We start from the raw sequence: 114,763 nt of genomic DNA, 5'->3' as shown, positions 1-114,763 counted from the left end.
AAGAGGAACTGCTCGGGCTCGTCGAGTTCGCGCCCGCGCTCACCCAGGAGGTGCTGCTGGAGCTGTACGCCGGCACGACCTTCGACGAGGTCCTCGAACAGATCACCCGGCCCGTCGCGGCCGACGACGACGTCGACACCGGCGACTACGCCACCGCGCTGACCCGTCCGGCCACCCAGGTCACCACCGAGGACACCGACCTCCAGGCCGTGCTGGAGGACGACTTCGGCCAGTGGAAGATCTATCTGCACCCGACCCAGCGCAAGCTGGTCGAGCGGGAACAGAAGGGATCGGCCCGGGTGAGCGGCGGCCCTGGAACCGGCAAGACGATCGTGGCCCTGTACCGGGTCAAGCACCTGGTCGACCGGCTGCCCCCGGGCGACACCAAGCCGGTGTTGCTGACCACGTTCAACAAGAACCTCGCCGCCGACCTGCGCAAGCGGCTCCTGGAGCTCGGCGGCGCCGAGACCGCCGCCCGGGTCGAGATCGTCAACATCGACAAGCTCGCCGCCGACGTCGTCGCGCGTGCCGAGCCTGGCGTCAAGCGCCGCTGGATCGACGACAACAAGGCGATCCAGGAGTGGAACGCCATGCTGCGGGAGTTGGACGAGGAGACCACCTGGGACGCCGAGTTCCTGCACGCCGAGTGGACCCACGTCATCCTCGGCATGGAGGGCGGCTCGCGCACCGACTACTTCCGGGCCCGCAGGGCCGGCCGCGGCCGCAGTATCGGCCGCGCCCAGCGGGCCGAGATCTGGCGGCTGGTCGAGAAGTTCAGGCTGCGGCTGGACGAGCGGAACCTGTGGACTTACCGGCAGGTCGCCGAGCGCGCCGCCCGCCTCGAAGAGCAGCGCGCCGCGCGGATCGTCAAGCACCGGGCCGACGGCCTCAACATCCACCGGGAGGACGCCTCGGTCGCCCGGATGCGCCCGCGCTACGAGCACATCGTCGTCGACGAGGCGCAGGACCTGGCCGCCGCGCACTGGCGGATGCTGCGCGCGATGGTGCCGGACGGGCCCAACGACATCTTCCTCGTCGGCGACGTCCACCAGCGCCTCTACAACAACTACGTCTCGCTCGGCAGCCTCGGTATCAACATCCGCGGGCGCCGCTCGGCGCGGCTGACGCTGAGCTACCGCACCACCCACGAGATCCTCGGCTCGGCGGTCCGACTGCTCGGCGAGGAGTCCTGGGACGACCTCGACGACGAGTCCGGCGAACTGACCGGATACCGCTCGCTGCTGCGCGGTGCCCGGCCCGCCCTCCGCTCCGCACCGACGTGGGGCGCCGAGCTGGACCTCATCGCCGGGCACGTGGCGGAGCTGATCGAGGAGACCGGCTCGTCCAGTCCGTCCATCGCGATCGGCGTCCCGGAGCGGCACATGGTCGACGAGGTGCAGTCGCGCCTCGCCACGGCCGGGATCAGTGCCGCCGCCATCGGCCCCGACGGGCCCAAGCTGGACGACGTCGTGCACATCGGCACCATGCACCGCTTCAAGGGGCTGGAGTACCAGCACATGATCATCGCCGGGGTCGCCGACGGGCTCGTCCCGCACGCCCAGGCAGGGCAGCGGGAGCGGACCGACCCGGCGGCCCACCGCCGCGAGCTCCAGCGCGCCCGCTCCCTGCTTTTCGTCGCCGCCACCCGCGCCCGGGACTCGCTGCTGATCTCCTGGCACGGCACGCCGAGCCCCTTTCTTCCCCGATCCTGACAAAACGGTGCAGAGCGGTGTCAGATGGCGCGACACTGTGAAGGGATCGTCGTTCGCAGCGCTGGGGACGGGGGCGGGGCACGGTGGGCATCGGGGATCGGTACGAGCGGCGGGCGCCGCTCGCCGTCGGCGGCATGGGCGAGATCTGGGAGGGCACCGACACCCGGCTCAACCGGAACGTGGCCATCAAGCTCGTCCGGCCCGTCGCGAACGGGGACCCGGCCGACGCCCGGCGCCGCTTCTACCGGGAGGCGCGCGTCCTCGCCCGGCTGCGGCACCCGGGAGTCCCCGTCCTGTACGACTTCGGGCAGCTGGGCGAGGGTGACCTGTTCATCGTCATGGAGCTGGTCCCGGACGCGGTGAGCCTGCGCGACCTGATCGCCGAACGCGGCGCCGACACCCTCCCCGTGCCGTGGGTGGCCGCGATCGGCGCCCAGCTGTGCGCGGCGCTGGCCGCGGCGCACCGGGCCGGCCTGATCCACCGCGACCTCACTCCGTCCAATGTCGTCCTGGCGCCCGACACCACCGTGAAGATCCTCGATTTCGGCGTGGCGACCGCGCTGGAGTACGCCGAGTTCTCCGAGATCACCCGTCCCGGCGACATCCCGGGGTCCCTGCTCTACGCGGCCCCCGAACTCGATGGCCACACCAAGGCCGGCGTCGGCGGTGACCTGTACTCGGTCGGGTGCATCCTCTACGAGCTCCTCACGGGACGGCGCGTCTTCCAGGACGAGTCGCCGGTGGAGGAGATCGCCCGCCATCGTGAGGAGGACGCCCTGACCCCGGCATTCGTCCGCGACGACGTCCCCGAGCCGGTCGAACGGCTCGTCCTCACCCTGCTCGCCAAGGACCCCGCCGACCGTCCGGCGGGCGCCGGGCGGGTCTTCGCCGCGCTCCTGCCGTACGTCCGCGACCTCCCGCCGCTGCCCGGCTTCCACACCCTCGCGGGGACGGACCCCGTCCACATGTACGCGCGGGCGGTCGCCGCCCTACCGGGCTGACAGGACCCGTCCGCCCGCTGCTTCGCCCGCCGTTCGGCAACCTGCTCCCAGCGCCGACGGCCACATTCTAATGCTGTGAATTCGATCAACACGTATTTCGATGATTGATTGCATGTGTGACCTTGTCCGGATATGGTGCTGATCACGCGACCCGCCGTGGGTCATATCGGCGGGAGCCCCCCGCACTCGGAGGTGGCGATGAGCCGTGGCTGTTGCACGGCACACGAAGGGCCGGTGCCGCTCGGGCACCTGGCGGACCTGGAGGGCGGCACCGGCCTGACCGGCCTCGCCGACACCGCGCTCACCATGATCACCGCGGCGGAACTGCGCGCCGTCCTGCACACCTGCCCACCCAAGATCCGGCGCGAGCTGCTGCGCCAGGTCAAGATCCCCGACGCGAAGCGGATCTCGCCCACCACCGCGCAGGCGATGCTGCTCATCCTCCGGAACGGAGCCTCGCAGCGGCGCGACGCACTGCGCGGCATCCTCACCAGCGTGATCGTCCACGGCTTCGGCAACACCGAGGCCCTGGACGCCGCCGACTGCGCCGCGCTGCTGCACACCGCCACCGCCGAGGACGCCCTCGCACGGGCGGGCTCGCTGTCGGCCTGCCTGCGCTGGGAGTGCCCGACCTCGATCCGCCGCTGGTGCCTGGCCACGGTCATCGAGCTGGACCTGCCGCTCGCCCCCGTCGCGCTTGCGCTGCTGGTGACAGACACAGCGGAACCGGGTGGCCTGGCGGGCGCGGTCGAACCCGCCTGGGTGGCCCTGCGCGTCCGCCACCCCGCACTCCCCACAACACCCATCGGCGCCGCCGAACTGTGCGAACTCGCCCGCCGCCTCCCGACGAACGAGGACAACGTGACCACCACCGACCCGTCCGGCGTCGCGGCCGGCGACGTCCCGACAGCGCCCGACCTCGCCTCCGCCCTCGCCGAGCTGAGGATCCGGTTCCCCGACGCCGCCGACGCCGCCGGCCGGGTCGCCGACGGCCTGCGCGCCGAACGCCGTCCCGACGATGACGACCTCGCCCGGATCCGCGAGACGGTCGCGGCGTTCGACCGGGCCCGCGCCCAGGCCGAGACGATCGATCCCGGCGAGCGCCCGGCTGCCGATCTGGCCGCGCTCGCGGGGGCTCTGGAGACCGTCCGCGAAGCCGACCGGCGGGCGGCCCGGCTGCTCGCGCTCACCGGCGTCGAGGGCCCCGAGAGCATGGCGGCGATCCTCTCCGAGGTGCGAGACGCCGCGCGGAACGGAGAGACCGAGGGCCTGGACGTCCTCGCCGAGCTGATCGAGGTCATGGGCGCACCCGACGGGCTCCCCCGTGCGCTCGAACTCGCCGAGCGGGCCGGGGAGCGGCTTCCGGTCCGGTGGCGCCCGCTCGTCAACGTCGCGTTCACCGGTCGGCTCAAGCTCGGCATCCCCCCGGAGGACGAGACCGGCCCCGCGGACGGCTCCGAGCCGCCACCCCCGCCTCCCGAACCGAAACCGACCCCGCCCCCGGCCCCCGTCCAGGAAGCGGCTGGCGATGATGACCAGGACGACGACCTGGCCGACCTGGACGTGATGCTCGACGAGTCGTTCCCCGCGGCCCCGCTCACGGACACGCCCGCGACCACGACGCTCCCCGAGCGCGCCACGAAGGCCGACGCGCCCGCGCCGCTGCAGGCGGTGGCGACCGAGGCGCCCAAGCCCGTGCCGAGTGGTGCCGCGAGGCCCACGGCCTCCGCCCCGGACATCGCGGACGCCGAGGCGGCGGCCCTGCGGGCGGGACGCTTCGGACTGGCGGGCAGGCTCCGCACCGCCGCCGGACGGCCCGAGGTCGAGGAACGCGCCCGCCGATGCGCGGCGCTGGCAGGGAAGATGGTCACCTTCGCCGGGCCGCTGTCCGCGGAGTTCTCCGAGGTGGCCCGGCCCCTGAACGCCAAGGTGCTCGCCGACGATCTGCCGGGCGGCCTGCTGGCCTGGGCGGCGGCGGTCCGCGCGAGCCTGGTGCACCCCACCCCCGAGTCCACCAGGCTCCTGGAGGAACTCACCGTCCGCGTGTCGGGCTCCGCGGAATTGGCCGAATGCGGAGCGGCGTTCATTCGTGCCGCACGCAACGGCGCCTACCTCGGGCCCGGACTGGCCGGCCGGATCCGCGGCTCGGCCGAGGCGGCGATGGTCCGCAGGAAGGCCGTGAGCGAGGCGTCCCGCCTGCTGGAGGAGGGACAGCACCGCAAGACCAAGTACCAGTTCGCCACCGAGGTGTGGAAGGCGCTGGTGCAGGAGGAGGGCCCGATCGGCGGCCTGCTGGTGATCGCGATGCGCGACGACCCGGCCGAGGTGGACGCCGTCGTGGAGGAGAGCATGCTCCTGCGCTCCGGCGACGCGATCGACCGGCTGATCGATGAGACCTCGACGCGGATCACCGTCCGCCGCAAGAACAAGAGCAAGAAGATCATCGCCGGTGCGCGCGCCCAGCTGGTCAAGAAGGTGGAGAGCGCGCTGGAGACCGTCGGCCGCTGGGCCGTCGCGGTCAAGGAGGCGGGCGCCGGCGGCATCGACGTCGGCGCGCAGGACTGGAGGCTCGGGCCGCTCGGCCAGCTCCAGGACGCGGTCGGCGACCGCCGCGCGGCGATCGACGCCGCGCTCGGCGGGCTGGCCACCGGGTCCGACCCCGTACTCGCCGCCGCGGTGGACGCGGCCCGCGCGCTGCTCGGCCAAGCGCTCGACCTACTCGACGGCGCGTCCCTCGGCACGCCCGAGCCGCCCGTCGCCCACGTGCTCAACCGGCATCTGCTGCTGGCCGAGGGCGTCACCCTCGATCCCGTCACCTACGAGCCCGCCGGCGGCCTCACCGCCGAGCAGCTCGTCCCGGTCGCACGCGCCGCCTCCGACGACTGGACCGCCGCGTTCGAGCACCGGGCGGCACGGCTCGACCACGAAGGCACCCGCGCCGTGATCGCCGTCCTCGAACGGGAGGATCCGAAGGCCGCCGCGGACCTGCGCGAACGCCGCGACAAGTATGTCCGGGCCGCTCGTCAGGCCCGCGACGCGCGGATCGAGGAGATCCGCGACCGGATCGCGGAACGGGTGCGCGACGGCGTGCTCACCGAGGACCAGGTCCGGGGCGCGGAGGAGACTCTCCGATCGCTCTCGGGCGACCGGCTCGACTTCGACCGCGTCGACCGGGCGCTGGACGACCTGGCGAGCCTGCTGAGCGGACACCGCCGGGCCCACATCGAGGAGGAACGGGCCAGAGTGGCCGCGCTGGCCGCCGAGAACCCGCGGATCGAGGCGGTCATCGACCGTGTGACCAGCCGGATCGACGCGGGCGACCTCATTACCGCCCGCGAGTTCGTAGCCCAGATCGAGGCGGGCAACCCGCTGCCGGAGGTGGCCGCCGACATCGGCCACCTGGAGCGGTTCTACCCCGCCTTCCCCAGTGCCTTCGCCGACTTCGCCATCCGCGCCGGCAACCGGGCGCGCAAGCAGGACACCCCCGAGATCCTCACCGAGCTGATGAAGGCGTTGGAAGGGGGCCGTGACGTCACCGACCCCGACCTGTCGGCACTGCTGAGCGGGGCCCTCATCAAGATCCCCGCGCTGCGGAACGCCCGCCGCGAGGAGGCGCGGGAGGGACTGCGGCAGTGGAAGGCCTGCGGCCTCGGGTCCAAGACCGCCGGGAACCTGCGCACCGCGACCACCGCGATCCTCAGGATGATCGGACTGGAGGGAGAGCAGCACGACGGGGCCCGGGAGCAGCACCGCGTCTGGATCGACCTGGTGGGCGACCACCGGGTGGGCGAGACACCGCTGCCGGCCTTCGGGACCAGGATGAGCCCCTCGGGCGACCGGCTCCGGCTGGTGCTGGTGTGGCGGCGGCCCGGCCCCCAGCAGCTGATCGAGCTGCTCAAGGGGCAGCCCGAGGACCAGACCATCCTCGTTTGCTACTTCGGCGTCCTGTCGGCGGGCGAACGCCAGCAACTCGCCGCCGCCGCACGGCGCCGCACGGCGCCCGTCGTCGCCGTGCTCGACGACGCGGCGATCGGATATCTGGCCTGTATGCCGGAGGCCGACTGGTCCGCCGCGGTCGCGCTCACCGCGCCCTTCACCGCGACCAACCCGTACGCGCCCGTCGGCGACGTGCCCGCCGAGATGTTCTACGGCCGCGACGACCAGCTCCGCGAGGTCACCGGGCGCAGCGGCTCCTCGTTCGTCTACGGTGGCCGCCAGCTCGGCAAGTCGGCGCTGCTGCGCAAGGCGCAGCGCGACATCCAGCGGAGCGACCCGGGCCGGACGGTGATCCTGGAGAACATCCAGACCGTCGGGAAGGTGGCCACCCGGCTGGAGGCCTTGTGGTCCAAGCTGGCCGACAAGCTCGCGCAGGCCGGCGTGATACCGGCCGGCATCGTGCAGCGCGACCAGGTGCGGGAGGCGGTCCGGGCGTGGGCTCGCGAGGACCCGCGCCGCCAGCTGCTGATCCTGCTGGACGAGGCCGACCAGTTCCTCAACCAGGACGCCAAGGACGGGTTCGAGAACGTCACCGCCCTGCGCGACCTGATGAGCGAGACCGACCGCCGGGTCAAGGTCGTGTTCGCCGGCCTCCACCAGACCGCCCGGTTCGAGAGCCTGCCGAACCAGCCGCTCGCCCACCTCGGCCAGCCCGTCGCGGTCGGGCCGCTGGACCCGCAGAATGCCTTCGACCTGCTGGTCCGGCCCCTGGCCGCACTCGGGTTCAGATTCCCCGAGACGCTGGCCGCCCGGGTGATCGCCGAGGCCAACAACGCCCCCGCGCTGGTCCAGCTCTTCGCCGCGGAGCTGCTGACCCGGCTGCGCCGGAACCCGCTCACCATGCGGACCCTCCCGTACGAGATCACCCGTGACGACGTCGAGGCCGTCTGGCGCGACAAGACCCTCGTCCGGGGGTTCCGCGACCGTTTCGAATGGACCCTCAACCTGGACAAGCGCTACAAGGTCATCGCCTACACGGTGGCCCTGCACGCGCTCGCCGCCGGCGCCGACGAGACGCTCAGCGTCGGAGAGCTCTGGGAGCAGTGCCTGAACGGGTGGGCGACCGGATTCGCGAACTGCCCCAGCGACGACTTCCGCGGCCTGCTCGACGAATGCGTCAACCTCGGCGTCCTCGGCCTGGACCGCGACCGGTACCGGCTCCGCACTCCGCACATCCTGAACCTCCTCGGCGGCATCGACGACGTCCAGAAGGTCCTGGACAACGCCGACGAGTTCGAGCTTCCCGACCGGTTCGACGCAGGCTCGTACCGCGGCGTCTACCGCGACGGTCCCGAGCGGTCGCCGCTCAGCAGCGCGCAGCTCGCCCGGCTGGCCCGCCCCCAGAACTCCGTCTACGTCGTGGCAGGGTCCCCGGCCCTGCACGCCGACCGCGTGCACATTGCGATCGAGGCCGAGCAGACCGAACGGCCGAACCTAAAGGTCCACCGGGTCGCGCGCGACGTCCAGACGTTCGAGGGCGCCCTCCTCCATGCCCGCCGGAACGGGCACACCGTGATCGTGGTCGACGAGCACCGGAACACGCACCACTTCTCCCGCCGGCTCGCCGAGGCGGGCAAGGCCGTCACCGAGCACACCGGAGGCACCCTCGCCGTCGTCCTGGTCACCACCGCCCGGCTGGCCCCCGAGTGGGTGAAGGCGGCGGAGCTGGACTCGGTGGAGCTGCTCCAGCTCCGCCGATTCGAGGCCCCCGCCATCCGCCAGTGGATGTCGGAGGACTCCCAGGGATTCCCCGACGAGGCGGGCCAGGACGCGCTGCTCGCCCGCACGGGTGGCTGGCCGACGCTGATCGGCCAGGTCGTGCACCGGCTCGCCGAGCACGGCGGGAACCGGGACCAGGCCCTCGACCACTGCCGCGACCAGCTGCTCGGGGCGCCCGCCGAGTTCGTCCGGTCCACCGGGGTCCTCGCCGATGCCGCCCTGGCCGCCGCCTGGCGGGTGCTGGTCGACGAGGACGACGCGGACACCCCCGACAACCTCGCGGTCCTCCTCGACATGCACGCGGAGGACTCCGCCGCCGAACTCGCCCCGTCGTCGCTGGAGGCGCTGGGCTACGCCAGCACCGCCGACCTCGTCGAGGCCCTGCGGATGCTCGGCGCGCTGGTACCGGACGAGGGCAGGATGGCGTGCGAGCCGGTGCTCGCCGAGGCGACCCGCCACATGGCGAAGACCCTGTGACCGGCGGCGACCGGGCGGCTCTCACTCCCGTCCTGGTGGCCGTCGCCGAAGTCGTGCGCTCCCGGCCCGGCGCCGCGAACCTCCCGGGCACCCCCGAGACCCTGGCGCGAGAGCAGGCCCCGTTCCTGCTGCGGGCCATGCTCCGGTCCCGGGGACTGCGAATCCGCGCGGCGACGGTTCTGGAGGACACACGGCCGGCGGAACGGACGCGGACGCTCGCCGCTCTCCTCCTGCACGAGGACGACGCCGTGGCCCGAGCGGCCCAGACGACCCTCGTCCCCGGCACCGTCCCGCCACGGGACCGGGCGGCGGAGAGGGCGGAGCGAACGATCGCCGACCTCAAGAAGCGGCTCAGCACCGCACAGGGGCGGCTGGAGTACGCCCGGAAGGACACCCGCGACGCGCTCCGGCTGCTGAACGACACCAGAGCGGCCATGACCGACCTGGAGGAGCGCGCCGGGCAGATCACCGAGCAGCTGGGCATCGCCGAGCGCAGGTTGCAGGAGCCGCGGGCCGCGGCCTCCGCACTGCTCAGGGCGCTGGAGCAGCCCCCGGTCCCGGAGGATGACGCGGCGGCCCGGGACCCGCACAACCTCGTCCCGGCGCCCGGGCACAACGAGCACCTGCTCGCCTCCGCTCGGGCGGCCGGCCTGCCCCCGGCCGAGATCCTGCGCATCCTGCGCGCCGTTGTCGAACCGGCGCCCCGGGCCAGGGTCACCGCCGAACTGGAGCTCAGGGTCACCCCGCTCGGCGGCGGGACTGAGATCGGCGGGTCCTGCCTGCTGATCGAGGCGGGCGGCACCAGGATCCTCGTCGACGCGGGCCTCCGGCCGGGGGAGCGGTCCCTGCCGCCCCCAGGCATCGGACGCGCCCTGGACGGCCCGCTGCACGGCGTCGTGATCACCCACGCGCACAACGACCACTGCGGCTACGTGCCCGCCCTGACGGCGCTCCGCCCCGACCTGCGGGTTCTCGCCACCGCCGAGACTGTGCGGATCATGCCGGTGATGTGGAGCGACACCGCCAAGATCATGCGGCAACGGACCCGGCAGGCGGCCCGATGGGGCGGCGACGTCACCGCCGCGTACGAGCCGCTGGAGGTCGGCGCGGCCGCCCGGCGGTGCGAGGAGATCCCGTTCGGAGTCCCGCGCCGTATCGGCGAGATGACTATCGAACTCTTCCCCGCGGGGCACATCCTCGGGGCGGCCGGGGTGGTGGTCCGGGCGGGAGACCACCGGGTCGTCATCACCGGCGACATCTCCGGATTCCGGCAGGAGACCGTCGACGGCCACGCTGTTCCGGAATCGGCGCGGGAGGCCGACCTGCTGGTCCTCGAGACGACCTGCTGTGGCGAGACCCACGACGACCGGGACGTACGGGTGGGCGACCTCGTCCGATCCGTTCAGGAGGTCTGCCAGGGAGGCGGCCGGGTCCTCATCCCCGCGTTCGCCCTGGGCAGGGCACAGGAGGTCGCCCTCCTGATGCGCCGCCACCTCCCGGATGTGCCGGTGCGCGTCGACGGGATGGCGGTGGACCTCAGCACTGTGTTCGAGACGGTGACCGCCGGCGGTCCCCGCCCTCTGACGGTCTTCGGCGGTGCCGTCGCCGTCGCCGATCGTCCGACCGAGCTGGACACCTTCCGCACCGGTGTCGTCATCACCACCTCGGGGATGCTGAACGGCGGGCCCGCCGTCCAATGGGCCTCGCGCATCCTGCCCGAGCGCGGAAGCGCCCTGTTCATCTCCGGCTACCAGGACGAGGAGTCGCCCGGCGCGGCCTTGAGCCGCCTCGGTAAGGAGGGCGGCGAGTTCACCCTCATGGACCGGGATCGGGAGGTCGACGTCCCGGTCCGGGCCAGGGTCGAATCGATGCGCCTCTCCGCCCACGCCGACCGCCGCGGCCTGCTCGACATCGCCGACGAGGTCGGCGCGCGCCAGGTGATGCTGGTCCACGGTCTGCCCCGGCGGCAGCGCAGGTTCCGCGAGGTCCTGCGCGTCCGTGATCACCGGACCGCGGAGACCGCCCTCTGGCGCTCACCGTGAGCGTGACCGCCGACCTCATCGTGACCGGGCGCGGAGGTGTTGTTCAGTCGTGGCGGGACCGGAGGCGGCGTAGGAAGGGGGCGGCCGCGGCGAGGCCGGCGGCTGCGAAGGCGAGGAGCGTCCAGGGCGGTCTGCGGCGGGGGCTGCGTGGTGGACGGGCCGGAGCGGGGGGACGGGCGGGTTCCCGGAGCGCGTGCTCGTACTCCTCGTCGAGGAGGTGCAGGAACCGGCGTTCGCGGCGGCCCCCGGCGGCGCGCAGGCGCAGGTCGCGGCCCTCGGCCCAGAAGCGGCGTCCCGGTTCGCCGGAGAAGACGATGTGCGCGGTGGCGCGGAGGTGCTCCTCGCTGATGGCGCGCAGCTCGTACCGCATCTGCCAGTTGGAGATGATCAGGTTGACGTACATGTGCTCGCGCTGGCCGTCGACGTTGCCGGAGGCGAAGAACGGGCCCCAGCAGCCGCGGTAGAGCGGGTCGTCCATCGCCATCTGGAGCAGGTCGGTGTGGACGGCGCGCAGTCCTTGCTCGCGGGCCGCCTTGGCCTCGTGCGCCTGCATGAACAGCGAGACCGCCACGCCGATCAGGGCGAGTACCGCGAGCAGCGCCGAGGCGGCCCCGTAGGTCTGGCCGATCCAGCTCAGCTCCTCCCAGTCGCCGGACCTGGAGCTGAGGGTGCCGAGCGCGAAGGGGGAGACGGCGACCAGGCCGCAGACGAGCACGATCACCAGGAGCAGCAGAACCGCCACGGTCGTGCGATGGGACGCGCCGCCGGTGACGGCGCGCCTGATCGTCCGGAGTCGCGTGGTCAGGATCGTCCTCCCGTCAGGGGCCGACGTCCGGTGGCGGCAGCGGGGCTATCTCCCGTTCGAAGTAAGAGAACATGTCCTCGGCGGTGTTGTACAGACCGGCGAGGTCGTTCCGGCAGGCGGCGATCACGTCCGGGTCGTCGATGCGCCGTCCGCCCGAGTGCGTGCCCGTGGCGTCGTACAGCGTCTCGTACATCACGCTGCTGCCGAGGATGACGACCTCGGGCAGGGGGCCGTCCGCCTCCAGCGCGCCGACGCCGCTCTGGTCGATCACCCTGATGTCCTGGGCGCCGGTCTCGGCCCAGATCCGCAGGACGTGCATCTCCCATTGCAGGTAGGGGGTCACCGGCAGTTCGGTGACCCGGACGCGCCGGTTGTCGATGCCGTCGGCGACGGACACGTGGTGCTTGGAGGCGGCGCGCTTCTCCTCGATCAGGGCCAGGGCGCGGTCCCAGTCGCCGTTCATCATGGAGACCCAGCTCGGCTCGTCCGGCTCCTGGAAACTCTGGATGCGCTCCAGCTTCCACAGGTCGTCGATCTGCTCGGAATGGCGCCAGAAGTCGTCGAGGTACTCCTGCGCGTCCAGGTCGGCGGCGGGCAGCTCGCGCACCTGCTCAAGCATCGGGGAAGTCCGCCTTGGCGGCGACGATCATGTTGCGGGGCAGGACGACCAGGCGCTCGTTCTCGCCTATCGACACGCCCGGCGGAAGGTGCCTGGCGTAGTTCGCGGTCAGATCGCGGCCGATGAACGCGATGTCGCCGTTGTCCATCTCCCAGATGTCCGGGCAGGTGGGGCTGGCATTGGTGTTCCCCAGTTCGAGAGCGGACTTGCCGAGCCGCTGCTTGAACCCCGCCGTTCCGTCCGCCGCCCATGGCCGGTGTGCCATCGCCGCCTCCTGGTCTCGCCTCGCCTATTTTGTCAATTATTTCATGGGGGGTCGAGTGCGGCAAGAACTCCCGGCGCTGTGATCGCTTCCACCCGCCGGGATGCTGGATACCGAAAAGTGCTCATGATATTGATGTCGTTCTGAGGGGAAATTCTGTGTTGTGTGGACGTGTGCTGGAATTGTCGAGACCTGGGTAATGAGTGGATGTGCCGGAAGGGGTGCTCTGGTGGTCCCGGTGCTGGTGGCGGGGCGTGTCGACGTAGTTGGAGTGGGTGGGAGGTGCCTCGGGTAGGCGACGTGTCCGGCGGGCGAGGAGGGCGTCCACGGTCATCACCGCGATGTCACTGCCTGGGTACGAAAATGAGATTCTCATCAGGGTGAGGCCGTGACAAGGCCCGAGAATGCTCGGGAATTGACAACGCTTCCCGTGGTGATGATCCGGATATCAGTGGCCTGTCATGAATCGGTACGCCGTCCGGAGTGCTGACGTCGTACGGCGGCGGGCCCACGATGCCGGGTGGCCTGCTGTGGCGACGCCCTGTTCAAGGTTCTCGGCGGCCCTGGCGCTGGGGCGACGGGTGTCGTGGTGTCGCCCAGATCACGTAGGGCAGCGGCTCGCTTACATGGAGGGGTCGGCTATTGATGGAGGGACACACTGAACGCGACCGTCCAGACCCGTGATGAGGAGGCCCTGATGCCCGCGTTGAAGCGGCCGTCCTTCCTGCCCTCCCTGGAGGCTCTGGAGGAGCAGGCGCAGGACCGGTCGGAGCAGCGCACGCGCGCCGGCTCCCAGTTCGATCATCCGACGGCCAAGTACCTCCTCGTCGCGCTGATCGTGGTGACCGTCCTCGCCCATGTCGTCGCGGGTGTCGTTTTTGTGATCCTCGGGCACTGAAGGCCCCGGCAGGTCGGTCGACGTGGGTGACCGGTGGAATCCGGTATGGCCCCATCGTCCTTCGGTGACCGCCTGGAGAGGATTTCTCATCGTGCCGGTGACAGAGGTGGCCGTATTGGGAAGTGCCGGTCGGTAATGCCTGATCTGCGGCAGGGTGTTCCTGGTCGGAGCAGGGGTGTTCCGGGGTGCGGTGGCCGGGGAGATGATCAGCTGGGCGGCGGCTCGGGGCAACGGCTAAAGGTGACAAAATGCTCGGGAATTGATAAGGCTTCCCGCGATGATGATCTGGGTATAAGCGGCCTGACATAATTCGGTACGTCATCCGGAGTGCTGATGCGCCTTTCCCTCCCCTGCCTGAGCGCCGTCGGCGCTCTGGCCTTCGCCGCCGGGTCCATCGTCTTCGCCGGGTCCGCTTCGGCGGCCGGGGTCCACTACGCCGCCCTCGGGGACTCGTACTCCTCCGGGACGGGGGCGGGGAGCTACGATCCCGCCAGCGGTGGCTGCAACCGCAGCGCCAACGCCTATCCGAAGCTCTGGGCCGCCGCGCACAGCACGGAGTCGTTCAAGTTCGTCGCCTGCTCGGGGGCGACCACCGCGACCATCAAGAGCGGGCAGCTCGGGGCGCTGGGGGGCTCCACCACGCTCGTCAGCCTGACGGCGGGCGGGAATGACGCGGGCTTCGGCACGGTCATGCAGACGTGCGTGCTGGACTCCGCCGCGTCCTGCCAGAGCGCCGTGGCGAACGCCAAGGGCTACATGGACAAGACGCTGCCCGGCCGGCTCGACTCGCTCTATTCGGCGATCCGGTCCAGGGCGCCGCAGGCGCGCGTGGTCGTGCTGGGGTATCCGCGGCTCTACAAGATCGTCAGCGGCTGCGTGGGGCTGAGCCAAGCCAAGCGGACCGCGCTGAACGGAGCCGCCGACGCGCTCGACACCAGCGTCTCCAAGGCGGCGGGACGGGCCGGGTTCACGTTCTCGGACGTGCGGGACGAGTTCGCCGGGCACGAGCTGTGCTCCGGGCAGGGCTGGCTGAACGCGGTGACGATCCCGATCGGCTCGTCCTACCACCCGACCGCGCTCGGGCACGCCAAGGGCTACCTGCCCGCGTTCACCGGGTCGACCAAGCGGTCGCTGGCGCTCAAGCGCGACTCCTGACGGGCGTCCAGGTCCGGCCCGCCGGTGACGGCGGGCCGGAGCGCCCCCTACCGTGGCCGTTCGGCGATCGGTGAGGGGCGCGGGTGAGTGATCTCGAGGTGCGGGTCTGGCGGCGTTACGGGAACCTCCGGCTGTACCTGGCGCGGGGTGAGGTGAAGGTCGGCTGGTACGACGTCCGAACGGGCGCGCACGAGATCGAGACCCCCGCCGACGGTGCGCTCTTCTGGGAGACCGTCCGGTCCGAGTGCGCGCGGCTGGGCGAGGAGGTCAAGGCGGCCGTTCCGGAGCCCCGGAGGGTGGACGGAGACCTGGCCGGCAACCGGGCGGGGGCCGCCGCGCAGGCGCGTTCCGTTGAGCTGCGGAGCTGGCGGACGAGGATCGCCGGGCTCTTCGGCGTCCGCACGGAGGCGCGCGACTTCGCGTTCGGGGCCAAGGGGGAGCGGGCCATCGGCAGGAGGCTCGACCGGTGGGCGGGCAAGCGGGGCTGGCATGTGCTGCACGCGGTCCCGGTCGGACGCAACGGCGCCGACATCGACCATGTGCTGATCGGCCCGTTCGGGGTCGTGACGGTCAACACCAAGGCCACCCGCGGCACGGTGTGGGTGGCCGAGAACGGCATGATGGTGAGTGGGACGAAGGTCGACTACCTGCGCAACTCCCGGTTCGAGGCCAAACGGGCCCGCTCGCTGCTGGGCCGGGCGCACGGGCGGCACGTCCCGGTCCAGCCGGTCATCGTGTTCGTCGGCGCGAAGGGGTTCACCGTGCGCGGCGGGGGACCGAAGGACGTCGCCGTCCTGAAGGACGTGAGGGCGCTGCGGCGCTGGCTGGCGCGCCGCGGGACCGTGCTCGCGCCCGACCAGGTCGCCGGGGTGTACGAGGTGGCGCGGACGCCCGCCACCTGGCGGACGTGACCGCGCCCGTCAGGCCGCGGTGCGCGCGGGAGTGCGGAAGACCTGGGCGGTGTGCCAGTCGATGTGCTCCGGCTCGACGCCCGGCAGGCCGGGCTGGGGAGCGCGGACGGGACGGCCTGACAGCGCCTGCACCAGCGAACGGGCCGCCTGGCCGCGGCCCATGAACTTGCGGGAGACGGTGACCGTGCGGTCACGGGTCAGGCCCATCACGCCGCGGTCGAGCAGCCGGTGGTGCAGGGCGCACAGGCACAGGCCGTTGACGAGGTCGTCCGGGCCGCCGTACGCGCGCCAGCGCAGATGCGCCGCGTCCAGCCTCACCGCGACGCCGTCCAGCAGGCCGTCGTAGTCGCAGAAGGCGCAACTGAACTCGTACGCCTCCAGGACCGCGAGACGGAACGCGGGGTCGCGGGCGGGCAGCACGGGGGAGGGGAGCGCGGCGCCGTCCAGATCGAGCCCGGCCTCCTGGCAGATGTCGCCGTGCAGGGACGGCTCGAAGTTGGCGTCCAGCAGCGCCCGCGCGATCTGCGTCAGCAGGCCGGGTCGTTCGGCGAGGGCCACGGCGAGGTCGGGGTGCAGCCGTCCCTGGACGCCGGGCTCGCGCAGGGCGGTCAGGCCGGATCCGGGGCTCCCGGGGCCGGCCGGCGTCTCCACCACCCAGATCAGGTCGTCATTGGCCAGGTGGTGGAACGGGTACCCCGGGCTGGTCGCGCGCGGCGGGCCGAACTCGTGGAGCAGGCGCCGCAGGGGCGTCTCGGCGGCCGAGAACGGAATCGGCCCGGCACCGTCGCGCTGGAACCGGCCGAGTGCGTGCAGGAGCAGCAGGGGCTTGTGCGGGGCCCGCTCCCCATGCCGCTCGTACTGGCGGATGCCGAGTACCCGCTCCACCCAGTCCACGGCGGCAGCCTAGCGCCCCGAGTGCGGTCGCCGTCCGGGTCGCCAGGCGAGGACGGCGGGCCGGGCTTTGGAACACGCCCGTCTAACGGCAGACGCTGCCGCCGGCCTCTCCCTCGCCGTCGGGGGAGCGCTCGGGTTCGAGGTACTCGTCCTCGGGCCAGAGGGCGTCGGCGAGCCAGGCGAGGTACTCCTCGTCCCAGGGGTCCAGCTCGGCGGTCATCGATTCGGGATGACCGCTCCCGCCGTCCTCGCCCGCGCAGGGGGGCGGCGTCGGCCGCAGCAGGCGCGGCAGCGCGAGGCCGAGCAGAGCTGCCAGTGAGGCGACGACCAGTGCTGTGATCACACCACGGCGTCCTTCCGCGATCGTGTCCTAGCGTGCGCAATCATTGTGTAAGGAGCAAAACAGTTGAACGCTACTAGACGGATCGATCGGGCGGGAGCGCGACATGCCGCACGCCAGGGAGAGTGATTCCGTGGAATTTCACCGGAGTTGGCCTGCGGGCGCGGACGCCCCCGCAGGTGCGGGCACGGACGCCGGCGTGGACGGGCGGGCGCGGGAGCTGGCGCGGATCGTGTGGGACCACCTCGTCCTCCTGACGCCCCTGGACACCGCCGACGTGATCCTCGCGCTCGGCTGCCACGACACCCGGGTCGCGGTGCACGCCGCGCGGCTGTGGCATGAGGGCCGGGCGCCGCTGCTGGTGGTGTCCGGCGGCCACGGCAAGATCACCTCGGCGTGGGCCGAGACCGAGGCGCTTGCGTTCGCCCGGGTCGCCCGCGGGCACGGCGTCCCCGAAGAGGCGCTGCTGCTGGAGGAGACGGCCGCCAACACCGGCGAGAACATCACCGCGACCCGGGCGCTGCTGGACGCGCGGGGCGTCGCGGTGGGTCGCGGGATCCTGGTGGCCAAGCCGTACATGACCCGCCGGGCCCTGGCGACCGCGCGCCGCCAGTGGCCCGGGGTCGAGTGGCTGGCGGCGGCGCCCGAGCTCGGGTACGACTCCTACCTCGGCGGGGAGGACGAGCGGCGCTTCATCGAGCTGATGGTGGGCGACCTGCAGCGGATGCGGGTGTACGCGGAGCGCGGCTTCCAGGTCCCGATGCCCGTCCCCGAGGCGGCGTGGGCGGCCCACGAGGAGCTCGCCCGGCTCGGCTTCGACCGGTACGTGATCGGACGCCCCGGTGGCGCGGCGCGTCCCGCCGGACGCTGAGGGCGGGACCGCTCAGACCGCGGTCGGGCGGTGGGGGGCGATGGCGCGGCCGTCGGGCAGCAGCTCGCCGGTGTCGTCGAAGACGACGATGCCGTTGCAGAGCAGGCTCCACCCTTGCTCGGGGTGGCTGGCCACGGTGCGGGCCGCCTCCCGGTCCCGTCCGTCGGGGGCGGGGCAGGGAGGCCGGTGGACGCAGACCGGTGCGGGCTGAGTGATCACGGGAACCTCCACTGTCCTTATTTAGGACATATACCAGCCTGCGCTCAAGTGACCGAAATATGCAAGTAAGTAGCGGATTCTTTACCCAAGCGGCCTGGGAAGATCGCCGAATTTGCCCCCGCGTGACTCAGTGCAGGAGCCCTCCGTCCGCCTCGTCGCCGTGGTCGACGTCGAGTCCGACCACCGAGGTGCAGCCGGTGCAGAGCCACTCGGCGATGACCGCCTCGGGGTTGCTGCCGTGCGTCCGGTAGGGGCGGTCGACCCGCCTGCGGCGCATGCCGTGCCCGCAGGACGAGTGCAGCAGCCGGCCGCACTGCGGGCAGGGCCACACGTCCTCGCGGCGCAGGCCGCACTGCGGGCAGAGCGGGGAGTCGGCCGGGTCCGGGATCCCGGCCAGGTCGAACTCGTGCAGCCAGTCCTGTTCGAGGTCGAGGTACTCGTCCCCGGGCCAGTGGTGGTCGGCCAGCCAGGCCAGGTACTCCTCGGCCCCGGACTCCAGTACGGCGGTCAGGGACTCGGGGTGCCCGTCCGGTTCGGGAGCGGGCCCGCCGTTCGGGCCGGGGCGGCGCCGCGCCCCGTGCCGCGCGGCGGCGAGCAGCGTCAGCAGTCCGAGGAGCGCGGCCGCGGCCAGGCCAGTCGCCGTGGGCATTCGCGGGGTCCTTTCATGATCTTGCTGGGAGGGTGTCCGATCATGAATTCGCTTCACAAAACGCTGCGAACGCTACAAGAAAGGCTCTTTACCGAAAAGTCGATCAGAAAAGAATCTTCACTTCCGCCGCGGCGCGCGCGATGACCGAAACCCCCGCCGAGATCAGTCCTTCCGGCCGAGGACCGCCACCATCTGGCTGTGCAGCGGGTGCTCCAGGGGCCCGGCCGGGCCGTCCGGGCGCCACGCGGTCACGTGCGCCACCCCCGGTTCGAGGATCGTGAGACCGTCCATGAAGCCCTCGATCTCCGACGAGTGCCGGAAGTAGGACCCGCCGAGCCCGGACTGGAGGATGTGCTTGGCCTCCTCCACCCGCGGGTCGTCGCCCGCGTCGTGCAGGTGGGTGAGCATGACATGGCTGCCGGGCGGCAGGAACGGGAGCAGCCCGCGGACCACCGATCCCGGGTCCCGCTCGTCCGGGACGTGGTGGACGATCGCGGCGAGGATGACGCCCACCGGGCGGCCGAGGTCGAGCAGCCCGTCCAGCGCCGGGTCGTTGAAGATCTTCTCCGGCTCGTGCAGGTCACCCTGGATGAAGGTGGCGACGCCGGTCTCGGTGAGCAGCGCCCTGCCGTGCGCCAGCACGATCGGGTCGTTGTCCACGTACACCACGCGCGAGCCGGGGGCGGCGGCGCGCGCGAACTGGTGCACGTTGCTGGAGGTGGGCAGGCCCGAGCCGATGTCGATGAACTGCGTGACGCCCGCCTCTCCCGCCAGGTAGGTCACTGCGCGCTCGATCGCGACGCGGTTGCCCTGCGCGACGACCGGGGCCTCGGGGACGAGCCCCATCACCATGTCGGCGACCTCGCGGTCGACGGCGAAGTTGTCCTTCCCGCCGAGGAAGTAGTCGTACACGCGGGCGAAGCTCGGGGTGGAGGTGTCGATGCCGGGCGGTGCGTTCTCCGGAACGTCGTGGTCCACGTGTGCCCGCTCCTTAGGTACCGCCGGCGGGGAGTGCCGGCTGGGTCTGGGGGACCACAAGATTAAGGCGATTCGCCTTATGCGGTAGGGGTTTTCGCGCCCAGGGTGCGGTTTTCCGCAGGGTCCGGATGGGGTGCGCGGCCGGGCCGGACGGCGGTGCGCTCCATGGTGGCGCGGGCCGCCGGTTCCTAGCGTCGGACGCATGATTTCCCTGACGAGCACGGCCGCCGCGGCGGCCCCCCTTCTCGCCGCCCCGGACGGCGGGACCGAGCCGATCGGCGGCATCGCCGGGTGGGCCACCGGCCTGATGGAGAGCATGGGCGCGCCCGGCGCGGGCCTGGCGATCGCCCTGGAGAACCTGTTCCCGCCGCTGCCGAGCGAGATCATCCTCCCGCTGGCCGGCTTCACCGCCGCGCAGGGCCGGATGAGCCTGGTCGCCGCCCTGGTGTGGACGACCGTGGGCGCGGTGGCGGGCGCGCTGGCGCTGTACGGGATCGGCGCGCTGATCGGCCGCGACCGGATCCGCGCGCTGGTGGCGCGGCTGCCGCTGGTCAAGCTCGCCGATCTCGACCGGACCGAGGCGTGGTTCGAGCGGCACGGCGCCAAGGCGGTGTTCTTCGGCCGGATGATCCCGATCTTCCGGAGCCTGATCTCGGTCCCCGCCGGGGTGGAGCGGATGCCGATGGCGCGGTTCCTGGTGTTCAGCACGCTCGGCAGCCTGCTGTGGAACACGCTGTTCGTGCTGGCCGGGTACGGGCTCGGGGACAACTGGCGCGCGGTCGAGGAGGTCGTGGGGGTCTACTCCAAGGCGGTTCTCGCGGTGGCGGTGCTGGTGGCGGCGGCGTTCGCCGCGGTGCGTATCGTGAAGGCCCGACAGGCCGCGCGGGCAGGAACGCACCGCGCGAAGGCAGGGACGCGAGACTTCGAACGTGACCGACTCGGCTGACCGTCTCGGCGTGCTCCGGGCGGGTGCGCGGACGGCGACCCGGGGGACGACCCGGGGGACGGCGCGGGCGGCGGCCGGTGTGCTCCTCGGCGCGCTCACCGCCGCCGCCGCACTGGTGCTGCTGCCGTTCGCGGCGCTGCTCGTGGCGTGCGCGACGGCGTCCTCCCGGGGGCGGCGCGCGATCCCGCGGCCGGTCGCCGACGGGGCGCGGGCGCTGACCGGGCTGGAACACCGCCGGCTCGCCCGGTTCCACGGCGAGCGCGGCGACGTCGAGTACGGACCGCCCCGGGCGCTGGCCTACCTGCTGCTGCGGATGCCGCTGGGGCTGCTCGGCGGCGCGATCCTGCTCCTCATCGGGTACGGGGCGGCCCTCGGCGCCAGGCTGGCGGCCGGGTGGTGGATCACCGGCCGCTACCTGGACGGCATCCCGCCCGCGTGGTGGATCGTGGTCTACACGGTGGTGGCCGGGGCGGTCCTGCTGTTCCTCGCCGTCGCGGGGCTGGCGGGCGTGGTGATGCTGGAGCGGCGGGCGGCTCGGCGCTGCCTCGGGCCGAGTCCGCTGGCCGAGTACGAGCGGCGCATCGCGCAGCTCTCGGTCAGCCGCGCCGAGGTCGTCGACGCGGTGGACGACGAGCGCCGCCGCATCGAGCGCGACCTGCACGACGGCGTCCAGCAGCGCCTGGTCGCGCTCGGCATGCTGATCGGCCGCGCCCGCCGCGCCGGCGACGGCGACCGGGCCGGCGAGCTGCTGCGGCAGGCCCACGAGGAGTCGCGGCGCGCGCTGGAGGACCTGCGGGAGGTCACCTGGCGGGTGTACCCGTCGGCGCTCGACGGCGAGGGGCTGCGGGCGGCGCTGGAGACGGTCGCCGAACGGTCCCCGCTGCCGGTGACGATCGACTACGGCCTGACCGGGCGGCCCCCGCACGCGGTGGAGATCGCCGCGTACTTCGTGGTATGCGAGGCCGTCACCAACGCCGTCAAGCACTCCGGCGCGACCCGCGTCCGGGTCGAGGTCGCCGCCCCCACCACCCCCACCACCCCCACCGTCCCCGCCGGCCATGCCGGGCCCGGGCCGGAACGCGAGAGGATGATCACCGTGCGGATCGAGGACGACGGGACCGGGGACGCCGACCCGGGCGGCGGCGGGCTGGCCGGGCTGGCGCGGCGGGCCGCCGCGCTCGACGGGACGTTCGCCGTGCGCAGCCCGTCCGGCGGGCCCACTGTGATCACCGCGAGGCTGCCGTGCGGGTGATGCTGGCCGAGGACTCCACCCTCCTGCGCGAGGGGCTGGTGCGGCTGCTGGTCGAGGAGGGCCACCGGGTTCCCGCGGCGGTCGGCGACGGCGGCGCGCTCCTGGCCGCGGTGGCCGCGGACCCGCCGGACGTGGTGGTCGTGGACGTGCGGATGCCGCCGACGCACACCGACGAGGGGCTGCGCGCGGCGCTGGAGATCCGGCGCCGGTGGCCGGGCGTCGGGGTGCTGGTGCTGTCGCAGCACGTGGAGAAGCGGTACGCCACCGAGCTGATCACCGCCGACACCGGCGGCCGGCACGGCGTCGGCTACCTGCTCAAGGACCGGGTCGCGCAGGTGGACGAGTTCCTGGAGGCGCTCGACCGGGTCGGCGCGGGCGGCGCCGCGTTCGACCCCGAGGTGGTGCGGCGGCTGCTGGTGCACGGCTCGCGCGCCGACCCGCTGAGCCGGCTCACGCCGCGCGAGCGGGACGTCCTCGGCCATATGGCGGAGGGACGCACCAACGCCTCGACCGCCGCGCAGCTGCACATCTCGCAGAGCGCGGTCGAGAAGCACGTCAACGCCATCTTCGACAAGCTGGAGCTGTCGCACGCCGGCGGATACAGCCGCCGCGTCCTGGCCGTCCTGCGCTACCTGGGCTCCTGAACCCGGCCGGGCGGACCCCCGCGCCTCCGCCCGGGGGCCATGGCATGGTTGGACGCGTCATGGCGGACGGACGAAGGGGAGCGGCGCATGGTCGGCAGTCTTGAGTGGGAACCGGCCGAGGACCGCGCGGAGCTTCTCGCCCCGGCGGTGGCGTCCGCGCTCGGCTCGGTCTCGGGCGCGCGGGTCGCCGAGATCGACCCGGAGGTCGCCGACACGGCGGAGTTCTGCGCGCGCTACGCGGTGCCGCTGGAGATCAGCGCCAACTGCGTGATCGTCGCGGCGAAGCGGGGCGGCGAGGTCTTCTACGCGGCGTGCATGATCCTCGCCATCGGCCGGGCCGACGTGAACGGCGCCGTCCGCCGCCGCCTCGGCGCGCGCAAGGCGTCGTTCGCGCCGATGGCGGACGCGACGGCGCTGACCGGCATGGAGTACGGCGGCATCACGCCCGTCGGCCTGCCGGAGGGGTGGCCCATCCTGGTGGACGAGGCGGTGGCGGAGACCGACCAGGTCGTCATCGGCAGCGGGCTGCGCCGGTCGAAGCTGCTGCTGCCGGGCAAGGCCCTGGCCGGGCTGCCGGGCGCGGAGGCGATGGCCCTCGCCCAGCGGTGACGGTGCTCAGGCGTCAACTGCTCATGTAGAGGACGCCGCCGGCCGCGCGGGCCCGGTCGTGGAGCACCCGGTGGACGCGAGCATCTCCTCGACCGGACGGCATCCCGGCGAGGCGGCGCGCAGCAGGCCGAACAGCACGGGGCCGGCGGGGGCCCGCAGCAGCGGCACGGGCACGGGACCCGGCGCCAGTGCCTGGATGCGGACGAGGCCGCTGAGGCCGATGTCGTCCGGGCCCATCTCCGCGAGCGTCGCGTCGATCACGTCGACGGCGCGCGCCGCGGGCAGCAGGACCGTCGCCCACGGGTGCGGCCGAGCCCACTCGCCGAGCGCGATCAGCTCCTGGACGTCCGGGCGCATCCGGTCGGCGAAGTCGAGGAAGGACAGCTCCTCGACCTCCATGCCGGTCCCGGTCTCGTCGGGCGGCAGGCCCGGAGGCGGCCGGTCGCCGTCGTGGACGACGGCCCTCAGCTCGCAGCGCCCGCCCGGCTCGGCCAGGCCCGAGACGTGGTCCGCGCGGACGGTGCGCTGCGCCCGCAGCAGCCCGGCCGCGCCGGCGAGGGGCACCGTGAACGACAGCACGCGTTCGGGGGCCGGGACGAGCCGGAGCGCGGCGCGCGTGATGACGCCGTTGCGGCCCATCGCGGCGCGCACGGCGTCGAAGACGTCCCGCCGGTCGCCCGGCGAGCAGGTCACCGCCTCGCCCGTGCGGGTGACGACGTCGAGTTCGAGCACGTTGGCGGCCTGCGTGCCGTGGACGTGCGAGGTGCCGCCGATGCCGCCCGCCGAGAGCGTCCCGCCGACCGTGAGGTCGAGATAGTCGGTGAGCACCGGCGGGGTCCGGCCGTGCGGGAGCGTCGCGTCCAGCACCTCGCGCCAGGTCGCGCCCGCGTCGACGACGACCCGGTCGGCCTGCACCGCGTGGACGGTCGCGAGCCCGCGCAGGTCGAGCGAGACGCCGCCGGTCTGGGACTGCCCGCCGGTGGAGTGCCCGCAGCCGCGCGCGACCAGCGGTGTGCCGCTCGCGGCGGCCTCCCGGACCGCCTCGGCGACCTCTCTCGCGCACGAGGGTCTGATCACGGTGCCGGGAGTGCGGCGGACGATCCCTCCGAAGTCGTGGAGCATCGGACCCCCTAGCCGTCGCGGAGCCGGTCGGCGACCCGGTTGAGGGCGCCGCCCAGCAGGTCGAGTTCCTCGGGGGTCAGCACGTCGATGAGGCTCTCGCGGACGACGCGCCGGTGGCCGGGCCGCACCCTGGCCAGCACGTCCGCGCCCTTGTCGGTCAGCTCGGCCCATACCGAGCGGCGGTCGGAGTCGCAGCCCGTCCGCCGTACCAGCCCCTCGCGTTCGAGCCGGGTCACCTGGTAGGTCAGCCGGCTCTTGGACACCATCACCTCGCGGGCCAGATCGGACATCCGCAGCCGCCGCCCCTCGGCCTGCGCCAGCCTGACCAGCACCTCGAACTCGGGGTGGGACAGCCCGCCGTCGGCCTTGAGCTGCCGCTCGATCTCGTGGTCGAGCAGGTGCGCCGCGGCGAGGAAGCCGATCCACGCGCGCAGCTCCCGGGGGCCGAGGACCGAGGCGTCGTCCATGGCCCCATCCTAGCGTTGGTTCGAATTTGAACTACTTCCTGCTAGCGTTAGTTCAGTTTTGAACCACTACTCCAGGAGGAGAGGCATGCATCCCGCTCGCCGCTACCCCTACCTGCCCGACGCCGCCCTGCTCATCGGCCGGCTGGCCCTCGGCGCGGTCTTCATCGCGCACGGATGGCAGAAGCTGTCCGACGTCGGCCACTCCGGAGTGACCAAGATGTTCGACGGGATGGGAGTCCCGATGCCCGGCCTGTCCGCCACCTACGCCACCTGGGCGGAGCTCGTCGGCGGCGCGGCGCTCATCGCCGGCGTGCTGGTCCCGGTCGCGGGGATCCTGCTCGCCGCCGACATGGCCGGCGCGTTCTGGTTCGTCCACATGGACAAGGGCCTGTTCTCCGACAAGGGCGGGTACGAGCTGGTGCTCGTCCTCGGCGCCGGAGCGCTGATGCTCGCCCTCGCGGGCGCGGGCCGCCTCTCCGTGGACAACCTCCTGTGGGGACGCCGCGCGCCGTCCCCGGAACGCGAGCCCGCCGCGGTCTGACATCCCTACGACCCCTGCGACGTCATCGTCCGCGTCACGGCACGCCGCCGCCGCGCCCTTCGCGTCGGCGCTCGCCTTGACCGGTGTGGCGCCGTGACCAGGGACCCCTGACCGCGGCGCTCCAACACCGGTACCTCGGCACCCGCCGTTAACGTCACAGTGACAAGATGTTCTCGATGACCGTTTCTGGGCAAGTGATCGTCAATGATTTCCTGGAAGGGCGGGTCTCTGGTGTCGCGCGGGAGTGAGTTCGTGGTGGTGGCCAACCGGCTGCCGGTCGACCGGATCACAGGCGAGGACGGGGCCCCGGCGTGGCGGCGCAGTCCCGGGGGACTGGTGAGCGCGATCGCCCCGGTGATGCGCCGCCGGAAGGGCACCTGGATCGGCTGGGCCGGATCGCCCGACGAGGAGCTGGAGCCGTTCGAGGAGGACGGCATGGCCCTCGTCCCGGTGCCGCAGTCCGCCGAGGAGGTCGAGCTCTACTACGAGGGCTTCTCCAACGCGACCCTCTGGCCGCTGTACCACGACGTGATCGCGCCGCCGGTGTACGACCGGTCGATGTGGGACGCCTACGTGCGGGTGAACGAGCGCTTCGCGGAGGCCGCGGCCAAGGTCGCCGCAGACGGCGCCATCGTCTGGGTGCAGGACTACCAGCTCCAGCTCGTCCCGTCCCTGCTCCGCAGGCTCCGCCCCGATCTGCGCATCGGATTCTTCCTGCACATCCCGTTCCCGCCGCTGGAGCTGTTCTGGCAACTGCCCTGGCGGCGGCAGATCCTGGAGGGGCTGCTCGGCGCCGACCTGGTCGGCTTCCAGCTTCCCGGGGCGGCGTCCAACTTCGTCCGGCTGTGCCGCCGCCTCCTCGACGTCCGCCACGTCCGGCAGGACGTCTTCTGGGAGGACCGGGTCGTCCGGGCGCGGGCGTTCCCCATCTCGGTGGACGTGGGCGAGCTGAACGACCTGGTCGATCGTCCCGACGTGCGCGAGCGGGCCGAGGAGATCCGCACCGACGTCGGCGACGCGACCATCCTGCTCGGCGTCGACCGGCTCGACTACACCAAGGGGATCGCGCAGCGGCTCCAGGCGTTCGGCGAGCTGTTCGGCGACGGTCACCTCAAGCCGGGGCAGGCCGTCCTGGTGCAGATCGCCACGCCGAGCCGGGAGCGGGTCGAGCAGTACCAGATCCTCCGCGAGGACATCGAGCAGCAGGTCGGCCGGATCAACGGCGAGTACGGCGAGATCGGCTTCCCCGTCGTGCACTACATGCACAGCTCCTACGACCGCGCCGAGTTGGCCGCGCTCTACCTGGCGGCCGACGTGATGGTGGTGACCCCGCTGCGCGACGGCATGAACCTGGTCGCCAAGGAGTACGTGGCCTGCCGCGGCGACCTGCGCGGCGCGCTGGTGCTGAGCGAGTTCGCCGGCGCCGCCGCCGAGCTCAAGCGGGGCGCCTTCCAGGTCAACCCCTACGACATCGACGGGCTCAAGGACACGCTGCTCGCCGCCGTCCATGCCGGGCCCTCCGAGCAGGCGCGGCGGATGCGGACGATGCGGCGCCGGGTGATCGAGCACGACGTCGACCGCTGGGCACACGAATTCCTCAGCGAGCTGGAGAGCCCCGCGCTGCCCTCACTCCCGCACTGACCCCTCCCGGACCGTCCCCACGCCGGCACCGGCCCGGCCCATACCGGCCCCGCGCACGCACCGACCCCGCGCAGACACTGACGAACGGGCCCGGCGGTCTCACGTGACCGCCGGGCCGCCGGGGCACCGGCCCGCCGGTGCGGTCAGTGCCGCGGCGCGTCCGTGCCGTGTTCCTCGCCCTGGTCGGTGGGCCCGGAGGCGTCGTCCGCCGGGGGGACGCTGAGGTTGAACGACGCCCAGACGGCCTTACCGCCGGTGCCGAGCCGCGCCCAGCCCCAGGCGCCGCTGACCCCGCCGACCACCAGCAGCCCGCGCCCGCCCTCGCCGGAGCGCTCGGGCTCCTGCGCGATGGGCTCCGGCGTGTGCGCCCCGGGGTCGGTCACCATGGCGACGATCCGCCGCGGGTGCCCGAGCAGGACGAGCTGGATCGGATGCGCGGGCAGGGGCTGGGGGAGGTCGTCCATGCCGTGCCGCAGCGCGTTGGTGACCAGCTCCGACACGGCGATGATCACATCGCCGCCGGCCTCCTCGTCCACCCCCCACGCGCGCAGCGTGGCCCGCGCGAAGTCGCGCGCCGTGCGCGGCGCGGTGATCTCGGCGGGCAGCACCCGCCGGGCGGTCCGCGGGACGCCCGCGTGCGTGCCGGGCCAGAGCCCGGCGAGGCCGGGCGAGGGCACCGGCGCGGCGGTTGCCGCGGCGGCGGGCGCGCTCGGGAGGACGGCTGTGCGCGGCGCGTCCGGCCACGGCGCGTGGTCGGCCACCGCAGGGCGGTGCCGCCGTCCGTGCGTGGCGGCGGGCGCCGCGATGTCGTCTGCCTGGTCAACGATCATTGTCAAACCCCAGAGGCGTGCGGGTCGGTCACCGGCGAGCGTTCGCTATCTTGCTCCCCAAGTCGTGCAGATGCAAGACCGTCTGCATGAACGGATGCAAGAACGAATGCACGTGCATCTCGTACCATTGTGTGGGGTGGGGCGAGATCGCGGTCTCCCTGAGGGGAGCCGGAGACGCCTTTGAGGGGGCAAAGATGAACGGCTACGGGCTGTCGGACCTCTGGCGGCAGGACCTGGTGTGGCAGAAGAGCCGGCGGAGCAATCCGAGCGGCAACTGCGTCGAGATGGCCGAACTCCCCAGCGGAGAGATCGCCGTACGCAACTCGCGGTACCCGGACGGGCCGGTGCTCGTCTACACCCGTGAGGAGGTCGAGGCCTTCGTCGGTGGCGCCAAGGACGGTGACTTCGACCACATGCTCGTCTGAACCGCCAGTAAACCGAACGGGATTTCATTTGCTCGTCCGGCCCGGTAGCGTGCGGTTCCATGCACCTGGGGCACATCGCCGCACAGACGCCCGGCAAGGCCGCCGTGATCATGGCGGGGTCGGGCCGGGTCATCACCTACCGGGAACTGGACGAGGAGTCCAACCGGCTCGCGCAGCTGCTCCGCGCCGAGGGGCTGCGCCCCGGGGACCACATCGCGTTCATGCTGGAGAATCATCCGCTGTACCTGGCCGTGGCGTGGGCGGCGCAACGGTCGGGGCTCTACTACACCCCCGTCAGCTCCCGGCTCCAGGCCGATGAGCTGGCCTACATCGTGGGCGACTGCGAGGCGAAGGTCTTCATCACCAGCGCGTCGATGGAGGCCGCCGCCGAGGCCCCGCCGGACGTGCCGCTGCGCCTCATGCTCGGCGGCACCGTCCCGGGCTACGAGTCGTACGAGGAGCGCGTGGCCGCGCACCCGGCCGAGCCGATCGCGGACGAGGCCGAAGGCCAGGACATGCTCTACTCGTCCGGCACCACCGGCCGTCCCAAGGGGGTCAAACCGCCGCTGTCGCTGGCCCCGATGGGCACCGAGGGCCCGCTGTTCAAGCTCCTGTCGCTGCTGTTCCGGCCCGACGGCGACTCGGTCTACCTCTCGCCCGCGCCGCTCTACCACGCCGCGCCGCTGCGCTACTGCCTCAACTTCCACCGCTTCGGCGCGACCGTCGTGGTGATGGAGCGGTTCGAGCCGGAGGCGGCCCTCGCGGCGATCGAGCGGTACGGCGTCACGCACGGCCAGTTCGTGCCGACCATGTTCATCCGCATGCTCAAGCTGCCGGACGAGGTCCGGGCCCGCTACGACGTGTCCAGCCTGCGCTGCGCCGTGCACGCCGCCGCACCCTGCCCCGTCCCGGTCAAGGAGCGGATGATCGAGTGGTGGGGACCGGTGCTGCACGAGTACTACGCGGGCACCGAGGGCAACTGCTTCGTCTACACCGGGTCCGCCGACTGGCTGGCGCACAGGGGCACCGTCGGACGGCCCCTGCTCGGCGAGGTCCACGTCTGCGACGAGGACGGCGCCGAGGTGCCGCCGGGCACCCCCGGGACGCTCTACTTCGGCGGCGGCCCCTCCTTCGAGTACCACGGCGACCGGGCCGGGACGGAGGCGTCCCGCGACCCCTGGGGCCACGGCTGGACCACCCTCGGCGACGTCGGCCACGTGGACGCCGACGGGTTCCTCTACCTCACCGACCGCCGCTCGTACGTGATCATCAGTGCCGGGGTGAACATCTACCCGCAGGAGGCCGAGAACGTGCTGGCCGTGCACCCGGAGGTCGCCGACGTGGCGGTGTTCGGCGTGCCGGACGCCGAGATGGGCGAGGCGGTCAAGGCCGTCGTCCAGCCCCTGTCGGCGGACGGCGCGGGCCCCGGGCTGGAGGCCGAGCTCATCGCCTACTGCCGCGAGCGGCTCGCCCACTACAAGTGCCCGCGCACCGTGGACTTCCGCGCCGAACTGCCCCGGCATCCCACCGGCAAGCTCTACAAGCGGCTGCTCAAGGACGAGTACTGGAAGGACCACCGCGCCGCGTCCGCCTGATGCGGCCCGGCGCTCCTGACGGGCCCGTGGACGACGAAGGCCCCGGCCCGGGACTCAAGGGTCCGGGCCGGGGCCTGCGGCGTGCGAGTGGCCTTCCAGCGCGCCGTGACGCGCCGGAGGGCCGTGCCTTCTAGTGCATCTGGATGGGCGCCTCGACCGGGGCGTCCGGCTTCTTGCGCGGCAGCAGCAGCGCCGGGATGAACGCCAGGAGCAGCGCCCCCGCCGCGAACCAGTAGGTGTGCTGGAAGGCGTCGGCCATCGGGCCGGCGATCTTGTCCATCACTTCCTTCGGGACCTTCGCGGCGGAACCGATCTCCCCGCCCCCGCCGCCGAGGTTGGAGGTGAGCTGGTTGGCCAGCAGCACCGAGATCATCGCGGTGCCGAGCGACGCCGACACCTGCTGGATGATGTTGAGCATCGTGGTGGCCCGCGGCACCTCGTCGTGGACCAGCGTCTGGATGGCCGCGGCCATCGTGGGCATCATCGTCATGCCCATGCCGAGGCCCATGACGAACAGCACGCCGCCGAGCGCCCAGTACGAGGCGTCGGCCTCGAGCACGCTGGCGAAGCCCGCCATCGACAGCACGACGACGACCATGCCCACCAGGACGACCCGGCCGGGGCCGAGCCGGTCGGTGAGCTTGCCGCCGATCGGCATGGTGACCATCGCGCCGAGGCCCTGCGGGGCCAGCAGCAGCCCGGAGGTGAGCGCGCTCTCCCCGCGGACCGTCTGGTAGTAGAGCGGCATGAGCAGCATGGCGCCCATGAACGCGGCCATGAAGAGCACCATCGTGCCCGAGGCCGCGGCCACCGAGCGCCGCTTCAGCAGGCGCAGGTCGATCAGCGGGTTCTTGGCGTTCATCGCGCGGAACACGAAGCCGATCACCAGGACCGCGCCGACGACCGTCGGGATGAGCGCCTCGGTCTTGGTGAAGTTGCGCAGCTCGGCGCCCTTGGCCAGGCCGTAGATCAGCGCGGCCAGGCCGGGGGACAGCAGGATCAGGCCGATCAGGTCGAGCCGCTCGCTCCGCTTGGGCGTGTCCCGCTTGAGGATGCGGCCCGCGAGGAACAGCGCGACGATGCCGATCGGCAGGTTGATGAAGAAGATCCAGCGCCAGGACACGTCGTCGACCAGGTAGCCGCCGAGGATCGGGCCGAGGATCGGGCCGAGCAGCATCGGGATGCCGACGACGCTCATCACCTGGCCGACCCGCTGCGGGCCGGCCGCCTGGGTCAGGATCGTCATGCCGGCCGGCATGATCATGCCGCCGCCGAGGCCCTGGAGCACCCGGAAGGCGATCAGCGACTCGGCCGACCAGGCCAGCCCGGCCAGCATCGAGCCGGCCACGAACAGGGTGATCGAGATCATGTAGAGGCGCTTGGTGCCGAACCGGGCCGAGGCCCACCCGGTGATCGGGATCACCGTGGCCAGCGCCAGGGTGTAGCCGGTCGCGACCCACTGGATCGTCGACAGCGGGGTCTTGAACTCCTTGGCGAGGTCGTTGATGGCGACATTGACGACGGTCACGTCCAGGATGGACATGATCGCACCGAGCACGACGACCATGGCCACCGCGAGCACGCCGCGATCAAGACCTCCACCGGCCGACGGCGCCGCAGGCGGGTCGTCTTTCGTCCGCGGAGACGCGGGAGCGGTCACTTACTGTTCCAATCGTCAGGGGCCGGCGCCCAGGGGCGCGCAGGGGCCGTCGAACACGGGTCTTAGGGGGTACCGAAGCAAAATAGTGCAGAGACTGACACTTTTGCGAACGCTTAAACCGGGACAGGAGCGGGAGTATTCCACCGAGGTAGGACAGTCTTCGCGAGTCTGTGCTGCTCCACGCGATATATCGTCTTACCTCGACAGAACTTCAGGTCAAGCGAGTGTGACGCACCCGACACCGACCTCTGCCCCTGCCGTCCGGCGCCGACCGGTCCCCACCGGAACGCATCGCCGCGTGCTAGGAGATCTTGAGTCGCCGCCCCAGCGTCTCCGCTCCCCGTACCTCTTGCCCCACTTTGATGTGAACTGTCAGCTTACGGTTGCCCGCGAGCGGCGTCAGATCGGTCCCGGGCGCGATCCCGGCGATGTGGAGGTCTCGCAGATCGGGCAGGGCCGCGAGCGGCTCAAGGTCGGACACCCTCTCGCAGCCGTTCAACCAGAGCCACTTCAGGCGATGCATCCTTGCGAGCGCTGTGAGGTCGCTCACGTTGGTCCAGCGCAAACCGAGATAGAGCAGGGAGGTCTGCGAGTCAAGAGCGCTCAGATCATCGATGGCACAGTTGTCCAGATTCAGCAGGTCGAGCCTGGACGGGGCCAGTGCGGCGAGATCGGTCACCCACGGGCAGCCGTTGAGGTAGAGGTACCTCACCTTCGGCGCCACGTTCATCAGCTCGGCGAGTCCGCAGTTGAGGCGAGACTCGTTCAAGTTGAGCAACTCCAGCGCGCCGAGTGGGGGAAGCATCTCCAGGTCGATCAGGTGGTGGCACTCGAGAAGCGACAGCGCACGCAGAGCAGACTGTCGGGCCAGCGCTGCGTAGTCGGTGACCTCTCCGAAGTCGGCCAGCCAGATCCTGTCCAGCCGCGGCAGCCTGTCCAGGAAGTCGAGGTCGTCGAGCCACGGTGCGCTCATGGTCAGCCGCCGTAGCTGTGGCAGCGCCGGCAGGAGGGTGAGGTCGGCCTTCTCGGACCGGGTGGTGAAGTCGATCTGCAGCTCCTCGAGCGCCTGTGCGTGCGCCTCCAGCGGCCCGAGGTCCACGGGGTCCACGAGCCGGATGTGGAGCCCCGTCCGGGGCGGCAGGGCGCGTAGCGTCGCCATCTGCCTGGGGGAACGGTTCACTCGGAGTTCCCAGGTCGTCGGGGCCTTGGCCAGGACCCGTTCGGCGTACTCCTGGGGATCGAAGTAGTCCCAGGCCTCGTTCAGCTCGATCTGGACGACTTCGCGCGGGTCGGGGGCGTAGCGCGTCAGGACGTCCAGCGCCTCGGGGCCGTTGATCAGCCAGGCGGCGCGGACGCAGGCGACGGCGACGGCGTCGGAGAGGCCGCCGAGGGTCGCGGGGAGCCGGGACAGCACCGCCTCCCCGGCCGTCGCCAGGGAGCGGGACGAGGCGGTGTCGCGGGGCGGGGTGAGGTCGTCCAGGCAGGTGTCGAGGGCCTGGCGGAGGTCCGCGGGGACGGACGGGAGGGTCTCCAGGCAGGCGACGGCCAGCAGCTTCAGGCGGCGGGCGCGCTTCGGCTCCGCCGCGACGCGGCCGAGGACGCCGGTGATCAGCTCCCGGCGCAGCGGCTCGTTGGCGTGGCCGGCGGCCATGATCACGGTCTCCCGCCAATGGTCGCGGTGGGCGTTCTGGACGAGCAGGTCCATGTCGCCCAGGTCGGCCGCCTGCTTGGCGGTCAGGTACTCCTGGACGGTCCGGTGCACGAAGTCGATGCGGTCCGGCACCGGTTCGCGGATCACGCCGCTGCGCTGGAGCAGCAGCTCGAGGACGGCCGCCGCGCTCGCGCGGACCTGCGGCATGGTGGCGAGCCGGTCGGCGACGAGCCGTTCGACCATGGGCTTGGGCAGCTCCACCCGCGCGCTCGTCGACAGGTGCCAGGCCAGGTCCTGAAGGATGCGGACCTTCTGGTCGCGTTCGAGGGAGACGCCGGCGGCGCTCGGGATGCCGCGCTTGGCGTCGCGGGTCTCCAGCAGGAGGTCGAGCGCGGCGGTGTAGAGGCCCATCCGGTCGCGCGGCAGGGTCTCCCGGTCGAGGTTGAGCGCGCACAGCATCGCGGCCAGCAGCGGGCTGGACGCGAGCGTGCGCAGGTGCGGTGCCGCCTCCAGCCGCGCCAGCAGCTTGGCCTCATAGGACGGGAGCCGTTCGGGCGTGCACGGGAGGTCGTCGCAGTGGCGCACGGCGCTGTGCCAGTGCTGGACGAGCGCGCGCAGGTCGGCGGGTCCGAGCTGTTCGAGGAAGACGGTGGCGAAGCCCTCCGCGCGCAGCCAGTCCGATCCGGCCGCCGCGGGCCGCGAGGTGACGATGACGCGGACGCCGCGGAACTCGGCGACCAGCTCCTTGATCCACTGCCGGACGGCCTGCCGGCGCGTCCCGGTGACCTCGTCCACCCCGTCGACCAGCAGCAGCGCGCGTCCGGACGCCAGGCGCCGGTGCGCCCAGCCGCGCGGCATGATCCCGGCGAGGTTGCCGGCCATGTCGTCGAGGTACTCCTCCGGGCGGGGCAGCGGCCCGTCCGGGTGGCTGCGCAGCTTGATCATGAAGGGCACGCAGTCGTTCCAGCCGGCCAGGTCGCCGGTGAACCTCCCGCGCGCCGCGGTCACCGCCAGCCAGCGCAGCAGCGTGCTCTTGCCGCCGCCCGCCTCGCCGCGCAGGAGCGTCAGCCGGTGGTCGCTCAGCGCGGACTCCACCCGCACCGCGCCGCTCTCGCGGGCCTCGGCGCGCCAGGCGTCGACGGGGACGGCCTGGGCGCCGGTCCTGGGACGGCGCGCCCCGCCCTCCTCGGAGACGTTCAGGCTGATGTAGGCGACGCTCAGCGCGGTCTGGGGGCGGGTGAGCCGTTCGAAGCGGACGCCGAAGAGTTCGAGGGTGTCGAGGTTCTCGCTGATGGAGGCGAGGTAGCGGCGGGTGAAGTCGGTGTCGTCGGCCTCCCCTTCGGGGGCCATCAGCGAACGGGCGGGCAGGCGGGCGAGGACGGCGCCGACCTGGTCGGCGAGGCCGGTGAGGCGGCCGAGCGCCTCCACCGAGGCGCGCGGGGCGAACTGCGGCAGGTGGATCATGATGCGGGCCAGGCAGTCGCACGCCTCGTCGAGCACCGTCTCGTACAGCCGCGCGCCCGCCTCGCCGAGCTCGAACCCGGCCGTGCGCGCGGGCAGCCGCGAGCGCAGCCCCCGGGACAGCTTCACCGGGTCGGCGTCCGCCGCGAAGAACGCCTCGTCCGACAGGTCGGCACCGTCGAGGGTGCGGACCGCCTCGTGCAGGGCGGCCTCGCGGTCGCCGCCCGCCAGCCCGCCGTACTCGTGCCGCGCGAACGTCAGCAGCCGCTCGGCGACCGAGTCGGCGATGTCCTCGAACTGGCGGTGCGCCCGGCGCCGCTTGATCTCGTCGGGGATGCCGATCCGGACCAGCTCGGCCAGGTCCCTTCCGGCGGCGTCCCGGGCCGACCGGCCCGCCAGCCAGCGGCCCGCCGCGAGCTGGACGACCGATCTCCCGACGCCGAACGCGGCCATCTCGACGGACACCGGCGCCCCTCTCCTACGGTTGCGGGCCCCAGTATCGCGAGAAAAGCCCGGCTCGTCCCAGCGGTCGCCGATGATGCGGGTGACCACATCCGGGCTCCATCCGACGCGCCCGCGCCCCGCTTCGCGGCGGGTTCCGGCCGGTGAGCGGGGCATAGAGCAGGTGTGACGCCCTGGACCTCGGACGAGCCCGCGCGCTCCCCGTTCGCGTTGCCGCGCGGGGTGCGCGGCCGGCTCGCCGGGCTCTTCATGCTGTGCACCAACCGGCAGCGCGACCTGCTCGGGCTGCTCGGCGTCCGGGCGGGGGAGCGGATCCTGGAGGTCGGCTACGGGCCCGGCGGTCTGATCCGGCACCTCCGGCGGACGCCCGCGCGGCTGATCTGCGGCGTCGACCCGTCACCGGAGATGCGCGACCTGGCGGCCGGGCCGCATCGGGCGCAGATCGCCGCGGGACGGATCGACCTGCGGATCGGCACCGCCGACCGCACCGGGTTCGCGGACGCCGCGTTCGACGCCGTGGTCTCGGTGAACAACGTCGGGCTGTGGCCCGACCTGGAGGCGGGGATGCGCGAGCTGCACCGGGTGACCCGTCCCGGCGGCCGGGTGCTGATCGCCTGGCACGGCGGACGGCGGCCGTCCCCGCTGACGCGCAGGCTCAGTCTGCCCGAGCACCAGCTCGCCCGCGTCGAACGCGCGCTCCGCGACCGCTTCTCCGGCGTCCGCCGGGACGAGCTGCCGGGCCTCACCGTCTTCGGCGCCGTCCGCTGAGCCCGGTCCGCAGCGGCCCGTCCGGCCTGTTCGGCCCGGTCAGGTGGGGGGAAGGCCGAGGGCGCGGGCGATGAGCATCCGCTGGACCTCCGAGGTGCCCTCGCCGACCTCCAGGATCTTGGCGTCGCGGTAGAAGCGGCCCACCGGGTACTCGTTCATGAAGCCGTAGCCGCCGAAGATCTGCGTCGCCTCGCGGGCGTTGTCCATCGCGGCGTTGGAGGCGACCAGCTTGGCGATGGCGGCCTCCTTCTTGAACGGCTCGCCGGCCAGCAGCCGCGCCGCGGCGGCGTAGTAGGCCAGCCGCGCGGTGTGGGCGCGCACCTCCATGTCGGCGATCTTGAACTGGACGGCCTGGTAGCGGCCGATCTCCTTGCCGAACGCGGCCCGCTCGCCGACGTAGCGCAGGCACTCGTCCACGCAGCCCTGCGCGAGGCCGACCGACAGGGCGGCGATGGCGATCCGGCCCTCGTCCAGGATGCGCAGGAACTGGGCGTAGCCCCGGCCGCGCTCCCCGACGAGGTTCTCGGCGGGGACCCGGACGTCGTCGAAGGCCAGCTCGTGGGTGTCGGACGCCGACCAGCCGACCTTGGAGTACTTGGCGCCGACGGTGAAGCCCGGCGTGCCGTTCGGGACCAGGATTGTGGAGATCTCGCCGTCGCCGGTGAACGCGGTGACGGTGACGAACGAGGTGATGTCGGTGCCGGAGTTGGTGATGAACGACTTGGAGCCGTTGATCACCCAGTGGTCGCCGTCCAGGACCGCGGTGGTGCGCATCCCGCCGGGGACGTCGGAGCCGCCGCCGGGCTCGGTCAGCCCGAACGCGCCGAGCTGCGCGCCGGAGGTCAGCCGGGGCAGCCACTCGCTCTTCTGCGCCTCGGTGCCGAACCGGTGGATCGGCATGGCCCCGAGCGAGACCCCCGCCTCCAGCGTGATCGCGACCGAGGAGTCGACCCGGGCGAGCTCCTCCAGCGCCAGGCACAGCGCGAAATAGTCGCCGCCCATGCCGCCGTGCTCCTCGGGGAACGGCAGCCCGAACAGCCCCATCCTGCCCATCGCGGCGACGATCTCGTACGGGAACTCGCCCCGCTCGTAGAGGTCCCCGATCACCGGCGCGACGGTCTCGCGGGCGAACCGCTCGACCGTGCTCCGCAGCTCCTCCTGCTCGCTGGTGAGACTGAAATCGATCATGTCCTCTACTCTCTGTTCATGGTCGCGCTTGTGTATGGTCGCGCCTTCGGCGCTCCGGTTCGCAGGCGCTTCACGCGCGGCCTTCCCTCGTCGCTCTGGTCGCTTCGCTCCCGGCGCTCCTCAGTCCAGGCCACGCGCGCCTGCTCACTCGGCCAGGGCCTGGACTACGCGGGACGGGCTGGGGCGGCCGAGCCGGGCGGCCATCCACCGGCTGGTCTCGGCGAGCCGGCGGAGGTCGACGCCGGTCTCGACGCCTAGGCCGTCCAGCATCCAGACCAGGTCCTCGGTGGGCAGGTTGCCGGTGGCGCTCTCGGCGTACGGGCAGCCGCCGAGACCGCCCGCGGAGGCGTCCACGACGGTGACGCCGGCGCGGAGCGCGGCCAGGGTGTTGGCCAGGGCCTGGCCGTAGGTGTCGTGGAAGTGGACCGCGAGCCGGTCGGCGCCGACGCCCGCCGCGGCCAGGGCCTCGATCAGCGCGGTGACCTGGCCGGGGGTGCCGACGCCGATGGTGTCGCCGAGGCTGAGCTCGGAGCAGCCGAGATCCATCATCCGGGTCGCGACGGAGACGACCTGCTCGATCGGGACGTCGCCCTCCCACGGGTCGCCGCAGACCATCGAGACGTAGCCGCGCACCCACAGGCCCTCGGCGCGGGCCCGGTCGACGACGGGCGCGAACATCGCCAGGGACCCCTCGACGGTCCGGTTGAGGTTGCGGCGGGCGAACGTCTCGGTCGCGCTGCCGAAGATCGCGATCTCGGTGATCCCGTTGGCCAGGGCCCGGTCGAGGCCGCGCTCGTTCGGGACCAGCACCGGATAGCGGACGGCGGGGTCGCGGGTCACCGCGCCGAGGAGCTCCTCGGCGTCGGCGAGCTGCGGCACCCACCTCGGGTGGACGAAGCTGGTGGTCTCGATGGTGCGCAGCCCGGCGCCGGCGAGCCGGGCGACGAACTCGGCCTTGTCGGCGACCGGGACGATCGCCTTCTCGTTCTGCAACCCGTCCCGGGGGCCGACCTCGTAGATCGTCACCCGCTCCGGGAGCCCGTCCAGCGGTACCCGCATCAGCCCTCCTCGATGACGGCCAGCACCGCGTCCAGGGCGACCTGCGCCCCCGCGCGGGCGGGCAGCCGGGTCACGGTGCCGGCGATCGGCGCGGTGACGGTGTGCTCCATCTTCATGGCCTCGACCACGACGACCGGTTGGCCCTCGACGACCGCGTCGCCCTCGGCCACCTTGACCGCGAGCACGGTGCCGGGCATCGGGCTGCGCAGCACCCCGTCGCCGGTCACCGCCGCCGCTCCGGCCTCGTCGGTCCGGACGTGCTCGGTCAGCGCCCAGGCGTGCCCGCCGCGGCCGAGCCACAGCGTGCCGCCGTCGCGGGCGGCGGCGAACGTGACCGTCCGGCCGCCGTAGGCGAGGGTGCCGCCGTCGAGGGACGCCGGGACGGGCCCGCCGTCGCCGATCCTGACCTGGGCGCCGCCGGCGCGGCCCTGGACGCGGACCTCGACCGGGTCGCCGCCCGCCGGGGTGATGATCCACGGGGTCCAGGCGGGCGCGCCGGGGCGCCAGCCGTCCGGGACGGCCCACGGGTCGGGGTCGGCGGTCTCCAGCGAGCGCATCCGGTCGAGCGCGGCGGCGGCGAGCACCTCGGGCGGGACGTCGCCCGCGCCGGAGACCAGGCCGTCCAGGGACCGCTCGACCAGCCCGGTGTCGAGATCGCCCGCGGCGACGGCGGGGTGGCGGAGCAGCGCGCGCAGGAACGCGACGTTGGTCGGGACGCCGAGAAGGGTGTACGCGGCGAGCGCGCGGTCCAGGCGGCGCAGCGCCTCGGCCCGGTCGGCGCCCCAGACGACCACCTTGGCGAGCATCGGGTCGTACGAGCCGCCGACCTCGGTGCCGGGTTCGAGACCGGAGTCGACGCGGACGTCCGGCCCCGCGGGCTCGGTGAGCGCCAGCACCCGGCCGCCGGTCGGCAGGAAGCCGCGGGCGGGGTCCTCGGCGTACACCCGGGCCTCGGCGGCGTGGCCGGTCAGCCTCACCTCGTCCTGCGTGAATGGGAGGGCCGCGCCGGCGGCGATCCGGAGCTGGAGCTCCACCAGGTCGAGCCCGGTGATCAGCTCGGTGACGGGGTGCTCGACCTGGAGCCGGGTGTTCATCTCCATGAAGAAGTACTCGCCGGGGCGGTCGGCGGAGACGATGTACTCGACCGTGCCCGCACCGGTGTAGCCGACGGCCCGCGCGGCGGCGACGGCGCTGGCGCCCATCCGCGCGCGGGCCTCCTCGTCCAGCAGCGGCGACGGCGCCTCCTCGATGATCTTCTGGTGGCGGCGCTGGAGGCTGCACTCGCGCTCGCCCAGGTGCACGGCGCCGCCGCGGCCGTCGGCGAAGACCTGGATCTCGATGTGCCGGGGGTTCTCGACGAACCGCTCGGCGAGCAGGGTGTCGTCGCCGAACGAGGCGGCGGCCTCGCGGCGCGCGGACGCGATCGCGCCGGGCAGCTCGGCGGCGTCGCGGACCAGGCGCATGCCCTTGCCGCCGCCGCCCGCCGACGGCTTGAGCAGGACGGGCAGGCCGACCTCCAGCGCCGCCGCCTCCAGCTCCGCGTCCGACAGGCCCGCCTCGTGGGTGGTCGTCCCTCCTTGCAGGGAGCTGCCCGGGACCACCGGGACCCCGGCGGCGGCCACCGTCCGCTTGGCGCGGATCTTGTCGCCCATCGCCTCGATCGCCTCGGCGGGCGGGCCGATGAAGACCAGCCCGGCGGCGGCGCAGGCGCGGGCGAACGCCGCGTTCTCGGCCAGGAACCCGTAACCGGGGTGGACGGCCTCGGCGCCGGTCGCGCGGGCCGCCTCGACGACCGCCGCGATGTCGAGGTAGGACGGGATCCGCACCGCCTCGTCGGCCTCGCGCGCGTGGCGGGCCCCGGCGTCGGCGTCGCTGTGCACCGCGATCGACCGGACGCCGAGCCGGCGCAGCGTGCGGAACACCCGGACCGCGATCTCGCCGCGGTTGGCGACCAGGACGCTCTCGAACATCGTCACCCTCACATCCGGAAGACGCCGTAGCCGACCGGCTCCAGCGGTGCGTTCGCCGCGACCGACAGCCCGAGGCCGAGCACCCGGCGGGTGTCGGCGGGGTCGATGACGCCGTCGTCCCACAGCCGGGCCGTCGAGTAGTAGGGGTTGCCCTGCTCCTCGTACTGCTCCCGGATCGGCGCCTTGAACGCCTCCTCGTCCTCGGCGGACCAGGCGTCGCCGAGCTGGTCGCGGCGGACGGTCGCCAGCACGCTCGCGGCCTGCTCGCCGCCCATCACCGAGACGCGCGCGTTCGGCCACATCCACAGGAAGCGCGGCGAGTACGCCCGGCCGCACATCGCGTAGTTGCCCGCGCCGAACGACCCGCCGATCACCACGGTGAACTTGGGCACGCGGGCGCAGGCCACGGCGGTGACCATCTTGGCGCCGTGCTTGGCGATGCCGCCCGCCTCGTACTCGCGGCCGACCATGAACCCGGTGATGTTCTGGAGGAACACCAGCGGGATCGAGCGCCGGTCGCACAGCTCGATGAAGTGCGCGCCCTTCTGCGCCGACTCGCCGAACAGGATGCCGTTGTTGGCGACGATCCCGACCGGATGACCGTGGATCCGGGCGAAGCCGGTCACCAGCGTCGCCCCGTACTCCTTCTTGAACTCCTGGAACCGGCTGCCGTCGACGACGCGCGCGATGACCTCCCGCACGTCGTAGGGGGTGCGGGCGTCGGCCGGGACGACGCCGTACAGCTCGCCGGGGTCGGCGGCGGGCTCCTCGGGCGGCGCGGTCTCCCAGGGGCGCGGCTCGCGCGGGCCGAGGGTGCCGACGATGTCGCGGACGATCCGGAGCGCGTGCGCGTCGTTCTCGGCGAGGTGGTCGGTGACGCCGGAGACGCGGGAGTGCAGCTCGCCGCCGCCGAGCTCCTCGGCGGTGACGACCTCGCCGGTCGCGGCCTTCACCAGCGGCGGGCCGCCGAGGAAGATGGTGCCCTGGCCGCGCACGATGACCGCCTCGTCGCTCATCGCCGGGACGTACGCGCCGCCCGCCGTGCACGAGCCGAGCACCGCCGCGATCTGCGGGACGCCGCGCGCCGACATGGTCGCCTGGTTGTAGAAGATGCGGCCGAAGTGCTCGCGGTCGGGGAACACCTCGTCCTGCCGGGGCAGGAACGCCCCGCCGGAGTCGACGAGGTACACGCACGGCAGCCGGTTGTGCAGGGCCACCTCCTGCGCGCGCAGGTGCTTCTTCGCCGTGACCGGGTAGTAGGTGCCGCCCTTGACGGTGGCGTCGTTGGCGACGACGACGCACTCGCGGCCCGCGATCCGGCCGATGCCGGTGATGATCCCCGCGCCGGGCGCCTCGTCGCCGTACAGTCCGGCCGCGGCGAGCGGCGACAGCTCCAGGAACGGCGACCCGGGGTCGAGGAGGGTGTCGACGCGGTCGCGGGGGAGCAGCTTCCCGCGCGCGACGTGCCGTTCGCGGGACCGCTCCGGCCCGCCGCGTCCCGTCCGGTCGACGCGGTCGCGCAGCTCGGCCGCCAGGGCCTGGTTGTGCGCGGCGTTCCGCTTGAACGCCGCGTCGCCGGGATCGGCGCGCGTGCCCAGCTCAGGTCCGCTCATCACCCGTCCTCGTCGACAGTTAATGTTCATTAACAACGCCGATGTTAATAGCCGTTAACAACGACAGTCTAGACTTTCGCCATGGCGTATCGAACGGACGGGCCGTCCCCCCGGCCCGGCGGCGCCGCCGGGGCGGTGCCGTCCCCCCGGCGGGCCGAGATCCTGGCCGCCGCGGCCGAGCTGTTCGCGCGGCGCGGCTTCCACGGCGTGTCCATCGGCGACCTCGGCCGGGCCGTCGGGCTCACCGGACCGGCCCTCTACCGGCACTTCAGCGGCAAGGAGGCGATGCTCGCCGAGATGCTGCTCGACATCAGCGAGCGGCTGCGCGCCGAGGGTGTCCGCCGCGCCGCCGACCCCGACCCCGGCCGGGCGCTGGACGCCCTGCTGCGCTGGCACGTCTCGTTCGCGCTCGGCAACCCGGCGCTGATCACCGTGCACGAGCGGGAGCTCGACAACGTGCCCGAGCCGCAGCGGCACCGGATCCGCCGGATCCAGCGCGGCTACGTCGAGGAGTGGGTCGCGGTGCTGCTCCGGGCCCGTCCCGGACGGTCCGAGGAGCGCGCCCGCGCCGCCGTGCACGCCTGCTTCGGACTGCTCAACTCCACCCCGCACAGCGCCGCGGGGCTCGACCGCGAGGCCATGGCGGGCCTGCTGCGGATGATGGCCCGCGCCGCGCTCGCCGCCGAGGGCGGGGGCGGGGGCGAGGAGATGGCGGACTGACCCGTCCACAAGATTAAACTGAATCCAGTTTTAGGTTTTGTGGGGTTGGGCACGGCGGGGCAGGTCAGCAGGTGGCGGCCCGGCCGCCGAGCGACGCTTCGACCGCCGCGGCGAACCGGCCCGCGTCGACGGCCTCGCCCGAGAAGATCTTGCGGGCGCAGCCGCGGAAGGTCGTGCTGAAGGTGTCGTAGTGCTCGGTCACCGGACGCGGCCTGGCCCCGGCGAGGGCGGAGACGATGGCGTCGGCCAGGGTGGTGAGCCGCTCGGGCGTCATGGCGTCCGGTTCGCCGGCCGGGTTGTCGGGGTCGTTCCGCGTCCTCGGGTCGTCCTTGAGGAGCTGCGAGCAGGTCCGGATCCCCGTCGCGGCGGCGCCCCGCGGCGGTTCCGGGGGCAGCCCGAACACCGACGCGCGGGCCGGGACGAAGCCGCCGCAGGAGTAGAGCCGCTTCTGGGCCTCGTCGCCGGTGAGGTACTCGATCAGCGCGAGCGCGTCGGCGGCGTGCCGGGAGTGCCGCGAGATCGCCAGGGTCTGCCCGCCGAGGACGGTGTCGCCCGGCGGCGCGGCCACGGTGAACCGCAGCCGCCCGCCGTCGCGCAGGCCCGGCTCGTTGGCGAGGTTGCGGTAGGCGTACGGCCAGAGCCGCATCGCCAGGTCGTCCCCGCCCCGGGCGAACGCCTCGATGGTCTCCTGCTCCTGGTAGCCGAGCTGGAACGAGGTGAGCAGCGGGCTGCCGGACCGCGTCATCCGCTTGGCGACCTCCTCGAGCGCGGGCTGCACGCGGTCGCGCAGCTCGGCCCGCCCGGTGCCGGCCGTCCCGGTGAGGAGCCCGGCGCCGCCGTGGTTCCAGACGGCCTCCAGCGCGTTGACGGTCAGGCCCTCGTAGTCGCCGAGCTGCGCGGTGTACCGGTCGTCCGGCCAGGCGTCCGGGGTGGCCGGGCGCTTCGCCTTGTCGCGGAAGTAGAGGAGCCCGACGTCCAGGTTGAACGGCAGCGCGTACTGCCGGTGGTCGTAGGACCCCATCGCCAGGCCCTTGGGGAAGAACCCCTTGGTGTCGGGCGGGCGCGACCCGATGTCGTCGAGTGGCCGCAGGAAGCCGCCGGCCGCGAAGCCGGCCGTCCACGGGCCGTCCAGGATGAGCACGTCGTAGGCGCAGCTCCCGGACTCCTCGACGGCCTTGAGCTGGCTGTGCTGCTGGTCCGACAGCGGGGACACCTCGGTGAGCCGGGCCTTCGGCCGCGCGCCCCGGTCGCCGCCGTTCCAGTCCTCGATCAGCGAGCGGCGCTGGCTGTTGAGGCTGACGTCGGTGCCGCCCGCGACGGTGAGCTCGCCCGCGGAGCAGTCGTCGGGCGGCGCGCGGTGGAACGGCTGGAACACCACGACCGCGGCGACCGCGACCGCGATCACCGCCCCCGCGACCGCGCAGGCGGCCGCCGTGACCGGGTGCCGCCGGGTCGTGCCGCGCAGATCGAGGCCGCTGTGCATCCTCATCCTTCCGCCGTCCGCAGTCCGCCGTGGTCGTGGTCAGCGCAGTCTCGACAGGAGCCGCGCGGCCTGTTCCTCGTTCACCTCGTCGCCCATCCGCTCGCAGCCCCCCTTGTACTCGCCGGTCCCCGCGAGCTTCCGGGTGATCTCCTTGACGGGGGAGTCGCCGCAGCCCGTCGGGCCCGTCAGCAGCAGCGTCACCCGCACGCCCGGATGGTCCTCGCGGAAGCGGCCGAGCCGGTCGAGGCTCGCGGCGAGCCCCGGGTTGGTCTTGGAGACCTGCCCGTCGGTGACGACGAGGAGATCGGTCCGGCCGGGCGGGAGGGAGGCGGCCAGGATCGCGTCGGCCAGCGGCGCGTCCTTGTACGCCGGCGTCCGGGTGAGCAGCCCGTCGGTCACCTGCTGGGGATGGCCGGGCGCCGACATCAGGTCGCTGCGGACGGGCTGGTCCACCCGGATCGGCCCGGGGGAGGCGGGGAGCGCGAACGTCTGGAGGCCGACGACGTCGTCGTTGTAGAGCTGGCTCACCAGGCTTCGCAGGAACGACACCGCCACCGTGAGCCGGTTGCCGAGCGCGCGGGTGGACGCCGACGGCGGCGCGCCCATCGACCCCGAGGTGTCGAGCATCAGCGCCACCTGCACCTTCTTGCGCGCGTCCCGGATCGCGTCGAGCGCCTGCTGGGCGTCGGGGGCGGCCGTCCCGGGGACGGTGCCGGGCACGACGTTGTTGCCGAGCCGGTTGAGGGCGTTCAGGTACGGGTGGGCGGCGTCCAGCCCGTCGGACGTGCGGAACCTGTGGCCGCGGTCGCGGAACCCCTGCGAGGTCAGCGGATGCCCCTTCAGCCAGGTCCGGAACGCGTCGACCGCCTCGTCGCGTCGCCTGGTGCCCTGCCCCGGCCACCGCACATGGACGAACGGATGGTCGAGGCTCGGCAGGTCGCGCGCGTAGTAGGGGTACAGCTTCCACTGCGCGTACGGGATGTCGTCGGCCTTGACCGCGCCGCACCCGTCGCCCAGCGCCCGCCCCGCGTTGTAGTCGTTCAGCACGTTCTCGGGGACGGCGACGGCGACGCCGCGCGGAGGCGCGGCCACGGGCGACGCCGCCTTGCCGGGGGCGTCGCGCATCTGCGCCTCGGCCTGCGCGCGGACCTTGCACAGCAGCGCCACGGGGTCGGGGGCGAGCCATCCGGCGGGGCTGATGAACCGCTCGGCCTCCTCGCCCGCGGGGGCGAGCCCGGCCGCGTGGACCGCCCGCTGAAGGACCGGGGTCACGGCCAGTGCCGCGGACGAACTCTCTGGAATCGGGCGCGCGATGCCGTGCAGGCCGACCTCTTTGAACGATTCGAGTAGTTCGTCCGTGCTGCCGCGCAGCGGTTCCCGCGTCCCGCCGTAAACGGCCCCGTTGTCGTCGCCGAACAGCGCGAGCACCAGGGGCGAGTTCCCGACCGTGACGGGATGCCGTTCGAACTCCGGAGTGTGCCCCGACGAACTGGACGACAGCGCCTTTTCCGCGTACCGGTATTCGGCGGTCGACGACGGAATCCAGATGTCGGGCTGCGGGCCGACGAGCTGGGACCCGACCGTGGTGCGGTCGCGGGCCCAGGAATCGGCAAATCCATTCCGGACCGAGGTCGCACCGGGTTCCGCCGCGACGGTCACCGCGTACCGCGAGCAGCCGTCGTGCCGCTCGTCCGCGGCGAAGTCGGCCGCGGCCTGCCGGAGCGGGGTCAGCGCGTCCGGCGTGGTGAGGATCCGCAGGTCGAGGGGCCGTCCGCACGGGCGGCCCTGCTCGCCGACGAGGCGGACGCCGTACCCCGCGAGCAGGACGATCGCCAGGACGGCCGCGCCGCCCGCCCCCCAGATCGTCGCCCGCGCCGCCCAGGTGAGGCCGAGCAGAAGTCTGCGCAGCAGCCTCAGGGCCAGCGGCCGGTTGAAATGGAAAAGGGCGAACAGGCCGCCGCCCACGGTCACCGACAAAGCGACGAGGACGGTGAGGGTAATGCCGATGGTGCGCCAGAAAGTGCCGTGGAAAGGGGTCAGGACCGACCCGGCCAGCAGGGAGGCGGCGACCTCGATCACCAGGGCGTGCAGCGTCGGGATCAGCCAGGGGAGATAGCGGTGCTCGGGATTCTCCCGATCGCCGTCATGTGCACCGTTCATGCAGGCCCCATCGCCGTCCCTGTCGACGTCGGCCCCCGAACGCCTCCATCCTATGATCCCGTTCACCGCTGGCTGTGCGTCAGATGACCGAGTCCGGCCGACTTTCCGGTGAACCCCGGACGTGCCGCGGGCCGCGGGCGGCGCGGCACGCCCGCGAGGTCATCCCCATGCGTCGACGTTGGCGCGCAGCCACTCCTCGACCTCGCCGACGTGCACGGCGGCGGCGGCGCGGGCCGCCTCGGGGTCGCGGGCGAGCAGCGCCCGGTAGATGCGCTCGTGCTCCAGCCGCATCCGCGGGATCGCGCCCGCGTCGCGGTGCCCGCGCCAGACGCGGGCGCGGAACGTGCGGGTGGACAGCCCCGCGACGACGGCCTCCAGTGCCGGATTGCCCGCCGCGGCGACGATCGTCTGGTGGAACGCCAGATCGGCGGCGACGAAGTCCTCGACCCGCTCGCAGTGGTTCATCCGCTCCAGATGCGCGCCGACGGTCTCCAGCGTCGCCGCGTCGATCCGGGCGGCGGCGATCGCGGTCGCGGCCGGCTCCAGGATGCGGCGGATCTGGAGCAGGTCCACCAGCGAGGAGCCGCGCGAGATCTCGGCGACGACGCCGAAGGTCTCCAGCAGGTCCCTCGGCTCCAGCCGGGTGACGTAGATGCCCGCGCCGTGCCGCGCCTCCAGCACGCCCATCACGGTCAGCGCGCGGATCGCCTCCCGCATCGAGCTGCGCGACAGCCCGAGCTCGGCGGCCAGGTCGCGCTCGGTGGGGAGCCGCTGGCCCGGCGCCAGCAGCCCGGTCGCGATCTTGGTCTTGATCTGCTCGATGGCGCGCTGCGTGACGGTGGTCCGTCCCCCCTTCCCGTCGCCGCCGCCGTCCGTGCCGCCGCCCGCGCCCCCGTTCCCGTCCCCGTTCACCGCGTCCGGCCCGTTCTCCCCGGTCACCTGGCGTGCCCCCTCGCTGCGTTGCCTCGTACTGTCTTGGGCCGATAGGTCGTACCAATCTCGGCAAGTAACAACTGTATTACGAGGTATTGCCAGTCTGTGGCCCCTGGATGTTCTTATGTGGTCGGACCACTTCCGAGGATCCAGGGAGCGCACCCGGGTGAAGCTGAGGATCCTCGCGCTGGAGGCGCACGACGTCCGGTTCCCGACCTCGCGGGACCTGGCCGGGTCCGACGCCATGAACCCCGACCCCGACTACTCCGCCGCGTACGCGGTGCTGCGGACCGAGGGCGCCGGCGGGCACGGTTTCTGCTTCACCATCGGCCGCGGCAACGAGGTGTGCGTCGCCGCGATCCGCGCCTACGCCCCGCTCGTCGAGGGCCGCGACCTGGACCTGGACGACCTCGGCGAGTTCGCCCGGCGCCTGGTGCACGACTCGCAGCTGCGCTGGCTCGGCCCGGAGAAGGGTGCGGTGCACATGGCCGCCGCGGCGATCGTCAACGCCGCGTTCGACCTGGCCGGGAAGGTGGCCGGCAAGCCGGTCTGGAAGCTGCTCGCCGACCTGTCCCCGGCGCAGATCGTCGACCTGGCCGACTGGCGCTACCTCACCGACGCGCTCACCCCGTCCGACGCGCTCGCGCTGCTGGAGGAGGCCCGGCCGGGACGGGCCGCCCGGGAGGCGCGGCTGGTCGAGCGCGGCTACCCGGCCTACACCACCGCGCCCGGCTGGCTCGGCTACACCGACGGCAAGCTCGCCCGGCTCGCCCGCGAGGCCGTCGCGGACGGCTTCACCCAGATCAAGCTGAAGGTCGGCGCCGACCTCGCCGCCGACCTGCGCCGGATGCGGCTCGCCCGCGAGGCCGTCGGCCCCGGCGTGCGCATCGCCGTGGACGCCAACCAGCGCTGGGACGTGGCGGAGGCGATCGAGTGGGTCGCCGCGCTCGCCCCCTACGACCCGTACTGGATCGAGGAGCCGACCAGCCCGGACGACGTCCTCGGCCACGCCGCGATCCGCCGCGCGGTCGCCCCGGTGAAGGTCGCGACCGGCGAGCACGCCGCCAACCGGGTGATCGTCAAGCAGCTGCTCCAGGCGGGCGCGGTCGACGTGCTCCAGCTCGACGCCTGCCGCGTCGCGGGCGTGACCGAGAACGTCGCGATCCTGCTGCTGGCCGCGCGGTTCGGAGTGCCGGTGTGCCCGCACGCGGGCGGCGTCGGGCTGTGCGAGGTCGTCCAGCACCTGGCCATGTTCGACTACGTCGCCGTCAGCGGCACCACCGAGGACCGGGTGCTGGAGTACGTCGACCACCTGCACGAGCACTTCGCCGACCCGGTGCGGGTCAGCGGCGGCCACTACGCCGCGCCGTCCCTGCCCGGGATGTCGGCCGAGATGTGGCCCCGGTCCCTCGCGGACCACACCTACCCCAGCGGATCCGCCTGGAGGAGCGCGTGAACGACGACGGCGAGTTCGGCGGGGTGCGGGCCCTGGTCACCGGCGGCGCCTCCGGGATCGGCCTGGCGACCGCGCGGCTGCTCGCGAGCCGCGGCGCGGCGGTCGCGTGCCTGGACCCCGCCCCCCTCCCCGAGGCGGACGCGGGACGGCTGCACGCGGTCGCCGGGGACGTCACCGACGACGCCTCCGTCCGCGCGGCCGTCGCCGGTGCCGCCGCGCGGCTCGGCGGGCTCGACGTGCTCGTCAACAACGCGGGCATCGGCGCGCAGGGCACCGTCGAGGACAACGACGACGCGGAGTGGCTGCGCGTCATGGACGTGAACGTCCTCGGCATGGTGCGGACCGCCCGCGCCGCCCTGCCGCACCTGCGGCGCTCGCCGTGCGCCGCGATCGTCAACACCTGCTCGATCGCGGCCACCGCCGGGCTGCCGCAGCGGGCGCTGTACTCGGCGTCCAAGGGCGCGGTGCTGTCGCTGACCCTCGCCATGGCCGCCGACCACGTCCGCGAGGGGATCCGCGTCACCTGCGTCAACCCCGGCACGGCCGACACGCCCTGGATCGGCCGGCTGCTCGCCGCGGCCGGCGACCCCGAGGCCGAGCGGGCGGCGCTGGAGGCCCGGCAGCCGTCCGGACGGCTCGTCGCCGCGGGCGAGGTCGCCGCCGCGATCGCCTACCTGGCCAGCCCCCGGTCCGGCGCCACCACCGGCACGTCCCTCGCGGTCGACGGCGGCATGCAGGGGCTGCGGCTGCGCCCGCCCCGAGCCGATCCGTCCTGAGCGGCCCGTGCCGGGCCCGACCCCAGAAGGTCCACCCCTCCCCATTGGAGACGAACATGATGCGCAACAAGGCCGTCGCCTCGGTGGCCGTCGCCCTGGCGGCGTCGCTGGCGGCAGGGTGCGGCAGCACGACGGACACCGGCGGGGGCGGGAGCGGGGACGGCAAGGGGAACGGGGGCGGCAAGGTCGGCGTCGGCCTGCCGCTGCTCACCTCGCCCTTCTGGCAGTCCTACAACGACTACGTGCCGCGCAAGGCCAAGGAGCTCGGGGTCGACGCGCTGCCCACCGTCAACTCCAACTCCGACCCGACGCAGCAGATCACCGACATCAACAACCTGCTGAACCAGAACGTGAAGGGCCTGGTCGTCGCGCCGCTCGACAGCGCCGCGATCGTCGCCGGGCTGAACCAGGCCGAGCGCAAGGGCGTCCCGGTGGTCGCCGTCGACGTCGCCCCCGAGAAGGGCAGGGTCGCCATGGTGGTGCGCGCCGACAACCACGCCTACGGCGAGAAGGCGTGCAAGCACATCGGCGACAAGGTCGGGTCCGGCAAGGTCGTGCAGATCATGGGGGACCTCGCGTCGGTCAACGGCCGCGACCGCTCCGAGGCGTTCCGCGCCTGCATGAAGCGCGACTACCCGGGCGTGAAGGTGCTGGAGATCCCCGCCGAGTGGAAGGCCGACAAGGCCGCCAGCGGCCTCGACACCGTGCTGAACGGCAACCCCGACCTCAAGGGCATCTACATGCAGGCGGGCGGCGTCTACCTCGCGCCGACACTCCAGGCGCTGAAGAGCAAGGGCAAGCTCGTCAAGGCCGGCGACTCCAAGCACATCGTGGTCGTCTCCAACGACGGGATCCCGCAGGAGTTCGACGCGATCCGCAAGGGCGAGATCGACGCGACCGTGTCGCAGCCCGCCGACGCCTACGCCCAGTACGGGCTCTTCTACATCAAGGCCGCGATGGCGGGGAAGACGTTCCAGCCCGGCAGGACCGACCACGGCAGCGAAATCGTCAAGCTGCCGTCCGGGCTGCTGGAGGACCAGCTCCCCGCGCCGCTGGTGACCAAGGAGAACGTCGACGACGCGTCCCTGTGGGGAAACACGGTCAAGTGATGGCCGAGTTCGGGAGGCCGCCCGGCGAGCCCGTCCGCCCGCTGGTGGAGGCGGCCGGGGTGCGCAAGCGGTTCGGGCCGACGGTCGCGCTCGCCGATGCCCGCCTCACCGTCCTGCCGGGCGAGTCGCACGCCCTGGTCGGACGGAACGGCGCCGGGAAGTCGACGCTGGTGAACGTCCTGACCGGGGTGTTCCCGCCGGACGCGGGCCAGGTGCGGTTCGACGGCGCGCCCGCGCCGTCCCCGTCCGACCGGGACGGCTGGCGGGCGCGGGTCGCGTGTGTCTACCAGAAGTCCACGATCGTCCCGGACCTGACCGTCGCGGAGAACCTGTTCATCAACCGGCAGCCCGGCGTCCGCGGCGCCGCCGCGCGGTGGCCGCTCGGCCGCGGCCTGGTCGGCTGGAAGCGGATGCGCCGCGAGGCCGCCGAACTGCTCGCCGCCTGGAACGTGGACGTGCACCCCGATCTGCGCGCCGGGGACCTCGGCGTGGAGAGCCGCCAGCTCGTCGAGATCGCGCGGGCGCTGTCGTTCGGCGCCCGGTTCATCATCCTGGACGAGCCGACCGCGCAGCTCGACAGCACCGAGATCGAGCGGCTGTTCGCGCGGATGCGGGCGCTCCAGGAGTCGGGCGTGACGTTCCTGTTCATCTCGCACCACCTCCAGGAGGTGTACGAGGTGTGCCAGGCTGTCACCGTCTTCCGCGACGCCCGCTGGATCACCACCGCGCCCGTCGCGGATCTGCCCAGGGCCGCGCTGGTCGCCGCGATGACCGGCGAGGCCGAGGGGCTCGGCGCCCGGCCCGCGCGTCCGGGCGCCGGTCCCGGCGCCCCCGTCCGGCTGGAGGTGACCGGGCTGACCGGACCGGCCTACCGCGAGGTGAGCCTGCGGGTGCGGCGGGGCGAGGTCGTCGGGCTCGCCGGGTCGAGCGCCAGCGGCAAGGTCGAGCTGGCCGAGACCCTCGCCGGGCTGCGCCGTCCCGCCGCCGGCACCGCCACCCTGGACGGTGCGCCGCTGCCGCCCGGGGACGTGCGGGGCGCGCTGCGCGCGGGCGTCGGGCTCGTCCCGCGCGACCGGCACCGGCAGGGCCTGGTCCCCGGGCTGCCGGTCGGGGAGAACGCGGCGATGACCATCACCGACCGGCTCGGCCGGTTCGGGATCATCGCGCCGGGACGGCTGGCCGCGTTCGCCCGCGCGTCCATCCGCGACCTCGGCATCGTCGCCGCCGGGCCGGAGCAGCCGGTGTCGGACCTGTCCGGCGGTAACCAGCAGAAGGTCGTGATGGCCCGCGCCCTCGCGACCGGCCCCCGGCTGCTGGTGCTGGTCGACCCGACCGCCGGGGTGGACGTGAAGTCGAAGGAGGCGCTGCTCGCCGTCATCGACGAGGTCCGCGGCACCGGCACCGCCGTGGTCGTCGTCTCCGACGAGCTGGACGACCTCCGGCCGGCCGACCGGGTGCTGGTCTTCTTCCACGGCCGGATCGCCGCCGAGCACGCCGCGGGCTGGAGCGACCAGGACCTGGTCGCCTCGATCGAAGGGGTCACGACCGATGACTGATGTGCCGGTGGACGACCGGGCGGTCAAGGCGCCCGCCGCGCCGGGCCCCGCGCTACGGCGGCTCCGCGAGCTCGCCCTGGTGCCCGCGCTGGTCGCGCTGATCGTGCTCGGCGCCCTGGTCAACGACAGCTTCCTGACCGAGCGGAACCTGATCAGCATCCTCGGCGCGTCCGCCGCGCTCGCGCTGGTGGTGCTGGCCGAGTCGCTGATCCTGATCACCGGCAGGTTCGACCTGTCGCTGGAGTCGACGGTCGGGATCGCGCCCGCGCTCGGCGCGCTGCTGGTGATCCCGGCGTCCTCGGCCGGGTTCGGCACCGAGCTGCCGGTCGCGCTCGGGCTCCCCGCGATCGTGCTGGTCGGCGCGGCGGTCGGGGCGTTCAACGGGTTCCTGGTGGTGCGGCTGCGGCTCAACGCGTTCATCGTCACGCTGGCGATGCTCATCGTCCTGCGCGGGCTGCTGGTCGGCGCGACCGAGGGCAGGACGCTGTTCGACATGCCCGAGCCGTTCTTCGCGATCGCGACCACCACCTTCCTGCGGATCCCGCTGTCGGTGTGGGCCGCGGCGGCGGCGTTCGGCGCCGCCGGGTTCGTGCTGCGCCACCACCGGCTCGGCCGCGCCCTGTACGCGATCGGCGGCAACCCGGAGGCGGCCCGCGCGGCCGGCATCCGGGTCGAGCGGGTCACCTTCGCGGTGTTCGTCATCGGCGGGGTGCTCGCCGCGGTCGCCGGACTGGTGCTGACCGGCTACGTCGGCGCGATCAACGCCAACCAGGGCCAGAACATGATCTTCACGGTGATGGCGGCGGCGGTGATCGGCGGGATCGGGATGGACGGCGGCAAGGGCACGATGACCGGCGCGGTCACCGGCGTGCTGCTCCTCGGCGTGGTGCAGAACCTGCTGACGCTCGCGCAGGTCCCCTCGTTCTGGATCCAGGCGATCTACGGCGGCATCATCCTGGTCGCGCTGATGATCGCCCGGGTCACCTCCGGCAAGGCGCAGGACTGAACGGCGGACGGGAGGGAGGCGGGGACATGCGCGTCGACGAGCGGCGGCGGCTCGGCGGCTCCGCGGTCGAGGTGACCGCCCTGTCGCTCGGCGGCGCGGCGCTCGGCGGGCTGTACGCCCCGGTGTCCGGCGCCGCGGCGGCGGCCACGGTGGCGCGGGCCCTGCGGCGCGGGCTGCGCCACCTCGACACGGCACCGCACTACGGGGCCGGGACGTCCGAACGGCGGCTCGGCGCGGCGGTCCGCGCGGTCGCGGGGGAGGTGGTGGTCTCCACCAAGGCGGGACGGCTGCTGGTGCCGCGCGGCCCGGGGGAGCCGCCCGACGACGCGGGCTTCCCGGGCGAGCCGGAGTTCAGGCGGGTGTGGGACTTCAGCGCCGACGGCGTGCGCCGCTCGCTGTCGGAGTCGCTGGACCGGCTCGGCCTCGACCGGGTGGACGTCGTCTACCTGCACGATCCCGACGACCACGAGGAGCAGGTGTACGCCGAGGCGTACCCCGCGCTCGCGCGGCTCCGGGACGAGGGCGCGGTCGGCGCGATCGGCGCGGGGATGAACCAGGCGGCCATGCTGGCCCGGTTCGTCCGGCGGCTCGACCTCGACGTGGTGCTGTGCGCGGGCCGCTACACCCTCCTGGACCGCTCGGCCGAGGCGGACCTGCTGCCCGCCTGCCTGGAGCGCGGGACGTCGGTGGTGGCGGGCGGGGTCTTCAACTCGGGCCTGCTCGCCGGCGGCACGACCTACGACTACGCGCCCGCGCCGCCGCGCCTCCTCGCGGAGGCGGAACGGCTCCGCGCCGTCTGCGCCGGGCACGGGGTGCCGCTGCGCGCGGCGGCGGTGCAGTTCGCGGCCCGCCATCCGGCCGTGGCGAGCGTCCTCGTCGGCTGCCGGACGCCCGCCGAGGTCGACGACAACGCCGACTCCTTCGAGCGCGACATTCCCGGCGCGCTCTGGACGGAACTCGAAGCGGAGCCCGAAGCGGAGCCCGAAGGGGGCCGGTCATGAGGGTCGACGCGCATCACCATCTGTGGGACACCGGCGCCCGCGAGTACGGCTGGATGGACGGCGCGTGGGCCGACCCCGTCCGCGGGCGGTTCGACGCCGCCCGCTATGCGGAGGCGGCGCGGGATGTGACCGCCTCCGTCGTCGTCCAGGCGCTTCCGGACGCGGGGGAGACGCGCGACCTGCTCGAAACCGCCCACACCGCACAGGCCGCCGGGCCGGTGCGTGCGGTCGTCGGCTGGGTCGACCTCACCGCGCCGGACGCCGCCGCGACCCTCGCGCGGCTGCTCGCGGCCCCGTCCGGACGGCACCTGGCGGGCATCCGGCATCTCGTCCAGGACGAGCCCGACCCGCGCTGGCTGCTGCGCGCGGACGTGGCGCGGGGCGTGCGCGCCGTCGGCGCCGCCGGGCTGGCCTACGACGTGCTGGTCCGTCCCGCGCAGGCGGAGGCCGCGCTCGAGTTCGCGCGGCGGCTGCCGGAGGTCCGCCTCGTGCTCGACCACGCCGGCAAGCCCGACATCGCGGGCGGCGCGTGGGAGCCCTGGGCGTCGTGGATCGAGGAGATGGCGGCGGTGCCCAACGTGACGGTGAAGCTCTCCGGCCTGGTGACCGAGGCCGCCCCGGGCTGGACGCCCGCCGACGTGCTGCCCTACGCGCGGCACGTGCTCGCCGCGTTCGGCCCCGGACGGACGATGTACGGCTCGGACTGGCCCGTCTGCACCCTCGCCGCCACCTACGGCCAGGTCGCGGCGCTGGCCGAGGAGGCGTGCGCCGACCTCGGCGAGGCCGCGCGCGCCCTGGTCTTCGGCGGCACGGCGCGGCGCGTGTACCGGCTGGACGGCTGACCCGCGCGGGCGCGTGAGCCGTCCGGCGGCGGCGCGGGTGCACTGGAGGCGGGTGTCAGCGCCGGGTGCCGTCGATCCACTCGGTGTAGTCGACGGCACCGGCGTACACCGCCGCGTGCACGGCCCGCGCGATGCGCGCGCCCCAGACCGAACGGGGACCCGCGAACGGATCGGGCTCCGTCCCGCCGGGGACGGGCGCCGGGGCGGCGACGCAGATCGCGTCGGACGCGGTCCCGGTGCACGGGTAGCCCGCTTCCAGGAGCGCCTGCGTCTTGGCCTCCGTCGCCGTCATGACGGCGTTGACCAGGGCGGCGTCCTCCAGCGGCACCGGCAGCGAGACCACGATGTTGACCGTCCCCGGCCGGTGGACGCGCGGCGGGGGCGGCCCGTCCACCTGGAGCGGGACCAGTTCGGGATCGGGCGCCCCGGCGGGGGAGGACGCCCAGGTCGGGACGCGCAGCCCCACCGTCGCCGACACGGCCACGCCCTCGTCGGAGCCCCGGGCCGTGCGGGCGACGGACGCGGCGGTGAGCATCCCGACCCCCGGGCCGTCCAGCCCGTGCGACGCGGCCAGCTCGCGCAGGTGCGCCACCGGGTCGGTGCGCGCGTACGCCCCGGCGACCTGCGCGTTCAGCACCCAGGACGCCGCGCCGATGCCGCCGCCCAGCATCGCCGAGGAGATCGTCCGCAGGCCCGGACCGGCCCGCCACACCGACGAGGCCAGCCGGGCGCCGTCCTCCTCGCGCCACCGCAGCTCCAGCCTCACGGCCGCTCCGGGGACAGCACCGGGCGGCCGTCGGGCCCCGGCTCCACCCGCACCCGGGCGCCGAAGTGCTCGGCGACCGCCGCGCGGGTCAGCACCCCGGCGGGCGGCCCCGCCGCCGCGACCCGGCCGCCCGACAGCAGCACCAGGTCGTCGGCGTACTGCCCGGCCAGCGTCAGGTCGTGGATCGTGGTGACCACGGTCAGCCCGTCGGCCAGCCGGAGCTGGTCGACCAGCTCCAGCACCTGCTGCTGGTGGCCGATGTCGAGGGAGGTGGTCGGCTCGTCCAGCAGCAGCACCGAGGTCTGCTGCGCCAGCGCCCGCGCCAGCACCACCCGCTGCCGCTCGCCCCCCGACAGGTGCTCGAGCGGACGCCCCGCCAGCCCGGCCAGGTCGAGCCGACCGAGGACGTCGGCGGCCACGGCCCGGTCGCGCGCGCCCTCGCGGCCGAGATGCGGGATGTACGGCGACCGGCCGAGCAGCGTGTAGTCGAACACCGTCATGCCGGCCGGGAGGCTCGGGCTCTGCGGCGCGTAGGCGACGATCCGGGCCCGCTCCCGCGGCTTGAGCGCCCCGAGGTCGGCGCCCGCGACCGTCACGCCGCCGCGCGAGGGCACCAGGCCGAGGACCGCGCGCAGCAGCGTGGACTTGCCCGTCCCGTTCGGCCCGATCACCGCCGTCCACGACCCGGCCGGGACCGTCAGCGACACCGCGCTCAGCACCGGCCGCCCGCCCAGCTCGACGTCGAGGTCCCGCACCCGGACCGTCACGGCTCCACCTGCCTGCGGGCGGCGCGCAGCACCACCACGAAGAAGGGCCCGCCGACGAACGCCGTCACCACGCCGAGCGGCAGCTCGCCGGGCGCGACCACCGTCCGCGCGACCAGATCGGCCAGCGTCAGGAACGCCGCGCCGCCGAGCAGCGACAGCGGCAGCACTACCCGGTAGGAGCCGCCCGCCAGCCGCCGCACCACGTGCGGCACCACGATCCCGACGAACCCGATCAGCCCGCTGACCGCCACCGCGCACGCGGTCGCCAGCGACGCCGCGACCAGCACCACCAGCCGCACCCGCGGCGCCGACAGCCCGAGCGAGGCCGCCTCCTCGTCGCCGACGCTCAGCACGTCCAGCAGCCGCCCGTGCGCCAGCAGCACCAGCGTGGAGACCAGCGCGTACGGGGCGACCATCGCGATCTGGTGCCAGTCGGCGGTGCCCACCCCGCCGAGGATCCAGGAGTAGATCCGCTGGAGGTCCTCCGCCTTGACCTGCTGGATGAACGTCTGCACCGCCGCCAGGAACGACGACACCGCGACGCCCGCGAGCACCAGCGTCGCCGCGCCGTTCCCACGTCCGGCGGTACTGCCGAGCACGTACGCCAGGAGCACCCCGGCGATCGCCCCGACGAACGCCGCCAGCGGCACCCCGAACCCCGGGTCGCCCGGGATCAGCACGATCACCAGTGTCGCGCCGACGCCCGCGCCCGCCGCCGCGCCGAGCAGGTAGGGGTCGGCCAGCGGGTTGCGGAACACGCCCTGGTACCCGGCCCCGGCCATGGCGAGCATCCCGCCGACCAGCGCGCCCATCAGCACCCGCGGCAGCCGCAGCTCGAACAGCACGTTGCGCTCGACGACGCTGAGCCCCGAGTCGAGGTGCACGAACGGGACCCGGTCGGCCAGCGCCTTCAGCACCCCGGCGAGCGGCAGGTCGGCCGCGCCCACCAGCAGCCCGGCCACCATCACCACGAGCAGCACCGCCACCGCGCCGGCGAGCGGGGCGGGCCGCATCCGCGCCTGGACGAACCCGGGCCTCGCGGCCACACCGGCGCCGGGGCCGTCGGAACCCCCCGGCGCCGGGGGACCTGCGGGCCTCACCGACCGGCCGAGACCTTCTGCACCGCGTCGCCGATCGCCTTGACGAACTCGGGCAGCCGCGGGCCCCAGCGGGAGGCGATGTCGTCGTCGAGCTCGACGACGCCCTGCTTCTTCAGCGCCTTGAGGTCGGACCAGCCCGGGCGCTTGCCGAGCGCCGCGGTGTTCTGCCCGCAGCACTTGGTGTCGGACAGGAAGATCAGATCGGGGTCCTGCTTGAGGAGGTGCTCGCGGGAGAGCTGCGGGTAGCCGCCGGACGCCTTGTCGGCGTCGTCGGCGATGTTGCGCAGCCCGAACAGCCCGTACACCTGCCCGATGAACGTCTTGGACGTCACGGTGTGGAGCTGGTTGTCGAGCTCGTGGTAGTAGCTGAGCCCCTTGTCCTTGTCCTTGGCCGCCGCCGTGACCGTCGCCTGGACGGACGCCCGCATGTCGCCGGTGACCTTCGCGGCCTGCTCGGCGCGCCCGGTGGCCCGGCCCAGGTCGGTGATCTCGTCGTAGGCGTCGTCCAGCCCGGTCGCCGCCGGCTCCAGCAGGACCGGGATCTTCACCTTCTCCAGCGCCTTGACGATGCCGTCCATGTCGTCCGACAGCACCACCAGGTCGGGCTTGTAGCCGATGATCGCCTCGGCGTTCGGCTTGAAGCCCGACAGCTTGGTCTTGGGCGCGTTCGCCGGGTAGGTGGAGTACGCGTCGGCCGCCACGACCTGCGGGCCCGCGCCGATCGCGAACAGCGTCTCGGTGTGCGTCGGGGACAGCGACACGATCCGCTTCGGCGTCCCCTCGATGGTGACCGCGCCGTTGCCGGCCTGGACGGTCACCCGCGCGCCCTCGTTCCCGCCGGCGGACGGGGAGTCGTCGTCGCCTCCGCCACAACCGGCCGCCAGCATGACGAGCGCGATGGCCGCGCCCAGGGCACGTACGGATCTCACAGGGCCTCCATGGCTGCCGGGAAGCCGCGCCCGTACGTGACGGATCGCCCTTCCACGAGGTCGAATGTCGTCAGGCGCGTGCGGAGGCGACCTGGCTCGGCCACTCGGGAGGGGGGTCCTCGGGAGGGGCATCACAGTTGCGGGACAGCGCCGGGATCACACCGGACTTCGCTCCATGACGCGCTTGAACTGCAACGTTATCAGCCGTCCCGTCCCGGTTCCGAGCCGTATGCCGGACACCGGGCCTGAGCAGCGGCGCGGCCCGGAAACGGGGCCGGCGTCGGGTCCGCGCGGACCGGCGCCGCGCGGGTCAGGGGCGCTGTACCGGGTCGGCCGCCGACCGGGCCCGGCCCTCCTCGAAGAAGCCGCGCAGCGCGCCCGCGTCGGGCAGGAGCCGCATCGGCCGGGTCGCGCCGAACGGGGCGTTCCAGAAGTCGCCCGCCCGCGCCTTCCAGGGGCCCACGTAGGCATAGGGCTCGGCCAGGTGGCCGTCGCCCGGCGAGACCCCGTAGTTGACCTCGTCCAGGGTGATCCCCAGGTCGAAGTGCTCGGGCCACAGCACGGGCCGCACCTGGCCCAGCCGGGTCAGGGCCGCGTCGCCCCGGACGAAGCACTCCTCGATGTACCCGGCGGCGCCCGCGTCCACGGTCGCGACGTCGCCGGGCCGCGCGCCGCCGCCCTCCTCGTAGAGGCCCTGGGGGGCGCCGGCCTCGACTCCGGCCGCCGCGCCGAGGGCCGCGAACGTCGCCCCGTCCAGGGGGATCCGGGCGCTGCCCGCGACGAGCACGGCCCCTTCCACCGCCAGGTCGGGCCGTTCGGTCGTGCAGAACCCTCCCGCCCGCACCGCCAGCCGGATCGTCCCGCTCTGCCGGTACTGGGGCCCCGCGAGCACCAGCTCCGCCACACCGTGCAACGCGCGGCGCGTCTCCACCAGATCGACGTCGTTCCCCATCGCCCCGTCCCTTCGTGGCCTCCGGTCGTGCACGGCTCCCTTTCCTGCACCCTGCCCGGCCGGCCGGGCACCGATCCTTCCACGTCCGGTGAATTCGGCCTGGATTTCGGGCGCCGGCGCGTGCCATCAGTCGGTGAGCCGCGCGGTCAGGGCCGTGCCGGACGGGGCGTCCTGCTCCGGCCGGTCGGCGAACGACCGGGCCACCGCGGCGAGCGCACCGGCCGTCCCGCCGTCGAGGCCGATGACGAAGCGGCGGCCGTCCCCTTCGGCGATCGGACCCGGGTCCGGGTAGGGGCGGACGGCGGCGCCCTCGCCCTCCAGGGCCCGGACGAGGTTCAGCATCCGGCCGTCCAGCCATCCCTCGCCTTCACCGGGTTCGCCCGCGCAGCGCAGGTCGAGCAGGAGGCGCCGCTGATGGACGCCCGGGTCCGGCGGCTCGCACAGCGCGTCCGGCCGTCCGCCGCTCAGCTCGCGGGCGCCGCGGCGCAGCTCGTCGCGGAGCACCTGGAGGGTCGAGCGGGTGAGCCCGCGCGCGGTGTTGAACGGCGGTGGCGTGGGGCTGTAGATCGCCCATACCGTGCGCGGGTCCTCGCGGGTGGGCGGCGGACCCACGGTGACGGGACGTCCGGCGGGCCACCGGCCGAACACATCGAAGAAATGGTGGAGCAGGGCGTCACCGGTGCGCGGAGCGGAGCGTCCGGCCGCGTCCTCGACCCGGTGCTCGACCGCGTCCCGGAGCGCGTAGGCGGCGAGGATCGCCCAGGTGTGGCCGCCGAGCAGCCCCCAGGACCCCTTGTCGAGCCGCCGGGCGCGGGCCCACCGCCGCACCCGCCGCAGCAGCTCCTGGTACGTCCCGATGTCGGCGTGCCCGGCGACGGAGCGGACCAGCGCATCGGAGTCGGTCACGCCGAGCGCTGCCCGGCGGGAGTCCTCGTCCAGCGCGGCCGACGCGTGCGCGGTCAGCTCGGGAAGGTCCTGCGGCAGCGGCAGATCCGGCCGCGCCGGGATCCCCGCGTACTGGAGGTCGACGTCGACGCCGTCGAACCGGCACCGCAGGACGCGGCCTCCGGGGCCCTCGACCTGGCGGGTCCGCACCCGGGCCGAGGCGGCGAGCCGTTCCCCGACCGCCGCGAGCACCTCCGCCGGTTCTCTCCTGTCCGGGCCCGCGCACACCAGGTCGAGGTCCGCGTCGGGCGCCGCGACGCCGAGGCGGGACGAGCCGGCGAGGTGGACATGGAGCCGCGGCCGTGCGGGAACCCCGGCGCACGCCTCGGCGAAGGCCGCCAGCGCCGCCGCGTGCCGGGCCGAGGGCAGTCGCGACCACGAGGGCGTTCGCGCGGACGGGGGCGGCGGCCACGGGGGCGTCCCGCTCGGTCCTCCCGCGGCGAGCGGCACCGTCCGGCGGGACGCGAAGGGCTCGTCGCCGCGCCTGCTGATCAGGTGGACGGCGTCCACGGTGAACTCCACCGGGCCCATCAGGGCCCGCAGCTCGGCGATCCGCGCGGCCGTCGCCCGTCCCTCCAGCCGGGCGACCGTGAGATGCGGCGTGAAGGCCCTCCCCTCCTTCGCGGCGCAGCCGGGGAAGTACGGGGCGAGCCGCGCACGGAGATCCTCGAGGGCGCCCGGAGGGTCGCAGACGGGCTCGGCCCACACCGTCGTGCCGCTCCGGTGGTCAAAGCGGCGCAGCTCCGCGGCCCTGACCCGGAAGGCCCCCAGGCCCGCGACGGCCTCGGCGACCACGTCCGCCGCCGCGCCGAAGTGCTCCTCGCCGACGAAGCCGAAGAACAGGTTGAGGTGCGGCATCCAGCGGCTGTACGCGGGGTCGTGCGCCGCACGGACGGCCTGCACGCCCCCGCACGCCCCCTCGGGCGGCAGGACGGCCAGCGCACTGGTGTTCACCGCGGGCTCCGGGCACGGGACGGGCCCGGCGCGGCCCGCCGGGGCGCCGACCTCCACCAGCCCGGACACCCCGAAGTGGTCGGAGGCGTAACGCGGCCCTTCGCCCGGAGGGGGGACGTCCTCGAGAGCACGGTCGCCGAAGCGGCTCACCTCGACCGGCGTCATCCGGTCCGAGCGCACCAGGATCCGGTCGAGGCGGCGGGGCCGGCCGGTCGCCGACATCAGCGCCGCCAGCGGATTGACGCCCGGATCGAAGGTGAACCCGGGATCGTGCGGGTGGACCTCGCGCCAGGCGTCGGTGAGCCCGGCCTCGCGCAGGAGCGCGTCCTCGGCGCCGTCGCCGAAGTTCACGTCCGCGAGCACGACGGCGTCGGAGATCCCGCCGCCCGCCAGCCGTTCGCCGAGCACCCGGAGCTGCTCCGCGCGCCGGGCCCCGGCGTCGCGGGTCCGGTCGCTCGTCAGGTGCGCCGAGGCGAACGCCGCGACCCGCCCGTTCAGCACGACCCTTCCGAGCAGCATGTGCTTGTGCCGGGAGAAGTCGTGCCGCTCGATGAGGAGCGGCCAGCGAGAGAGCAGCATCTCGCCGTACGGGACGGCCGGGTCCGGCGCGGCCGACACGTGGAACCCGGCCCGGACCCACGGGGCCGCCAGCAGCGCCTCCCGCAGCCGGGGCGTGGCCTCGTGGAGCGCGACGACGTCCGCGCCGAGACCGCCGAGAAGGTCGACGCATGCGGCGATGCGCCGCTCGCCGTAGGTGCGGTGGGTCTCGTACACGTCCGCCAGGACGTTGTAGGTCACGACGTGCAGGGCATCGGCGATGACGTCGGCGATCCCGCCGGGCGCGGGCGTCCAGCGGCCGGTCGCGGCGTCGAACCGGGAGCACGGGAGGGACACCGGCGCCGGATGGGAAGCCCCCGCCCTGGGGGACGCCTTCGCCCTGAGGGGCGCCTCCGCCGGACGGGCCGCCGCAGCGCAGGCCCGGACGACGGCGTCCAGATCGGCCCCCGGCCCGTTCCCCGTCCCGAAGATGAGGTCGGTCTGTGTGCGCCGGTCCCAGACGACCAGGTCACCGGCCTTGATGTAGGCGACGCGGTGCCACGGCAGATCACCGCTCGCGGCGAACGCCGTCAGCGCGGACTCGCGCTCCCCATTGAAGCGGTCCTCGTACCCGACGCTGAATCCGGCCGCGTCCAGGAGCCCGTCGAAGCGGATGCGCGCGATCACGTCCTGCACCGGCCGCAGACCGTGAGATTCGGTCCGACCCCTGCCCACAAGTCCTCCGCTGCCATGCCAGACCCGGATCTGTCCCCCGGAACCTCGCACGTCACCCCTGGGCCGGGCAAACACATTTCCCGCCCCCGCCGGTCTGGTCGCTTGCGCGCCCATCGACCGGCGGTGCGCTCAGCTCAGCCTGTCCCGGAGGACGGGGACGCCCTCACCCTCCAGATCGGCGAGCGCCACCGTCCGGCCCGTGATGACCATCATCAGCGCCTCGGCGGGACCGCGCACGGCGGGCCCCGACCCGTACGACCAGTCGAGATCGGCCGCCGCCCAGGCGAGGCCGCCCACCGCGCCCTTGACCGCGAACCCCACCGTCCTCTGCTCGGTCAGGAACCGCAGGACGGCGGTGATGTCCTCCTTGGCGAACCTGCGGCTCAGCCCGAGCGGGCGCCTGATGTCCTGGCTGTGAATCAGGAGGTCCGCCAGGGGCCCCTCCGGCCGGCGCAGCGGAGCCCGGTACCCGGCCCGCCGCCGCAACGTGGCGGCGAGATCGTCGATCGGCCGGGCCGCGATCTGGGCCGTGACCCTGCGGCTGGCCTTGTGCATGTCGCCGCCGCAGGTGACGACCGTCCAGGTGAACGACGGCAGGCTCACGTCGAGGGCGGCCACCAGATGCGCGGCGACGTCCCGCACCGTCCACGCCTCGCACAGGCTCCGCGTGGCGAGCTGCTCAGGGGTCAGCGCCTCCAGCAGGTCGGCCAGGGCCCGCCGCTCGCCGGCGACCGCGTCCCACAGTTCCACGGGCGAACCCCTCACTCGCCGCGCGAGCGGCGGCGTCCGACGTCACGACGCGGTGCGCACCGCGGACGTCCGCGGCACCCGCGCACCTCCCGATGATCGCAGAACGCGGGCGCCACGAAGATCATTCCCGCGGTCAGGCTTCCTCGTCCTCGGCGGCGGAGGGTTTTTCCTCTTCGCATCGCTTGATCTTCGGATCGGCCTTCAGCGTGCTCGTCTGGAGCTCGCAGTCGGCCTTCGTGCGGACGTCCCGGAAATTCTGCCGGAACTGGTCGTGGAGCCCCGCATCGGTGATCTTGAGGGTGGTCTCGTCGTTCTGCCGGAGCGATGAGGGGTTCATGTTGTGCGTGCCGGTGAAGACGATCTTCTGGTTGATCGCGCCGTTGTAGACGCCGTCGATGAGCATGTTCTTCTCGTGCACCCCCTTGCCGGCCTTCGTGAACAGGCGAATCTCGGGACCGTGGTAGCCGCCCGCGGGCTTCAGCAATTCCGCCCGCGAAGTGTCCTCGATACTGTCGGCGACGATGTCGACATAGCAGCCCTGGCTGTCCAGTTCCCACAGCTTCTTCGCCACGGCGGGACGGTTGATGCTCCACATCGAGATACGGATGATCGTGCGGTGGTTGTCGGAGGTGCCGCCCTGGGTGCTGCCGAAGCATTTGACGTAGTTGAGGTAATTGACGACGGTGTCGCCGGTCGCCCGGGGATGGAAGTAGGTCTTGATGTTGCCGTGCGCCTTCGGCGTGCGCACGTTGTAGTAGTCGTTGCTCTTCTTCATCGCGGCCAGGTCATTGAAGTAGCCGCCGTACTCGGCATAGAGGCCGGTGTTCCCGGCGACGGCGTACGTGCTGTTCCAGCCCGCCAGGCCGCCGACGGTCGTGGCCTGGTTGGCGGTCGACTGCACCACCACGTCGCGAAGGCCGCTGGTCTCGGAGAACAGGAAGAACTTGTTGTGGTTGAACGGCGTCCCGGCCGTGCCGATGCAGGCCTTGCCCTCGGTGCACGTCATGAGCCACGACGGCTTGCTCTTGTCCTTGCCGAGTGTCTTGGCGAGCAGGCGGAACGACTCGTAACCACCCTCTTCTGGAGTCGTGTTGTTGAGGCTGTCCGCGACGACCTTCACCTTGACGCCGCGATGCGCCGCGGCGAGGAGAGCGTCGGGGACCTCGTTGGTCCTGAGCTGGTACGCCGAGACCCGGATCTCCGAACCCACCGCGGCGCCACCGATGAGATCGAGCAGGTGCTGGACGAGTCGGTTCCTCTCGGCGGGCGGTCCGTCCGGATTACTGAAGAACGCCCCCATGAGCGCGTTCTGCCGTCCACCGGCCTGCTGTGCCGCCCCGACCGGCTCGGTGACGTTTCCGTTGACGGCGACGGCCACGGCGGCGGAGGCCGCGACCGCCGCGACCGCGGCCGTGCCCAGAATGGGTCTTCTCATTCGGGAACTCCCCAGTGCGGACGCCTGCGGGCGACGTTGATGGAATGACGGGAGTCACCGTAGGGCGGTGCGTTATCGATTCAATATCAACGGCGGTCCCGGCCTCGGGACGGGGCGACGGTTTTCGAGGCGCCGCGAGAGTTATCCACAGTTCGTCGGCCCCCTTCCGGCGGGCCCGCCGGGCGGGCAGGAGCTGGACGCGGGTCACCGTGGTCGACGTGGGCTTCCCCCGGCCGCAGACCCAGGTCCCGGCGATGGGCCCGCGCGGCGAACGGCTGTACGTCGACCTCGGATACGAGGCGTTCCGGGTGGGCCTGGAGTACGACGGCGAGCGGCACCACACCGGCCGCGCGAACCGGGCCCGCGACGAACGCCGCCGCCGCTGGCTCGCCACCGAGATGGGCTGGGAGATCATTCCCGTCACCAAGGACTTCCTGGCCCGTCCGGTCCCGTACCTGGAGGCCCTGCTCACCGCGCTCCTCCAGCGCGGCTGGAACCCCGACGGCACCACGATGGACCACATTGCCACCCGGCTGTCCCGGCGCCGCCGATGACCGTCCACCGCTTAGGGCCTGCTCACAGTGCCTCAGCCGTCGCGCGAGCGCGATACCCGCACGGTGGGGCGATGCCGGAGGCGAGCCTCAGCGGGCGGATCGCGAAGCGATGCCGCGCTCGCCAAGGCCCGGTAAGGCACGAGCCGCCAGGCGAGCGCCGCAGGCCGGGACTTTTGAAACGCACCCTAGTCCTTGAGGACGCGGTAGCGGAGGTGGGTGACGCCCTCCGATCCGATGGTCCTGGTCTGCTCCAGCCGGACCGGGTCGGGACCGAGGTGGTCGAAGAGGCGCACGCCCGAGCCGAGGAGGAGGGGGACGACGTTGAGGTGGATCTCGTCGAGCCGCCCGGCGCGGAGCACCTGCTGGACGACGTCCGCCGAGCACACCGACACCTTCCGGTCGCCGGCCGCCTCCAGCGCCAGGTCGAGGGCCCGGCCGGTGCCGGCGGTCACGAACGAGACGCGCGGGCTCCACTCGCCCTCCGGCGGCGCCCGGTGGGTGACGACGAAGATCGGCACGTCGATCGGGTGGCCGTCCTTCCAGCCGCCGGCGATGTCGAACGTGCGCCGGCCGCTGACCAGGGCGCCGCAGTCGTCCGTCCACTCGTCGATCACCACCTTGCTCGCGTCCGGCGGCGTGAACCCGCTCTCGGTGCGGTTGGCCTCCGGGCCGGCGTTCATCCAGGGGAACAGCAGCTCCCCACCCCGGCCGAGGGGGAGGCCGGGGCCGTCGCCGCCGCCGGCGACGAATCCGTCCAGCGACACGGTGAGATCGACAATGACGTTGCCCATGCCCGGCTCCTCTGCTCGTTCCGTTCGTCGTGGTGCCGACCCGCGGCCGGGCCGGAACTCATCGGCCGCTACGGGAGCAGGTCCTGGGCGATGACCGCGGCGTCCAGCAGGCGCGCCCCGCCCGGGACGCCGGGGTCGAGGCCGGTCAGGGCGGCCACCTTGCGCAGCCGGTAGTCCAGCGTGTTGCGGTGGACGTGCAGGTCCTTGGCCGTCCGGCTGCGGTTGTGGCCGTGCCGCACGAACGCCCGCAGGGTGTCCATCAGCTCGGGCCGCTCGGCGAGCCGGTCGAGCTTGGCGGCGAGCACGGCGAGGCCGGGGCCGGGGCGGGCGAGCTGGTACTCCAGCACCACGTCCTCGAACCGGTACAGCCCGGGGGGACGGCCGAGCCGCCGCACGATGTCCATCACCCGGCCGGCCTCGGCGGCGCCGGCCGCGACCGCGCCGTGGTCCTCGGCGACCGCCGCGGCGGCGACCAGCGGCCGTCCGACGGCCTCGCCGAGCCGGGCGAGCAGGTCCGGGAGGCCGGCCATGTCGAGGCCGGTCGAGCCGGGGGCGGACGGCAGCAGCACCGTGCCGCCGGTGGCGTCCAGGGCGGTGAGGACCTTGGTGCCGGTGAGCCCGTCCAGCGCCGACTGCAACCGGCGGGCCGTCCCGCCCGGCACCGGGGGGCCGTCCGGCCGGACGACCACCACCAGGTGGGACGGGGCGAGCGGGACCCCGGCCGCCTCGGCCAGGGCGAGCGCGGGCCGGCCCGCGAGCAGCGCGTCGACCAGCGCGCGGTGCGCCTCCCGCGCCTCCGCCTGGCCGCGCTGCTGTTCCTCCAGGTGCGCGAGCGCGACCGCGGGGATCATGTGCCGGATATGGCGGAGCAGGGCGTCACCGGCCGCGTCGAGCCCGGCGGCGTCGCCGGCCGTGGTCTCGGCGAGCGCCCGCCACAGCACCTCGGCGCCGACCAGGTGGGCGGCGAGCGCGGCCTCCAGCGGGACCCGCTCCGCCGCCCGGCGCGCCGACCACGCCACGACCTCGGTGACCTCCCCGGCCCCCGGCCCGTGCCCCGGCCGCAGCATCCGCAGGAAGAACAGCACGCTCGCCTCGACCGAGCGCCGGACCTCGCCTTCGATGACCTCCTCGGGAAGCCGCCCGTAGAAGGGGACCTCGGCCGCGCACCGCCGCAGCACCGCGTCGGTGATCTCCGGGAGCCGTCCGGCGATCCGCGCGTGCAGACCGTCCCGTGCCGGTGTCATGCCGGGATCGTGACATTGCACAACGCCGGACGGCAAACGTTGCGGCGATTGCGGACAGACCGGCCGCCCGGCGTCGTCCAGGATGTGCGATCAGACGATGCCGGGCGTGCGCCCGCACACCTCCGCGTCGCCGCTTCCGAAGGAGACCGGCCATGCCCCGAAATCCCGCCAGACGCCTCCTGCTCGCGTTCGCGACGTTCCTGTCGGCCGTCGCGCTCGCCCTGCCCGCCACCGCTCCGCCCGCGTCCGCCGCAACCGGCTTCCCGCCGGTGGACGGCGCCTGGTCGAGCCCCGGCCCGTACGCGGTGGCGGTGAAGGTCGAGGCCGTCACGACGTTCTACTACCCGCGCGACATCGGCCAGAGCGCGCTGCGCCATCCCGTGATCATCTGGGGGAACGGGTCGTTCGCCTTCCCGGTCGTCTACCGCGACCTGCTGATCCACTGGGCGAGCCACGGGTTCGTCGTGGCCGCGTCCAACTCGACGCAGGCCGACACGGGCCTGTCCATGCGGGCGGGCATCGACCGGCTGGCCCGGCTCGACGGCGACGCGGGCAGCCCGTTCCACGGCCGCATCGACCTGGCGCACGTCGGCGCGAGCGGGCACTCCCAGGGCGCGGCCGGCGCGATCAACGCCGCCGCCGATCCGCGCGTGGACGCCATCGCCCCGATCCAGCCCGGACCGCTCGCCACCACGTCCGGCCTGCACGGGCCCGCGCTGTTCCTCGCCGGGCAGCGGGACTCCATCGTCTGGCCCGCGCTCGTCCGCGCGTTCTACGACTCCGCGGGCCGTGTCCCCGCGGTGTACGCGGAGCTGAAGGGCGCCGACCACTTCACCACCGTCGGCGACGGCGGCGGGTTCCGCGGTGTCACCACCGCGTGGTTCCGCTTCCACCTGATGGGCGACGAGCAGGCGCGCGGCGAGTTCTTCGGCCCGAGCTGCTCGGTCTGCACCGGTTCCGCCTGGTCGGACGTCCGCCGCAACGCCGAGGCGCTCCAGATCCCCGCCTCCTGACCGGCGCCGCCGGGCCCCGCGCGACGGCGGGCCCGGCGGCCTCCGCCTGGGCGGTGCTAGCCGACGTCGGTGGAGTACGCCACGTCCTTCTGGGCCTCGACGGCCGCGAGGCGCTCGACCATCGCGGCGTGCACCAGGGCGTAGGCGTCCGAGCCCAGCAGCAGCCGCCGGGGCGGATCGGCGGCCTCGGCGACGTCGATCATCGCCGCGACCACCTTCGCCTGGTCACCGGGCATGTCCTCCAGCGGGATGTCGCCCCGTGCGATGCCCGGATCGTCCGCGTACGCGGGGTGCACCTCCGCCCGGCCCACGGCCGCGTAGAAAGAGGTGCGGATCATACCGGGCTCGACCAGCGTGGTGCGGACGCCGAACGGCTCGACCTCCCGGGCGAACGCCTCGAAGAACCCCTCGAAGAACCCCTCGACCCCCCATTTCGTGGCGTGGTAGAGGGAGAAGCCGGGGAAGCCGATGTGCCCGCCCATGCTGGAGACCTGCACGATGCGGCCCCCGCCCTGGGCGCGCAGGTGCGGCACGACCGCGCGGGCGAGCTGGATGGACCCGGTGAGATTGGTGGCGATCAGATCGTCCACGTCGGCGTCGGTGAGCTCCTCGGCCGCCCCGAAGACGCCGGAACCGGCGTTGGAGACCACGACGTCGATCCGGCCGAGGTCGGCGAACGCCGCGTCCACCACCGCGCGCAGCCGGGCGGTGTCGGTCACGTCCAGCCCGCGGACCCACAGCCGCTCGCCGTGCTCGGCCTGAAGGCCCGCCAGCCGCTCCGGCGCGCGCAGCGTGGCCGCGACGCGGTCGCCCCGCGCGAGCAGCCGCTCGGTCAGCTCCCGGCCGAAACCGCGCGATGTGCCGGTGATGAACCAGGTCTTCATGGGATCGACTCCAGGGGATCGCAGGGATGTGCCCTCCATTCAGCCGCCCGCGCCCGCCCGGATCAACGACCAGGACGGGTACGGTCGACAGGCGGGGCCTGTCGATCGGAGCGCTGTGGACCTTCGCCAGCTCGAGTACGCCGTCGCCGTCGCGGAGGAACTGCACTTCGGGCGGGCCGCCGCGCGGATGCGGGTGGCCCAGCAGTCGGTCAGCGAGCAGATCCGCCGCCTGGAGCGGGAGCTGGGCGCCCCGCTGTTCGCCCGCACCAGCCGCCGGGTCGCGCTCACCGCCGCCGGTGAGGCGTTCCTGCCCGAGGCCCGGCGCGTCCTGGACGCCGCCGGGCACGCCCTCGAGGTCGGCCGCCGCGCCGCGCACGGGCACGCCGGAGAGGTCAGGGTCGGGTACGCCGAGGACATCGGCCCGCGGCTGTTCCAGCTCGCGGTGCCCCGGGCGCCGTCCGTCCGGGTGCTGCCCCGGCCGATGACCACGCCCGACCAGCTCGCCGCCCTCGCCGAGCACCGGCTCGACCTCGCCTTCGGCTGGGAGCCCGACCAGGCCCCCGGCCTCGCGGTCCTGCCGGTCGCCCGCGAGCCGCTGGTGGCCACGCTCGCGGCCGGCCATCCGCTCGCCGCCGGGGCCGCCGTCGACCCGGCCCGCCTGTCGCGCCGGCCGCTCGTCCTGATCCCGAGGGACGGCCTCGTATGGCGGCGGGGCGACGCCGGCGACGCGGTCGCCGCCCTGGTCGCCGTGGTCCGCGAGCTCCGCGACACCGGCGCGTTCGCGCCCCCCGGTCTGGAACCCTGATCCCGGACGGGGGCTTCGCCGGCCGAGACCCGTCCGGTCGGCGCCGGGGGGAACAAGGGGCGGCGGCGGGCCGTTGGCACCGGTGAGGGCGCGAGCCGCCCTCCCGGACGAGGAGTACGCGCCGTACCCGGCAAGCCAAGACGACGCGTGACGTTGTCGTCTCGTCCCGTCCGGGAGTGTGCACCATGGCATGGATCCTCGTCGTCGTCGCCGGCCTCTTCGAGGTCGCAATGGCCCTCTGTCTCAAGGCCAGCAAGGGCTTCTCCGAGCCGCTGCCCGCGGTCGGCTTCCTGGCCTTCGCCGCCATCAGCTTCGGCCTGCTCAACTTCGCCCTCAAGACCCTGGACGTCGGCACCGCGTACGCGGTGTGGGTCGGCATCGGCGCGGTCGGCACCGCCGCGCTCGGCATGCTGCTGATGGGCGACCAGGTCTCCGCCCTCAAGATCGGCGCCCTCGCGCTCATCATCGTCGGCGTCGTCGGCCTCAACCTCGCCGGCGGCGGCGCGCACTGAGGCGCCCCTCCCTGACCCGGCGGATGCGGGTCGCCGGCGCGGCCGTGCCGGCCGTCCCTCCCGATCGGACTTGCAGAATTATGTTCTAGGGCACCAGAATAATGTTCTGTGAGCGAGGCGGGGCGGGACCGGATCCTGCGGGCGGCCCTGGAGCTGTTCGGGCGGGACGGGGTGGCGGGCACGACCCTGAGCCGGCTGCGTGCGGCGAGCGGGGTCAGTGTCGGCAGCTTCTACCACCACTTTGCGGGCAAGGAACAGGTCGCGGGGGCGCTGTTCCTTGACTGCATCTCCCTGTACCAGGACGCGTTCGTCGTGGAGTTGCGGAGGCACGAGAGCGCCCGCGAGGGAGTGACCGCGATGGTCGCCTTTCACGTGCGGTGGTGCGTGCAGAACCCCGACCGGGCGCGGTTCCTGTTCACCGAGAGGCAGCCTCTGGGCGCCGAGCTGAAGACGCGCAACCGGGCGTTCTTCGGCGAGGTGCTCGGCTGGTGGCGGGTCCACGTCCACCACGGGGCGCTGCCCGAGCTGGACCGCGTCACCTCGCTCGTGCTGTGGCTCGGACCGGCGCACGAGCTGTGCCGGCTCTGGCTGAACGGCGAGATCCCGCTCCCCGGGGACGAACAGATCGGCACGTTGAGCGAGGCCGCATGGCGGTCGCTAGGAGGATCACAATGATCATCGACGCTTGGATGCAGCACGGCACGGTGCGGTTCCTGAACCACGAGATGCTCGACTCGCTCTGGCGGTGGACGGGGCAGGAGCCGCCGAAGGAGGAGGTCCCGGTCGAGGTGACGGTGGCCGCGATGGACGCGGGGAACATCGACGTCGGCCTGATCAGCGCCTGGTACGGCCCGGAGGGCGCGCTGGTGAGCAACGACGAGGTGGCCGCGTCCGTCGCGGCGGCGCCGGGGCGGCTGCGCGGGGTCGCGTCGGTCGACCTGCGCAAGCCGATGGAGGCGGTGCGGGAGCTGCGGCGGTGCGTGACCGAGCTGGGCTTCGTGGGGCTGCGGGTCGTGCCGTGGCTGTGGGAGCTGCCGCCGACCGACCGGCGCTACTACCCGCTGTACGCCGAGTGCGTCGAGCTCGGCGTCCCGTTCTGCACGCAGGTCGGGCACACCGGGCCGCTGCGGCCGAGCGAGACGGGCCGGCCGATCCCGTACGTCGACCAGGTGGCGCTGGACTTCCCCGACCTGGTCATCGTCGGCGGCCACATCGGCTACCCGTGGACCGAGGAGATGATCGCGGTCTGCCGCAAGCACCCCAACGTCTACATCGACACCTCCGCGTACACGGTGCGGCGCTACCCGCCCGAGCTGGTCGCGTACATGAAGCAGGACCGGCGGCACAAGGTCATGTTCGGCACCAACCACCCGATGATCAGCGCGGACCGCGCCCTGAAGGGCCTGCCCGAGCTGGGGCTGGACGACGCGGCCCGGGAGGCGTTCCTGTCCGGCAACGCCAGGCGGGTCTTCTTCTCCGGGTCCGGCGTCGGGGAGCGGGTTGGCGTCCAGTAATACGTATGACTAGCGTGCGGAGGATGGATCTCACCAACCTCCCCAAGGTCGAGCTGCACAGCCATCTCGACTGCTGCCTGAGCTACGACGCGGCGCGGCGCATCGACCCGAGGATCACCCGCGAGCACTACGCCCGGACCTTCGTCGCGCCGCCGAAGTGCGCGTCCCTCGCGGACTACCTGACCTACACCCTGCATTACCGTGCGCTGCTCCAGAGCGGGCGGGCGCTGCGGATCGCGGTGCAGGACGTCTTCGAGCAGATGTCCCGCGACGGGATCGCCTACGCCGAGCTGCGCTTCGCGCCCCTGGTCCATACCGAGGGCGGAGAGCTGTCGGCCGACCAGGTCGTCGCGCACGTGGCGGAGGAGACGGCGGCGCAGTCGGCGGCGACCGGTATCGACGCCGGGCTGATCCTGTGCACGCTGCGCGACTACGACGCCGGACGCAGCCTGGAGACCGCGCGGCTCGCCGTCCGGCACGCGCGTTCGGGGCCGGTGGTCGCGCTCGACATCGCCGGTGACGAGATCGCCCATCCGCTCGATCCGCACGTGCCGGCGTTCGCGCACGCCCGGGACGGGGGACTGGGCGTGACCGTCCACGCCGGGGAGTCCGGCGGTCCCGGCAGCGTGCGGGAGGCCCTCGACAAGACGGGCACCCGCCGCATCGGGCACGGCGTCCGCAGCGCCGAGGACCCCGAGCTGCTCGCGCGGCTGAGGGAGGAAGGGGTCCATCTGGAGGTCTGCCCGTCCTGCAACGTGCAGACCTCCACCGCGCCCTCGCTCGCCGAGCATCCGGTGGGACGGCTGCGCGAGGCGGGCGTGCGGGTCGGGATCAGCACCGACACGCGGGCGGTCACCGGCGTGCGGCTGACCGAGGAGTACGAGCGGCTGCGAGACGTCCACGGCTGGACCCTCGCCGACTTCGCCGAGGTCAACCGGGCCGCGCTGGCCGCCTCGTTCGCGCCCGAGCCGGTGCGGGCGCGCGTCGCGACGTTCGTGGACGAGGCGTACGCGGGCGCCGCGTCGTGAGCCGGCGGCCGGTTCCCGCGCCGGCCGCCGTCGCGCGTCGCGGTCAGGGCTTCCAGTGCGGGTCGCGGCCGAGGTAGCTCAGGAGCGCCGCGACGGCGTCGTCGGGGCCCGCCGGGAGCGCCGGCCCGAACACGCCGTACTGCCGGAGCGGTTCGACGAGCTCCATCGCGACCTTCAGCAGCGGCCGGGCCAGCTCGGGGGTCAGCGGGGACGGGAGGCCGGCCGCGACGGCGATGTCCCAGGCGTGGACGGCGGCGTCCAGCCCGGCGGCGCCGGCCCCGAGCTCGCCGGACATCGAGTGCGGCGGGATCGGGGTCGTGACCTCCGGCGCGTCCTTGGCGACGGTGGCCCAGGCGGACGCGGTCGTGTTCAGCGCCTCCTCGGTCACCTCGTGAGGGGTCCGGTCCAGGACGCCGGAGGGCTTGAACGGGTCGTAGCCGGGGCCGGGCCCGCCCGTGATCGCGGCGGCGTAGGCGAGCTGGTCGCCCGCGGCGTGCTGGAGCACCTGCGTCGCCGTCCAGTCCGCGCAGGGGGTCGGCAGCGTCCAGCCGTCGGCCGGGACGCCGCGCACCGCCGTACGCAATGCCTGGTGAGCGGCATCGAGTACGGTCCATCCTGAAATGATGATCTCGCTCATATCCGGTTCCCTTCGGGTGGTTCCGCGCTGCATCGAGTCTATCAGAACGGAATGATTCGTTCCATTTGGTGATGGCAGGAGCGGGACCAGGGGTTCCGGACGGCTCAGGCGGCGGGCTGGTAGCGCTGTTCGCGGGTCTGGGAGCCGATGTAGCGGAGCATGCTGCGCAGCGCCCAGTGGTTCACGCCGGTCGGCAGCATCCGGTAGCCCTGCCGGTTGGCGAGCGCCAGCGCGGAGAAGCGGGCCTGGTCGAGCGGGCCCCACGGGATGCCGAAGCGCTCCCGGACGATCGGCGGCATGCAGCCGAAGGTGACCAGCCGCAGCGGGCGCTCTGCGACGATCTTGCCGGCCCGCTCGGCGAGGGGGCCGCCCACGGGCAGCAGCGAGACGGTGTCGGAGCCGCTCCTGGCGATGTCGAGCGCCCGTGCCGCCGCCGGGGTCAGCTCCAGCCGCTTGGCGCAGATGTGCCAGAACTTGCTCTGGAACGAGGCGTAGTCGGGCGGGACGGGCCGCATGCTGACGCCGTAGCGGGAGTACCACGTGACGGTCTCGGCGTAGAGCCGGTCGTGGTCCTCCGCGCTCAGCGCGCGCGGATGGAACACCTCGGCCGCCTTGAAGATCTCCCAGGTGAACGTGGCGTGCGCCCACCAGAAGGTCTCGGGTTCGAGTGCGTGGTAGCGGCGGGCGTGCTCGTCCACGCCGCCGATGGCGCGGTGCAGGTCGCGGATGCCGCGCCCGCGCGCCGCCCCGTCCGGGGCGAGGATGGTCGCCCAGATCTGCGGGACCGAGCGGTGGATCCGGTCGAACGGGGCGTCGAAGAACGCCGAGTGCTCGGAGACGCCGGCGCCGATCGCGGGGTGCAGGAGCTGCATCAGCCCGGCGGCGGCGCCCGGGAGGAGGGAGCGCAGGTCGGCGGCGTACTTCCAGAGCAGCGAGCCGGGTCCGAGCGGTGCCGGGGGTGCGGGGAAGGGAGACGGGGCGGGCATCGCACCTCCAGGGACGTCTGCCCTCAGGATAAAGCGCGTGAGACGCGAGTCAAGATTTGTCTTACGTCAGGCCGTCCGCCCGCTGCCGTCGTCCGCCCGCTGCCGCCGCCCGTCCGCCGCCGTCGCCCGTCCGCCCGGAGGCGACGGCGGCGGGCTCAGCCGGCGGCGCTCAGCGGCGGCCGGGCCTGGTGTAGACCGCGACGGCGCAGGCGCTGCCGAGGCCGATGTTGTGCTGGAGGGCGACGCCGGCGTTCTCGACCTGCCGCCCGCCGGCCGTCCCGCGCAGCTGCCAGGTCAGCTCGGCGCACTGGGCGATGCCGGTGGCGCCGAGCGGGTGGCCCTTGGAGATCAGCCCGCCGGACGGGTTGACGACCCACCGGCCCCCGTAGGTGGTGGCCTCGTCGTCGACGAGCTTGTGGGCCTCGCCGATCTCGGCCATGCCGAGCGCCTCATAGGTGATGAGCTCGTTGGCGCTGAAGCAGTCGTGCAGCTCGATCACGTCGACGTCGTCGATGCCCACCCCGGCCTCGTCCATCGCCTTGCGGGCGGCGCGCTGCGAGCAGCCGAACCCGACCACCTGGATGGAGGAGTGGTCGGCGAAGCTGTCGGGGGTGTCGGTGGCGATGTGGTGCCCGGCGATCTCGACGGCCTGGTCCCACAGGCCCTGCTCGTCGACGAACCGCTCGCTCACCACGACCGCGGCGGCGGCGCCGTCGGAGGTGGGGGAGCACTGGAGCTTGGTCAGCGGGTCGAAGATCATCGTGGCGTTCTTCACGTCGTCCAGGCTGTACTCGTCCTGGAACTGCGCGTACGGGTTGTGCACCGAGTGCTTGTGGTTCTTCCACCCGATCCACGCGAAGTGATCGGGCGTCGAGCCGTACCTTTCCATGTGCTCGCGGCCCGCGTTGCCGAACATCTGCGGCATCGGCGCCTTGTCCATCTCCCAGGGGCGGCCCTCCACCATCGAGTTGAGGTGGTGGTCGACGATGGTCACCTTCGACTTGCCGACGCCCGCGCCGAGCGACCCCTTCTGCATCTTCTCCATGCCGAGCGCGAGCACGCAGTCGGCCAGCCCGCCGCGGATCGCCTGCCTGGCCAGGAACAGGGCGCTGGACCCGGTCGCGCAGGCGTTCGCGACGGTCATCACCGGGATGCCGGTCATGCCGGTCTCGTAGAGGGCGCGCTGGCCCATCGCGCCGTACATCGAGCCCGCGTACGCCTGCTCGATCCGGTCGTAGGCGACGCCCGCGTCCTCCAGCGCCTTGCCGACGGCCTCCTTGGCCATGTCCGGGTACTCCCAGTCGCGGGAGCCCGGCTTCTCGAACTTGGTCATGCCCACGCCGACGACGAAGGTGCGGTTGGCCATCCGGTTCGCCTCCTGTACCGAATCGAGTTCGGCACCACGATAGCCCGCGAGCCAACTGAGCGCTCGCTTGGGTGCGTGCCGCCGGGGCGCCCTCCCCGGCGGCGGGTCAGCCGGACAGCTCCTCGGCGATGGCGGCGGCGAACGCGTCGACGTCGTCCTCGGTGGTGTCGAACGAGCACACCCAGCGGACCTCGCCGGTGCGCTCGTCCCAGGTGTAGAACGCGAACCGCTTGCGCAGCCGCTCGGCCGCGTCCGCCGGGAGGACCGCGAACACCGCGTTGGCCTCGACGGGACGCCGGATCTCGACGCCGGGGACCCGGCCCGCCGCGCCGGCCAGCCGCCGCGCCATCGCGTTGGAGTGCCGCGCGTTGCGCAGCCACAGGTCGCCTTCGAGGAGCGCGACGAGCTGCGCCGACACGTACCGCATCTTGGACGCGAGCTGCATGCCCGCCTTGCGCAGGTACGCCAGGCCGCGGACGGCATCCGGATTCAGCACGACGATCGCCTCGCCGAGCAGCAGCCCGTTCTTGGTGCCGCCGAACGACAGCACGTCCACGCCGGCGTCGGTGGTGAACGCGCGCAGCGGCAGGTCGAGCGCGGCGGCGGCGTTGGCCACCCGCGCCCCGTCCATGTGCACGAGCATGCCGCGCTCGTGCGCGCACGCCGCGACGGCCGCGATCTCGGCGGCGGTGTAGACGGTGCCGACCTCGGTGCTCTGGGTGATCGACACGACGGCCGGCTGGGCGCGCTGTAGGTTGCCGAAGCCGCGCGCGTGGCGGTCGATCAGCTCCGGCGTCAGCTTCCCGTCGGGCGCGGGCACCGGGATCAGCTTCAGCCCGGCGACCTTCTCGGCCGCGCCGCACTCGTCGGTGTTGATGTGCGCCGACTCGGGGCAGACGACCGCGCTCCAGCGCTCCGACATCGCCTGGAGCGACACCACGTTGGCGCCGGTCCCGTTGAACACCGGGAACACCTCGGCGCGCTCGCCGAAGTGCCCGCGCACGACCTCGCGCAGCCGCGCGGTGGACGTGTCGCCGCCGTAGGCGGGCTGGTGGCCCGCGTTGGCCGCGGTGAGCGCGGCGAGGATCTCGGGGTGCACGCCGGCCTGGTTGTCGCTGGCGAACCCGCGGGCGCGGGCGGCGGGATCAGGGCCGGGAGAGGTCAAGGCGGACTCCGTTCAGTTCGCGGGCGGGCTTGTCCCACAGGCCCGCGACGACCTGCGCGAGGTCGTCGACGTGGGTGAGGCCGGTGAAGGGGGCGCCGGGCTTCTCCGCGCGCATCGCGTCGGTGAGCAGCGCCTGCACGACCAGGATGGTGGCGGCGGCGCCCGTGTCGCCGGTGTCGGTGGCGCCGGTGTCCGTGTCGGCCCGGCCCGTGTCGGCGGGGCCCGTGCCCGCGGCGCGCGTGGCGAAGGAGTCGGCCAGTGCCAGCGTCCACGCCTCGGCCGCCGCCTTCGCGGTCGCGTATGCGGCGGCGTTCTGGCTCGGCCGCTGCGCGGCGTGCTGCGACACGATCGCGAACCGGCCGCGCGGCGCCCCCCGCAACGCGTCGTGGAACGCGAGCGTGGTGTGTTGCAGCGTGCGGATCAGCTGGTCGTGCAGGAACGCCCAGTCGGCCAGGTCGGTGTCGCCGAACGACGCGCCGCCGCGCCAGCCGCCGACGAGGTGGACCAGCCCGTCCACCCGGCCGTGCTCGGCGACGACGCCGTCCGCCCAGGCACGCGTCGCGCCGGCGTCGAGCAGGTCGACGGCGGCCGGGACGATCAGCGGGTCGTGCCATTCGCGGGGCGTGCGCGCGGCGGCGACGACGCGCGTCCCGCCCGCGGCCAGGCGCCGCGCCACCGCCTGCCCGGCGGCGCTGCTCGCGCCGGCCACCACGACCACCCGCCCGGCGGACGGGACGGGGGACCGGGGGTTCGAAGGCTCAGTCAGGACCATGCCCTCATTGTCGCGGACGGGCCGGATGCTCAGGTGCGGGCCTCCGGGCCGCCGACCCGTTCGCCCGCGTGCCCGGCGACGTGCTCGGCGGTGTGGTCGGACATCGGCTTGGACACGGGCTTGGGCGCCTGCTTCACGGCGGGCCTCGGTGCCGGCTTCGGAGCCGGGTCGGGGACGCGCGGGCCGACCCGGGGCCGCAGTGCGTCGACGTCGTCGCCGAGCCGGGCCATGGTGGCCTGGAGGTCGCGCCACAGCCCGGCTCGCCGCTCCACCCGCGCCAGCCTCTCCCGCAGATCCGAGACGCGCCCTTCGAGCGTCTCGAGGCGGGTGCGGCCGGCCGCGGTGTCCTCGCCCGTCCGGATCAGGGCGGTGGCGACGGTGGCGAGGTCGCGCTCGGTGTCGTCCATCCGCTCGTCGATGCGGGGGAGCACCCGGTCGTTGAGCTGGGCGACCAGCGAGTCGAGCTCGGCGCGCAGCGCCACCAGGCCGGCGTCCTGGACCGCCAGGACTTCCTCCAGCCGCCGGATGCGCGCCTCGTGCGCGGGCACCGGCCGCTCGGGGCGCGCGGTGCGTTCCAGGTCCCGGCCCAGTCTGCGGAGGAGGCCGAGCCCCTCGCGCAAACGGCGCTCCGCCTGGGCGGTGGCGCGGCGGACGGGACCCGAGAACACGGCCATGATGCTCCTCGTACCTGGGGATCCTGACGCGGGGATTCCCCTTGAACTGTAGGCGAATCAGGTCGAAACGGGACATGGGCCGATGGTGTCGATCCGGTGTACGGCGGCGTCACCGGGGCATGATCGCGGGCCGGTGCCGGGCGATCCTCCCGCCGCCCGTGCCGGGCAGGGCGGGGTAGGTGCACACGCACAGCCCGTGCAGCACGATGAGCCGCGCGCGTGCGTTGGTGTAGTCGGTCCGGTTCTCCGCCGGGCGCACGCGCCGGCAGGTCAGGCACAACATGGTGATTCCTTCCCTGACCGCCGGGCATGACGGGGTACCGGCCCGTGCGCCCCCCGGCGCCTCCCCCCGGAAGCGCTTGGGGAGGCGGGTCCCCCTCGGGCGACCGGACCGGCTCCCGGCGGTGTCCCCGCACGCTAGGCGCCCCGAGGTTGCAAACACGTTGCGACCGAGCGACTACTCTGTGTGTCGGCTCACGGGGTGACCGGTTCCTGGGAAGCGGTTGCGCCGTAATGGGTTAAGGCCGATCCTCAAATCGATCCGAAGCTTCTTCATCCGGGGCGGGGGAACAGGTGATGGTGCAGGATCCGGCGTCATCGGCGCTCCACGCGCTCCGTCCGCCCGGCGGCCCCGTACCGGGGCTGGGCGACCTGCTGGAGGCCGCGTCCGGATCCGGCTGCGGCACGTCGCTCGGTAGCGGGGCGGGGCCGGGCGGCGTCCGGCCCGTCCAGCAGCCCGACCCGTACCCGCCGGTGCTGCGCGGCCTGCTGCGCGAGATCGCGGGCGACGCCGCGCACCTGATGGTGCTCACCGACGCCGCGGGCCGCGTGCTGCCGCCCGGCCGCCCGCCCGGGCCGCGCCGCGCCGGCGGCGCGTCCGGCGTCCCGATCACCGACCCCGACACCGGACGGGTGATCGGCCGCGTCGAAGCCGGCGGCGCCGGGGCACCGCACCCCGCGGTGGCCGCGCTGGTCAGCGCCACGGCCCGGCTCGCCGAGGCCCGGCTCGAGCTGGCGATGCGGCGGCGCGACGACCGGCTCAGGGAACGGTTCCTGCCCCACCTGCGGGCGCTGCGCGGCGAGCCCGGCGTGCTGGTCACCGCCACCGGTCGAGTCCTGGCCGCCGAGCCCGCCGGGTGGACCGGCCGCCGTCTGCCCGTCCCTTTCCCGGGCGCGCAGATCGAGCTCCCGGACGGGCGGCCCGCGCTCGCCGAACCCCTCGGCGAGGTGTTCCTGCTGCGCCTGCCGGGCGTCCCCGACGACCGGGCGAACCCCGCCGGGCGGACGGCGCGGACGTGCGGCGCGGGCCGCCGCGGCGCCGGGCCCGTCCCACCGTCCGGCGCGGACCGGCGACCGCTCACCCTCTCGCTGCTCGGCACCGACCAGCCGAGCGCGCGCCTGGACGGGCGGCAGGTTCCGCTGACGCTGCGGCACGCCGAGATCCTCGCGCTGCTGGCGCTCCATCCGCAGGGGCTGAACGCCGACCGGCTCTCCTGGCACCTCTACGGTGAGGACGGCAGCCCCGTCACGGTGCGCGCCGAGATCCACCGGCTGCGCGGCCAGCTCGCCGGCCTGGTGCAGGCCAAGCCCTACCGGCTGGCGTGCACGCTGGTCGACGCCGACTTCCTCACCGTGCGCCGGCTGCTGGACGAGGGTGACGTGTCCTCGGCGGTCCGCCTGTACCGGGGCGAGCTGCTGCCGCGTTCCGACGCGCCCGCCATCCGTGCCGAACGCGACGAGCTCGCGGTCGGCGTCCGCGGGCACGTGCTCGACCTCGGCGGGCCGGGCTCGCTGTGGGCCTACGCCCAGACCGACCCCGGCCGGTCCGACCTGGAGGTGCTGGAACGGCTCAGGTCGGTCCTACCCGCCGGCGATCCGCGGCTGGCCGCGGTCGCCTCGCGCAGCGCCCGCCTCCTAGAGGCCGACGGCGCCTGATGCCGCGTCCGGTGGCGCCCGCGGTCACTCAGACGGCGGCCGCGCCGGCACCGAGGAGATGCGTGCAGTCGTTGTAGGAGACCGGGCCGAGGCGCGGGCCGTCGTTGCGCCACCGGCTGACCGAGCAGTTGGCGACGGGCTCGCCCTCGATCTCGAGGACCTCGCGTTCGGACAGCCCCTCCACCAGGTAACGGGTCACGACCACGATCGCGTCGTGCGTCACCACCAGCACCCGTCCGCCGGTCGAGTCGGACGCCACGTCGCGGTAGAGGCTGCGCAGCCGCAGCGCCAGGTCCGCCCAGGATTCGCCGCCGGGCGGCCGGTAGTAGAACTTGCCGAGGCGGGCCAGCCGCTCGGCCTCACTGGGGAAGCGCCGCCGCACGCCGGTCGGGGTCAGGCCCTCCAGCATCCCCTGGTCGCGGTCGCGGAGCCGCTCGTCCACGCGGATCTCCAGCCCGGACGCCGTGTCCGGCGCCTGCGCCAGCGCGATCCGCGCGGTGTCCAGCGTCCGCACGAACGGGGAGGCCAACACCGTCGTCGGCCGCTCGTCCTCGGGGAGCGCGGCCAGCCAGCGGCCCAGCGACTCAGCCTGCCTGCGGCCCGCCTCGGACAGGGGGACGTCGGCGTCGCGCTCGGATATCCCGGTCTCCTCGGCGTCGGTGCCGAGCACCGTCCGGTACGCGATGTTGCCGGTGCTCTCACCGTGCCTGGTCAGGTTGAGCCACTGGAGCGCATTCACGCGGACATGCTCCCACGCCGCCGGGGCACCCTTGTTCTACAACCGGTAGTACTCTGTGTTCCCGTGACGAACGCCCTGGCCACCGTGATCATCGTGGTGTCGCTGCTCACCGCCGCCTACGCCCTGGTCGCCGCGCTGCGGGACCGTCCGATGGGCTGGGGCGAGCTGATCGCGCTCGGCGCCCTGGAGATCCTGCTCGTCGTGCAGGCGGTGCTCGGCTTCGTGAAGGTCGCCGACGGTGCCGGGCCCGGCGGCGCCACCTTCCCCGGCTACCTGCTCGGCGCCCTGCTGATCCCCGTCGCCGGGGCGGGCTGGGGGGCACTGGAGCGCTCGCGCTGGGGGCCCGCCGTGATCGTGGTCGTGGGCCTCGCCGTCGCCGTGATGATCGTCAGGATGAACCAGATCTGGACGGGGACCGCGGCCTAGCTGCGGCGAAATCGGCGGGGTGGTCGCTGAGCAGCACAGACACCCCCTCATTCCCCCGCTACCCCCTGGTGAATCCTGGGGTCGTGTGCCCTGGATGTGCCCCGATCATCGGGCCTCAAGGCCGTCGCAGACAACCCCGCCATCCGGATCGTGCCGGACATCTCGGTCGACCCGGGATGGCACGCCTTCATCGAGCACACCATCGAGTACGCGGAGTTCTGCCACCGTATCGCCGGGCGGTTCCTGCACCACGTCCCCATCATGATCGAGGACATCAGCTCAGGCGCCGCGATGGCCCGCACCATCCCGGCGCTGCACGCGACCGGCTACCCGGTCGACATGGAATTCTGGGACACCGGCGAAAGCTGCTGCCCTCCGCAACCGTGCGTCTGACCTGAGAAAGGCGACCCATGCGCAGCACGTGGACCGACCTGCCCACCGAGGTCAGGGACGCCGTCCAGGCGCACACCGGCGAGGTGACCGGGATCGATCCGGCACCCGCCGGCAACCACGCCGAGATCGCCGTGACCCTGCACACCACGACCGCGCGGACCTTCATCAAGGCCGCACGAAAGCTGGGCGATCAGGACGGCGCCGAAGTCTGGTCGCTGCGCAACGAGGCCGCTATCAACCCGCACGTGACCGTGTTCGCCCCCCGGCTTCTGTGGCAGGCCGAGGCCGGGGGGTGGCTCGCACTCGGGTTCGAGCACGTGGACGGCCGGCACGCCGACTTCACTCCCGGCTCACCCGACCTGGAGATCCTCGCCAAGACCCTCCAGTCGTTGCAGACCACCCCGTGCCCGGACGAGGTGCGGATGCGGGTCGAGCGCCGCTGGGCGCCGGTCGCCGAGGACGTGACCCCGATGGCCGGGAACGCCCTGCTGCACACCGACCTGAACAGCGACAACCTGCTCATCACCCCAGACGGGCAGGCCCGCGTGGTGGACTGGGCGTTCGCCGCCCGCGGCGCCGCCTGGGTCGAACTGGGCGTGCTGACGCCCTGGCTGCTCAAGGCCGGCCACACCCCCGCCGGGGCCGCAGACTGGATCTCCCAGTTCACCTCCTGGACCGCGGCCGACCCCGCGCACATCGACCTGTTCTCCCAAGCGTTCGCCGCACGCTGGGCACAGCACGCCGCCCGCCTGGCCCCAGAGGCATGGGTGACCCTGCACGCAGACCTCACCCGCCGCTGGGCCGAGCACCGCACCGGGCGCCCCTCATGACCGACTGGACGCAGACCCACCCCACCCAGACCATGACGACGCCGGGCGGCGAACGGGTGGAGATCGACCTGGAGATGATCCCCCTCCTCACCCAACTCTGGCGGCACGGCTTCGAGACCCTCCTGGCCTGTCAGGACCTCGGAGAGGCGATCCTTGGCGGCGGGACGCGAGTACCGCCCCAGGAGCGCGAGAGCCATGCGGCCGATCGGATGGGCCGGGCCTGGCTAAAGGTCCGCATGGAGGACGGACCCCGGCTACTGGAGGCGCTCCAGCCACTCAGCGACTACCAGGGCTGGGTGCTGCACGCGGAGGAGGCGCGCGGCCGTCCATGGGTGTCGGTCACCTTCCCCCGACAGGACATCGTCGAGGCCGCGGCACTTCTCGGCCGTGCCCCCAGCATGCAGTGAACCCGATCTAGCGCCACGAAAACGCCCCCGCAACTCCCAGAACGGGAGAGCAGAGGCGTTCGCATGCCGGTCGGAGACCGGCGCCCGCCGCGCCGCCCGCCACAATCACCCTTCTCGTGGGGGAGCCCGGCCGGAGAACCTCACACGGTCCGGCTGCTGTTCCAGAGGGGGAACCGGCAGCCCTACTACCGGCAGCGGTACGAAATCCTCTGGACCGAGGCGCGGGCCGCCGCGGGTGCTCCAGCCACATCGGTGAACGGGTTCCACGGCACACGTTCGCCTCTGCGTGCCTGGCGTCGGGGGTCGACATCCGCACTCTCGCCGAGTGGCTGGGGCACGACGATCCCGGGTTCACACTCAAGGTGTACGGTCACCTGATGCCGTCAGCGGCGGCGCGTGGACGACAGGCCATCGACAGGTTTCTGCGGGATGAAGCGTGAGGCGTGTGCCCGCGATGTGCCCCGAACTCGGTATCTGTTCGCGTCGCTGCTGGTGAGGCAGGTAGAGAGCATGGGAGTACAGGATGAACCAGATCTGGACCGGAACCGGTGTCTGAGCCCGCGCGCCCGGACACCGGCCCCGTCCCAGGCGACCCCGGCCCCGGTCCCGGGGGCACCGGTACTGGCCCCGGGCGGCTGCTGGTCGCCGTCTATGCGGTCTTCGCGCTGGCCGCCGGGGCGCGCGCCGGGGTGCAGATCGCCACCCGCCTCTCCGACGCGCCGCTCGCCTACTCGCTATCGGCCCTGGCCGCGGCCGTCTACGTGCTGGCCACGGTGGCACTGGCCCTCGGCGGCCGGGCGTCGCGCCGGGTCGCAGTCGCCGCGTGCTCGGTGGAGCTGGCCGGTGTACTGGTCATCGGCACGCTGAGCCTGGCCGACGCCGCGGCGTTCCCCGACGAGACCGTCTGGTCCGGCTTCGGGCGCGGATACGGGTTCGTACCGCTGGTGCTGCCGCTGGTGGGCCTGTTCTGGCTTTGGTACACCGCCCGTACGAGCGGCGGGGCTCGTACGGGCGGTGGGCTCGGGAAGGGCGGCGCGGGCGCCTGACCACGCGGGCGCCGGCCGGTCCGCGGTCCGGCGCGGACGCTCGGCGCGCTCCTCGCGGGCGGCCCGGCCGCCGGCCATGGCCTGGCCGCCGGCCGCGGGCCAGCCCTCGCGAACGGCCCGCGACGGGCGTGCGGCGGGGATCATGAGGAGGTCATCGTCCGGCCGCCGATGGGCAGCGCGTGCACGGCGGCGCGGGCGACCGTCTCCACGTCCTCGGCGGACAGGTCGGCGGACGGGTTGCGGCGGATCCAGCGCAGCAGCCGCCACGGCGGCGCGAACGCGATGCCGTCCGCGACGAACGGCGGCTTGACCTGCCGGCCGCCGTGCACCGCCAGCACCGGGACGACCTTCACCGGCACCCCACCGCGCTCGGAGATCAGCCGCCCGGCGGTCTCGGCGGTGGCGGTCAGCCCGGCGACCAGCTTGGACTGGGTGCGGCCGTCGATGAAGACCTTGCCGCCGTGCCGGGAGATCTCCGCGTCCGGATGCCACGCCTCGTTGTGGATCAGCCACACGCCGCCCGGCCCGATCAGCAGCTCGTCGGCGGGCCCGTGTCCCGGGACGATCCGGGCGTGCAGCACTCGGTGACCGCGCCGCTCCAGGGTGTGTCGCAGCAGCCGGTTCATCCGGTCCTCGCCGCGCAGCCCGCGCCGCCAGACGCTGGCTGCGTTATAGCCGCGCCAATGGAAGTAGGTATCGGCCCCCGCAACCAGAACGGCCATCACAACGCCGAAAACTGCGTTGATGAGGGTTCCGCACAAGATGAGCGTCACTGCCGCCAGAATTGCTCGCGTCCGCAATCTTCCCTTGCGTCCGCGCTGCCACAGTTCTTCGTATACGGCCTGTGGCGTCCCACCCGTGAAGGCCGCACGGTCCCTGAGATAGATGGAGCTACCGATCATCGTTAACCTCCGTGCACCTGCGGTGATAACCAGATTATGGCGGTGGCGTGGGTATTTCCAGACCACGTCATCGGGTGACGGAAGTCGAACCGCAGAGCAACCGGAAGTGGAAGGGGTATTGCTATAGAGCTGACTGGGAGGAAATCTCGCGTGTCCTCTTGGCCAGCGCTTTAGAACGTTCTACAAGTAATGGCGAAATGCGCGGTGCAACTATCGCCGCAAGGGTCATGAGTGATCATTGTGGCATTTCTCACACGGGCGATCACTCGGTGCGGTCGCGGGCCCCGGGCGGGCGCCGCCGCCGGGGCGCGTCACACTGGACCGATGCACCCCACCAGCCCTGAGGCCTTGCCCTCGCCGCGCCTGCGCGAGGCGGCCGGGCTGCCCGTGCGCCACGCCCTCCCCGCTCTGCACACCGCTTTGGCCGGACGGGGCGCGGCCGTGCTGGCGGCGCCGCCGGGCACGGGCAAGACCACCCTCGTCCCGCTCGCCCTGGCGGGGCTGGTCCCCGGCCTGGACGGTCCCGGAGGCGCGGCCGGGGGGCCGGAGCGGGGTCCGGCACCGGGACCGGCGCGCGAGCCCGCCGGGAAGGTGCTCGTCCTGGAACCCCGGAGGCTGGCCGCCCGTGCCGCCGCTCGCCGGATGGCCTGGCTCCTCGGCGAACGGGTCGGCGGCCGGGTCGGGATCACCGTCCGCGGCGAGCACCGTCCGGGGGCGCTCATCGAGGTGGTCACCACCGGCGTCGTCCTCCAGCGCCTCCAGGACGACCCGGAGCTGGCCGGGGTCGGCACGGTCATCCTCGACGAGTGCCACGAGCGGCACCTGGACGCCGACACCGCGCTGGCCTTCCTGCTCGACGTCCGCGCGACCCTGCGGCCCGACCTGCGCCTGGTCGCGGCCTCGGCCACCGCCGACACCGGCCCCTGGGCCCGCCTCCTCGGGGACGGGGACGGAGACGGGCACAGGGCCGCGCCGGTCGTCGAGACCGAGGCGGCGCTGCATCCGGTGGAGGTCGTCTGGGCGGCCCCCGACCGCCCGCCGCCCCCGCCCCACGGGATGCGCGTCGACCCGGCCGTCCTGGCGCACGTCGCGGCCACCGTGCGCCGGGCCCTCGCCGAACGCGGCGGCGACGTGCTGTGCTTCCTGCCCGGCGTCGGCGAGATCGCCCGCGTCGCCGGGCTCCTCGGCGGCGTCCCGGCCGAGCTCCTCCAGGTGCACGGGCAGGCGCCGCCATCGGTGCAGGACGCGGTGCTCGCGCCGGGGGAGCGGCGCCGCGTCGTGCTCGCGACCTCGGTCGCCGAGTCCAGCCTCACCGTCCCCGGCGTGCGGGTCGTCGTCGACTCCGGGCTGGCCCGCGAACCGCGCACCGACCACGCCCGCGGGCTGGGCGCGCTGACCACCGTGCGGGCGTCCAGGGCCGCCGCCGAGCAGCGCGCCGGCCGGGCGGGACGCGAGGCGCCCGGCACCGTGTACCGCTGCTGGAGCGAGGCCGAGCACCACCGGCTGCCGGCCCGCCCGCGTCCCGAGATCGAGCTCGCCGATCTGACCGGCTTCGCGTTGCGGGCGGCCTGCTGGGGCGACCCCGGCGCGGCCGGCCTGGCCCTGCCCGACCCGCCGCCCCCGGCCGCGATGGAGGCCGCGCGGGCGACGCTGCACGCGCTCGGCGCGGTGACCGGCGAGGGCCGGGTGACCGGCCGCGGCCGGCTGCTGGCGGGCGTCGGGGTGCATCCCCGGCTGGCCCGCGCGCTGCTCGACGGGTCCCGCCGGGTCGGCCGCCGCGCGGCGGCGCAGGTCGTCGCGCTGCTGTCGGAGCCCCCGCCGCGCGGGGCGGGCGACGACCTGACGGCGGCGTGGCGCAGGCTGCGCCGCGACGGCCCGCCCGCCGACGCGCACGCCGCCCGCTGGCGCGACGAGGCCCGCCGCCTCGACAAGGCGCTCCCGGCCGGCGCGCCGTCCGCCGGGCCCCGGGGGCAGGACGACACGGTGGCCGGGACCGTGGTGGCGCTCGCGTTCCCCGAGCGGGTCGCGCGGGCGCGCGAGGGCAGCGGCCACCTCATGGCGTCCGGTACCGGCGCGGACCTGGCGGCCGGATCGGCGCTGGCCGCCGCCCGTCCCGAATGGCTGGCCATCGCGTCGGCGGACCGTCCGGCGGGGGCCGCGTCGGCGCGGATCCGGCAGGCGGTGGTCATCGACGAGGACGTGGCCAGGTTCGCCGCCGCGCCGCTGTTGTCGGCGGGTGACGAGGTCGCCTGGCGCGACGGCGACGTGGCGGCCCGGCGGGTCGAACGGCTCGGCGCGATCGAGCTGTCCGCCGGGCCGCTGCGCGATCCCTCGCCCGGCCTCGTGCGGGAGGCGCTGCTGGACGGACTGCGCGCCGAGGGGCTCGGCCTGCTGAACTGGACCCCGGCGGCCGTCGCGCTGCGCGCACGCCTCGCCTTCTGCCACGGGGCGCTCGGCGACCCGTGGCCCGCCGTGGACGACGACGCGCTGCTGGAGCGCGTCCCGGATTGGCTGGACGCGGCACGCGCGCGCCGCAGGTCCGACCTCCGGCGCGTCGACGTCGTCGCCGCGCTGCGCGGCCTGCTCCCCTGGGAGTGCGCGGCCAGGCTGGACGAGATGGCCCCCGAGCGCGTCGAGGTGCCGTCCGGCTCGCGGGTCCGCGTCGACTACTCCGGCGAGCGGCCGGTGCTGGCGGTCAAGCTCCAGGAGCTGTTCGGCTGGGACGCCGCGCCCCGGCTCGCGGGCGGGCGGGTGCCGCTGGTGGTGCACCTGCTGTCGCCGGCCGGACGTCCCGCCGCCGTCACCGCCGACCTCGCCTCGTTCTGGCGCGAGGGCTACAAGGCGGTGCGCGCCGAACTGCGCGGCCGCTACCCCCGGCACCCGTGGCCCGAGGACCCGGTGGGGGCGGCCCCCACCCGCCGCCTCAACCCGCGCCGCTGATCCTCGCCGCCCGGTCCCGCGCCGCTGAACTCCGCCTCACCCGCGCCGCTGAACCGTCCGCCGCGGCGCGGGCCGTTCAGGACGCGGGCGCGCGCGAGTCGATCAGGGTCGCGATGCCGTCCAGGACGCGCTGGAGGCCGAACTCGAAGGCGTGCTCGGGGGCGACGGCGGACTGGTGCTCCTGCCCGGCGGCCGTCCCGACGCGGGTGCCGAGGGGGTAGCGCCCGGAGTCGACGAACTCGTCCAGGATGGGCGCGGTGGCCTCCCACCACTCCGCGTCGGTCGTGCCGGTGCGCCGCTCGGCCAGCGCGGCGTCGACCGCGGCGCGGGCGGAGCTCTCGGCGAACCCGGTGACCAGCGCGACCACCGAGTCCATCTCCAGGTCGGTGAGGCCGAGGCCCTCCACCGCGCCCAGCTCGTACTCGTACTTGTCGAGCAGGTGCGGGCCGATCGGGGGGCGGCCTATCGCGACGTGCAGCAGCCACGGGTGCCGGTGGAACAGCCGCCAGTTCTCCCGGGCGATGTGCTCCAGGCGGGCCCGCCACGCGCCGTGCTCCCCGGCGGGCGGGACGAGCTCGCCGAACGCGCGGTCCAGCATGACGTCGAGGAGCTCGGCCTTGCCCGGCACGTAGGTGTAGATCGACATGGGCGACACCCCGAGGTCCTCGGCGATGCGGCGCATCGACAGCGCGCCCAGCCCCTCGGCGTCGGCGATGCCGATCGCGGCCCGGACGATCTCCTCGGCGGTCAGCTTGGGCTTGGGGCCCCGCTTCGGCCGCCCCTGGACGCCCCACAGCAGCTCCAGGCTGCGCCGGGGGTCGCCACCGCCGCTGTACTCGATGGTCACCGGCCCATCCTCGCAGAGATCGGGGAGCCCGCACCGGATTAAACTTTGTACGGCGTACGCTATAGTCTCCGGGATTACTCCGTACGACGTACAGAATAAGAGGTGGCTGTGATGCGCGTACCACCGTCCGCGATCGTCGCCGAGGGGCTGCGCAAACGCTACGGCGGCACCGAGGCCCTCGCCGGGATCGACCTCGAGGTGCCCGCCGGGACCGTGCACGGCCTGCTCGGCCCGAACGGTGCGGGCAAGACCACCGTCGTCCGGATCCTGACCACGCTCGTCCGCCCCGACGGCGGGCGCGCGGAGGTCGCCGGGCACGACGTGGCGCGCGAGGCCGCGCGGGTCCGGGCCCGGATCGGCCTGGTCGGGCAGAACGCCGCCGTGGACGAGGTGCTCAGCGGGCGGCAGAACCTGGTGATGTTCGGCCGGCTCTACGGCCTGGACGCCCGCGCGGCCCGGCTGCGGGCGGACGGGCTGCTCGACCGGTTCCGGCTCACCGGCACCGGGGGCACGCCCGCCGGGAAGTACTCCGGCGGTATGCGGCGCCGGCTCGACCTGGCCGCGAGCATGATCCTCGCGCCGCCGGTGCTGTTCCTGGACGAGCCCACCACCGGACTGGACCCGCGCAGCCGGGCCGAGGTCTGGGACGAGGTCCGCGCGCTGGCCCGCGGCGGCACCACCGTGCTGCTCACCACGCAGTACCTGGAGGAGGCCGACCGGCTGGCCGAGGGGATCTCGGTGATCGACCACGGGCGGGTCATCGCGACCGGGACCCCGGAGGCGCTCAAGTCGCGGGCCGGCGGCGACCGCGTCGACGTCGTCGTGCGCGACGCCGCCCGGCTGGACGAGGCCGCCGCGATCGTCGCGCGGGCCGCCGGGGTGCACGCCGCCGTCGACCGCGACGCCCTGAGCGCCGGCGCGCCGGTGACCGACCGGGTCGGCGCGCTGACCGAGGCCGTGCGGGCCCTGGACGAGGCGGGCATCGCCGTCGCCGACATCGGCCTGCGCCGCCCCACCCTGGACGAGGTGTTCCTCCGGCTCACCGGAGCGGGACCGGGCGAACCCGCCGCGGCCGGGACGGCGGAGGTGCCGGCATGACCGTCTCCGTTCCCGAACCGCCGGGCACGCTCCCCGGCCGGCTCCGCCGGGCCGCCGCGGACGGCCGCACGCTGACCGCCCGCGCCCTCGCGCACTGGGCCCGCCGCCCCGGCGAGGTCGCCGTCGGGCTGCTCTTCCCGGTGGTGCTCGTGCTGATGATGGGCTACCTGTTCGGCGGCCAGATGACGGTGCCGGGCGGCGGGAGCTACCGCGAGTTCATCATGCCCGGCATGTTCGCGATGACGATGCTCTTCGGCCTGGAGACCACGTTCGCGGCGGTCGCCACCGACGCGGCCAAGGGCGTCACCGACCGGTTCCGCGCGATGCCGATGGCCTCGTCGGCGATCGTCGTCGGACGCGGCGCGGCCGACCTGATCCACTCGGCCGCGGCCCTGACCGTGATGACCGGATGCGGCCTGCTGATCGGGTGGCGCTGGCACGACGGCCCCGGCGGGGCGCTGGCCGGGCTGGGGCTGCTGCTCCTGCTGCGGTTCGCGTTGCTGTGGGTCGGGGTGTACCTCGGGCTGGTCGCCAACGGCCCCGAATCGCTGGTGGCCGTCCAGATCCTGGTGTGGCCGGTCGGTTTCCTGTCCAGCGCCATGGTCGCGCCCAGCACCATGCCGGGCTGGCTGGGCACGGCGGCCGAATGGAACCCGCTGTCGGCGACCGTCACCGCGTGCCGGGAGCTGTTCGGCGGCGCCGGGGCGGGCGGCGGCTCCTGGGCGTCCGGGCACAGTGTCGCCCTGGCCGTCGCGTGGCCACTGCTGATCACGGCGGTCTTCTTCCCGCTCGCGGTGCGCCGCCACCGCCACTTGAGCCGCTGACCGGCGGCGGGAGGGTCAGGCGCCGGACGGGGGGCCGGGGAGTGCGGCGGCGCGGTGGCGGGCCAGCGCCAGCGCCGGGTAGCACTCCTCGGGAAGGGGGCCGGGGCCGTCCAGGGCCGCCCTGAGCCTGACCCCCACGGTCGCCGGGTCGTAGGGCTGGAGGACGCACAGCTCGGCCTGCATCGCCTGCCGTGCGGCGGCCATCAGCGCGGGCACGTCGCCGACGACCACGACCTCGCTGGGCACGTCCTGGTAGGACAGGCGCACCGCCAGGGCGTGCAGCCCGGCGGTGCCCGCGCCCTCGTACCGGAACTCGCAGACCAGCCGGTCGCCGTCGAGCGGGCCCTCCTGGATCAGCCACACCTGGCCGGGGACGACCCGTCCGGCCGCGCCGGCCCAGGGGGGCTCGGGAACGTCGCCGAGCGAACCGGCCGCCTGGCCCGCCACTCTGCGGACCTCGGCGGGGCCGATCGCGGCCAGCACCCGCAGGAACACCCGCGCCCCCGGTGTCCCGGCCGCGCGCAGGCAGGTGACCAGGTCGCCGAGCGCGGTGCGGCGGCCCTCGGCGTGCGGGGCGGCGGCCTCCAGCATGCCGAGCCGCGCCGACGTCCACACCTCCGCCTGGAGCGCGCCGGGCAGCGAGGGGAGAATGTCGGCCTCCCGCACGTACGCCTCGTACACCTGGCGCAGGCCGGGCAGCATCAGTCGGGGCTGTCGGTCGGATCGGGGAGCGCTCACCCCTCCAGGCTATGCACCCCCGGGGGTCCCCGCGGCCCCGGGGTGGCGGGGTCCGACCGCTGCCGGGACGGCCGTCGATGTCCGGTCCGCGGAGAAAATCCCTTACTTGTTTGCCATGAGTCCCTTACTTTTGAGTGCATGCGGGATGTGGGGGGCGTCCAACTTCTCGTTCATCCGCATCACACGACGCAGAGGAGGCGCGCACCCGGGCACCACGGTGGTCCTCCACCTGGCAACACTCTCTCCACTGTGGAGCGAATGAGGGCAGCGGGCCCTTGCTTGCTCGGAGGACCAAGGGGCGATCTGGCGTGAAGGGAAACGGATACCTGGCCTACCGCCTGCTGCTGGCGGTGGACATCCAGGCGTACAGCAAGCGGGACACCCGCGAGCAGCTGCTCGCCCAGCAGTACCTTTCGGACGCACTCGACCGCGCGGCCCGGGGCGTCGGCCTCAACCGGGCCCTCTGGGACAAGCAGGTCGGCGGCGACGGCGAGCTGGCCACCCTGCCCGTGGGCGTCGACCCGGCGCCGGTGGCCGGGGACTTCGCCATCGAGCTCGCGGCGCGGCTGCGCGAGATCAACGGTGACGGGGAGGCGGGCCCGCCGCTGCGGGTGCGGCTGGCCCTGCACCACGGCACACTCACCGCGGGCCCCTTCGGCCCGGCCGGCGACGCGCCGATCGTGGTGCAGCGGCTGCTCGACTCGGCGCCGCTGCGCCGGCTGCTCAACGACGGCCGGGACCGCGACCTCGCGTACGTGGTGTCGGACTCGCTCTACGAGGACGTCGTGCAGACCGGGTTCTGCTCGCTGCCGCCCACGGAGTTCGAGCCGATCAGGGTCAAGGCGAAGGGCACCACCTTCCGCGGCCACATCTTCACCGGCCGCGCCCGGGACGGCGGTGTCGACGGCTGGGGGGAGCGCGACGGGCCGGACGACCGCCCCGCCCGGCCCGGGACCGTGCTCGCCTTCCCCAGGCTGGTCGGGTCGGCGCCCGAGTCGTCGGCCGGCTGACCCCGGCGGCGGCGCCCGCCGCGCCGCCGGGAAGCCGTCCGGCCGCGGCGCGGTTGTGCACTGGTACACGACACGATCCCCGGGAGGCGGACGATGGCAGACGACGCGGCACTGGTGAAGCTGATCAGCGAGCGGGACATCGGGGTCCTGGCCACCCTCAAGCGGGACGGCCGCCCTCAGCTCTCCACCATCAACTACCACTACGACGAGGGCCGGCGGCTGGTCCGGGTCTCGATCACCGACGACCGGGCCAAGGCCCGCAACCTGCGCCGCGACCCGCGTGCCAGCCTGCACGTCGGCAGCCCCGACGGCTGGGCGTGGGCCGTCGCCGAGGGCGCCGCCGAGCTGTCGGCGCCCGCCACGGCCCCGGACGGCGTCGAGGTGGAGGACCTGATCGCCCTCTACCGCGACATTCGCGGCGAGCACCCCGACTGGGACGACTACCGGCGCGCGATGGTCGCCGACCGCCGCGTCATCATCAGCCTCAGCGTCGACCGCCTCTACGGCCAGCCACCCGCCTCCTGAGCCGAGGCCGGGCAGTGGCTCAGGGCGGCGGCTGGTCGGGCGGGACCGGGGGGCGGCCCGGCTCCCCGATGGTGTTCGTCCTCGCCACCCGCAGGCAGGCGGGATCGGCGTCCCGCGCCACCTCGGCCGCAGGATGAGCGGGACCGGGCAGCACCCGACCGGTCGCGGCGGGCCCGTACGGGAGCGGGGCCGGCTCCGCGGGCGACGGCGCGCGGACCGCCCGGCCGCCGGACGGGGCGGTCTCCGAGAGCAGGCCCGGCGGGCTCCGCCGCGCCGTCCGCGCGCCCGGCCCGCCCAGCGACGAACGCTCGATCAGCAGCTCGGCGACCACGATCTCGGCCAGCGCCTTGTGCTCGCCGGGCCGAGCGAGTCCGGCGTCGACCGCCGCGCGCACCCAGGCGTCCACCCCGGTGCGGATCTGCGCCGGCGTGTGCTCTTCGGGCATGGCGACGACGCGCACGATGCCGGGGAGCGCCGCGGCCCCGCCGGAGGTGTTCCGCGAGGCCGTCCCGCCGGACACCGCCGTCTCCCTGGCCAGCCGGCCCAGGGTGCCGGCGTCGACGCCCAGGTCCAGGGACCGGCAGAGGCCGCTGAGCCGGTCGAGCCGCTGCTGGAACAGTCTCGTCAATTGCCGCTCGCCCATCATTCCCCCCTCCACCGCCCGCCGCCGTCCTCGCGGGCGCGCCGGCGCACGCGCTCCACGACGCCGCGCACGGTGGTGAGCGGCATGTCGAGGAACGCGGCGATCTGAACCTGCGTGTGGTCGTTCAGCAGCAGCTCCATGACGATCCGCTCCTTCGGCCGCAGGCTCTGGAGCCACTGGCCGGCCAGCACCGAGTCGAGGGCGGCGGCGGCGGTCAGGTCGCTCCAGCCGTCCGCACCCGCGCCGCTGGAATCGACCCGGATCTCCACGGCGCCGGTGTCGACGGCGCCGGTCCGGTCCAGCCGCTCATTGTCCTCCCACTTGCCGCGCTGCCGGTGCCAGACGGAGAAGACGTTGGGGAATTGCAGGATGCAGCAGCCCACGAAGAAGGTCTTCAGCGACGCTCCGCCGTCAGGGTCCCATTCCCCCTGCCGGAGCGTCCGCTCGATGAAGACGCGCATCGCGCGGGCGACCGTCTCGTCCGCCAGACCCTGCATGTCGTCGTCGGTCCAGGCGGGGGTGTCGGTGACCGGTAGCGGCCGGGGGCGGTGCGGGGGCATCGCCGCGCACCTGGGGATGATCTCACCGGTCCGCATGAGCATCATCAGGATCGCCCGGCCGTAGCCGCAGAACTCCGCCTCGAACAGGGCGCGGACGGGGCCGGAGAATCCGCTCGCGCGCAGCGCCTCCAGCAGATCCCCGTCGGCCCGGCGCCGGGCGTTCTCGTCGACCGCCCCGCCGCCGGTGTAGCGGGGGAGGACGGGCCCGTGGCCGACGAGGTCGGCGGTCTCCAGCCTCCGTTCCATCCGCAGCACGTCGGCGTCGCTCATCGGAACGGCGGAGCCGGGGGCGTCGGCGTCGCCGGCGGCACCGGGCCCGACCAGTGCCGGATCCTCCCCGTCCGCGCCGTCCGCGCCGCCGGTCCCGTCGGCGCAGGGGGCGCCCTCGCCGGCCCGGCCGGCCGGACCGGCCTCGGGGGAGGGGACCTCGGTGCGGTCCTTCCCCTGCTCCTGGGGCTTGGGCGCACTGTCGAGGGTCTCGCGGGTCTCCTCGTCGGGTCGTTCCTCGTCATTGGGCAGAGGCATCGGCCACCTCCCTGGTGTCTCGCCGGCCTCGTCATGTCTTTAGATGCACGTATCGGGCGGAACGCCATGAGCCTTTCAAGATTCTCGGAACCGGGATGAGTCCCGTGGCTCTTCCCGGATGGGTGAGGGAACACCAGTGGCGTTCGGCGAAGGGGGACATCTGTAGACAGGAGAAGGCGCGCGGAACAGGCCGGGCGCCCTTCTCCCCGGAGGACGTCATGCGGTCCGACTCGCACCTTCCCAGGCCGGACGCCGACGGGCCCGAAGGCCGCGGCGCCCTGATGACGCAGCGGGCCGTGCTCGTCCTGCTCCTGGCCATGCTCGGCGGACTCGGCTGCGGGGTCCTGCTGCTCGCCGCCGGCCGCTCGCTCCCCGAGGCGGCCCTGGGGGCGGCGGGAACGTTCGCGGCCTCGCTCAAGCTCTTCCACGAGATGATCGACTAAGGGGGACGGCTGAGTGAGAATGAGGATCCCCGGCTGGTGGAGGCTGACCAGGTGAGCTCCCCCCGTTTGCCAGAGCACCTGGAAGTGCTGTTGACCGACGAGCCGGTGCTGGACGTCTACGGGTTCGGTCCGTGGCGGGTTCCTGACGGTTTGTACGAGGAGTTGCGCGAGCGTGCGGTGGAGTACAACCGTGATCGGCGTGCGGTGGTTCTCACGCGGCAGCTCAGCGATTTCTATGGTGCGGGGACGAGTTCGGCGGGCGCCGAGCAGTGGTCGCTGCTGACGTTTTTGCTGGGGGCGTCGGCGGTGCGGGGTGGTTCCCGGGGTGATATCGATTACGAGCTGCTGTCGGATTTTCTGGCGACGCCCGAGTCGGCGGTGCGTGACCCGGCTGCGTGGTTCACGCAGGGTGGGCGGTGGCGTCCGCCGGGCCTGTGGCTGCCCGAACCGGCCGGCAACGACCGTGAGCGGCGTGCGGTCATGCTCGAGCTGGCGCGCGCGGGTCTGGACGTCTTCGACGGGCTCGTCCCGCTGGAGAGCCGGCGGCGTGCGCTGATCGAGTTGTTCGACCGGCGCGCGGACGACCCGGTGCTGCGCGAGCAGGACATGACCGTCCCGCAGGACGGGTTCGAGGACGCCTGGCTGGCCGAGCTGCCGGACGAGACGCTGGCGGCCCTGCCCGAGTTCGCCGGTCCGGTGGGATATCTGGCCTGGGTCTGCGACGGGCTCGGCGCCGCCCACGAACGCCTGATCGGCATGGTGGGGGAGGGCGACCCGCTGGACGACGCGTTCGCCGGGGTGCTGCTGGCGGCCGAGGCCGAGGCGGTGCCCGCCGAGATGGCCGTCACGCTCGGCACCGCCCGCTACGAGTCGCTGATGGAACGCCTGCGCGCGTCGCGCGGGACGTTCTCGGTGGACTTGTGGCAGCAGGAGCAGCGCGCCTGGCTGGCGCGGGGGCTGGTCGCGGGCGAGGCCGACGCGTGCCGGGCCTGGCTCGACATGGCCGTCCGCCTCACCGGCGCCGTCCAGGGACTGCCCGACGCCGCCACCAGCCCGCGCTGCCGCGTCCCCGTCCGCGCCTTCCAGATGGACCTGCGGCGGCTGTTCACCCGGCGCACCAGCGTGCTCAACCCGCTGACCGCACGCTTCGCCTCCACATCCGGAACGTCCGGGACCGGAGGATTCGGGCCCAACGGCTCCACGTCCGGCGGAACCGCCGTCGCCGGCGGAACCGCCGTCGCTGGCGCCGCGCCCGCCGTGCCCGCCCAGGCCTGTCCGGCGGAGGGTGACGAGTTCGCCGACCTCGGCGGGGTCATCGGCCCGGCGGCGCTGACCGGCGCGCTGCGCGCGTCCGCCCGGGACCGGGACCGGCCGGTGCGGCTGCTGATCTCCGGTTCGGAGGGCACCGGGCGGCGCACCGCCGCCGTCGCGCTCGAGCGGGTGCTGACCGGCCAGGGCCGGATCCGCGCCGCGCTGCCGGTGTCCGACCAGTCGTTCACCTCCCTCGGGGTGAGCGACGCCGTCCTGTGGTTCCAGGCCCGCGTCCGCGACTGCGTCGAAGGGCGGCTGCTGCTGGTCGTCCGGCATCTCGACGCGCTCCTCGGCCACGACCCGGCCGGTCCGGCGGTGCTGGAGGAGCTGCGCCGCGCCCTGGCCGACCACCCGGACCTGCACGTCGTCGCGCTCTGCCGCACCGGCGGGGAGGAGCGCGTCCTGGACGCCAACCCGGCGCTCGTCCGCGGTATGCGGGTGGCGCGCACCCGCGACTTCGGCGTCCTCGACCACGCGGAGCTGTTCGGACGCGCCGTGCGGGCCCGCGGCGGCCGGGTCGAGCAGCGGGTCGCGCGGGCGGCCGGGGCGCTGCTGGCGCGGACGCCCGCCCAGCTCAACATGCGCAACGCGCGGCTCGCCGACCACCTCGCCGGGCACTGCCTGGACCGGGCCCGCCGCCGGGACGCGGCGTCCGCCGAGGTCACCGACGCCGACCTGCCGCACCGGCCGCTCACGCCCGGCACGGCCGGGTCCGACCCGCTCGCCGAGCTGGCCGCCTGCGTCGGGATCGAGCCGGTCAAGCGGGAGGTCCGCGCGCTGGTCACCGAGGCCAAGGCCGCCAGCCTGCGGCAGGAGGCCGGGATGACCGCCTTCGCGCGGTCCCGGCACCTGGTCTTCGCCGGCCGTCCCGGCACCGGCAAGTCCACGGTGGCGGGCGTCCTCGGCCGCCTCTACGGCGAGCTCGGCGTGCTGACCTCCGGGCACCTGGTCCAGGTGGACCGCGCCGACCTGACCGGCGGGTACTCCGGCGAGAGCGGGCCCCGGGTGCGGCGCGCGGTCGAGCGCGCGCTCGGCGGGATCCTGCTGGTCGACAACGCGCACCTGCTGGACCCGTCCGGTTCGCCCCGCGACGGCGAGGCCGCCGACGCGCTGATCGCCGCGATCGAGTCCCACCCCGAGGACGTGGTGGTGGTACTGGCCGGGCCGGACGCCGACCTCGGCGGGCTGCTGAAGTCCCGCGCCGACCTCGCCAGGCTGTTCCCGAAGACGGTGCGGTTCCCCGACCTGACGAGCGACGACCTGGTCGAGGTGTTCGCGGCCCGCGCCGCCGCCGACGGGTTCGCGCTCGGCGACGGCGTGCTCGCCGGCGTCCGCGCGCTGCTCCGCGACGCCCCGGACGGCGCCCGGCAGGGCAACGCCCGGCTGATGGCCGCCCTGCTGGACCGGATGGTGGCCAGGCAGGGGCGGCGGGTCCTCACCGGCGGCGCCCTCGACGAGGACGACTCCCTCGACGCGCTGTCCCTCGCCGACGTCCCGGTCACGCTCGTCCCCGCCGACCGGGCCGAGCCCGCCGACGACCCGCTGCTGGCGATCGAGCGGCTGGTCGGGCTGGACGAGGTCAAGCGGGAGGTCGGGCTGCTGGTCGCCGAGGCCCGCGCCGAGCGCCCGCGTCGCGACGCCGGCGTCCCGGCCGCCCGGCCCACCCGGCACATGGTGTTCACCGGCAACCCCGGGACGGCCAAGACCACCATCGCCCGGCTGCTCGCCGCCGTCTACACGCGGCTCGGGCTGCTGACCTCCGGGCACCTGGTGGAGGTCGCCCGCGCCGACCTGGTCGCCGAGTACGTCGGGCAGACCGCGCCCAAGGTGCGCGCCGCGGTGGAGCGGGCGCTCGGCGGGGTGCTGTTCGTCGACGAGGCGTACGCCCTGGCCGGGGCGCACGCGCCCGGCGCGGACTTCGGGCACGAGGCGGTCGCCGAGCTGCTGCGGCTGATGGAGGAGCACCGGGGCGACCTGGTGGTCATCGTGGCCGGCTACGAGCGGGAGATGGAGCGGTTCCTGGAGTCCAACCCCGGGCTCGCCTCGCGCTTCCCCCGGGTGCTGCGCTTCCCCGACTATGGCGCCGCGGAGCTGGTCGCGATCTTCGAGTCGATGGCGGCGGGCGCCGGGTTCACCGTCGAGCCGCGCGCGCTGGACGCGGTGCGGCAGGTGCTGCGCGGCCTCGCGCGCGGCCCGCGCTTCGGGAACGCGCGGGAGGTGCGCAACCTGCTCGACCGCGCGGTGTCGGTCCAGGCCCAGCGCATCACCTCCGCCGACCCGGTCGACGAGGACGAGGTGCGGACGCTGCGCCTGGACGACCTGCGCGACGCCGGGGTCACCGAGGGCCGTCCCGGCGGGAACGACTTCGGGCTCTACCTCTAGCGGAGCGCGGCGAAGGAGACGGCCGTCGCCGGGCCGGATCCGCGGCGGAAAGGGGCACGAGGCCAAGAGCACCCCGCAGTTCTCTTGGCCTCGTGCGTTCATGGCGGCCCCGTTCAGATGAGGTCGGGGCCGTAGACCTCCCACAGCTCGCCGGCGAAGAACCGGCCGAAGTCCAGCATCGCCCCCGCGCCGTCCGGACCCGAGGTCCGGAACGTGGTGAGCTGCCGGGCGAAGTCGGTGAGCTGGATGTGCAGGACGCCCGCCCCCGCGATCGGGGCGTCCTCCTCGTCCTCCTCGGCGACGTGCCCCTCCAGCAGCCGGACGTACAGCGTGGAGGTGTCCGGCCAGACCCGCGTCGGCGGGCCGTGCAGGACGTTCTTCTGGCCGGTGAGGGTGCGGGGCCGGTCCTCGCCGTCGGTGAAGTACAGCCGGTACTTCATCAGCCGGCGGTCCTCCGCGCCGTCCGGCGCGAAGAGGTTGAACCAGCCCCGCTGGACCGGACGCCGGCCCCCGTGGCCATCGGCGTCGATCCACCCTTCGGCCCGTGCGGTGTGCTCGGGTTCGGCCAGGAAGCGCCCGACGTCGCCGGCGGTGATGGTGAGCCGGAACGAGAGCCTCTCGCGGTCCCGGGCCAGCTCACCCGCCCGCGGGTCGGACGTGCCGTAGGTGACGAACCCCTTCATCTCCTCGGTGAACGACAGCGACGTACGGTCCGCGGCGCCGGCGGGCGGTCCCCCGACCGCCGCCGGTCCCCCCGCTTCCGGCCCGTACGCCGAGCCGTCCACCGTCCCCTGCGGCGAGCCGGTCCCCGCGACCGGCCCGGCCCCCGTGACCCCCGCCGCACGATGCTGTGCGGCGGAGCCCCCCACGTCCCCCGACGGGGGGGACGGCTTCTCGCGACCCTCGGAATCGAGGATCGCGGTGCTCATCCGGTCGGCGAACGCCGCGATCGTCAGCGACGGGTTCGGGCCCACCGGGCCGGGCATCGCCGCCCCGTCGGCGATGTAGAGGCCCGGGAACCCGAACACCTCGCCGTAGGCGTCGCAGACGCCCTCGCCCGCGTGCGCGCCCATCGGCGCGCCGCCGAGCGGGTGGACGGTGACGATGCGCTTGCGGAACCAGACCGGGTTGTCGGAGTAGTCGGCGCCGAGCACGTCCGCCATGCCCTGCATGGTCTTGCGGAGCCGCTCGAACAGCTCCTGGCTGCTCTCGGTCGTCCACTCCGCGGAGAGCCGGCCGTCCTTGAGCGCCAGCCGCCCGTCGGCGGAGTCGCGGCCCATGCCGAGCAGCGGCAGCGAGCTGACCGACAGCGCGCCGTCGCCGATGAGGTCCGACAGCTCCTGCGACAGGTTGGTGTCGGGCGCGTCCCGGAAGAACTCGGTGAACCGCGTCCACAGGAACTTCACCGCGCGCTCGATCTGGTCGGACACGTCGAACGGCTGGACCATCCAGTCGACGAACCCGGGGTAGCCGCCGTCCTCGATGTAGGCGCCGCGGCCCGCGCCCGGGACGCCGTCCAGCTCGTCGGGCAGCCGGATCGCGGTGGTGATGACCGGTCCCTTGCTGGCGTCCAGCGGCCGGACCCGGTTGCGGTCCTTGGCCTTGAGCAGGAACGTCAGCAGGTCGCCGTTGCCGCTGAACCGGGTGCCGAGCGCGTCGCTCAGCCCGGGGAACGACGCCCGCGACTTCAGCAGCAGGAAGCTCGTCCCGTAGGTGCCGGCGCCGAGGACGAGCCGGTCGCAACTGATCGTCTGCAACGGCGGCCGGTTCTTGGCCTCCGCGCCCGCGCCCGCCTCCGGGTCGTGCACGACGTAGTCGACCTCGTACCCGCCGCCCCGCCGCGGCCGGATCACCTTCACCTCGTGGCCGGTGCGCAGGTCGGCGCCGTGATGGGCGGCGGCCGACAGGTAGGTGTGGTCGAGACTGTTCTTGGACCCCTCGTTGCAGCCGATGTCGCACTCGCCGCACAGCTTGCAGGTGCGCCGCGGCACGCCGTGCAGGTTGCCGTACGGCGCGTCCGCGATCGGCAGGCTCACGCCCGGCTCGCCGCCGGGCCGCGGGGCGAAGCTGATCGCCAGCGGCGGCAGCGTGCAGTGCAGCCCCAGCTCGGCGGCGGCGTCCTGCATCGCGTGCGTCTTCGGGGTGTCGTCGAAGGGGGCGCGGCCGATGGGGTACGGGGTGCCGCCGAGCATCCGCTCGACCACGTCGTAGTGCGGGTCGAGGTCGGCACGGCTCACCGGCCACGACTCGTGGTCGCCGCCCAGCATCTTCTGGTCGTGCACGAACCAGCGCTCGTCCTTGCGCAGCAGCACGTTGGCGTAGATCAGCGAGCCGCCGCCGAGACCGGCCGAGACCACCGAGTCGCAGCCCTTGAAGCGCCACACGTCGAACATGCCGTGCAGCCCGGCGGCCGGGTCCCAGAACGCCTTGCCCATCTCGGCGGGGGAGCGCGGGAATCCGCCCGGGGGGAAGGCCCGGCCGCGTTCGAGCAGGACCACCGAACGGCCCGCCTCGGCCAGCCGGTAGGCGGCGACCGAGCCGCCGAATCCCGAGCCGATGACGACGGCGTCCGCGTGCTCGAACATCTCAGGCGGCCTTCCGGTCGACGCTGTGCTTGGCGAAGTGCGTGACGATCTGCGGGTACACGTCCTTGTGGGCGTTCTTGCCGAGGATCGGATCGATGTGGCCGTAGCCGGGGAACACCGCCAGCTCGTGCCGGCCCGGCGCGAGCCGGGACATCAGCCGGTGGCACACGATGTTGGAGTCGGTGAAGATCCGGTTGGTGTCGCCGGTGGTGTAGAGGATCGGCGTGGTGATCTCGGCGGCCCGCGCCAGGAAGTTGCCGGGCAGCGCCGCCAGCCGCCGGTCGCGCGGGTCGAACCGGACCGCCCTGCCCGCCCGCACCATCTTGCGGATGTGCCGGTAGTAGTGCACGGTCGAGGCGCCGTTGATGTCGGCGAGCCGGTCGTGCACGTGCGTCTCGGGCGCGAGGTTCTCGTGCATGAAGAACCCGGGCCGGCCGGTCGCCCACATGAAGCTCTGCATGTGGCAGGCCGACTCGCGGCACTCGGGGTGGAACAGCGAGATCGCCCGCGCCATCAGCCACCGCGCGCTGAACGGCGGCGCCTCCTTGAACCGCGGGTCGATGTAGGGCGACCCGAGCAGGTAGTCGGCGAACGGGGGCCCGGCCAGCATCTTGACCTTGGACCAGGCCGGCACCCGGGGGGTCAGCGAGACGCTGTTGACGACCAGGCTCGCGAAGTCGTCGGGCACGATGCCGCCGAACAGGCTCATGCTGAACGACAGCGCGCCCAGGCAGTGCGCGAACACGTGGATCCGCCGGTCGCCGACGTGCCGGCGCAGCTCGGCGAGCGCGGCCGGGTAGTCGAAGACGGCGATGTCGTCCAGCGAGTAGTGGCGGGTGCCGGTGTTGTACGGGTAGTGGTTGCTCATCCGGAAGTCGAGCGCCCACACGTCCGGGAAGCCGTTGTCGTGCAGGTGGCTTACCAGGTTGCGGATCTCGGGCATGATGAACAGGTCGCTGGAGGACGTCAGGCCGTGCAGCAGCAGCACGACGTCGTCGCTGTGCTCGCGGCGGAATCGGGTGAGCTTCAGGCTCAGCTCATCCTCGGTCGTGAAGGGGTGGACGGACACCTCGGCGTCCGTGACACCGTCCAACGAGAACCGTGGGATGTGGCGTGGCATGTCTATGTCCTCCCGATTTCGTGCTGGGCCAACAGTGTCAAACCCTGATGCGGATGCGGCATCGTGGAAAACCCGTACTTGGCGGCCCCCTACGGAGTGAGAGTCGGGGGGCGGCGCCGGAGTTCACCGCGCGCCGAAGTAAAACCCCTGGCCGCGGGCCCGGCCGCGGTCAGGTCGCGCCCCGGCCGCGTCCGAGCGGCGGCTCCGTGGAGGACGGGCGGGCGTCAGGTCGCGGGGTCGTCCGCCGTCCGGTTCAGCGCGGTCGCGACGCCGACCCGCGACGACACGCCGAGCTTGGTGAACACCCTCGACAGGTGCGTCTCGACCGTCCGGACGCTGAGGAACAGCCGCTCGGCGACCTGCTGGTTGGTGTAGCCCTTGGAGACCAGTGAGGCGATCTCCTGCTCGCGGGGCGACAGCCCGAAGGGCCCGCCGCCACGTCCGCCGGCCCGCCCGCCGCGTCCCCCCGCCACCCGGACGCCGAGCCGCCGCTGCTCGCGGACCGACTGGGCGTGCAGGGCCTTGGCGCCGCACCGCTCGAACAGCTCGGTGGCCGCGCGCAGCCTGGCCCGGGCCTGGTCGCGCGCGCCGGCTGTGCTGTGCGCCAGCCCGGCGGCGAGCTCGGCCCGGCCCGCGTCGACCGGGCGCTCGGCGAGCAGCAGCGTCCGGGCGGCCTCGGCGGCGAGCTCGGCGGACGCGGCCGGATCCTTGCAGTGGAGCGCGTGCGCGCGGGCGAGCGCGGCCAGGCCGGTGTCGCCGCGCAGCTCCGGGTGGGCGATCATCTCGGCCAGCCCGGCCCACTTCAGCGCCTCGTCGGCGTGCTCGCGGCCCGACTCGACCTGGGCCATCAGCTCGCAGCAGCTCACCAGCGTCGCCGGGTCGAGCTTGGGCGCCGCCGCGTCGCCGCAGGCCGCGACGATCGCGGTCGCGCCGCGCTCCGGATCGCCGGAGTTGATCAGCGCGACGCCCTGCGCGTAGCGGGCCAGCGCGCCCCACCACTCGTCGGCGCCGATGTCGTTGCGGACGGCCTCGTCGCCGAGGCGCAGCGCGGCGTCGTGGTCGCCCGACCAGCTCGCCACCAGGCACTGCTGGGTGAGGCCGAAGACCAGGGCCTCGCCCGAGCGCAGCATCCGGGCGACCTCGGTGGCCTCCTCGGCCGGGTCGGCGGCCTCGGCGAGCCGGCCGAGGCTGGTGAGGGTGCGGGCCCGCGCGGTCAGCAGGTAGGTGATGAACGACGCCTGCCCGGTGGCGCGGGCGACGGCGAGGCAGCGGTCGAGGTGCCGCAGCGCGTCGCCGAACCGGCCCATCATGCTCTCGCTCCAGCACAGCCACGGCACCGAGTCGAGGCACTCGGCGAGATGGCTGTCGGGCGCGGACGCCCAGACGCGGTCGGCGGCCTCGGCGTAGGCGATGGCCTCGCCGACCCGTCCGGCGGCGTAGGCGGGCAGCGCCCGCATCGACGCCACCGCCACCTCCAGGCCCGGCGCCCAGTCGGGCGCGCTGTCGGGCATCCGGTCGAGCACCGCCTGGGCGCCCCTGATGTCGACGCGCATGAGCCGGTCGGCGACCAGCCGGACGCGCAGCAGGACCGCCGCGGGCGCCTGCGGGTCGGGGATCCTGCGCAGCTCGTCCAGGACGAGCGCACGCGCCTCCTGGTGGCGGTGCAGCAGCCGCTCGATCACCGCGCACAGCTGGACGGCCCGCGCCCGCCGGTCGTGGTCGTCGGCCGGCAGCAGCCGCAGCAGGGTGCGAGCGGTCTCGCGCCCCTCGGTGAGGCGGCCCCCGACCGTCTGCACGTGCGCGAGCTCCATCAGCAGCCGCAGCCGCGGCGGGGGAGCGGCGTCCTTGCCGGACGGCCCGTCCGGCTCCCGCTCGCCGTCCTCGGGCATCAGCCGGAGCGCGGCCTCCATCCAGTGCGCGGCCGTCGCCGGGGCCTGGGCCGCGACGGTGCGGGCCGCGTCGACCAGCGTGGCGATGGCCGCCTGGTCGCCGTAGTGCGCGGACCGCTCGACGTGGTGGGCGCGCAGCGTCGCCGGGGCGCCGAGCGCGGCGAGGTGGGCGGCGATCCGGGCGTGCGCGGCCAGCCGCCAGCCCGCCGCGGCCGACCCGTACGCCACGTGCCGCACCAGGGGGTGCCGGAACTGGAACCGCCCGGCCGCGCCCGACCGGACGACGTCGCGCGCGACCAGCTCGTCGAGCGCCCCGAGCGCCGCGTCCTCGGGCATCTCCGCGCCCGCCGCGGCGAGCGCGGGCTCGAACTCGTCGGCGGCCACGGCGGCGGCCCGCGCGAGGAGCAGCGCGCCGGGGGACAGCGCGCTCAGCTCGACCTGGAGGGCGGTGCGCACCGCCGGGGGCAGCTCGGGCAGGTCCTCCAGCCCGGACAGCGCGCCCTCGGCGGTGGCCGTCTCGCCGGATGGCTCGCGGCGGGCCAGCGCCTCCAGGTAGAACGGGTTGCCGCCGCTCGCCTCGTACAGCGTCTGGCAGCGCGACCGGCTGACCTGCGGGCCGAGGAACTCCTCGACCTCGGTGCGGGTGAGCGGGTCGACCGACACGCTCAGCCCGTGGTCGCCCGCCGCGCCGACGAGCGTGGCCAGCCGCGGCGAGGTCTGCGCCGGACGGTACGCCGTCGCGATCAGCACCCGGGCGCGCGGCGGATGCCGGACGAGGTAGTCGAGCAGCTCGATGGTCGCCTCGTCGGCCCAGTGCACGTCGTCAAGGAGCAGCACCAGGCCCGAGGGGGAGGCGACCTCCTCCAGCAGGCGGCGGACCGCGCGGTGGAGCTGGTAGCGGGCGACGCCGACGAAGTCGGCCCGTCCCTCGCCGGACGCGTCGCCGGACGCGTCGCCGGACGCGTCGCCGGACGCGGCGGCGGGATCGGCGACGGGGGCGGCGGAGCCGGCGCCCATCAGGGCGGGGAACACCCGGGCGAGCAGCACCGTGGTCGCCCCGTCGAGCTCCGGCCGGTGGTCCTCGAGATGGTCGTCGAGCGCGTCGACCAGCGCCCCGAACGGAATCTGCTGCTCGAACTCGGCCGCCCGTCCGGCCAGCACCCGCAGGTCGCCGACCGAGCCCAGCCCGGCGACCTCGGCCAGCAGCCGGGTCTTGCCCGCGCCCGGATCCCCGGACAGCGCCAGGAACCGGAAGGAGCCCCGCGCGGCGGAGCCCAGGGCCTCCTCCGCGACGCGGAGCGCCGCTTGCCGTCCGACGAGCGGAACGTCGCCGGAGACAGCGCGCGGGCGCTTGTCAGTGCGACCCTCCATGTGCACACCCCAACTGACACAGGCGGTCGATACGCCGTGACCATGCTCTAAGTCGCAATTCGCCAGAATTGCGGTATTACCCTATCGACCAAACAAGCGCACGGGCCGGGCAACACGCCCCGGCCCCGCCGGTCGACCGATACGGGCCGGTCGGTCTCCTCCGCGACCATGACCGCAGTGCTATCAACCGCCGTCAGGGGCTCCGTGTCAACAGTGGGGCGGGAAACCGTGCCGTAGTCGTCACCTTCATGACCACTCCGCCGCGCACCGGTGGCGGGGTCAGCGGGGCAGGCCGAGCCGCTCGGCGGCGTCGGCCCAGGCCCGGTCGTCGCCGCGCGGGGTGTGGGTGCGCAGCGGCTGGGTGCGGGCCACCAGATCGCGCATTTCGGCCAGGTCGCCGACCACGCCGTGCGCGCGGGCCTGGACCAGGACGTTGCCGAGGGCGGTCGCCTCGACCGGGCCGGCCACGACCGGCAGGCCGCAGGCGTCGGCGGTGAGGCGGCACAGCAGCTCGTTGCGGCTGCCGCCGCCGACCAGGTGCACGACGTCGATCTCCTGGCCGGACAGCCGCGCGGCCTGGCGGAGCGTGGCGCGGTGGGCCAGGGCGAGGCTGTCCAGGACGCACCGGACGATCTCGGCCCGGGTGCGCGGCTCGGGGTCGCCGCGGCGGCGGCAGTGCGCGGCGATGCGGGCCGGCATGTCGCCCGGCGGCAGGAACTCGGGGTCGCCGGCGTCGATGAGGGAGCGCAGTCCGGGGACGTGCTCGGCCTCGGCGACCAGGGCGGGCAGGTCGGGGGAGCCCCAGGCGCGCAGCGACTCCTGGAGCAGCCACAGGCCCATCACGTTGCGCAGGTACCGGACCGTTCCATCGATGCCGCCCTCGTTGGTGAAGTCGGCCTCGCGGCTCGCCTCGGTCAGCACCGGCGCGGGCAGCTCCACCCCGACCAGCGACCAGGTGCCGCAGGAGATGTAGGCGAAGCGGGGGCCGGTGGCGGGGACGGCCGCGACGGCCGAGGCGGTGTCGTGCGAGGCGACCGCGGTGACCGGCAGGTCCCCGGGGAGCCCGGTCTCGGCGGCCACGTCCGGCCGCAGCGTCCCGATCACCTCGCCGGGGTCGCGCAGCGCGGGGAGCGGCCCGGCGGGCAGGCCGAGCCGGTCCAGGACGGGACGCGACCAGGTGCCCGCCCGGACGTCCAGGAGGCCGGTCGTCGAGGCGTTGGTGCGCTCGGCGCCCACCTCCCCGGTCAGCCAGTAGGCGAGCAGGTCGGGGATCAGCAGCAGCGTGTGCGCGCGGGAGAGGGCGGCGCGGTCGGCGACGAGCTGGTAGACGGTGTTGAACGGCAGGAACTGCAACCCGGACGCCTGGTAGAGCAGGTCATCGCCGGCCTCGGCGCCGACCCGTTCCCGGACGCCCTCGGTGCGCGCGTCGCGGTAGTGCACGGGATTGCCCAGTAGGGCCCCGTCGCGGTCGAGCAGCCCGTAGTCGACGGCCCAGGAGTCGATGCCCACCGAGACCAGGTCGCGGGGCGCCGACCGGAGGCCGTCGAGCACGTTCCCGTACAGCCCGAGGACGTCCCAGTGCAGCGTGCCGTTGGCGCGCACCGGGCGGTTCGGGAACCGGCGCTCCTCGGCCAGCGTCAGGACGCCGGGCGCGACGCGCCCCGTCATCACCCGGCCGCTGGACGCGCCGAGGTCGACGGCCGCGAACGCGGCGGGGCGGCTCATCGGCCGCCGTCCTCGACGAGCAGGACCTCGAGGGTCCGCGGCCCGTGCACGCCCTCCACCCGCGACAGCTCGATGTCGCTGGTGGCCGACGGGCCGGAGACGAACGTCAGGGGCCGCCGCGCGTCGAGCCGCTCGAGCGCCTCGGGAACGTCGGGCGCGACCTGCCCGGCCCGCACCACGATCAGGTGGTAGTCGGGAACGAGCGACAGGGCGCGCGGGCCCTGCGCGGGGCCGTGGTCGAGCACGATCGTGCCGGTCTCGGCGATCGCCGCCGTGCAGCCGGTGACCGCGCCCGCCATCCCGTCCAGGTCGGCGACCGCGGGGGCGTGCGCGAGGGCGGCGGCGTCCGCCGCGGCGATCCACCCGGCGGGCAGCCCGTCCGGCACCGCGTGCACGCCCGGCCGCGCGGCGAGCAGCTCGGCGACCGCGCCGGGCAGCTCGTCCGGCGTCACCCGCCGCACCATGGCGCGGTAGTCGGCGACCCGTTCGGCGAACAAATCCAGAACGCCGTCGTCGTGGTGGCGGCGCAGGTAGTCGCGGGCGATCCGGTCGTAGGAGGCGGCGACCTCCGCGGCGTCGCGGCGGGGCGCCACCCGTTCGATCCGGCCGAGGATCTCCTCGCGCGCGTTCACTTGTCCCTCTCCTCTGTGCGGCCGCCGTCGGTCCGGGCCCACCAGGCGCGGAACGACTCGGGCGGTGGTACGGGCGCGTCCCGGGTGTCGGTCCACGCCTTGAGCGGCCCCGGCAGGCGGCGGATCCGGCCGCGGCGGCCGACGAGGCGGCGGCTCGCGGACGCGGCGCGCTGCGCGAGCGCGAGCCGGGTCGGCGAGCGCAGCGTCCAGCCCGCGGCGTTCATCGCGGTGCGTTCCAGCGGATGGCGCGGACCGCTCTCGACCGCGCGGGCGCGCAGGTGCACCAGCACCTCGGGGATGTCGATCGCGACCGGGCACACCTCGTAGCACGCGCCGCACAGCGAGGACGCGAACGGCAGCGACGCGTCGACCTCGGACCCGATGCCGCGGATCTGCGGCGACAGGATCGCGCCGATGGGCCCCGGGTAGGGCGACCCGTAGGCGTGCCCGCCCGCGCGCGCGTAGACGGGGCACACGTTCAGGCACGCCGAGCAGCGGATGCAGCGCAGCGCCTGCCGCCCGACCTCGTCGGCGAGCGTCGCGGTGCGCCCGTTGTCGAGCAGGACCAGGTGGAACTCGCCCGGCCCGTCGCCCGGCGTGACGCCCGTCCACGCGGAGGTGTAGGGGTTCATCCGCTCGGCCGTGGACGAGCGCGGCAGCGACTGGAGGAACACCTCCAGGTCGCGCCACGACGGGACGAGCTTCTCGACGCCCATCACCGAGATCAGTGTCTCGGGCAGGGTCAGGCACATGCGGCCGTTGCCCTCCGACTCCAGCACCACCAGCGTGCCGGTGTCGGCGACCGCGAAGTTGACGCCCGACACCGCGACCTTCGCCGACAGGAACTTGGCCCGCAGGTGGCGCCGCGACGCCTCGGCCAGCTCGGCGGGGGAGTCGGACAGGCCCTCGGGCGCGTCCGGCATCGACCGCAGGAAGATGTCGCGGATGTCGGACCTGTTGCGGTGGATGGCCGGGACCAGGATGTGCGAGGGCCGGTCGTCGCCGAGCTGCACGATCAGCTCGGCGAGGTCGGTCTCGTAGGCGGTGACGCCCTGCTCGGCGAGGGCCTCGTTGAGCCCGATCTCCTGAGTCGCCATCGACTTGACCTTGACGACCTCGGTCTCGCCGGTCGCCTTCACCAGCCCGATGACGATGCGGTTGGCCTCGTCGGCGTCGCGCGCCCAGTGCACCGTGCCGCCGGCGGCGGTGACCCGCTCCTCCAGCATCCGCAGGTAGTGGCCGAGGTTCGCCAGGACGTGGTCCTTGATCTGCTTCCCGGACTCGCGCAGCGCCGCCCAGTCGTCCAGCTCGGCGACCGCCTCGGCGCGCCGCCCCCGGATCGTGGACGTGGCGTGGGCGAGGTTGCCGCGCAGCCGGGTGTCGGCCACGGCGGCGCGCGCGGCGGACGGGAAGGACGGCATGCCAACGTAGGTCGGCATCGCGGGGCCCTCGTGGTGGGACGTCGCGCGGTGGGACGTCGCGCGGTCGGGCGTCGTGCCGGTCATGCGGGGTCCTCCTCGGTGGCGGCGAGGATCTCGGCCAGGTGCACCGTCCGCACCCCGGCGCCGGCCCGGGTCAGGGCGCCGCCGATGTGCATCAGGCAGGAGTTGTCGGCCGAGCACAGCGTGCTCGCGCCGGTGCTGCGCACGTTCGCGACCTTGTCGGCGCACATCGCCGCCGACACCGGGGCGTTCTTGAGCGCGAACGTGCCGCCGAAGCCGCAGCACTCGTTCGCCTCGGGAAGCTCGACCAGGTCGATGCCGCCCACCTCGCGCAGCAGCCGCAGCGGCCGGTCGCCCACGCGCAGCATCCGCAGCGAATGGCAGGTCGGGTGGTAGGTGACGCGGTGCGGGTAGTGGGCGCCGACGTCGGTGACGCCGAGCACGTCGATCAGAAACTCCGACAGCTCGTACACCTTGGCGGCCGTCTCAGCGGCCTCGGGGACGAGCCGCGCGTGCGAGTCGCGGACCATCGCCGCGCAGGACGCCGACGGCGTCACCACGGCCTCGTAGGAGGCGAACGCCTCGGCGAACCCCTTCACGAGGGGGACGGCCTGGTCACGGTAGCCCGTGTTCAGATGCATCTGCCCGCAGCACGTCTGTGCCATCGGGAAGTCCACCTCGTGCCCGAGCCTGCGCAGCAGGCGGACCATCGCCTTGCCCGTGCCCGGGTACATCGTGTCGTTCACACAGGTGACGAAGAGCGCGATCTTCATTCGGCCGTCACTCCGTTCCTCCTCCGCCGCGCCGGCTGGACTCGCGGATCACCAGTTCCGGCTGGAACATGACCTGCTGGTGGGCGTGGCCCTCCGGATCGTCGCACTCCTCCAGCAGCAGCTCGGTGGCGATCCGGCCGAGCTGGTACGTCGGCTGCCGCACCGAGCTGAGCGGTACGGCCGCCGCCGCCGAGAACTCGATGTCGTCATACCCGATCACCGCCACGTCGCCCGGGACCTGAACGCCCGACTGGAGCAGGACGCGCAGCACTCCGAGGGCGAGCAGGTCGTTGGCGCAGAAGATCGCGTCGGGCAGCGGGCCGCCGTCGTCCAGCAGCCGCCGCGCGGCCTCCTGGCCGGCGCGGGCGTTCATCGCCGGCACCGCCACGTCCCGCAGGGTCCCGGGGGCCAGCCCGGCGGTGCGCAGCGCGCGCAGGGCGCCCTTGCGCCGGTCGGCGCACTGCCGCAGCGCGGTGGGCCCGGTGACGAACGCGAGCGTGCGGGCGCCGTCGGCCAGCAGCCGGCCGGCCGCCAGCTCGCCGCCGGCGACGTCGTCGACCGCGACCGAGCACTGGTTGGCGCGGGGCGTCGGATGGTCGAGCAGGACGACCGGCATCCCGCGGGCGCGCAGCCGGTCGGCGTTCTCCCCGTCGTCGCCGACCGGGGTGAGCAGCACCCCGCGCACCCGCTGCTCGGCGAACACCCGGATGTTGCGCTGCTCGCGGTCGTCGGACTCGCCGGAGGAGGACAGGATCACCGCGTAGCCGCGCTCGCTCGCGCTCTCCTCCACCCCGCGCGCCATGTCGGTGAAGAACGGGTTGCCGAGGTCGAGCACCATCAGCCCGATCGTGCTGCTGTGCCCGGCGCGCAGCGTGGACGCCGAGCCGTTGCGGACGAAGCCGAGCTCGCGGATGGCGGCCTCCACCCGGGCGCGGGTCGTCGCGGCCACCCGCTCGGGGCGGTTGAGCACGTTGGAGACGGTGCCGGGCGAGACGCCCGCGTGCCGCGCGACCTGCTTGATGCCCACCGTCTCGGGGCCTGCGCCGCCGTCAGTGCTCAATCGTCTGCCCCCGGGTCGGTCCGCTGGTGCGCGCATCCGGATCCCGCCGCGCGTGGACGGGGATGCCGCGTGTGTGTGCCGCGCTCACTTTGGGTCATCGAATTAAAACGTGTCAACCCCGCTGACGGTACCTGTTGCGGCCAATCCGGCCGTCCGGGCACCGTCCGCGGGCACCTTTCGAATCCCGTGTTTCCCCTGTGACCACTGGGCTTTCGCGGATTCGACCAGGTTCGGACCCGGTTTGACCCCTTGACGGGTGCTCCGGGTCACATCTACCGTCCTGCGCAACATCCCGTTAAAACGTTTTTCATCTGTCCGACACACGATCCCCCGGCGAGGAGGGTGGCGATGAGCGCAGCCGCGCGGTCGGCACCGCCGACATTGGCACTGGTCAACGTGAGCAAGTCGTTCGGCGCGGTGCGCGCGCTGCGGGACGTCACCCTGGAGCTGCACGCCGGCGAGGTGCACGCCCTGGCCGGCGAGAACGGCGCGGGCAAGTCCACCGTCGTGAAGACGTTCGCCGGCGTGCACCGCCCCGACGGCGGCGAGGTGCGGGTGGACGGCGAGCCCGTGACGTTCGGCGGTCCCGCCGACGCCCAGCAGGCGGGCGTCGCGGTGATCTACCAGGAGCCGACCCTGTTCCCCGACCTGTCGGTCGCGGAGAACATCTTCATGGGCCGGCAGCCCCGCTCGGCGCTGCGCCGCATCGACCGCCGGACCATGCACGAGCGGACCGCCGCGCTGTTCGAGCGGCTCGGCGTCGCGCTGGACCCGCAGCAGCCCGCCCGCGGCCTGTCGATCGCCGACCAGCAGGTCGTCGAGATCGCCAAGGCCATCTCCCGGGACGCGCGGGTGCTCATCATGGACGAGCCCACCGCCGCGCTCACCGGGCAGGAGGTCGCCCGGCTGTTCGCGGTGACCCGCACGCTCCAGGAGCAGGGCTGCGCGATCCTGTTCATCTCGCACCGGCTGGAGGAGATCTTCGAGCTTTGCCAGCGGGTGACGACGCTGCGCGACGGCGGCTACATCGGCACCGACCCGGTCGCCGGGCTCACCCCCGACGACCTGGTCCGCCGGATGGTCGGCCGCGACCTGGACGCGCTCTACCCCAAGCAGGACGTCACGCCCGGCGACGTCGCGCTCAAGGTGGACCGGCTGACCCGCGAGGGCGCCTTCACCGACGTCTCGTTCGAGGTGCGCCGCGGCGAGATCGTCGCGCTGGCCGGGCTGGTCGGCGCGGGCCGCAGCGAGGTCGCCCGCGCGATCTTCGGGGTGGACCGCTGGGACGCCGGCTTGGTCGAGATCGCCGGGAGCCGGCTGCCGGTCGGCAGCCCCACCGCCGCGATGGCCGCCGGCCTCGCGCTGGTCCCCGAGGACCGCCGCCAGCAGGGCCTGGTCATGGACATGTCGATCGAGCGGAACATGGGGCTCACCCAGCTCCGCTCGCTGCGCCGCGAGACCGGGCGCGGGCCGCTGATCTCCCGGACGGTCGAGCGCGACCGCGCCCGCGACTGGGCGCTGCGCCTCCAGCTCAAGTACGCCCGGCTCACCGACACCGTCGGGGTCCTGTCGGGCGGCAACCAGCAGAAGGTGGTGCTGGCCAAGTGGCTGGCCACCGAGCCGACCGTGCTCATCGTGGACGAGCCCACCCGGGGCATCGACGTCGGCACCAAGGCCGAGGTGCACCGGCTGCTGTCGGAGCTGGCCGCGCAGGACCTGGCGGTGCTGATGATCTCCTCCGACCTGCCCGAGGTGATCGGCATGGCCGACCGGGTGCTGGTCATGCACGAGGGCCGGCTCGCCGCCGAGATCCCGCGCGCGCAGGCCACCGAGGAGAGCGTGATGGCCGCCGCCACCGGGCGGGCCGGCACGGGAAAGGCGGCCTGACCCCATGACCGTACTCGCCCAGTCCCCGCCCCGGCCGGAGGCCGGCGGCCCGGCCGGCAACGGCCGCCGCCTGGTCGACCTGGTGCTGCGCGCCCGCGAGCTGAGCATCCTCGGCGCGCTGCTGGTGCTGGTGGCCGCCACCACGATCGCCAACCCGCGCTTCATGTCCGAGCAGGGCATGAAGGACATCTTCCTCAACGCCTCGATCCTGGCGCTGCTGGCCGTCGGCCAGACCATGGTCGTGGTCACCCGCAACATCGACCTGTCGGTCGGGTCCGTCGTCGGCCTCGTCGCCTTCGTCGCCGGCAAGTACGCCTCCGGCGGCGACCGCAGCCTGCTGCTGGTCGTCCTGCTCGGGGTGCTGCTCGGCGTCGGCTGCGGGCTGGTGAACGGCCTGCTGGTCAGCTTCTGCCGGGTACCGGCCCTGGTGGTCACCCTCGGCACGCTGTACGTGATCCAGGGGGTCGACCACGCGGTGGCGCACGGCGAGCAGATCGGCGCCGCCGACCTGCCCTCCTCGCTGCTGTCGCTCGGCAACGACTCGCTGCTCGGCGTCCCCTACCTGCCGATCATCACCGTGATCGCGATGCTGATGATCGGCTACTACCTGCGCTCCTACTCCTCCGGCCGCGAGTTCTACGCGATCGGGTCCAGCCCCGAGGCCGCCGGCCTCGCGGGCGTCTCGATCCGGCGCCGGGTGCTGACCGCCTACCTGGTCAGCGGCGGCCTCGCCGGCCTGGCCGGGGTGCTGTGGCTGGCCCGGTTCGGCACCGTGGTCGCCGACGCCGCGCACGGCTGGGAGCTGAAGGTCGTCAGCGCGGTCGTCGTCGGCGGCGTCGCCATCACCGGCGGCGTCGGCACGGTGTACGGCGCGGCGCTCGGCGCGCTGCTGCTCACCACCATCGGCAGCGTGCTGGTGGTGCTGAAGGTCAACTCGTTCTGGCAGGACGCCATCACCGGCCTGCTGCTGCTGCTCGCCATCAGCGTCGACCGGCTGCTGTCGCTGCGCGTCACCAAGGCCCTCAAGGCCAGGTCCCGGTCCGCCGGACGGCCGGTCCGCACCGGTGGGGCCGAGGGCCGCGCGGGCGCCGGGGCGGCGCCACCGGGCACGACGCCACCGGACAAGGCGCCACGGGACTCCGGGCCGCAGGACACAGAGGAGAAGGTGCGGCATGACTCCTGACGTGAGCAAGGCGGCGGCCCCGGGAGGGCGCCGGCTCGCCGGGGGACTGGTCCGCTGGGAGACGGCCGTCACCGCGCTGCTGATCGTGGTCTTCATCGGCGGCGCCGGGACCTCGCCCGGGTTCGCCACCACCGACAACCTCTCCTTCGCGCTCGGCGACCTCAGCGAGATCGCGCTGATCGCGCTGCCGATGACGCTGCTGGTGGTCTGCGGGCAGGTGGACCTGTCGGTCGCCTCGATCCTCGGGCTGTGCAGCGCCCTCA

Annotated in this window: 100 protein-coding genes and 1 riboswitch (2 of these 101 running past the window's edge); of the genes, 48 read left to right on the top strand and 52 right to left on the bottom strand. The window is 73.7% G+C overall.

Annotation, left to right across the window (positions count from 1 at the left end; translation table 11 throughout):
• The 4 genes from QP090_RS20425 to QP090_RS20410 all read left to right on the top strand — a co-directional run.
• Positions 1–1,712, top strand: the 3' portion of a protein-coding gene (locus QP090_RS20425; protein ID WP_285940707.1) for a UvrD-helicase domain-containing protein. 511 nt of this gene lie to the left of the window's left edge; only the last 1,712 of its 2,223 coding nucleotides appear in the window; its start codon lies beyond the left edge, outside the window; its stop codon occupies positions 1,710–1,712.
• A gap of 83 nt (positions 1,713–1,795) precedes the next feature.
• Positions 1,796–2,713 carry a serine/threonine-protein kinase gene (locus QP090_RS20420; RefSeq protein ID WP_285940706.1) on the top strand — a complete coding sequence of 306 codons (918 nt, stop codon included), beginning with the start codon at positions 1,796–1,798 and terminating at the stop codon, positions 2,711–2,713.
• Positions 2,714–2,947: 234 nt separating this feature from the next.
• Positions 2,948–8,905 carry a hypothetical protein gene (locus QP090_RS20415; RefSeq protein WP_285940705.1) on the top strand — a complete coding sequence of 1,986 codons (5,958 nt, stop codon included), beginning with the start codon at positions 2,948–2,950 and terminating at the stop codon, positions 8,903–8,905.
• Positions 8,902–10,947: an MBL fold metallo-hydrolase gene (locus QP090_RS20410; protein WP_285940704.1), complete on the top strand. Its 2,046-nt coding sequence runs from the start codon at positions 8,902–8,904 to the stop codon at positions 10,945–10,947. Before QP090_RS20415 ends, QP090_RS20410 begins: the two co-directional genes overlap by 4 nt.
• 43 nt (positions 10,948–10,990) lie before the next feature.
• Here the strand turns inward: QP090_RS20410 and QP090_RS20405 are convergent, their stop codons facing one another.
• The 3 genes from QP090_RS20405 to QP090_RS20395 form a co-directional block, all read right to left on the bottom strand.
• Complete coding sequence (locus QP090_RS20405; protein ID WP_285940703.1) at positions 10,991–11,689, bottom strand: DUF6082 family protein; 699 nt, start codon at positions 11,687–11,689, stop codon at positions 10,991–10,993.
• Between the two features lie 76 nt (positions 11,690–11,765).
• Positions 11,766–12,371 carry a DUF6879 family protein gene (locus QP090_RS20400; RefSeq protein ID WP_285940702.1) on the bottom strand — a complete coding sequence of 202 codons (606 nt, stop codon included), beginning with the start codon at positions 12,369–12,371 and terminating at the stop codon, positions 11,766–11,768.
• Entirely contained in the window at positions 12,364–12,636 is a 273-nt protein-coding gene (locus tag QP090_RS20395) for a hypothetical protein (protein ID WP_285940701.1), read from the bottom strand. Before QP090_RS20395 ends, QP090_RS20400 begins: the two co-directional genes overlap by 8 nt.
• A 694-nt stretch (positions 12,637–13,330) precedes the next feature.
• On the opposite strand from QP090_RS20395, the gene QP090_RS20390 reads away from it, so the two are divergent.
• The 3 genes from QP090_RS20390 to QP090_RS20380 all read left to right on the top strand — a co-directional run bounded on the left by QP090_RS20390 (position 13,331) and on the right by QP090_RS20380 (position 15,597).
• Positions 13,331–13,531, top strand: a complete 201-nt coding sequence (locus tag QP090_RS20390; RefSeq protein ID WP_285940700.1) for a hypothetical protein — start codon at positions 13,331–13,333, stop codon at positions 13,529–13,531.
• A gap of 333 nt (positions 13,532–13,864) precedes the next feature.
• Positions 13,865–14,686 (top strand): SGNH/GDSL hydrolase family protein, encoded by an 822-nt coding sequence (locus tag QP090_RS20385; protein ID WP_285940699.1) that lies wholly within the window; start codon positions 13,865–13,867, stop codon positions 14,684–14,686.
• 83 nt (positions 14,687–14,769) lie between these two features.
• Positions 14,770–15,597 carry a nuclease-related domain-containing protein gene (locus tag QP090_RS20380; RefSeq protein WP_285940698.1) on the top strand — a complete coding sequence of 276 codons (828 nt, stop codon included), beginning with the start codon at positions 14,770–14,772 and terminating at the stop codon, positions 15,595–15,597.
• Positions 15,598–15,606: 9 nt separating this feature from the next.
• Here QP090_RS20380 and QP090_RS20375 read toward each other — a convergent pair whose 3' ends face one another.
• Together QP090_RS20375 and QP090_RS20370 are read right to left on the bottom strand one after the other, a co-directional pair.
• Positions 15,607–16,491, bottom strand: coding sequence for a phosphorothioated DNA-binding restriction endonuclease (locus QP090_RS20375; RefSeq protein WP_285940697.1), 885 nt, complete (start codon positions 16,489–16,491; stop codon positions 15,607–15,609).
• A gap of 82 nt (positions 16,492–16,573) precedes the next feature.
• The gene (locus QP090_RS20370; protein ID WP_285940696.1) at positions 16,574–16,834 is read right to left on the bottom strand and encodes a hypothetical protein; all 261 of its coding nucleotides are present in this window, start codon (positions 16,832–16,834) and stop codon (positions 16,574–16,576) included.
• Between the two features lie 196 nt (positions 16,835–17,030).
• On the opposite strand from QP090_RS20370, the gene QP090_RS20365 reads away from it, so the two are divergent.
• Positions 17,031–17,702: a YdcF family protein gene (locus QP090_RS20365; protein WP_285940695.1), complete on the top strand. Its 672-nt coding sequence runs from the start codon at positions 17,031–17,033 to the stop codon at positions 17,700–17,702.
• A gap of 12 nt (positions 17,703–17,714) precedes the next feature.
• Here QP090_RS20365 and QP090_RS20360 read toward each other — a convergent pair whose 3' ends face one another.
• The 3 genes from QP090_RS20360 to QP090_RS20350 all read right to left on the bottom strand — a co-directional run bounded on the left by QP090_RS20360 (position 17,715) and on the right by QP090_RS20350 (position 19,548).
• Positions 17,715–17,921: a DUF5999 family protein gene (locus tag QP090_RS20360; RefSeq protein WP_432763059.1), complete on the bottom strand. Its 207-nt coding sequence runs from the start codon at positions 17,919–17,921 to the stop codon at positions 17,715–17,717.
• 127 nt (positions 17,922–18,048) lie between these two features.
• Positions 18,049–18,570 carry a hypothetical protein gene (locus tag QP090_RS20355; protein ID WP_285940694.1) on the bottom strand — a complete coding sequence of 174 codons (522 nt, stop codon included), beginning with the start codon at positions 18,568–18,570 and terminating at the stop codon, positions 18,049–18,051.
• Between the two features lie 162 nt (positions 18,571–18,732).
• On the bottom strand, positions 18,733–19,548 hold the full coding sequence (locus tag QP090_RS20350; RefSeq protein ID WP_285940693.1) for an SAM-dependent methyltransferase: 816 nt from the start codon (positions 19,546–19,548) through the stop codon (positions 18,733–18,735).
• A gap of 307 nt (positions 19,549–19,855) precedes the next feature.
• Here QP090_RS20350 and QP090_RS20345 point away from each other — a divergent pair, with 307 nt between their 5' ends.
• The 4 genes from QP090_RS20345 to QP090_RS20330 all read left to right on the top strand — a co-directional run bounded on the left by QP090_RS20345 (position 19,856) and on the right by QP090_RS20330 (position 22,999).
• On the top strand, positions 19,856–20,494 hold the full coding sequence (locus QP090_RS20345; protein WP_285941386.1) for a DedA family protein: 639 nt from the start codon (positions 19,856–19,858) through the stop codon (positions 20,492–20,494).
• Entirely contained in the window at positions 20,478–21,746 is a 1,269-nt protein-coding gene (locus QP090_RS20340; protein WP_285940692.1) for a sensor histidine kinase, read from the top strand. The genes QP090_RS20345 and QP090_RS20340 overlap by 17 nt, the downstream gene beginning before the upstream one ends.
• Positions 21,737–22,390 (top strand): response regulator transcription factor, encoded by a 654-nt coding sequence (locus QP090_RS20335; RefSeq protein WP_285940691.1) that lies wholly within the window; start codon positions 21,737–21,739, stop codon positions 22,388–22,390. The genes QP090_RS20340 and QP090_RS20335 overlap by 10 nt, the downstream gene beginning before the upstream one ends.
• 87 nt (positions 22,391–22,477) lie before the next feature.
• Positions 22,478–22,999, top strand: a complete 522-nt coding sequence (locus tag QP090_RS20330) for a YbaK/EbsC family protein (protein WP_285940690.1) — start codon at positions 22,478–22,480, stop codon at positions 22,997–22,999.
• 21 nt (positions 23,000–23,020) lie between these two features.
• Here the strand turns inward: QP090_RS20330 and QP090_RS20325 are convergent, their stop codons facing one another.
• Both QP090_RS20325 and QP090_RS20320 read right to left on the bottom strand, forming a co-directional pair.
• Complete coding sequence (locus QP090_RS20325; RefSeq protein ID WP_285940689.1) at positions 23,021–24,121, bottom strand: FAD-binding protein; 1,101 nt, start codon at positions 24,119–24,121, stop codon at positions 23,021–23,023.
• Between the two features lie 8 nt (positions 24,122–24,129).
• Positions 24,130–24,588 carry a MarR family winged helix-turn-helix transcriptional regulator gene (locus QP090_RS20320; protein WP_285940688.1) on the bottom strand — a complete coding sequence of 153 codons (459 nt, stop codon included), beginning with the start codon at positions 24,586–24,588 and terminating at the stop codon, positions 24,130–24,132.
• A gap of 85 nt (positions 24,589–24,673) precedes the next feature.
• Here QP090_RS20320 and QP090_RS20315 point away from each other — a divergent pair, with 85 nt between their 5' ends.
• Together QP090_RS20315 and QP090_RS20310 are read left to right on the top strand one after the other, a co-directional pair.
• Positions 24,674–25,129: a DoxX family protein gene (locus QP090_RS20315; protein ID WP_285940687.1), complete on the top strand. Its 456-nt coding sequence runs from the start codon at positions 24,674–24,676 to the stop codon at positions 25,127–25,129.
• Positions 25,130–25,360: 231 nt separating this feature from the next.
• The gene (locus QP090_RS20310) at positions 25,361–26,770 is read left to right on the top strand and encodes an alpha,alpha-trehalose-phosphate synthase (UDP-forming) (RefSeq protein ID WP_285940686.1); all 1,410 of its coding nucleotides are present in this window, start codon (positions 25,361–25,363) and stop codon (positions 26,768–26,770) included.
• Positions 26,771–26,913: 143 nt separating this feature from the next.
• Here the strand turns inward: QP090_RS20310 and QP090_RS20305 are convergent, their stop codons facing one another.
• Positions 26,914–27,600, bottom strand: coding sequence for an ATP-binding protein (locus tag QP090_RS20305; RefSeq protein WP_285940685.1), 687 nt, complete (start codon positions 27,598–27,600; stop codon positions 26,914–26,916).
• A gap of 194 nt (positions 27,601–27,794) precedes the next feature.
• Here QP090_RS20305 and QP090_RS20300 point away from each other — a divergent pair, with 194 nt between their 5' ends.
• Positions 27,795–28,025 (top strand): DUF397 domain-containing protein, encoded by a 231-nt coding sequence (locus QP090_RS20300; protein ID WP_285940684.1) that lies wholly within the window; start codon positions 27,795–27,797, stop codon positions 28,023–28,025.
• A 59-nt stretch (positions 28,026–28,084) separates the two neighbouring features.
• Positions 28,085–29,620 (top strand): acyl-CoA synthetase, encoded by a 1,536-nt coding sequence (locus QP090_RS20295; RefSeq protein WP_285940683.1) that lies wholly within the window; start codon positions 28,085–28,087, stop codon positions 29,618–29,620.
• 130 nt (positions 29,621–29,750) lie between these two features.
• Here the strand turns inward: QP090_RS20295 and QP090_RS20290 are convergent, their stop codons facing one another.
• Both QP090_RS20290 and QP090_RS20285 read right to left on the bottom strand, forming a co-directional pair.
• Positions 29,751–31,202 carry a DHA2 family efflux MFS transporter permease subunit gene (locus QP090_RS20290; protein WP_285940682.1) on the bottom strand — a complete coding sequence of 484 codons (1,452 nt, stop codon included), beginning with the start codon at positions 31,200–31,202 and terminating at the stop codon, positions 29,751–29,753.
• Positions 31,203–31,581: 379 nt separating this feature from the next.
• Positions 31,582–34,857 (bottom strand): NACHT domain-containing protein, encoded by a 3,276-nt coding sequence (locus tag QP090_RS20285; RefSeq protein ID WP_285940681.1) that lies wholly within the window; start codon positions 34,855–34,857, stop codon positions 31,582–31,584.
• 162 nt (positions 34,858–35,019) lie between these two features.
• Between QP090_RS20285 and QP090_RS20280 the strand changes: the two genes are divergently transcribed.
• The gene (locus tag QP090_RS20280) at positions 35,020–35,622 is read left to right on the top strand and encodes a class I SAM-dependent methyltransferase (protein WP_285940680.1); all 603 of its coding nucleotides are present in this window, start codon (positions 35,020–35,022) and stop codon (positions 35,620–35,622) included.
• 39 nt (positions 35,623–35,661) lie between these two features.
• Here the strand turns inward: QP090_RS20280 and QP090_RS20275 are convergent, their stop codons facing one another.
• From QP090_RS20275 to QP090_RS20260, 4 genes are all read right to left on the bottom strand, one after another.
• The gene (locus QP090_RS20275) at positions 35,662–36,810 is read right to left on the bottom strand and encodes an acyl-CoA dehydrogenase family protein (RefSeq protein WP_285940679.1); all 1,149 of its coding nucleotides are present in this window, start codon (positions 36,808–36,810) and stop codon (positions 35,662–35,664) included.
• 144 nt (positions 36,811–36,954) lie between these two features.
• Positions 36,955–37,869 carry a hydroxymethylglutaryl-CoA lyase gene (locus QP090_RS20270; RefSeq protein WP_285940678.1) on the bottom strand — a complete coding sequence of 305 codons (915 nt, stop codon included), beginning with the start codon at positions 37,867–37,869 and terminating at the stop codon, positions 36,955–36,957.
• The gene (locus tag QP090_RS20265; RefSeq protein WP_285941384.1) at positions 37,869–39,839 is read right to left on the bottom strand and encodes an acetyl/propionyl/methylcrotonyl-CoA carboxylase subunit alpha; all 1,971 of its coding nucleotides are present in this window, start codon (positions 39,837–39,839) and stop codon (positions 37,869–37,871) included. The genes QP090_RS20270 and QP090_RS20265 overlap by 1 nt, the downstream gene beginning before the upstream one ends.
• An 8-nt stretch (positions 39,840–39,847) precedes the next feature.
• Entirely contained in the window at positions 39,848–41,452 is a 1,605-nt protein-coding gene (locus QP090_RS20260; RefSeq protein WP_285940677.1) for a carboxyl transferase domain-containing protein, read from the bottom strand.
• 81 nt (positions 41,453–41,533) lie between these two features.
• Here QP090_RS20260 and QP090_RS20255 point away from each other — a divergent pair, with 81 nt between their 5' ends.
• The gene (locus tag QP090_RS20255; protein WP_285940676.1) at positions 41,534–42,172 is read left to right on the top strand and encodes an SACE_7040 family transcriptional regulator; all 639 of its coding nucleotides are present in this window, start codon (positions 41,534–41,536) and stop codon (positions 42,170–42,172) included.
• Between the two features lie 64 nt (positions 42,173–42,236).
• Here QP090_RS20255 and QP090_RS20250 read toward each other — a convergent pair whose 3' ends face one another.
• The 3 genes from QP090_RS20250 to QP090_RS20240 form a co-directional block, all read right to left on the bottom strand.
• Complete coding sequence (locus QP090_RS20250; RefSeq protein ID WP_285940675.1) at positions 42,237–43,655, bottom strand: extracellular solute-binding protein; 1,419 nt, start codon at positions 43,653–43,655, stop codon at positions 42,237–42,239.
• 39 nt (positions 43,656–43,694) lie between these two features.
• Entirely contained in the window at positions 43,695–45,815 is a 2,121-nt protein-coding gene (locus tag QP090_RS20245) for a vWA domain-containing protein (protein WP_285940674.1), read from the bottom strand.
• A gap of 159 nt (positions 45,816–45,974) precedes the next feature.
• The gene (locus QP090_RS20240) at positions 45,975–46,637 is read right to left on the bottom strand and encodes a FadR/GntR family transcriptional regulator (RefSeq protein WP_285941383.1); all 663 of its coding nucleotides are present in this window, start codon (positions 46,635–46,637) and stop codon (positions 45,975–45,977) included.
• A 277-nt stretch (positions 46,638–46,914) separates the two neighbouring features.
• Between QP090_RS20240 and QP090_RS20235 the strand changes: the two genes are divergently transcribed.
• The 7 genes from QP090_RS20235 to QP090_RS20205 are packed head-to-tail and all read left to right on the top strand — an operon-like array spanning position 46,915 to position 54,494.
• On the top strand, positions 46,915–48,204 hold the full coding sequence (locus QP090_RS20235) for an enolase C-terminal domain-like protein (protein WP_285940673.1): 1,290 nt from the start codon (positions 46,915–46,917) through the stop codon (positions 48,202–48,204).
• Complete coding sequence (locus QP090_RS20230; protein ID WP_285940672.1) at positions 48,201–48,980, top strand: SDR family NAD(P)-dependent oxidoreductase; 780 nt, start codon at positions 48,201–48,203, stop codon at positions 48,978–48,980. The genes QP090_RS20235 and QP090_RS20230 overlap by 4 nt, the downstream gene beginning before the upstream one ends.
• Before the next feature lie 56 nt (positions 48,981–49,036).
• Positions 49,037–50,089, top strand: a complete 1,053-nt coding sequence (locus QP090_RS20225; protein ID WP_285940671.1) for a sugar ABC transporter substrate-binding protein — start codon at positions 49,037–49,039, stop codon at positions 50,087–50,089.
• Entirely contained in the window at positions 50,089–51,645 is a 1,557-nt protein-coding gene (locus QP090_RS20220; RefSeq protein WP_285940670.1) for a sugar ABC transporter ATP-binding protein, read from the top strand. The genes QP090_RS20225 and QP090_RS20220 overlap by 1 nt, the downstream gene beginning before the upstream one ends.
• On the top strand, positions 51,638–52,651 hold the full coding sequence (locus tag QP090_RS20215) for an ABC transporter permease (RefSeq protein WP_285940669.1): 1,014 nt from the start codon (positions 51,638–51,640) through the stop codon (positions 52,649–52,651). Before QP090_RS20220 ends, QP090_RS20215 begins: the two co-directional genes overlap by 8 nt.
• A 26-nt stretch (positions 52,652–52,677) precedes the next feature.
• Positions 52,678–53,652, top strand: coding sequence for an aldo/keto reductase (locus QP090_RS20210; protein ID WP_285940668.1), 975 nt, complete (start codon positions 52,678–52,680; stop codon positions 53,650–53,652).
• Positions 53,649–54,494 (top strand): amidohydrolase family protein, encoded by an 846-nt coding sequence (locus QP090_RS20205; RefSeq protein WP_285940667.1) that lies wholly within the window; start codon positions 53,649–53,651, stop codon positions 54,492–54,494. Before QP090_RS20210 ends, QP090_RS20205 begins: the two co-directional genes overlap by 4 nt.
• Before the next feature lie 55 nt (positions 54,495–54,549).
• Here the strand turns inward: QP090_RS20205 and QP090_RS20200 are convergent, their stop codons facing one another.
• The 8 genes from QP090_RS20200 to QP090_RS20165 all read right to left on the bottom strand — a co-directional run bounded on the left by QP090_RS20200 (position 54,550) and on the right by QP090_RS20165 (position 64,364).
• Entirely contained in the window at positions 54,550–55,260 is a 711-nt protein-coding gene (locus tag QP090_RS20200) for an adenosylcobinamide amidohydrolase (RefSeq protein ID WP_432763058.1), read from the bottom strand.
• Positions 55,257–56,027, bottom strand: coding sequence for an ABC transporter ATP-binding protein (locus QP090_RS20195; protein ID WP_285940666.1), 771 nt, complete (start codon positions 56,025–56,027; stop codon positions 55,257–55,259). Before QP090_RS20195 ends, QP090_RS20200 begins: the two co-directional genes overlap by 4 nt.
• Complete coding sequence (locus QP090_RS20190) at positions 56,024–57,040, bottom strand: FecCD family ABC transporter permease (protein ID WP_285941381.1); 1,017 nt, start codon at positions 57,038–57,040, stop codon at positions 56,024–56,026. Before QP090_RS20190 ends, QP090_RS20195 begins: the two co-directional genes overlap by 4 nt.
• Before the next feature lie 83 nt (positions 57,041–57,123).
• Positions 57,124–58,056, bottom strand: a complete 933-nt coding sequence (locus tag QP090_RS20185) for an ABC transporter substrate-binding protein (RefSeq protein ID WP_285940665.1) — start codon at positions 58,054–58,056, stop codon at positions 57,124–57,126.
• Positions 58,057–58,366: 310 nt separating this feature from the next.
• Entirely contained in the window at positions 58,367–59,008 is a 642-nt protein-coding gene (locus QP090_RS20180) for a hypothetical protein (RefSeq protein ID WP_285940664.1), read from the bottom strand.
• Between the two features lie 126 nt (positions 59,009–59,134).
• Complete coding sequence (locus tag QP090_RS20175) at positions 59,135–62,293, bottom strand: RNA repair domain-containing protein (RefSeq protein WP_285940663.1); 3,159 nt, start codon at positions 62,291–62,293, stop codon at positions 59,135–59,137.
• 15 nt (positions 62,294–62,308) lie between these two features.
• Complete coding sequence (locus QP090_RS20170; RefSeq protein ID WP_285940662.1) at positions 62,309–62,929, bottom strand: maleylpyruvate isomerase family mycothiol-dependent enzyme; 621 nt, start codon at positions 62,927–62,929, stop codon at positions 62,309–62,311.
• A 133-nt stretch (positions 62,930–63,062) separates the two neighbouring features.
• Positions 63,063–64,364: a phospholipase D-like domain-containing protein gene (locus QP090_RS20165; RefSeq protein ID WP_285940661.1), complete on the bottom strand. Its 1,302-nt coding sequence runs from the start codon at positions 64,362–64,364 to the stop codon at positions 63,063–63,065.
• Positions 64,365–64,582: 218 nt separating this feature from the next.
• Between QP090_RS20165 and QP090_RS20160 the strand changes: the two genes are divergently transcribed.
• A complete protein-coding gene (locus QP090_RS20160; protein ID WP_285940660.1) occupies positions 64,583–64,918 on the top strand; it encodes a hypothetical protein in 336 nt (111 codons plus the stop codon).
• 185 nt (positions 64,919–65,103) lie between these two features.
• On the opposite strand, the gene QP090_RS20155 is transcribed toward QP090_RS20160, so the two are convergent.
• Both QP090_RS20155 and QP090_RS20150 read right to left on the bottom strand, forming a co-directional pair.
• A complete protein-coding gene (locus QP090_RS20155; protein ID WP_285940659.1) occupies positions 65,104–65,709 on the bottom strand; it encodes a dihydrofolate reductase family protein in 606 nt (201 codons plus the stop codon).
• Between the two features lie 68 nt (positions 65,710–65,777).
• Entirely contained in the window at positions 65,778–66,953 is a 1,176-nt protein-coding gene (locus QP090_RS20150; RefSeq protein ID WP_285940658.1) for a PucR family transcriptional regulator, read from the bottom strand.
• 152 nt (positions 66,954–67,105) lie between these two features.
• Between QP090_RS20150 and QP090_RS20145 the strand changes: the two genes are divergently transcribed.
• Positions 67,106–67,966: an alpha/beta hydrolase family protein gene (locus QP090_RS20145; protein WP_285940657.1), complete on the top strand. Its 861-nt coding sequence runs from the start codon at positions 67,106–67,108 to the stop codon at positions 67,964–67,966.
• Between the two features lie 56 nt (positions 67,967–68,022).
• Here QP090_RS20145 and QP090_RS20140 read toward each other — a convergent pair whose 3' ends face one another.
• Positions 68,023–68,850 (bottom strand): SDR family oxidoreductase, encoded by an 828-nt coding sequence (locus QP090_RS20140; protein WP_285940656.1) that lies wholly within the window; start codon positions 68,848–68,850, stop codon positions 68,023–68,025.
• 115 nt (positions 68,851–68,965) lie between these two features.
• On the opposite strand from QP090_RS20140, the gene QP090_RS20135 reads away from it, so the two are divergent.
• The 5 genes from QP090_RS20135 to add all read left to right on the top strand — a co-directional run bounded on the left by QP090_RS20135 (position 68,966) and on the right by add (position 72,709).
• Entirely contained in the window at positions 68,966–69,655 is a 690-nt protein-coding gene (locus QP090_RS20135; protein WP_285940655.1) for a LysR family transcriptional regulator, read from the top strand.
• 81 nt (positions 69,656–69,736) lie between these two features.
• Positions 69,737–69,805, top strand: a riboswitch (guanidine-III (ykkC-III) riboswitch).
• Between the two features lie 35 nt (positions 69,806–69,840).
• Positions 69,841–70,167, top strand: coding sequence for a DMT family transporter (locus tag QP090_RS20130; RefSeq protein WP_285940654.1), 327 nt, complete (start codon positions 69,841–69,843; stop codon positions 70,165–70,167).
• 108 nt (positions 70,168–70,275) lie between these two features.
• Positions 70,276–70,842, top strand: a complete 567-nt coding sequence (locus tag QP090_RS20125) for a TetR/AcrR family transcriptional regulator (protein ID WP_285940653.1) — start codon at positions 70,276–70,278, stop codon at positions 70,840–70,842.
• The gene (locus QP090_RS20120; protein ID WP_285940652.1) at positions 70,839–71,681 is read left to right on the top strand and encodes an amidohydrolase family protein; all 843 of its coding nucleotides are present in this window, start codon (positions 70,839–70,841) and stop codon (positions 71,679–71,681) included. Before QP090_RS20125 ends, QP090_RS20120 begins: the two co-directional genes overlap by 4 nt.
• A 23-nt stretch (positions 71,682–71,704) precedes the next feature.
• Positions 71,705–72,709 (top strand): adenosine deaminase, encoded by a 1,005-nt coding sequence (gene add, locus QP090_RS20115; protein WP_285940651.1) that lies wholly within the window; start codon positions 71,705–71,707, stop codon positions 72,707–72,709.
• Positions 72,710–72,752: 43 nt separating this feature from the next.
• Here the strand turns inward: add and QP090_RS20110 are convergent, their stop codons facing one another.
• From QP090_RS20110 to QP090_RS20080, 7 genes are all read right to left on the bottom strand, one after another.
• Positions 72,753–73,346: a TIGR03086 family metal-binding protein gene (locus QP090_RS20110; protein ID WP_285940650.1), complete on the bottom strand. Its 594-nt coding sequence runs from the start codon at positions 73,344–73,346 to the stop codon at positions 72,753–72,755.
• Between the two features lie 104 nt (positions 73,347–73,450).
• Positions 73,451–74,332, bottom strand: a complete 882-nt coding sequence (locus QP090_RS20105) for an oxygenase MpaB family protein (protein WP_285940649.1) — start codon at positions 74,330–74,332, stop codon at positions 73,451–73,453.
• Between the two features lie 169 nt (positions 74,333–74,501).
• Positions 74,502–75,698 (bottom strand): thiolase C-terminal domain-containing protein, encoded by a 1,197-nt coding sequence (locus tag QP090_RS20100; protein WP_285940648.1) that lies wholly within the window; start codon positions 75,696–75,698, stop codon positions 74,502–74,504.
• Between the two features lie 106 nt (positions 75,699–75,804).
• Positions 75,805–76,863 carry a threonine aldolase family protein gene (locus QP090_RS20095; RefSeq protein WP_285940647.1) on the bottom strand — a complete coding sequence of 353 codons (1,059 nt, stop codon included), beginning with the start codon at positions 76,861–76,863 and terminating at the stop codon, positions 75,805–75,807.
• Positions 76,844–77,635: an SDR family NAD(P)-dependent oxidoreductase gene (locus tag QP090_RS20090; protein WP_285940646.1), complete on the bottom strand. Its 792-nt coding sequence runs from the start codon at positions 77,633–77,635 to the stop codon at positions 76,844–76,846. Before QP090_RS20090 ends, QP090_RS20095 begins: the two co-directional genes overlap by 20 nt.
• 29 nt (positions 77,636–77,664) lie before the next feature.
• Complete coding sequence (locus QP090_RS20085; RefSeq protein WP_285940645.1) at positions 77,665–78,309, bottom strand: hypothetical protein; 645 nt, start codon at positions 78,307–78,309, stop codon at positions 77,665–77,667.
• A 109-nt stretch (positions 78,310–78,418) separates the two neighbouring features.
• On the bottom strand, positions 78,419–78,592 hold the full coding sequence (locus QP090_RS20080; RefSeq protein WP_285940644.1) for a hypothetical protein: 174 nt from the start codon (positions 78,590–78,592) through the stop codon (positions 78,419–78,421).
• 293 nt (positions 78,593–78,885) lie between these two features.
• Between QP090_RS20080 and QP090_RS20075 the strand changes: the two genes are divergently transcribed.
• Complete coding sequence (locus QP090_RS20075; protein WP_285940643.1) at positions 78,886–80,244, top strand: helix-turn-helix domain-containing protein; 1,359 nt, start codon at positions 78,886–78,888, stop codon at positions 80,242–80,244.
• A 28-nt stretch (positions 80,245–80,272) separates the two neighbouring features.
• On the opposite strand, the gene QP090_RS20070 is transcribed toward QP090_RS20075, so the two are convergent.
• Positions 80,273–80,983: a histidine phosphatase family protein gene (locus QP090_RS20070; protein WP_285940642.1), complete on the bottom strand. Its 711-nt coding sequence runs from the start codon at positions 80,981–80,983 to the stop codon at positions 80,273–80,275.
• Between the two features lie 63 nt (positions 80,984–81,046).
• Between QP090_RS20070 and QP090_RS20065 the strand changes: the two genes are divergently transcribed.
• The 5 genes from QP090_RS20065 to QP090_RS20045 all read left to right on the top strand — a co-directional run bounded on the left by QP090_RS20065 (position 81,047) and on the right by QP090_RS20045 (position 84,085).
• Positions 81,047–81,409, top strand: coding sequence for a hypothetical protein (locus tag QP090_RS20065; protein WP_285940641.1), 363 nt, complete (start codon positions 81,047–81,049; stop codon positions 81,407–81,409).
• A gap of 150 nt (positions 81,410–81,559) precedes the next feature.
• Positions 81,560–81,802 (top strand): UCP032817 domain-containing protein, encoded by a 243-nt coding sequence (locus QP090_RS20060; protein ID WP_285940640.1) that lies wholly within the window; start codon positions 81,560–81,562, stop codon positions 81,800–81,802.
• A gap of 17 nt (positions 81,803–81,819) precedes the next feature.
• Positions 81,820–82,632: an aminoglycoside phosphotransferase/choline kinase family protein gene (locus QP090_RS20055; protein WP_285940639.1), complete on the top strand. Its 813-nt coding sequence runs from the start codon at positions 81,820–81,822 to the stop codon at positions 82,630–82,632.
• Complete coding sequence (locus QP090_RS20050; protein WP_285940638.1) at positions 82,629–83,039, top strand: hypothetical protein; 411 nt, start codon at positions 82,629–82,631, stop codon at positions 83,037–83,039. The genes QP090_RS20055 and QP090_RS20050 overlap by 4 nt, the downstream gene beginning before the upstream one ends.
• Before the next feature lie 635 nt (positions 83,040–83,674).
• Complete coding sequence (locus tag QP090_RS20045) at positions 83,675–84,085, top strand: hypothetical protein (RefSeq protein WP_285941380.1); 411 nt, start codon at positions 83,675–83,677, stop codon at positions 84,083–84,085.
• A gap of 140 nt (positions 84,086–84,225) precedes the next feature.
• Here QP090_RS20045 and QP090_RS20040 read toward each other — a convergent pair whose 3' ends face one another.
• Entirely contained in the window at positions 84,226–84,807 is a 582-nt protein-coding gene (locus tag QP090_RS20040) for an NERD domain-containing protein (RefSeq protein ID WP_285940637.1), read from the bottom strand.
• 504 nt (positions 84,808–85,311) lie between these two features.
• Here QP090_RS20040 and hrpB point away from each other — a divergent pair.
• Positions 85,312–87,927 carry an ATP-dependent helicase HrpB gene (gene hrpB / locus QP090_RS20035; RefSeq protein ID WP_285940636.1) on the top strand — a complete coding sequence of 872 codons (2,616 nt, stop codon included), beginning with the start codon at positions 85,312–85,314 and terminating at the stop codon, positions 87,925–87,927.
• A 76-nt stretch (positions 87,928–88,003) separates the two neighbouring features.
• Here hrpB and QP090_RS20030 read toward each other — a convergent pair whose 3' ends face one another.
• Positions 88,004–88,774, bottom strand: coding sequence for a TetR/AcrR family transcriptional regulator (locus QP090_RS20030; protein ID WP_285940635.1), 771 nt, complete (start codon positions 88,772–88,774; stop codon positions 88,004–88,006).
• A 111-nt stretch (positions 88,775–88,885) separates the two neighbouring features.
• Here QP090_RS20030 and QP090_RS20025 point away from each other — a divergent pair, with 111 nt between their 5' ends.
• Together QP090_RS20025 and QP090_RS20020 are read left to right on the top strand one after the other, a co-directional pair.
• Positions 88,886–89,872: an ATP-binding cassette domain-containing protein gene (locus QP090_RS20025; RefSeq protein ID WP_285940634.1), complete on the top strand. Its 987-nt coding sequence runs from the start codon at positions 88,886–88,888 to the stop codon at positions 89,870–89,872.
• The gene (locus tag QP090_RS20020) at positions 89,869–90,696 is read left to right on the top strand and encodes an ABC transporter permease (protein ID WP_285940633.1); all 828 of its coding nucleotides are present in this window, start codon (positions 89,869–89,871) and stop codon (positions 90,694–90,696) included. Before QP090_RS20025 ends, QP090_RS20020 begins: the two co-directional genes overlap by 4 nt.
• A gap of 15 nt (positions 90,697–90,711) precedes the next feature.
• On the opposite strand, the gene QP090_RS20015 is transcribed toward QP090_RS20020, so the two are convergent.
• On the bottom strand, positions 90,712–91,434 hold the full coding sequence (locus QP090_RS20015; RefSeq protein ID WP_285940632.1) for a hypothetical protein: 723 nt from the start codon (positions 91,432–91,434) through the stop codon (positions 90,712–90,714).
• Between the two features lie 308 nt (positions 91,435–91,742).
• Here QP090_RS20015 and QP090_RS20010 point away from each other — a divergent pair, with 308 nt between their 5' ends.
• Both QP090_RS20010 and QP090_RS20005 read left to right on the top strand, forming a co-directional pair.
• Positions 91,743–92,444, top strand: a complete 702-nt coding sequence (locus tag QP090_RS20010) for a nucleotidyl cyclase domain-containing protein (protein ID WP_285940631.1) — start codon at positions 91,743–91,745, stop codon at positions 92,442–92,444.
• Between the two features lie 93 nt (positions 92,445–92,537).
• A complete protein-coding gene (locus QP090_RS20005) occupies positions 92,538–92,969 on the top strand; it encodes a PPOX class F420-dependent oxidoreductase (RefSeq protein WP_285940630.1) in 432 nt (143 codons plus the stop codon).
• Between the two features lie 19 nt (positions 92,970–92,988).
• On the opposite strand, the gene QP090_RS20000 is transcribed toward QP090_RS20005, so the two are convergent.
• Positions 92,989–93,597, bottom strand: coding sequence for a hypothetical protein (locus tag QP090_RS20000; RefSeq protein ID WP_285940629.1), 609 nt, complete (start codon positions 93,595–93,597; stop codon positions 92,989–92,991).
• A gap of 14 nt (positions 93,598–93,611) precedes the next feature.
• A complete protein-coding gene (locus tag QP090_RS19995) occupies positions 93,612–94,697 on the bottom strand; it encodes a hypothetical protein (protein ID WP_285940628.1) in 1,086 nt (361 codons plus the stop codon).
• Between the two features lie 218 nt (positions 94,698–94,915).
• On the opposite strand from QP090_RS19995, the gene QP090_RS19990 reads away from it, so the two are divergent.
• Positions 94,916–95,140: a hypothetical protein gene (locus QP090_RS19990; RefSeq protein ID WP_285940627.1), complete on the top strand. Its 225-nt coding sequence runs from the start codon at positions 94,916–94,918 to the stop codon at positions 95,138–95,140.
• Between the two features lie 51 nt (positions 95,141–95,191).
• A complete protein-coding gene (locus tag QP090_RS19985; RefSeq protein ID WP_285940626.1) occupies positions 95,192–98,833 on the top strand; it encodes an AAA family ATPase in 3,642 nt (1,213 codons plus the stop codon).
• A 113-nt stretch (positions 98,834–98,946) separates the two neighbouring features.
• Here the strand turns inward: QP090_RS19985 and QP090_RS19980 are convergent, their stop codons facing one another.
• From QP090_RS19980 to QP090_RS19945, 8 genes are all read right to left on the bottom strand, one after another.
• Positions 98,947–101,418, bottom strand: a complete 2,472-nt coding sequence (locus QP090_RS19980; RefSeq protein WP_285940625.1) for a GMC oxidoreductase — start codon at positions 101,416–101,418, stop codon at positions 98,947–98,949.
• Between the two features lies 1 nt (position 101,419).
• Positions 101,420–102,538: an alpha/beta hydrolase gene (locus QP090_RS19975; protein WP_285940624.1), complete on the bottom strand. Its 1,119-nt coding sequence runs from the start codon at positions 102,536–102,538 to the stop codon at positions 101,420–101,422.
• 224 nt (positions 102,539–102,762) lie between these two features.
• On the bottom strand, positions 102,763–105,798 hold the full coding sequence (locus QP090_RS19970; RefSeq protein WP_285940623.1) for a helix-turn-helix transcriptional regulator: 3,036 nt from the start codon (positions 105,796–105,798) through the stop codon (positions 102,763–102,765).
• A 279-nt stretch (positions 105,799–106,077) separates the two neighbouring features.
• The gene (locus QP090_RS19965) at positions 106,078–107,523 is read right to left on the bottom strand and encodes a rhamnulokinase (protein WP_285940622.1); all 1,446 of its coding nucleotides are present in this window, start codon (positions 107,521–107,523) and stop codon (positions 106,078–106,080) included.
• Complete coding sequence (locus tag QP090_RS19960) at positions 107,520–108,155, bottom strand: LutC/YkgG family protein (protein WP_285940621.1); 636 nt, start codon at positions 108,153–108,155, stop codon at positions 107,520–107,522. Before QP090_RS19960 ends, QP090_RS19965 begins: the two co-directional genes overlap by 4 nt.
• Complete coding sequence (locus tag QP090_RS19955; protein ID WP_285941378.1) at positions 108,152–109,576, bottom strand: LutB/LldF family L-lactate oxidation iron-sulfur protein; 1,425 nt, start codon at positions 109,574–109,576, stop codon at positions 108,152–108,154. The genes QP090_RS19960 and QP090_RS19955 overlap by 4 nt, the downstream gene beginning before the upstream one ends.
• An 80-nt stretch (positions 109,577–109,656) precedes the next feature.
• The gene (locus QP090_RS19950) at positions 109,657–110,370 is read right to left on the bottom strand and encodes a (Fe-S)-binding protein (RefSeq protein WP_285940620.1); all 714 of its coding nucleotides are present in this window, start codon (positions 110,368–110,370) and stop codon (positions 109,657–109,659) included.
• A 7-nt stretch (positions 110,371–110,377) separates the two neighbouring features.
• Positions 110,378–111,430 (bottom strand): LacI family DNA-binding transcriptional regulator, encoded by a 1,053-nt coding sequence (locus QP090_RS19945; protein WP_285940619.1) that lies wholly within the window; start codon positions 111,428–111,430, stop codon positions 110,378–110,380.
• A gap of 348 nt (positions 111,431–111,778) precedes the next feature.
• On the opposite strand from QP090_RS19945, the gene QP090_RS19940 reads away from it, so the two are divergent.
• The 3 genes in view from QP090_RS19940 to QP090_RS19930 are tightly spaced (at most 4 nt apart) and all read left to right on the top strand, a layout consistent with a single transcriptional unit that may run on beyond the window.
• The gene (locus QP090_RS19940) at positions 111,779–113,317 is read left to right on the top strand and encodes a sugar ABC transporter ATP-binding protein (RefSeq protein ID WP_285940618.1); all 1,539 of its coding nucleotides are present in this window, start codon (positions 111,779–111,781) and stop codon (positions 113,315–113,317) included.
• Positions 113,318–113,321: 4 nt separating this feature from the next.
• Positions 113,322–114,500, top strand: a complete 1,179-nt coding sequence (locus QP090_RS19935) for an ABC transporter permease (protein ID WP_285940617.1) — start codon at positions 113,322–113,324, stop codon at positions 114,498–114,500.
• Positions 114,490–114,763 carry the beginning of an ABC transporter permease gene (locus QP090_RS19930; RefSeq protein WP_285940616.1) on the top strand. The gene runs 773 nt beyond the window's last position, so only the first 274 of its 1,047 coding nucleotides appear in the window; its start codon is at positions 114,490–114,492; the stop codon falls past the right edge of the window. The genes QP090_RS19935 and QP090_RS19930 overlap by 11 nt, the downstream gene beginning before the upstream one ends.

The organism is Actinomadura xylanilytica, assembly GCF_030283145.1.
GTDB classification, from domain to species: domain Bacteria; phylum Actinomycetota; class Actinomycetes; order Streptosporangiales; family Streptosporangiaceae; genus Spirillospora; species Spirillospora xylanilytica.
The sequence above is the reverse complement of the archived record's forward strand: the minus strand, read 5'-3'. Positions and strand labels throughout refer to the sequence as shown.

Coding starts and splice junctions, on each gene's coding strand:
- QP090_RS20205 (WP_285940667.1), top strand. CDS start 53,649: ATGAGGGTCGACGCGCATCACCATCTGTGGGACACCGGCGCCCGCGAG.
- QP090_RS20100 (WP_285940648.1), bottom strand. CDS start 75,698: ATGGCCAACCGCACCTTCGTCGTCGGCGTGGGCATGACCAAGTTCGAG.
- QP090_RS20385 (WP_285940699.1), top strand. CDS start 13,865: ATGCGCCTTTCCCTCCCCTGCCTGAGCGCCGTCGGCGCTCTGGCCTTC.
- QP090_RS20400 (WP_285940702.1), bottom strand. CDS start 12,371: ATGCTTGAGCAGGTGCGCGAGCTGCCCGCCGCCGACCTGGACGCGCAG.
- QP090_RS20025 (WP_285940634.1), top strand. CDS start 88,886: ATGCGCGTACCACCGTCCGCGATCGTCGCCGAGGGGCTGCGCAAACGC.
- QP090_RS20075 (WP_285940643.1), top strand. CDS start 78,886: ATGGTGCAGGATCCGGCGTCATCGGCGCTCCACGCGCTCCGTCCGCCC.
- QP090_RS20175 (WP_285940663.1), bottom strand. CDS start 62,293: ATGGGCGCGCAAGCGACCAGACCGGCGGGGGCGGGAAATGTGTTTGCC.
- QP090_RS19970 (WP_285940623.1), bottom strand. CDS start 105,798: ATGGAGGGTCGCACTGACAAGCGCCCGCGCGCTGTCTCCGGCGACGTT.
- QP090_RS19995 (WP_285940628.1), bottom strand. CDS start 94,697: ATGCCTCTGCCCAATGACGAGGAACGACCCGACGAGGAGACCCGCGAG.
- QP090_RS20315 (WP_285940687.1), top strand. CDS start 24,674: ATGCATCCCGCTCGCCGCTACCCCTACCTGCCCGACGCCGCCCTGCTC.
- QP090_RS19965 (WP_285940622.1), bottom strand. CDS start 107,523: ATGAGCCGCCCCGCCGCGTTCGCGGCCGTCGACCTCGGCGCGTCCAGC.
- QP090_RS20130 (WP_285940654.1), top strand. CDS start 69,841: ATGGCATGGATCCTCGTCGTCGTCGCCGGCCTCTTCGAGGTCGCAATG.
- QP090_RS20145 (WP_285940657.1), top strand. CDS start 67,106: ATGCCCCGAAATCCCGCCAGACGCCTCCTGCTCGCGTTCGCGACGTTC.
- QP090_RS20155 (WP_285940659.1), bottom strand. CDS start 65,709: ATGGGCAACGTCATTGTCGATCTCACCGTGTCGCTGGACGGATTCGTC.
- QP090_RS20150 (WP_285940658.1), bottom strand. CDS start 66,953: ATGACACCGGCACGGGACGGTCTGCACGCGCGGATCGCCGGACGGCTC.
- QP090_RS20005 (WP_285940630.1), top strand. CDS start 92,538: ATGGCAGACGACGCGGCACTGGTGAAGCTGATCAGCGAGCGGGACATC.
- QP090_RS20295 (WP_285940683.1), top strand. CDS start 28,085: ATGCACCTGGGGCACATCGCCGCACAGACGCCCGGCAAGGCCGCCGTG.
- QP090_RS20325 (WP_285940689.1), bottom strand. CDS start 24,121: ATGCTCCACGACTTCGGAGGGATCGTCCGCCGCACTCCCGGCACCGTG.
- QP090_RS20190 (WP_285941381.1), bottom strand. CDS start 57,040: ATGCGGCCCGCCCCGCTCGCCGGCGCGGTGGCGGTGCTGCTCGTGGTG.
- QP090_RS20085 (WP_285940645.1), bottom strand. CDS start 78,309: ATGGCCGTGTTCTCGGGTCCCGTCCGCCGCGCCACCGCCCAGGCGGAG.
- QP090_RS19980 (WP_285940625.1), bottom strand. CDS start 101,418: ATGTTCGAGCACGCGGACGCCGTCGTCATCGGCTCGGGATTCGGCGGC.
- QP090_RS20040 (WP_285940637.1), bottom strand. CDS start 84,807: ATGGCCGTTCTGGTTGCGGGGGCCGATACCTACTTCCATTGGCGCGGC.
- QP090_RS19935 (WP_285940617.1), top strand. CDS start 113,322: ATGACCGTACTCGCCCAGTCCCCGCCCCGGCCGGAGGCCGGCGGCCCG.
- QP090_RS20180 (WP_285940664.1), bottom strand. CDS start 59,008: ATGGGGAACGACGTCGATCTGGTGGAGACGCGCCGCGCGTTGCACGGT.
- QP090_RS20390 (WP_285940700.1), top strand. CDS start 13,331: ATGCCCGCGTTGAAGCGGCCGTCCTTCCTGCCCTCCCTGGAGGCTCTG.
- QP090_RS20120 (WP_285940652.1), top strand. CDS start 70,839: ATGATCATCGACGCTTGGATGCAGCACGGCACGGTGCGGTTCCTGAAC.
- QP090_RS20165 (WP_285940661.1), bottom strand. CDS start 64,364: ATGAGAAGACCCATTCTGGGCACGGCCGCGGTCGCGGCGGTCGCGGCC.
- QP090_RS20245 (WP_285940674.1), bottom strand. CDS start 45,815: ATGAACGGTGCACATGACGGCGATCGGGAGAATCCCGAGCACCGCTAT.
- QP090_RS19940 (WP_285940618.1), top strand. CDS start 111,779: ATGAGCGCAGCCGCGCGGTCGGCACCGCCGACATTGGCACTGGTCAAC.
- QP090_RS19990 (WP_285940627.1), top strand. CDS start 94,916: ATGCGGTCCGACTCGCACCTTCCCAGGCCGGACGCCGACGGGCCCGAA.
- hrpB (WP_285940636.1), top strand. CDS start 85,312: ATGCACCCCACCAGCCCTGAGGCCTTGCCCTCGCCGCGCCTGCGCGAG.
- QP090_RS20225 (WP_285940671.1), top strand. CDS start 49,037: ATGATGCGCAACAAGGCCGTCGCCTCGGTGGCCGTCGCCCTGGCGGCG.
- QP090_RS20270 (WP_285940678.1), bottom strand. CDS start 37,869: ATGCGGGTACCGCTGGACGGGCTCCCGGAGCGGGTGACGATCTACGAG.
- add (WP_285940651.1), top strand. CDS start 71,705: ATGGATCTCACCAACCTCCCCAAGGTCGAGCTGCACAGCCATCTCGAC.
- QP090_RS20220 (WP_285940670.1), top strand. CDS start 50,089: ATGGCCGAGTTCGGGAGGCCGCCCGGCGAGCCCGTCCGCCCGCTGGTG.
- QP090_RS20105 (WP_285940649.1), bottom strand. CDS start 74,332: ATGCCCGCCCCGTCTCCCTTCCCCGCACCCCCGGCACCGCTCGGACCC.
- QP090_RS20395 (WP_285940701.1), bottom strand. CDS start 12,636: ATGGCACACCGGCCATGGGCGGCGGACGGAACGGCGGGGTTCAAGCAG.
- QP090_RS20215 (WP_285940669.1), top strand. CDS start 51,638: ATGACTGATGTGCCGGTGGACGACCGGGCGGTCAAGGCGCCCGCCGCG.
- QP090_RS20260 (WP_285940677.1), bottom strand. CDS start 41,452: ATGAGCGGACCTGAGCTGGGCACGCGCGCCGATCCCGGCGACGCGGCG.
- QP090_RS19955 (WP_285941378.1), bottom strand. CDS start 109,576: ATGCCGTCCTTCCCGTCCGCCGCGCGCGCCGCCGTGGCCGACACCCGG.
- QP090_RS20140 (WP_285940656.1), bottom strand. CDS start 68,850: ATGAAGACCTGGTTCATCACCGGCACATCGCGCGGTTTCGGCCGGGAG.
- QP090_RS19950 (WP_285940620.1), bottom strand. CDS start 110,370: ATGAAGATCGCGCTCTTCGTCACCTGTGTGAACGACACGATGTACCCG.
- QP090_RS20265 (WP_285941384.1), bottom strand. CDS start 39,839: ATGTTCGAGAGCGTCCTGGTCGCCAACCGCGGCGAGATCGCGGTCCGG.
- QP090_RS20355 (WP_285940694.1), bottom strand. CDS start 18,570: ATGCCCACGGCGACTGGCCTGGCCGCGGCCGCGCTCCTCGGACTGCTG.
- QP090_RS19975 (WP_285940624.1), bottom strand. CDS start 102,538: ATGCCACGCCACATCCCACGGTTCTCGTTGGACGGTGTCACGGACGCC.
- QP090_RS20305 (WP_285940685.1), bottom strand. CDS start 27,600: ATGATCGTTGACCAGGCAGACGACATCGCGGCGCCCGCCGCCACGCAC.
- QP090_RS20020 (WP_285940633.1), top strand. CDS start 89,869: ATGACCGTCTCCGTTCCCGAACCGCCGGGCACGCTCCCCGGCCGGCTC.
- QP090_RS20110 (WP_285940650.1), bottom strand. CDS start 73,346: ATGAGCGAGATCATCATTTCAGGATGGACCGTACTCGATGCCGCTCAC.
- QP090_RS20080 (WP_285940644.1), bottom strand. CDS start 78,592: ATGTTGTGCCTGACCTGCCGGCGCGTGCGCCCGGCGGAGAACCGGACC.
- QP090_RS20210 (WP_285940668.1), top strand. CDS start 52,678: ATGCGCGTCGACGAGCGGCGGCGGCTCGGCGGCTCCGCGGTCGAGGTG.
- QP090_RS20330 (WP_285940690.1), top strand. CDS start 22,478: ATGGTCGGCAGTCTTGAGTGGGAACCGGCCGAGGACCGCGCGGAGCTT.
- QP090_RS20090 (WP_285940646.1), bottom strand. CDS start 77,635: ATGGTCCTGACTGAGCCTTCGAACCCCCGGTCCCCCGTCCCGTCCGCC.
- QP090_RS20345 (WP_285941386.1), top strand. CDS start 19,856: ATGGAGAGCATGGGCGCGCCCGGCGCGGGCCTGGCGATCGCCCTGGAG.
- QP090_RS20300 (WP_285940684.1), top strand. CDS start 27,795: ATGAACGGCTACGGGCTGTCGGACCTCTGGCGGCAGGACCTGGTGTGG.
- QP090_RS20255 (WP_285940676.1), top strand. CDS start 41,534: ATGGCGTATCGAACGGACGGGCCGTCCCCCCGGCCCGGCGGCGCCGCC.
- QP090_RS20050 (WP_285940638.1), top strand. CDS start 82,629: ATGACCGACTGGACGCAGACCCACCCCACCCAGACCATGACGACGCCG.
- QP090_RS20275 (WP_285940679.1), bottom strand. CDS start 36,810: ATGATCGATTTCAGTCTCACCAGCGAGCAGGAGGAGCTGCGGAGCACG.
- QP090_RS20320 (WP_285940688.1), bottom strand. CDS start 24,588: ATGGACGACGCCTCGGTCCTCGGCCCCCGGGAGCTGCGCGCGTGGATC.
- QP090_RS20250 (WP_285940675.1), bottom strand. CDS start 43,655: ATGCACAGCGGCCTCGATCTGCGCGGCACGACCCGGCGGCACCCGGTC.
- QP090_RS20055 (WP_285940639.1), top strand. CDS start 81,820: ATGCGCAGCACGTGGACCGACCTGCCCACCGAGGTCAGGGACGCCGTC.